The sequence below is a fragment of the Morganella sp. B601 genome (assembly GCF_051172335.1).
Classification (GTDB): Bacteria; Pseudomonadota; Gammaproteobacteria; order Enterobacterales; family Enterobacteriaceae; genus Morganella; species Morganella morganii.
Map to the genome: position 1 here is coordinate 402336 of NZ_JBPIZE010000002.1, position 114112 is coordinate 516447.

Sequence of the window (114112 nt, forward strand, 5' to 3'; positions counted from 1 at the left end):
GACTGTCGGACGGCCGTCCGGGTCATGGCGGGTACATAATTCCCCTTCCGGCTTGTAATAAGCCAGTACACGACACGGGTTTTTCTGTGCATCTTTGATACCTAAAATCCGGCCGTCGAGGCGGATTTTAGCATTCGTATTAACATCGATACGGTCACCCAGTGTGGCAGTTTTGCCGTCAACGGAGATACGACCCGCTTCGATGTAACTTTCAATTTCGCGGCGTGAGCCATGCCCTGCATGCGCCAACACCTTTTGTAACTTTTCTGTCTTCTGGCTCATTGAGCACCCTCTGCTGTCGCCTTCACAGGCGTCATAAAAATCAACCGCAGCATTATACACAGGTTAATGCACGGCGCTAACGCATTTTACACATGTGACGCACATGGCGGTCACAGGAACGGCGTTACATCTCCGGTTCCTTCACGCACCACAACCGGCACGTCGTCAGTCAGATCGATAACCGTGGTCGGCTGCTGGCCGATATAACCGCCGTGGATCACCAGATCCACCTGCTTGCCCAGGGTATCGTTAATTTCTTCCGGATCAGATTCCGCAAAATCATTGCCCGGCAGGATCAGACTGGCTGACATCAGCGGTTCGCCCATAGCAGCGAGCAAATCCATGGCAATCGGGTTTGCCGGAATACGCAGACCAATGGTTTTACGTTTTTCACTCATCAGACGGCGCGGTACTTCTTTGGTTGCCCGCAGAATAAAGGTGTAATTACCCGGTGTATTATTTTTGATTAAACGGAATACCGTGTTATCCACATGTGCATAGGTGGAGATATCCGATAAATCGCGGCACATCAGGGTAAAGTTATGATTACTGTCTATCTGACGCAGACGACAGATCCGCTGTAACGCATCTTTATCTTCCAGGCGGCAGCCGATGGCATAGCCGGAATCAGTCGGGTAAACCACCACACCGCCTTTGTTAAAAATCTCCACGCTCTGATTGATCAGGCGTGCCTGCGGGTTATCCGGATGGATATAAAACATCTGGCCCATGTTGTTTCCTCTGTTAATCCTTCAGTGACCAATCCTGCCAGATTGGTATTACATCACCCGGTAACCACAATTTACGGCCCAGTTCTATCCACGAACACGGCTGATGAAAATCGGATCCCTGGGAGGCTTTTAATCCGTATGTTATTGCGTACTGTGCCAGAGTCCGGCGCTCATCCGGAGCCTGCTGACACTGTGCCACTTCCATGCCATCCCCGCCGGCCTGTTTAAAGAAATCACACAGGCGTTTAAGCCACTTGGCGGATAAGCCATAGCGGCCGGGATGTGCCAGTACGGCCTGTCCGCCGGCGGCATGAATGGCTTGCACCGCGTCAGGGATATCACACCACTGCGGCGGCACATAGCCGGTTTTGTTACGGGCGAGATAGCGTTTGAACACTTTCGGAATCGTCGGTTCCACACCACGGGCGATCAACACCCGGGCGAAGTGTCCGCGCGTGACTTCACCGCCCTGCGCCAGCGCATTCGCCTCTTCCCAGGTGCCTTCAATTCCGGCCTTTGCCAGCCGTTCACTGATAAGCATCCCGCGTGCCCGGCGCCGTTCTGACTGCTGCGCCAGTAATTCTGTCATTGCCGGATGGGTAATATCAATATTCAGCCCGACAATATGAATCTCATGATGTTCCCAAAGCGTTGATATTTCAACACCATTAATCACCGTCAGCGGTAAATTATTTGCCTGCTGATAATGATGTGCCGCCGGAAGTGCATCCGTGGTGTCGTGATCGGTAATTGCCAGCACAGTCACCTTCATCTCAACGGCTCTGTCCAGTAACTGCTCCGGTGTCAGCATGCCGTCTGACGCAGTGGTATGGCTGTGTAAATCATAGCACGACAGGTCAATACCTGTATTTTCCGGCTCCATCGCGTCTCCCTTCTGTTCTGACAATGCATTGCCAGAAGTGACTTCATAAAATTTCATCCGCATTTACGGGACGCACAGTATTCCACAAAAAGCCTTGACACACCAATCACGATCTAGTTAACTAGTACGCAGAACGAGTTATCTGTAATCACTGTTTATACTGAGGACATCCCATGAACATGCACAAACTGAACAATCGTTGGTGGCGCAATCCTTCCCGTCGGGCGGAATGGTTGTGCGTGCATGTCAGTTAACCGGCTGTACCAGAGCACAGAACCCGCCCCCGTGGCGGGTTTTTTTATGGCAAAAAATTCACATAGCAAGGTAATTATCATGGACAGCACGATTTTCACACAACACATCCGGACAGATTATCCGGCTTATCAGCCCGACCCGGCGGCGGTATTCACCGCGCTTTGCGCACAGCGTCCTGCAACGCTGTTATTAGAATCCGCCGAAATCGCGTCCAGAGCAAATTTAAAAAGCATGCTGGTACTGCACAGCGCACTGCGCATCCGCTGCACCGGACACACCGTCACCGCAGAAGCACTGACCGCCAACGGTGCGGCATTACTGCCGGTATTACAGGATCGTCTGTCCGCCGGGACTATCAGCGGTAACACACTGACACTGCAATTCACTGCACCGGCCGCCCATGCGGATGAAGATACCCGCCTGCGCGCCGCATCGGTCTTTGATGTGCTCCGCACTCTGATGAACCTGCCGTCACAGGCAGATGACCGTCACGCGCTGTTCTGCGGCGGGCTGTTCAGCTACGACCTGGTCGCAGCCTTTGAGGCACTGCCGCCGGTTGAGCGCACTAACAGCTGCCCGGATTACTGTTTTTATCTGGCGGAAACCCTGCTCACCATCGACCACCAGCAGCAGACCAGTGAACTGGTTACCCTGACATTTACAGCGGATGCCGCAGAACAAACCCGCCTGACAGCACAGCATCAGCAGGTATTAACGGCGCTGGCACAGCCGGTAACCGGTTCTGCGGATGTTACGCCCGCAGATATCAGCGTGACAACGTCACATTCAGATACTGATTTCTGCACTATTGTTAATCAGTTAAAACAATCCATTGTTCAGGGTGATATTTTCCAGGTCGTGCCGTCACGCCGTTTTCAGTTACCGTGCCCGTCCCCGATGGCCGCTTACCGCGAACTGAAAACCCGTAACCCAAGCCCTTACCTGTTCTTTATGCAGGATGCGGATTTCACTCTGTTCGGCGCATCACCGGAAAGTGCCCTGAAATATGACCCGGCAACCCGTCAGATTGAAATCTACCCGATTGCGGGCACCCGTCCGCGCGGCCTGTCAGCAGACGGTTCGGTGGATGCGGATAAAGACAGCCGTCTGGAGCTTGACCTGCGTACGGATCAGAAAGAGCTGGCCGAACACTTCATGCTGGTCGATCTGGCCCGTAATGACCTCGCCCGTATCTGCCGTCCCGGCAGCCGCAGTGTGGCGGAACTGACCAAAGTGGATCGTTATGCGTTTGTGATGCACCTGGTGTCCCGCGTCACCGGTGAATTACGCGGTGACCTCGATATTTTCCATGCTTATCAGGCTTGTATGAATATGGGCACCCTGACCGGCGCACCGAAAGTCCGTGCAATGGAACTGATTGCACAGGCCGAAAAAGTCCGTCGCGGCAGCTACGGCGGTGCGGTCGGCTATTTCCGCGGTGATACCACCTTCGATACCTGCATTGTGATCCGCTCTGCCTATGTCGAAAACGGCATAGCCACTGTGCAGGCCGGCGGCGGCGTGGTACTGGATTCCGACCCGCAGGCGGAAGCCGACGAAAACCGCAACAAAGCCCGCGCGGTGATCCGCGCTATCACCCGCGCCCATCATGCAGAGGAGACATTCTGATGGCTGATATTTTACTGCTCGATAATGTCGATTCCTTTACTTATAACCTGGCCGACCAGTTCCGTGCTCAGGGCCATCAGGTGGTGATTTACCGCAACCGGGTTCCGGCGGAGGTCATTCTGTCCGCGCTGGAAACCATGAAAAACCCGGTGCTGGTGCTATCTCCGGGTCCCGGGAAACCAGCGGATGCCGGATGCCAGCCGGAAGTCCTGAGCCGTGTCAGAGGACGTTACCCGGTGATTGGTATTTGCCTCGGCCATCAGGCGATTGTCGAAGCCTACGGCGGCAAAGTCAGCCACGCCGGTGCTGTGCTCCACGGTAAAGCCAGCCAGCTGCACCACGATGAGCAATCTATGTTTTCCGGTCTGCCTAACCCGATGAAAGTGGCACGCTATCACTCACTGGCAGCGGAAATCATCCCGGAAGCGCTGACCGTGTGTGCCACCAGCGACAACATTGTGATGGCCGTCCGCCATGAACAGGACAAAGTCTGCGGCTTACAGTTTCACCCCGAATCCGTTCTGACACCGGACGGTGCAGCCCTGCTGGCGAAGACCCTTGCGTGGGCACAGGCATAACTCAACCTGAATAACAGATAAAAAAAACAGATTAAGGAACAGAGAGATGCAAACATTATTTGAAAAACTTTACCGGGGTGAAACACTGACCCTGGCGGAAAGCCGGGAGTTATTTTCCGCGATTATCCGGGGAGAACTGAGTGAAACCCAGCTGGCGGCAGCGCTGATCAGCATGAAAATGCGCGGTGAACAGCCGGATGAAATTGCCGGTGCCGCCCAGGCCTGTCTGAATAACGCGCGCGCCTTCCCGCGTCCGGACTATCGTTTCAGTGATATTGTCGGTACCGGCGGCGATGCTTCCGACAGCATCAATATCTCCACGGCCAGCGCCTTTGTGGCAGCGGCCTGCGGGATAAAAGTCGCCAAACACGGCAGCCGCAGTGTTTCGAGCAAAACCGGCTCTTCTGATTTACTGAACGCCTTCGGGATTGCGCTGGACACCCCGGCAGATGTATCCCGCAGCGCACTGGATGATGTCGGCGTCTGTTTCCTGTTCGCCCCGCACTATCACGACGGCTTCCGTTTTGCCGCACCGGTGCGTCAGCAACTGAAAACCCGTACCTTATTTAATGTCCTCGGGCCGCTGATCAACCCGGCCCGTCCGCCGGTTGCCCTGATCGGCGTATACAGCCCGGCGCTGATCCGCCCTGTTGCTGAGACGCTGAAAGTGCTCGGCTATCAGCGTGCCGCTGTGGTGCACAGCGGCGGAATGGATGAGGTTTCCCTCCATGCGCCGACACAGGTTGCCGAACTGCATAACGGGGAGATCCGCGAATACCGCCTGACCACAGACGATTTCGGCCTGCCCGGTTATGACATGCAGGAACTGCGCGGCGGTACCCCGGAAGAAAACCGTCAGTTGCTGACCCGGTTATTACAGGGAGAAGGCACCGCAGCACAAAGCCACGCCGTGGCAGCCAATGTAGCCCTGCTGATGAAACTCAATGATAACGAAGACTTACAGGATAATGCGCAGCACGCGCTGGCAATGATCCGCAGTGGTAACGCCTTTGAGCGCGTCACCGCCCTGGCCGCAAGAGGATAAACCATGAAAGGCACCGTATTAGAACAGATTGTGAATGATAAACGTATCTCCCTGGTTGCGCGGAAGAAGCAGGAGCCGCTGCTGAGTTTTGCGGATAATCTGCCGCTGAGTGACCGCGATTTTTATCAGGCACTGCGCAGCGCGGAAACCGCATTTATTCTGGAGTGCAAAAAAGCCTCTCCGTCGAAAGGGCTTATCCGTCAGGATTTTAATCTCAGTGAAATCGCCGCAGCCTATGCGCCGTATGCCACAGCAGTTTCCGTACTGACCGACGAGAAATATTTTCAGGGACAACATGACTATCTGCGTCAGGTGCGCGCGCTGATCACGCAGCCGGTGTTGTGCAAAGATTTCATTATTGATGCCTATCAGGTGTATCTCGCCCGCCACTATGGCGCGGATGCGATTCTGCTGATGCTCTCCGTCCTGAATGATGCGGATTATCACTCACTGGCGACCCTGGCTCATTCCCTCAATATGGGTGTACTGACGGAAGTCAGTACGGAAGAGGAACTGAGCCGCGCTATTGCCCTTGATGCACAGGTTATCGGCATCAATAACCGCGACCTGCGCGACCTCTCTATTGACCGCCGCCGGACAGCGGATTTTGCACCGCATATTCCGGCTGACCGCATTATTATCAGTGAATCCGGCATTACCACCCATCAGCACATCCGCGAATTGCGTCCCCATGCTGACGGATTCCTGATCGGCAGTGCCATTATGGCGCAGCCTGATCTGGACACAGCTATCCGCCGCCTGATTTACGGCGAACACAAAGTCTGCGGACTGACCCGTGCGGACGATGCCCGCGCCGCTTATGACGCCGGTGCCACCTTCGGCGGCCTGATTTTTGTCAGCAAATCGCCGCGTTATGTGGATGAAGTACAGGCAGCTGAGGTGATGCGCGGTGCACCGCTGGCGTACGTCGGTGTGTTCCGTAACCACGATCCCGCAGATATCGCTGCCATTGCCCGCCGCCTGAAACTGCATGCGATTCAGTTACATGGTGATGAAAACGAGCACGATATCGCGCTGCTGCGTCTGCACCTTCCGGCAAAATGTGAGATCTGGAAAGCGCTGGATATGTCGCACGGTGCGGATATCACCGTGCCTGACGGCGTGGTGCGGCTGGTCCTGGATAACGGCAAAGGCGGCACCGGCCAGACTTTCGACTGGCAGACACTGCCCCCTTCATTGCCGGTGCCCTTTACCCTCGCGGGCGGGCTGAATGCGGAAAACTGTGTCTCCGCCGCCGCTTCCGGTGCTGCCGGGCTGGATTTTAACTCCGGCGCCGAGTCCGCCCCCGGTATTAAAGATGCAGAAAAGCTTCGTCAGATATTTAATCAATTACATCAGCAAGTTGCCTGACTACAACTGAAAAGATAAAGGATCAGAAAACAATGAGTAAATTAAATCCCTATTTTGGTGAATTCGGCGGGCAGTTTGTGCCGCAGATTTTAATCCCGGCACTCGACCAGCTCGAAGATGCCTTTATTGCCGCTCAGGAAGACCCGGAATTTCAGCGTGAATTTACCGATCTGCTGCAAAACTATGCCGGACGCCCGACAGCCCTGACACTGTGCAAAAACCTGACTGCGGGCAGCAAAACCAAACTGTATCTGAAACGCGAAGATTTACTGCACGGCGGTGCACATAAAACCAACCAGGTGCTCGGCCAGGCACTGCTGGCAAAACGGATGGGAAAAACGGAAATTATTGCCGAAACCGGAGCCGGTCAGCACGGCGTGGCGGCAGCACTGGCCAGTGCGCTGCTCGGCCTGAAATGCCGGGTATATATGGGGGCAAAAGACGTGGAACGTCAGTCTCCGAATGTGTTCCGCATGCGGCTGATGGGCGCGGAAGTCATTCCGGTGCACAGCGGCTCCGCCACGCTGAAAGATGCCTGTAATGAGGCGCTGCGCGACTGGAGCGGCAATTATGACCGCGCCCACTATTTATTAGGTACCGCGGCAGGTCCGCATCCGTACCCGACGATTGTCCGCGAGTTCCAGCGCATGATCGGTGATGAGGCCCGCGCCCAGATCCTCGCCCGTGAAGGACGTCTTCCTGATGCGGTGATCGCCTGTATCGGTGGCGGTTCCAACGCTATCGGCGCATTTGCCGGGTTTATTCCCGATGAATCCGTCGCTCTGATCGGCGTCGAGCCGGCCGGGCACGGTATTGAAACCGGCGAGCACGGTGCACCACTCAAACATGGCCGCATCGGTATCTATTTCGGTATGAAATCACCGATGATGCAGACAGAAGACGGTCAGATCGAGGAATCTTACTCCATCTCTGCCGGTCTGGATTTCCCGTCTGTCGGGCCGCAGCACGCGTATCTGAATGCTATCGGCCGGGCGGATTATGTTTCCGCCACCGATGACGAGGCACTTGACGCCTTTAAAACCCTGAGCCGTCAGGAAGGGATTATCCCGGCACTGGAATCCTCCCATGCCCTGGCACACGCACTGAAAATGATCCGTGAAAATCCGGAGAAAGAACAAATTCTTATCGTCAATATTTCCGGTCGCGGAGACAAAGACATTTTCACTGTTTATGACATTTTTAAAGCAAGAGGTGATTTCTGATGAGCCGGTATGAACAACTTTTTCAGCGTTTGCAGTCCCGCAACCAGGGTGCGTTTATCCCGTTTGTCACCCTCGGTGATCCGTCCGCTGAGGTTTCCCTGCAAATTATTGATGCTCTGGTGGCCGGTGGTGCTGATGCCCTGGAAATCGGTATTCCGTTTTCTGACCCGCTGGCAGACGGCCCGGTAATTCAGGACGCTAACCTCCGTGCCTTTGCGGCCGGTATGACCCCGGCACGCTGCTTTGAGCTGATTGCACAAATCCGTGCAAAATACCCGGAACTGCCGGTAGGACTGCTGATGTATGCCAATCTGGTTTTCCATAACGGTATCAGTCAGTTTTATGAAACAGCGGCAAAAGCCGGGGTGGATTCGGTGCTGATCGCCGATGTGCCGCTTCATGAGTCTCAGCCGTTCCGGGATGCTGCGCTGGCCAGTAATATCGCACCGGTCTTTATCTGTCCGCCGGATGCGGATGATAAATTACTGGAAACACTGGCCGCCGCCGGAAAAGGCTATACCTACCTGCTCTCCCGTGCCGGGGTGACAGGAACAGAAAAGCGGGCTGAAAAGTCCCTGGCTGATCTGACGGCAAAACTGACCGCGCTGAATGCCGCACCGCCGGTTCAGGGATTCGGGATTTCCGAACCGGAACAGGTACAGGAATCACTGCGAAATGGTGCAGCAGGGGCAATCTCCGGCTCGGCTGTGGTAAAAATCATCGCCGCAAATCTGGATAATGTACCGGTGATGTGTCAGAAACTGCGGGAATTTACGCAGAAAATGAAAAACGCAACGCAATTATAATTTTTCATTCCGCCCGCTGTTAACAGCGGGTTATTTTTTGTTGAGAAACATCCGGTTTTCATCAATACTGAAAAGGTCAGGCACACATTATTCTGCGATCCGTGCCGGTAATAAGGAGAACATAATGAAGTATATGAAACTGGTCACCTCATTTTTTGTTGTCATGTTTATGGCTTTCACCCTGTCCGCCTGTGCCCCGACTGCCACCAGTGAAGGTACCGGGGGTTATTTTGATGATTCCGTCATTACCACTAAAGTGAAAACAGCGTTACTGGGTGAGAAAGGCATTAAATCCACTCAAATCAGCGTGGAAACATTTAAAGGTAAAGTTCAGCTGAGCGGATTTGTCTCTTCAGAAAAAGAAGCGAACCTGGCGGTAAATACCGCGCGTAAAGTTCCGGGTGTGAAGGTTGTTATTAACTCAATGAAGTTGCGGTGACTCTGAATATCAGATTACCGGATAAAAAAACGGCGCAATAATAATTGCGCCGTTTTTTATGGTACTGATAACGAGGATTATCAGAATTTGTAACCGACACCAAACATGAATACCCATGGATCCAGGTTAGTTTTGTAAGACTGGCTGGCACCACCGGCTTTGAAATCAACATCAGTTTTGATGTTCATCCACCAAAGGGAGGCGTTCAGCATCCAGTTCTGGTCTAATTCATAATCCAGACCTGCCTGTGCTGCCACACCCCATGAGCTGCTCATGCTCAGATCGCTTAAGCCTGCGCCTTTACCGGTATCGTTAAATCCTTCATCAAAGAAGAAGGTATAGTTAACACCCACACCTAAATACGGACGCAGTTTATCTTCCGGAGTACGGAAATAGTACTGTGCCATTAAGGTTGGCGGTAAATGTTTGGCAGAGGCAATTTCACCCGCAGCCGGAACAGAGATTTTATGCTCAAACGGTGTCGCTGCCAGTAATTCCACACCGATATTATCAGTGATCATATAACTGAAAGTTAAACCTAACTGAGTATTATTGTTCGCTTCAAAAGAACCGAAGCCCAGAACGTTATCAGAGCTGACGTTCGGACGCACAGTCGCAGTACCACCACGAACGATAAAATCACCGGCCTGGTGTGCCATTGAAACTGACGGTAAAACCGTTGCCAGTGCTAAACACACTGCAGAAAGCTTTTTCATTATCTATCCCATCCTAAAAAAAAGAAAAAAAACACAATAAGTACAGTTTGAAATATACAACCTTAAATGCAATTATGATCTAAGACAGATCACAACATTTAAATAAAAACCGCATTTTTCACAAAGATCTAAATTATTATTCCACGGTAGTATTTTCATTTATTGATTTATATCAAAAACAACCTCCACCATTTTTAGCGCTATCGTTATTTGTGTGCTTTATATCAATTTGTAAAATAAGATGCTTACTATTCAGCCGAATATTTTGTTTTATCATTGTTAATAATTTGTATATTTTTAGCTCTCTATTTCCGGATATTCCGTCTGATCACTGTATTTCTGCCGGATGAACAGGTTACAATCCCCGCCATACTGTTTTACAATTGCATCACCGTTTTTATTTCATGCCTTACAGGAGTTGTTCCATGTCCATGCCGGTGCCGGTTCTTGCCCGCGACAGTCTTAATTTTTTCCGTAATCAGCTGTTGTCTGTCCTGATCATTTCGCTGCTCACCGCCGCTGTGACCGTCGGGCTCAATGTCCTCCTGACTTACAATTCCAACGGGCTGGCACTTATCCGTGCTCTGGAGACCACTTACGCCACTGAAGGCTCCGGCGGCTTTCAGCGGGCGGTCGCCGCACTGACATCCGATGACCAGTGGCAGATGCTGAAAACCGGTCTCGGAACTATCTTCAGCTCCCTGCTGGGCAATGCCGTCTTTGTGACGTCCATGATTTTCCTGATTTTCAGTGTCTCACAGGGACAGCCGGTATCTGCGTTGCAGGCCATCACCGGCTCTGCCGGACGCATTCCGCGCATGCTGGTACTGCTGTTAATCTGCTCGCTGGTGATTGCCCTCGGACTCGTTGCCATGTATCTGCCGGGATTAATTCTGGCTATGTTACTGGCGCTGGCACCGATCATTATGTTCACCGAAAAGAACAGCGTATTTACCGCTATTAAAATCAGCGGAAATATTGCCCTGAAAAATATCAGAACACTTCTGCCTGCTATTTTAATATGGTTTGCCCTGAAACAGGCATCCGTAGTGTTTCTTAGTAAACTACCGATAGAAAATGAGCATATTCTGATGACTGTTATTCTGTTTATTAATAATGTCATCAGCGGACTGGTAATTATTTATCTGTTCCGGTTCTATCAGTTATTTACACAATCGCAATCTGTCAGCGACTATCAGTAAGGCCGGATAATGCGCACAAAGGAAAGATATTTTGCGCCTGCTGTCACAGAAAATAAGAAATGTGCAGATAAAAAATCAGGCCAATAAAATGGCCTGATTATCCGGTGTGTCTGCGGTGGTGATTACTGTACTTTGCGTACCGCTTTTACATCCAGTTCGGTTTTATTCCACTCTTTGTCGATTTCCCCTTCGACCTCAATTTCATCCTGCGGCGTGACTTTCAGTCCGTCCCAGCGTTTCGGGGAAATTTCAGCACGGATAGTCCCGGTGCTGTCTTTAAATTCATAATGTTTGTTATCCAGCTGGCGGACAATCGTACCGCGCAGCACAACCGGTGCATCATCGGATAATTTCAGTGCATCCGCAACGGTCATTTTACGGGCATCAGGGCCGCTGAAACCGCCGTTTTGTGCCGCTGTGGTGGTTGTCACGGCTGTCGCTCCGGGACCTTCAAAACCGCCGTTGGCTGCAAAAACGGAACCGGCTGATCCTGCCAGTAAAGTGGCAAGCAATGCGAGTGCAGGTAATTTTTTCATCATTTATCTCCTTTATGAGGAAGCGTCTTTGCTTCATGCACACTATTAAACCATTCAGTTCTTAACAGGATCTTAAGGGGATAGCATTTTTGATTATATTTTTAATTTCAGAAAAAACAGGTGGTTATCCTGAGATATCTGAGTTAAAACTAGTATAGCGCTATTTATACGGATAAGAATTATGCGGATATTATTAATTGAAGATGACCGGCTGATTGGCGACGGGCTGAAAATCGGCCTGAGCAGGCTCGGCTTTACGCCTGACTGGTTTACCGATGGGCACACCGGCCGGGAGGCGCTTTATGCTGCTCCTTATGATGCCGTAATCCTCGATCTCTCCCTGCCCGGCATGGACGGGCTGGATATCCTGAAACAATGGCGGTCTGAGGGGCGCGACGAGCCGGTACTGATCCTGACCGCCCGTGATGCTCTTGAGCAGCGTGTCAGCGGCTTACAACAGGGCGCGGATGATTATCTGTGCAAACCGTTTGCCCTGGCTGAAGTGGCGGCACGGTTACAGGCACTGATCCGCCGCCGCTACGGTCAGCTCTCTGAAAAACTGGTGCTCGGCGACGTGGAGATGGATCCGGTGGCGATGACCGTCACCCGCAACGGCGTACCGGTATCACTGAAAGGTAAAGAACTGGCACTGCTGGCACTGTTTCTGCGCAATCCGCAGAAAGTACTGTCCCGCGCGATGATTGAAGAAAAATTGTATAACTGGGATGAAGATGTCTCCAGTAATGCCGTTGAAGTGCATATTCACCATCTGCGCCGCAAACTGGGACGCGGATTTATCAAAACCATTCATGGTGTCGGTTATGTCGCGGGAAAAAATGATGAAGACGTATAGTCTGCGCCTGCGGCTGGGCGGGTTATTGCTGCTGCTCACCCTGCTGACCTGGGGTATCGCCAGTGTATTCGCCTGGATGCAGACCACAAAATCCATCAATGAATTATTCGATACACAACAAATGGCCTTTGCCAAACGTCTGTCAGTTTTGCCGTCCGGGCTCGAGTTCCCGCCGTCGGCGATACAGAAAACCAAAAAAATGCTCTCCGGCAACCGGGGAAAGCAGGATGACGATGCATTCGCTTTTGCTATTTTCAGTCCGTCGGGCGAACGGGTGCTGGATGACGGCGAGAACGGCCGGAAAATTCCGTTCTCAGACAAGAAAAACGGGTTCCGTGACGGTTCACTGACGGATGATAACGACCGCTGGCGCTTTGTACAGCTGCCTTCCGCCGATGGCAGCTACATCATCGTGGTCGGCCAGGAGTGGGAATACCGCGAGGATATGGGGCTGACCATTATCACCGCTCAGGCGATCCCGTGGCTGGTGGCTCTGCCGCTGATGCTGCTTCTGTTCCTGTGGCTGCTGACCCGCGCACTGACCCCGCTGCGCCTGCTGGCCCGGCAGTTACAGCGCCGTAACCCGGCTGAGCTGACCCCGCTGGCCCCGCCGGTGCTGCCGAAAGAAGTCAGCCCGATGCTGGACGCTCTGAACGGATTATTTCTGCGTATCCGCGATCTGCGCGAACGGGAAAGCCGCTTTACCTCTGATGCCGCCCATGAACTGCGCAGCCCGCTGGCCGCGCTGAAAGTACAGACTGAAGTAATGCAGATTGCCGGGGATGACCCCGCCACCCGTGAACACGTGACCGCGAATCTGATCACCGGGATTGACCGCGCCACCCGTCTGGTGGATCAGTTACTGACCCTCTCACGGCTGGAATCACAGTCACACCCGCAGGAATGTACAGAGCTGCGCTGGTCAGCCATTATTAATGATGCCATTGCACAAACAGCTCCGGATGCGGCTGTACATCAGGTCAGTGTGATACCTGACCTCGCCGCGCCTGAACTGACGGTCCGCGGCGAACAACTGCTGCTGACCGTCATGCTGCGCAATCTGCTGCATAATGCTATCCGCTACGGCAAAACCGGCGGCACCGTTCATCTGACGCTGACACCGCAGCAGTTAGTGATTGAGGATGATGGTCCGGGCGTCAGTGATACGATACTGGCCCGGCTGGGAGAACGTTTTTACCGGCCGCCGGGACAGGAAAAAACCGGCAGCGGTCTGGGATTGTCTATCGTGAAACGAATTGCGGAACTGCATCATATGACCATACAGTTCCGTCGCAGCCCGCAGGGCGGGTTTATTGCTGAAATCAGGTGGTGAGCGGTTTTTCCGCTCCCTCAGCTGCCTGCTCCATCGCCTCTTCTATCGCTTTGACACGGCTTTGCTGTTTACTCTGAATCAGCCTGATGGCGAAATAGAGATCCGGCACAATAATCAAATCATCATCATTGCGTTTGATTTTATTTTCCGACACCCAGCGTGTCAGTTCGGTGCGCCGTCCCGCCAGGATCAGAGTGACACCCTTGATTTTCAGCTCAGTCACCAGCTCATTCAGTGTGCTGAACACACTCATGTCATTATTGATAAAGCTGACAGTCGCATCCACCGCCACCCATCCGGGCCGTTTCGGTGCGGTATTCACCACCTGTAACACCCGCTTTTTAAAATACGCGACGTTGAAATAGGTCAGCGGCGAATTAAAGCGGTACATCAATAATCCGTCAACCTGATTAATATCCACGTTACTGTTGTTGATGGAATGGATCATCCCCTGCTCATCCACACCCAGTAACTGGTCTGTCGGACGGAAAACCGTGCGCAGGAACTGTACCAGTCCCAGCAGAACCGCAAACCCGATACCGTTGATCAGCCCCACCACCAGCACAGCCACCAGGGTAAACAGCGCCAGGGTGAATGCCGATTTATTCCGTTTACGGAAAGAGAAAATCTGACGAATGCTGAACATCGACCAGGAGGAGTAAATCAGCACCACCCCGAGTGTCGCCAGCGGAATGTGTCCGAGGAAACCGGTCAGGAAAAACAGCACCAGTGCGATCAGCCCGGCGGCAATCAGAGACACCATCTGTGTTTTACCACCAGTGGCATCGTTGACGGCGGTACGGCTGGTCGCGGCACTGACCGCGAACCCCTGGGATAACCCGGAAGCAATGTTGATATACCCCTGTGCCCGCAACTCCTGATCCACATCGATGGCATAGCCGTTTTTCTCGGCAAAACTGCGCACCGTCATCATAAAGCTGACAATACTGATCACCGCAAGGTTCAGTGACGGGATCACCAGTTCACGCAGCAAACCGGGGTCAAATGCCGGCATTTTGATATGCGGCAGCCCGTTACCGAGATTACCGACCACAGCAATCCCCATTGAGGAGAAATCCAGCTGCGCACTGACCAGTGTGGCAATCGTCATCACAATCAGCGGCCCCGGCCAGGTGCGGCGGACAGCCCGTAATAAAAACAGCGCCGCCAGGCTGGCAGCGGAGAGGATCAGTGTCGGCATATGCATAAGATGCAGATGCTCCGGCAGCGCCACCAGGCACTCAATCAGCTGGGACGGCAGTTCATCCAGCCCGAGCACATTACCTATCTGGCCGACAATAATCGTCACCGCCACGCCGTTGAGCAGCCCCTGTAAAATCGGCTGTGATAAAAAATCCGCGAATGCGGCGAGTTTGAAATGTCCGGCGATCAGACACCAGACACCCGTCATCAGCGTCATGATAATCGCCAGCTGCCACAGCGTATCCGGGTCACCTTTAGCCAGCGGAATAATCGCCGCCGCAATCACCGCACAGGTTGCCGCATCCGGCCCGACAATCAGCTGACGGGAGGAGCCGAACAGCGCATAAGTCACCATCGGCAGGATACAGGCATAGAGACCGACAATCGCATTAATGCCCATCAGTCCTGTGTAAGCGATAGCCACCGGCAATGCCACGGCAGCAACAGAAAGCCCTGCGCGGATATCAAAGCGCAGGTTTTTGCGTTCATAGTGCAGAAAAACAGAAAGTCCCGGCATCCAGCGCAATAGTCGGTTCGACTGCATTATCGCCCCTTATAAAAATATCGTATTAAGATGTACAATTTAATTTTACTGCTAATAGTTAAACTGATTTATAACCGAACGCGGATAAAGAAGATAGTCAGACCGCGTCTTATGGTAAAATATTGCAAAATCAATTGTAATATATTTTTTTTCTTTAAAAATAAGTGACTGGATGCCACATGCTTAAAATAAATTTAAATTTCGGACAGACTCAATTATGAAGCAACTACTCGACTTTATCCCCCTGGTTATCTTTTTTGCCATATATAAAACCGTGGATATCTATTACGCCTCCGGTGCCTTAATTGCCGCGTCTGCGGTGGCGCTGGCTGTCCGCTGGTTCATGTATAAACATCTGGAGAAATCTGCCGTTATCACCTTTGTGATTGTGGCCATCTTCGGCACCCTGACCATCGTTTTCCATGATCCGCAGTTTATCAAATGGAAAGTGACCATTATTTATGCGCTGTTTGCTCTCGTGTTACTGGGCGGCCAGTTTATCTTCGGTAAGCCGCTGATTCAGAAAATGCTGGGCAAAGAGCTGACCCTGCCGCCACAGGTCTGGCAGCGTCTGAATCTCGCCTGGGCTCTTTTCTTTATCGTCTGCGCGGCCGTGAACGTGTATGTCGCGTTCTGGTTATCCATGGATACCTGGATGAACTTCAAAGTGTTTGGTCTGACCGCTGTAACACTGGTATTTACCGTTGCCAGTGTGGTATATATTTACCGTCATCTGCCACGGGAAGAAGAAAAATAATAAAATCAACCGGATATCGGTTTGTTTCCGCCGGTATCCTTTTTCGTTAAACGGATGTAAGTGTTTCTCATGACTCAACAACAATGTTTACCTAACGGGGAACTGGTGCTGCGCACCTTAACCATGCCGACAGACACCAATGCCAACGGGGATATCTTCGGCGGCTGGCTGATGTCGCAGATGGATATCGGCGGCGCTATTCTGGCAAAGGAGATTGCACTCGGCCGCGTGGTGACAGTCCGCGTGGACGGCATCACCTTTCTGCGCTCTGTCGCGGTCGGTGATGTGGTCTGCTGTTATGCACGCTGCCTGAAAACCGGGAATTCATCCATGACCGTCAAAGTCGAAGTCTGGGTGAAAAAAGTGGCTACCGACCCTATCGGTGACCGTTACCGGGCAACAGAAGCTGTCTTCAGCTATGTTGCGGTGGATGCGGATAACCGTCCCCGCCCGCTGCCTGACGGAAAACGTCATTTTCAGTTAGACAGCAGTAACAGTGATTTAAAATAATGCGTTTCATACCGGCCACTCTTCTGAGTGGCCGTTTTGTCTGCCGGAATAAACCACAGGTTCCCCGCGACACCGGCGTCCGGTAATAGTATCATTGCCGCAAATCTCTCTTTTTATTTAATCCGGAATTTTCATCGTGACCTCATTTGCTGAACTTAATGCACTTCCCGCAGAACAAATTACCAACCTGAATGAACTGGGTTATCTGACCATGACCCCGGTTCAGGCCGCCGCATTACCGGCCATTCTCGCGGGTAAAGATGTCCGTGCGCAGGCCAAAACCGGCAGCGGGAAAACCGCCGCATTCGGCCTGGGGCTGTTACAGCATATCGATGCCGGACACTTTATGACCCAGGCACTGGTTCTGTGCCCGACCCGGGAACTGGCGGATCAGGTTGCCGGTGAACTGCGCCGTCTGGCGCGTTATCTGCCGAATATCAAAATTCTGACCTTATGCGGCGGTGTGCCGTTCGGTGCCCAGCGCGATTCCCTGATCCACCCGCCGCACATTATTGTGGCCACCCCGGGCCGCCTGATTGACCATCTGAACAAAGACACGCTGCACCTTGATGCTATCCGCACTCTGGTGCTGGATGAAGCTGACCGTATGCTGGATATGGGTTTTGCTGACGATATTACTGAAATCCTCTCCCGTACCCCGGAAGAACGTCAGACCCTGCTGTTTTCCGCCACCTGGCCGGATGAGATTGCGGCCGTCAGCCGCCGTTTTCAGCGCGATCCGCAAACCATTGAAATCAACAGCACCGACGAACTTCCGGCGGTTGAGCAGCAGTTTTATGAAGTTTCACGGCGCGGCAAAACTGAACTGTTACAGAAATTACTGAGCCGCGAACAACCGGCATCCTGTGTGGTGTTCTGCAACACCAAGAAAGATTGCCAGGATGTGTATGAAGCCCTGGAGAGCAGCGGACAGAGTGTTTTAGTGCTGCACGGCGATATGGAACAGCGCGAGCGTGACCAGACCCTGATCCGCTTTGCCAACGGCAGCAGCCGTGTGCTGGTTGCCACCGATGTGGCGTCACGCGGGCTCGATATCAAAGCCCTTGAGCTGGTGATCAACTATGAACTGGCGTGGGATCCGGAAGTGCATGTTCACCGCATCGGCCGTACCGCCCGTGCCGGTGAAAGCGGACTGGCGATCAGCCTGTGTGCACCGGAAGAAGCGGTCCGGGCAAACGCACTGGAAGAGATGCTGCATATGAAACTGAACTGGCAGCCAATCCCTGCCGGGCTGCGCATCACCCCGCTGGATGCGGCAATGGCGACACTGTGTATTGACGGCGGCAAAAAAGCCAAAATCCGTCCGGGGGACATTCTCGGCGCCATGACCGGTGATATGGGGCTGAACGGCGAAGATATCGGCAAAATCGTGATCCATCCGATGCATGCTTATGTCGCGGTGCGCCAGGGTATCGCGCAGCAGGCGCGTAAACTGCTTCAGCAGGGTAAAATCAAAGGAAAACCTGTCAGAGTACGATTGCTGAAATAGTCACAAAGGACAGCATTTCCCGTCAGCGGATGATATCTCTGTTTTGTATCCGGTCGGCCTTTTCAGGCCGGCTTTGTTCCACCTGCATCTCAGCATTCTGCTGAGGCGTTTTCTGTTAAAGGGTCTTTGTATGGCAGCGCTGTTTAATGCTTTAGTCTCTGATTCAGTTATTTTATTTGTCGTTATCTTTATTTTATCTGTCGGCTCGGCCTATGCCGGAAAATACCTGTTCAAAAAACGTCACGGTAAAACCGAATTAGCGGATGATGAAACCAAAATTGTTCTCGGTGCCGTATTATCCCTGCTCGGTTTATTAATCGGCTTTTTACTGACCATTTCTATCGGCGGCTATAATAACCGCGAACAGATGGAAGAAAACGAAGCTATTGCTATCGGTAATGCATTCCAGCGGGCACAATTACTGTCTCCGGAAAATAACCTGCGGGCAAATACTCTGCTTAACACGTATATTGACGCACGTATTGATTTTTTTAACGGCGGCTCACAGGCAAAAAATGAAAAATGGCGGGATATCTCCCTTGAGGCTCAGTCTTCTCTCTGGCAGATCGCTGCATCTGAAGCCCGTACGGCCCCGAATCCGGTGATTGCCTCCGTCCTGACCGCATTCAGTGATCTCTATGTGTCCGAAGAAAAAACCATGGCCAGCTGGCGCTATCAGATCCCGGGAGCCGCCTGGGTATTACTGATTTTATTTGCCGTCAGTGCCAATGTGCTGATCGGGTATAATATCCGCGGACTGCGCGGCAGCAATATCATGATTTTAATTCTGCCGCTGCTGACAACCATGGCTCTGTTTATGATTGCGGAAATTGATATTCCGGGTGAAGGGGTTATTCATGTGGTACCGGATAATCTGGTGAATTTACGCGCTGATCTTTTCCCGGCAAAATAAGACAGAAACAAAAAACCCGGCATTTTTATGTGCCGGGCTTTCTTTTTTTATCGGATTACTGAATAGAGGTTTTACCGTCGATCCGGAAAATAATGGTTGTGGTCATACCTTTCTTCGGCTTTTTCTCGTAACGCCATTTACGCATCGCATTACGGACTTCACGTTCAAACATATTTTTCGGTGATGCTTCGATAATATCGATATTCTGAATACGGCCATCGGTATCGACATCAAATCTGACCCGCACCTTCCCTTCTTTGCCGAGGCTGCGTGCCCGTGCCGGATAGACCGGATCAGCACGGTTCAGGGCTTTCGGGTCACCGCCGCCGACATCACTTTGTCCGGCAGAGGCCACATTTCCGACCGGGCCTGCAGGGGCTTTCTGCACGTTCTGCTGACCTTCCGGCGTACCAGTGAACAGCGGTTTATCGGAGACCGGTGCTTTGGTTTCAACCGGTTTTACGGCCGGTTTCTCAACTCTTTTCTCTTTTTTCGGTTTTGGTTTTTTCTCAACCGGTTTCTTTTCCACCGGTTTTTCAATAACCGGCTTCACGACCGGTTCAGGTTCAGGTTCGGGTTCCGGCTCTGTTTCGGGTTCCGGTTCAGGCTGAGGTTCAGCCACAGCAGCTGCCGGTGCCGGCGCAAACGCCGCCATCTCCACCATCAGCACTTTAGGTTCGTCCTCAACCTCCTTATTCATGTTGTAGTAAATCGCTGCGGCCACAGAGGCATGCAGACAAAGAGAAATGAGAATTGGCCAGCTGATCCAGCGAAAAATAGGCATAATCTATACAATCTTATAAGCAGCTAATAATGACAATGGTCACTAGTGTAAATGCAAATAGCAATCAATTTCAATACGAAAGACGCAACCATTGTCACTTATCGTGCTGATGGTCACTTCTTAGTGGCTTAATTCAGCCTGAGCAAACAGCAGCGAACGGCGTTGTCTCGCGATATCCAGCTTGCGCAGAGCAAAAATCCGGATGTTCCGCCGGGACTGACTTTCCAGCCAGCGACGACGACGACGGGTTGCCTGCCGTAACATACGCCAACGTGCAACTTCCGGTCTGCTGTGTCTCATAACTAAACCCTTTTTTAGACTGTGTGAAAAAATAAGCTAATAATAAGGGCAATTATTATAAACTGCCTGACACAATAACCAACCGCTTTCCCGCAATATCTGCAAACACCGGCAGAAAAAAGTGGTTAAACTGACTTAAATCACAAATACAGCAGCATTACCGAAAGCTTTCTGATACATTTTCCGGTGGAGTATCAATCAGATCCTGAGCCTGTTTTGTCTGCAAACCTTATTCTTAGAGAAAGATAATACCTATGTCGACATTTTATACGCTGTTATATTGGCTGAGTATTCTTTTCTACTGGCTGCTGGTGGCCGGTATCTCTGTCCGCGTAATGTACAAACGCCGCCCGGTGACATCTACCATGACCTGGTTACTGATCATCTATATTCTGCCTTTTATCGGAATTATTGCGTATCTCGCCTTCGGTGAACTCCATCTCGGCCGCCGCCGGGTTGAGCAGGCAAAAGGAATGTGGCTGTCTGTTTCCGGCTGGGTTGAAAATCTGCGTCAGTCAAAACACATTTTCGCCACGGAAAACAGTACCCAGGCTGCTCCGCTGTTTCAGCTGATTGAGCACCGCCAGGGAATTCCCGGGGTAAAAGGTAACCAGATTCAGTTATTTACCACCTGCGAAGATTCATTACGTCAGATTGTCAAAGATATCGATAATGCAAAACACAGCATTGATATGGTGTTTTATATCTGGAAACCGGGCGGTGATGTGGACAATGTCACCAATGCCCTGCTCGCCGCCGCCAAACGGGGCGTAAAGTGCCGGATTATGGTGGACTCCGCCGGCAGCTGGCACTTCTTCCGCCATGATTATCCGGAGATGATGCGGAATGCCGGGATCGAGTTTGTCGAAGCCCTGCCGGTCAATATTCTGCGTTTCGCCCTGCGCCGGATGGATTTGCGCCAGCACCGGAAAATCATCACTATCGATAACTATATTTCCTACACCGGCAGTATGAATATGGTGGATCCGCGCTACTTTAAACAGGACGCCGGTGTCGGTGAATGGGTCGATATTCTTGTTCGTATGGAAGGCCCTGTCACCACCCTGTTCGGTATCATCTATGCACTGGACTGGGAAATGGAGCGCGGAGAGCGCCTGTTACCTCCGCCGCCGGACGATATTGAAATGCCGTTTGAAAAAGACAGCGGCCATACCGTCAATATTGTGGCTTCCGGTCCGGGTTACCCTGAAGAGCTGATCCAGCAATCCCTGATGACGGCTATTTTTGCCGCACAGGAGCGTCTGACCTTCACCACGCCGTATTTTGTCCCGAGCGATGACCTGATGCATGCCATCTGTACCGCTGCCATGCGTGGCGTGCGTGTTGCGATTGTGATGCCGCGCCTCAATGACTCATTCCTCGTCCGCTGGGCAAGCCGTGCGTTTTATACCGAATTGCTGGAAGCCGGTGTGGAAATCTATCTGTTCGAGGATGGTCTGCTGCACACGAAAAGTGTCCTCGTGGATGACCAGCTCAGTATGGTCGGTTCCGTAAACCTGGATATGCGCAGCCTGTGGCTCAACTTTGAAATCACTGCCGTTATCGATGATGAAAGTTTTGCCGGTGACCTGAATATTGTCCAGAATGATTATATTTCACGCGCAACCCGTCTCGATTACACCGAGTGGGAGAAACGTCCGCTGACCAATCGTGTTCTTGAGCGGTTATGTTATTTCTTCAGTCCTCTGCTGTGATAAACTGACTTTCTTTATTATCCCCGCCGGTATAAAACGGCGGGGGATCACCGGAATGTAACCTGACCTATGAGTACCTCTCTTCCCCGTCGCCTCAGCGAGCAGGAAACGATTGAAATGGCCTATGACCTGTTTCTGGAACAGGCAATGGATAACCTTGACCCGGCAGACGTCCTGCTGTTTAACCTTCAGTTTGAAGAGATCGGCGGTGCTGAAATTGTACCAACCGGCAGTGACTGGTCAGAATTTGCACCTTTTCTGGCACAAAACCCGGCATGTGCCGAAGTGGTTATCGGCCTGGCTCCGGATGAAAATGCAGATATCGATCAGATTTTTGCCCGTGTACTGATTTCCCGGCATTTTACCGGCTCACCGGAATACGCCGTCCGCTGGCGGGAATAAGTTTCCCGCCGGTCACGCGGTCAGCAGCGGCATTTTTCACGCCGGGCGATTAATGACCTTGTGATAATGTCAATTTCAGCGGGATCCTCTGCAACCCCTGCCCGTAATGCAAGATTCCATTTGCTGATAATTTTTGCGTTTTCTGCCAGCTCAGAATGTGCAGCCAGCCGTCCCTGTGCCATCAGCCAGGACGCGACCGCAGCCCAGTCCCACAGCGGGGATTGCCCGCGTAACCGCTGCACCGGCCCCGGAAAGGTGCCCGGGCCGCGCGCACCGTCTTTGAGCAACGCGATTGCCTGACGTGACATACCCGTCAGTTCCGCAATATCACTCAGGCCGACAAGAGCGGAATCCACCGATTCCACCCGGGCATTCACACCAGCTGATTCCACGTCTTCCACCGCCGTGCGGATTGCACAATCCAGAGACGGTGCTTCCCGGTCAAATTCCAGATAGACTGATTTACCGTAAAAACAGAGTAATGCATCATCACAACCGCCTGCAAATAAGACATCCTCCAGGTTCTCTGTATCTGCTGTCACACCGGACAGCGTCAGCGTAAAATTATACAGTGCCATCTTTTCCCCCTTTCCTGCTGCCCGTTTTCACTGACAGGCATCCACTTTTCGCCTGATCTGCTTTGCATGGTTTTCCGGATTCCGTGGTGTTGACCAGACACTCATCTGATGCTGCCGGTGCTCATCATACGGTGACCCGCACCGTAACCGGCAGAATGCATGCGAGGAATTCCCCGGCGCAATCCATACCCATCCCTGTAACAGTGCATATTCAATCGCGGACTGAATATGTTTATCCGGATGTTTCTTCATTTCCTGTACCTACTGTAGTTTATATGTTGACGTTCGTCAACACTCCGTTATTAACACACCTGAAAAACCGGCTGTGCTTTTTAATAACGGAATCAGTAAGCTGCCTGCAAGGCCGCGAAGTACGCTCTGTCAGATTTTGCAGCTGGTGCGGAAAAGCAGGATGCGGAGATGAAAAAAAAGCGCCCGTACCGGGCGCTCTGTCGCAAAAATAAGATTAACGGCTTTACCGTATTTACAGCGGATCAACCTTCAGGCAGGAAACTGCATGGCGGAAACTGCCTTCCAGCAGCGGCCGGGTTCTTGCGCATTCACTGTCCGCCAGCGGGCAGCGGGTGCGGAAAACACAACCGGACGGCGGATTAATCGGTGACGGCAGTTCCCCTTCCAGCAGCTGAATTGTTTTATTCTGCTCTTTGTCCGGATCCGGCACCGGCACCGCAGACATCAGCGCTTTGGTGTACGGATGCAACGGGTTATGATACACCTCGTCATACGTACCGAGTTCCACTGCGTGGCCGAGATACATCACCAGCACACGGTCAGAAATGTGTTTCACCACCGCCAGGTCATGAGCGATAAAAATAAGGGACAATCCCATCTCCCGCTGTAATTCCTTCAGCAGGTTCACCACCTGAGCCTGAATAGACACATCCAGCGCTGAAACCGGCTCATCACAGATAACCAGTTTCGGCTCGAGGATAAGCGCGCGGGCGATACCGATACGCTGACACTGTCCGCCGGAAAACTCATGCGGATAGCGGTTCACCAGGTTTGGCAGCAGCCCGACTTTCATCATCATGGCTTTGACTTTGTCTGTCACTTCCGTCTTACTCATTGACGGATAATAGGTGCGCAGCGGCTCCGCAATAATATCGCCGATAGTCATACGCGGGTTAAGTGATGCCAGCGGATCCTGGAAAATCATCTGGATGTCATTGCGGACATTGTGCCAGTCTTTTTCACTCATACCGCACAGGTCTTTGCCCAGCCAGGTTACCCGCCCGGCGGTGGATTTCACCAGGCCGATAATCGCGCGGGCAAACGTGGATTTCCCGCAGCCGGATTCTCCGACCACACCGAGTGTTTCCCCTTCATACAGACGGACAGTCACACCATCCACCGCTTTCAGGCTTTTCGCCGGCTGCCAGAACCATTGTTTGTTATCTCTGATGGAAAAATGGACTTTTAAATCTTCAATTTCCAGCAGAACCGGACGTTCTGAATGTGTCATTATGCCAACTCCTCTGCAGTTCTGAAGCAGGCACGCAAACGGCCCTGAGAAAATGCCTGTAACGGCGGCTCATGCCGTGCGCACTCGTCTGTCGCATACTGGCAGCGCGGGCGGAACGGACAGCCTGCCGGGAGACGCAGCAGGTTCGGCGGGTTGCCGGGAATCGTGGCGAGCTCACTGTCTTCCTGCCCGTCAAGGCGCGGAACCGCTTTAAGCAGCCCGATAGAGTACGGATGCGACGGATGGTAGAACACATCACGGGCCGTGCCGTATTCCATGGTACGTCCGGCATACATCACCAACACCTTATCGCAGATACCGGCGACCACACCCAGGTCATGGGTGATCATAATAATCGCCGTGTTGAATTCATTCTTCAGCTCATTGAGCAGCGTCATGATTTGTGCCTGCACCGTCACATCCAGCGCCGTGGTCGGTTCATCCGCAATCAGCAGCTTCGGCTTGCACAGCAGCGCCATCGCAATCATAACGCGCTGGCGCATCCCGCCGGAGAACTCATGAGGATACATATTCATCCGTTTGCGGGCTTCCGGCATTTTCACCGCGTCCAGCATCCGGACCGATTCCTCAAAAGCATCGTGAGAACTCAGACCTTTATGCAGCATCAGCACTTCCGTCAGCTGTTTGCTGACTTTCATGTACGGATTGAGCGAGGTCATCGGATCCTGGAAGATCATCGAAATCTCTTCCGCCCGCATTTTGTTCAGCGCTTTCTCTTTCAGATTGAGAATTTCACGCCCGTTGAACACCGCAGAGCCGCTGACCACACCATTGCGGGCCAGCAGTCCCATCAGCGCAAACGCCGTCTGTGATTTCCCGGAGCCGGATTCACCGACAATCCCGAGTGTCTCACCCGCCGCCAGCGAAAAATTAAGTTTGTTCACGGCGGTGACATCGCCGTCCGGCGTTTTGAATGTCACGTTCAGGTCGTTAACCTGTAATAACTGAGTCATTGGCGGCCTCCTCAACGATCTTTCGGGTCAAGGGCATCGCGCAGCCCGTCACCGATAAAGTTAAAACAAAACAGAGTCACCACCAGGAATGCTGCCGGGAACATCAGTAACCAGGGCGAAACTTCCATTGAGTTAGCACCGTCATTGAGCAGCGCGCCCCAGCTGCTTAACGGCTCCTGTGTGCCCAGCCCGAGGAAGCTGAGGAAGGATTCAAACAGGATCATACTCGGCACCAGCAGTGAGGCGTAAACCACCACCACACCCAGCACGTTCGGGACAATATGACGCAGAATGATATTGCGGGTCGGCACACCACAGACCTTCGCCGCCTCAATAAATTCTTTGCTCTTCAGGCTTAGTGTCTGGCCGCGCACAATACGCGCCATATCCAGCCAGGAAACCATACCGATAGCCACGAAGATCAGAAAAATATTCTGACCAAAGAAGGTCACCAGCAGGATAACAAAGAACATAAACGGGAAGGAGTTGAGGATTTCCAGCACGCGCATCATAACTGAGTCGGTTTTGCCGCCGACATAGCCGGACATCGCGCCGTACAGTGTTCCCACCAGCACCGCGACCAGTGCTGCCGCCAGTCCCACCATCAGCGAGATACGCCCGCCGATAGCCACACGCACCAGCAGATCACGGCCGGAGGAGTCGGTACCAAAATAGTGGCCGCTCTCCGTATCCGGCGCTGCGGACATCATGCCCCAGTCGGTATCGTCATAGGCGAACTCCGACAGCATCGGCATAAAAATCACAAACAGGGTAATTAAAAACAACAGACACAAACTGGTGATCGCGGCTTTGTTATGCATAAAGCGGCGGCGGGCATCCGCCCACAGGCTGCGTCCTTCGACATCAAGCTGCTCCGTAAAATTTTCCAGAGCTTCGCGGTTTTTTTCATTCGGTAACATAGCGTGCTCCTGGACTAATAACGGATTTTCGGATCGATAACGGCATACAGCACGTCAACGATACAGTTAAAGGCGATGGTCAGTGTGCCGACCAGGATGGTCAGACTCAGCACCAGAGAGTAATCGCGGTTCAGTGCGCCGTTGACAAATAACTGCCCCACGCCCGGTAAACCGAAAATCGTCTCAATCACCATTGAACCCGTGATAATCCCCACAAATGCCGGCCCCATATAAGAGACCACCGGTAACAGTGCCGGGCGCAGCGCATGCCGCCAGACAATCTTACGCATCGGCAGGCCTTTCGCCCGTGCGGTACGGATAAAGTTGGAGTGCATCACCTCAATCATAGAGCTGCGCATAATACGGGAGATACTGGCGATATAGGCCAGTGACAGCGCAATCATCGGCAGAATGATATTGCTGAGCTGCCCGCCGTTCCAGCCGCCGCCCGGCAGCCAGTGCAGATGGATGGCAAAGATAAGTACCAGCAGCGGCGCCACCACAAAGCTGGGGATAACCACCCCGGTCATGGCAAAGCCCATGACGGTATAGTCCCATTTGGTATTCTGATTCAGTGCCGCTATCACACCGGCACTCACCCCGACAATCAGTGCCAGCACAAACGCCGCCAGCCCGAGTTTTGCGGAGACCGGAAACGCGGAGGCGACCAGGTCATTCACCGAGTAATCTTTATATTTAAAGGAAGGCCCGAAGTCCCCCTTTGATAACTGAACTAAATAATCAAAATACTGAACATGAATCGGATCATTAAGATGGTACTTGGCTTCAATATTCGCCATCACTTCCGGCGGTAATTTACGCTCACCGGTAAATGGACTGCCCGGAGCCAGACGCATCATAAAGAAAGAGATAGTAATTAACACAAAAAGCGTCGGGATCGCCTCGAGTATACGGCGAAGAATAAACTTAAACATTGCCCGTTCCTATACAGTACCCGCTTCCGGGGGTACACACTACACAGGCCGCCCTTCGCAGGGCGGCCAACCGTCGGTATTATTTTTTAATCATATATAAGTTTTTGGTGTGGAAGTGATCCAGCGGATCTTTTCCGGTATAGCCACCCACATACGGTTTCACTAAACGGGTACTGACATAGTAATAGACCGGTACAATGGCAGAGTCTTTATCCAGCTGGGCTTCCGCCTGCTGATAGATCTGCGCACGTTCCGCATCGGTTTTCACCTGAAGGGATTGTTTCATCAGCTTATCAAACTCCGCACTCTTATAATGCGGGGTGTTGGTGCTGCTGTAAGAGAGAACCATGTTCAGGAATGAAGACGGTTCGTTATAATCCGCACACCATGCGGCGCGGGCAACATCATAAGTCCCCTGATGGCGGGTATCGAGGAAGGTTTTCCATTCCTGGTTAACCAGCTGAACTTCCGCACCGAGGTTTTTCTTCCAGATAGACGATGCGGCGATCGCCATTTTCTTGTGCAGATCAGATGTGTTATACAGCAGGTTAAATTTCAGTGGATTATCTTTGGTAAAGCCCGCTTCTTCCAGCAGTTTGCGTGCTTTTTCGTTACGCTGCTCCTGCGTCATATTGGCGAACCACTCAGGCTCTTTGGCTGACATACCATCCGCAAACGGTGGTGTGAAACCAAATGCCGGAGTATCACCCTGTGCTTTGACTTTATTGACCATAATGTCGCGGTCAAGGCTCAGTTTCAGGGCTTCACGGACTTTCGGGTTATCAAACGGCGCTTTTTCGTTATTGATTTCGTAGTAATAAGTACACATATACGGCGAAATGCGCAGTTCGTCAGGAATTTCTTTTTTCAGTTTCTGGAACAGTTCAATCGGCAGGTTGTTATAGGTCATGTCGATTTCGCCGCTGCGGTAGCGGTTAACATCAGTAACTTCGGAAGAAATCGGCAGGAAACGGACGTTATTGATAACAGTTTTTTCGTTATCCCAGTATTTCGGGTTGCGGGTCAGTTCGATTTTTTCGTTAACCACCCAGTCTTTCAGGGTGTATGCGCCGTTGCTGACATAATTGCCCGGCTGAGTCCACTTATCACCGAACTTCTCGACAGTGGCCGGATGCACCGGAGACATGGAGTTATGCGCCAGCAGTTTCGGAATATACGGCACTTCTTCAGAGAGTGTCAGTTCAAGGGTTTTATCATCCAGCGCTTTGATGCCCAGCTCTTCCGGCTTTTTCTTCCCGGCGATAACATCATCAATATTCACCACGTGAGCATACTGGAGATAACTGGCATACGGTGATGCGGTATTCGGATCAGCCAGGCGGCGCCAGCTGTAAACGAAGTCCTGTGCGGTGACCGGGTCGCCGTTGGACCATTTTGCATCTTCGCGGATTTTAAACGTCCAGACTTTAAAATCTTTATTTTCCCAGGAGATGGCCGAACCCGGCAGAATTTCACCACTTGGCCCTTCCAGGGTAATACCTTCCATCAGGTCGCGGATAATATTCGCTTCCGGTACCCCTTCCACTTTATGCGGATCCAGTGACTGCGGCTCAGAGCCGTTATTGCGGATTAAATCCTGCTTATCTGCCAGCTGAACACCGGCCGGTACATCCGCAGCAAACGCCTGTGTACCAATACCCATCCCCATTGCTGCTACCACACTGAGTGCCAGCAGTGTTTTTTTCGTTGAATTAACCATCTTACATAAACTCCCCATTGACGAATGTGTTTTGCGTTTGTTGCGTTTTTATCAGGTGCTTTTCGTTTTAACTTCAGCACCTTCATTTTTTTCGCACTTTGTGAGTGCAAATTTTTTATTATTAATGTGTTTCTACCATATATAAGCGCTTAATATCCATATAATCAAGCGGGTCATTACCGGTAATTCCGCCGACTGATGGTTTTATCAGCCGGACACTCACGCGATAATAAACAGGAATTAATGCAGAGTCCTGATCTAACTGAGTTTCTGCTTCCTGGTAAGCGGATTGACGTGTTTTTTCATCTGTTGCCAGCAAAGCGCGCTGCATTGCACTGTCAAACGCGGTATTTCGGTAGAAACTGGTGTTATTACTGCTGTCCGACAGAAAAATGTTCAGAAACGAGGATGGCTCATTGTAATCCGCGCACCAGGTCGCCCGGGCCACCTGATAATTCCCTTCATGGCGGTTCTGATTGGAGGTTTTCCATTCCTGGTTTTTCAGCACCACTTTCGCACCGATATTTTTCTGCCACATGGAGGCGGCGGCAATCGCCTGCTGTTTATTCTGATCGGACGTGTTATAGAGCAATTCAAAGGTCAGCGGATTTTTTTCGCTGTAACCGGCTTCTTCCAGCAGTTTGCGCCCTTTTTCATTGCGCTGTTCCTGCGTCAGGGATGCCCATTCCGGTGTGGTGAAATGCCCGCCGTTAATATAATGCGGGGTAAAACCGTAAGCGGGAATTTGTCCCTGTCCCATGATTTTATGGGTGATAATATCGCGATCCAGCCCCAGTTTAACGGCTTCGCGAACTTTCGGGTCGGTAAACGGTGCTGCGGTATTATTTATTTCATAATAGAACGTGCATAAATACGGGGAAATCTGAACCTGTGCCGGAATATCTTTTTTCATTTTGGCAAACAGAACCGGCGGAACCGAACTGTTGGTGACATCTATTTCACCGGCGCGGTAGCGGTTAATATCACTGGTTTCTGACTGGAGCGGCAGGAAAGTCACCTGTTCAATCACAGTTTCTTTATCATTCCAGTATTTCGGATTGCGTTTAAGCACCAGCCGCTCATTCACATTCCAGGCAGACAGGGTATATGCGCCGTTACCAACAAATTTTCCGGCAGATGTCCATTTATCACCAAATTGTTCAATCGCCCCTTTCGGTACCGGCTTCAGTGCGGTATGGCTCAGCATCTCCGGGAAATACGGTACCGGCTGAGTCAGCTGAACCTGAAAGGTTTTGTCATCAACCGCTTTGACGCCGAGACTTTCCGGTGGTTTTTTACCGCTGATAATATCATCCACATTTTCGACATAAGCATAATGCAGATAGCTGCCGTAAGGTGATGCGGTTTTCGGGTCAGCCAGCCGCCGCCAGCTGTAGACAAAATCCTGTGCGGTCACCGGCGAGCCGTCACTCCATTTTGCATCCGGCCGCAGTGTGAATGTCCAGATGCGGTTATCCGGGGAAGACCAGCTCTCTGCCACTCCGGGCACGATATGACCATCACCGTCAGTGGAGACCAGACCTTCCAGCAGATTAAGAATAATATTGGATTCCGGCACCCCTTCCACTTTATGCGGATCGAGTGATACCGGTTCAGTGCCGTTATTGATAACAATAACCTGTTTTTCCGCCAGTTTGGTTCCCGGCGGAACCTGTGCCGCCCATGCGGAATAAGAGAGTGCACTCAGCAGCAGCGCCTGCGTGAGGGAAACAGCAATAGTGTGTTTTTTCATCTTCCGTCCCTTCTGAATAACACCTGTTAAATGAACAACGTGATTAAAAAATCGCAAATGCTTTATTTATAAGTGCCGTCAGCAACGGGATCAGCCTGTTTTTCGGTGCTGTTTTCCGGCCTGATGTGCATTTTCCGGGGCAGTGATTGTTTTTATCTGCAAACAGTGCCGCTCTGCCGCTGAAATAAAACATTAACCCAAGACTGCTTATGATCCGGCTGTTTTGCTCAGCCCGGATAAAAAAGTAAACATTTAATTAACAAAAAGCAATTTTTCCAGATAAAAACCCTGCTTCCATCACAGTTTCAACTGATTAAATATTAACAACCACTTAAAAAACAACTGTAAATAAAAAGAGTAAAGCAAAAAATTTCACTGAAATATCAATCTGGTGAGCACCGGAAATAACGGATTGACGGCAAATATAGTTTCTGTTGTTTATTTAACCACCTTTATCTGTTATACCCGTTTATTGCTGAACGGTACGGGTTAGCGTATCCGTCAATACAGCACCATTTTTAGTGTTATTTTTTATGGGCTGATAACCGGTTGTTATATTACAGCTGTTTTTCCGCTTTTTTTGCCGGTGAAATCCCCCGGTCAGCAATTTCAGACTATGATTAATTTTGGCTATAACCAAAAGTTATAAACAAGCACGTAACAGACTTTGCAAAACAGCGCCGTTTTTTTTAACGTGTCAGTATTACAAAAATCAATAACACCGCGTTTCAGGGGAAATATATGAAAAAAACATATCCGGCAGCGTCACTGGCTCTGCTCTTTTCCGTCTCCGCATTTGCCGCCACACCACCGAATACCTTAATTGTTGTCCAGAGTCTGGATGATATTGTCAGTCTGGATCCGGCTGAAAGTAATGAACTGTCCAGTATCCAGACCGTTCCCAGCTTATATCAGCGCCTGGTACAGCCGAACCGTGATAATCCGGAGCAGCTTGACGCTATCCTGCTGGAAGACTGGCAGGCCGATGCCGCCAATAAAACCCTGACCGTCCGGATTAAAGAGAATGCAAAATTTGCCTCCGGCAACCCGGTACGCCCGGAAGATATTATCTTCTCCTACCAGCGCGCTGTAGTCATGAATAAATCGCCTGCGTTTATTCTCAATATTCTTGGCTGGAATAAAGAGAATATCGCGCAGCAGTTTGAAAAAACCGGCGACCGCACCCTGAAAATAAAATGGAGTGCGGATATCAGCCCGGATGTGGCACTGAATCTGTTGTCCACCCCGATAGCCTCAGTGGTGGACGAAAAACTGGTGACACCGAATATTAAAAATAATGACTTCGGTAATGCCTGGCTGAAAATGCATTCTGCCGGCAGCGGTGCTTATTCCCTGAAGGTCTATCAGCCAAACCAGGCGATTGTGATGGCCGCTAACCCGCATGTCTCCACCGGCGAGGCGAAAATCCCGTCCATTATTATTAAAAACGTGCCGGATCCGGCTTCCCGCCGTCTGCTGATTCAGCAGGGTGATGCGGATATTGCCCGTGAACTGGGTGCTGACCAGACTGCGGCACTGAAAAACAGCGCCGGGGTACGGGTGGAAAATATTCCGTCCGCCGAGCAGGATTATATGGCGTTCAACACCGGCAACAGCGCCAATCCGCTGCTGAAAAACCCGGCATTGTGGGAAGCGGCCCGTTATCTGGTGGATTATGAAGGCATTACCCGCGATCTACTGAAAGGCCAGTATTTTATTCATCAGAGCTTCCTGCCGGTCGGTTTACCGGGCGCGCTGGAAAATAACCCGTATAAATTTGATCCGGCCAAAGCCAAAGAGATTCTGGCAAACGCCGGGATTAAAGATGCCCATTTCACCCTCGATGTGGAAAACAAGCCGCCGTATATCACTATAGCTCAATCACTTCAGGCCAGTTTTGCGCAAGGCGGTATCAAAGTGGAATTATTACCGGCGGCGGGCAGCCAGGTCTATTCCCGCGTACGGGCACGCCAGCATCAGGCGGCCATCCGTTTCTGGATCCCGGACTATTTTGATGCCCATTCCAACGCCAGCGCCTTCGCCTTTAATGACGGCAAGAGCAGCACCGTTGCGTGGCTGAACGGCTGGGATATTCCTCAGTTATCACAAACCACACTCAAAGCCGTGGCAGAGCCGGATAAAGCCAAACGTGCGCAGATGTATACCGCCATGCAGGAAGAATTACAGCGCAGTTCTCCGTATGTGTTTATGGCACAGGGACAAAACCAGGTGGTACTGCGTGACAATGTGAAAGGCTATCAGCAGGGACTGAACGCTGACATGGTGTATTACGACAGAGTCACCAAATAATCTGCTGATTTTCCGGTTATCACCCCGTCAGTATCGCTGACGGGGTTTGTGTGTTTTGTTTTTATTCAGGAACTGCTGTATGTCCGATATTTCCCCTGCCGGAACACTGTTTCGCCATACGCTGCGTGTGACGCTTCAGGGTATTTTTACCCTTGCGCTGACACTGCTCGGGTTACTGGTGATCACCTTTGCATTGTCGGCACTCTCACCGGTTGACCGGGTATTACAGATTGTCGGCGATCACGCCAGCCATGAGACCTATGAGCAGGTACGGCTGGAGCTGGGGCTCGATCAGCCCGTCTATATTCAGTTCTGGCATTATGCAGAGCGTCTGCTGCACGGCGATCTCGGCATGGCCTCCTCTATGGGACAACCGGTGCTCGACGGCGTGCTGACCACCCTGCCCGCGACCATTGAACTGGCGACGCTCTCACTGTTGATCGGCGCTTCGCTCGGCATTCTCTGCGGCGTGTTATGCGCCCGTTATGCCGGAACACCATTTGATTTTATCATCCGCACCCTGACACTCCTCGGCAACTCAGTACCGGTTTTCTGGCTGGGACTGCTGATGCTGCTGCTGTTCTACGCCACGCTTCAGTGGAGCCCCGGCCCGGGGCGGCTGGATGATATCTATCAGTATACCGTCGAGGCAAAGACCGGTTTTGTGCTGATCGATACCTGGTTGTCCGATGATCCCGGTGCATTTACCAATGCGGTCGCACACCTGATCCTGCCGGTGTCGCTGCTGGCCTATTTTTGCCTGGCGGGGATCACCCGGCTGACGCGCGCCGCCTGTCTGAGCGAAATGAATAAAGAGTATGTCACGCTGGCACGCGCCAAAGGCAATACCGACATGCAGGTGCTGTTCCGCCATGTGCTGCCGAATATCCGGGGGACGCTGATCACCGTGATTGCCCTTGCCTACACCGGAATGCTGGAAGGTGCGGTACTGACCGAAACGGTCTTTTCCTGGCCCGGCATCGGCCGTTACCTGACCGCCGCCCTGTTTGCCGGAGATACCACCGCCGTGATGGGCGGGACCCTGGTGATCGGTATCTGCTTTATCTTTATTAATAACGTGACCGATATGATTGTGCGTTTAACGGATCCGCGGGTGAAATCATGACATTACTGCCGAAAATCCGCCGTTCCCCGTCCGCGCTGACGGGCACCCTGATTATTCTGTTTCTGCTGCTGGTGGCGTTGTTTGCGCCGTGGCTCGCCCCTTATGACCCGGTACTGCAAAACCCGGCACAGCGCCTGCTGGCACCGGATGCTCAACACTGGCTCGGAACGGACAGCTACGGGCGTGATGTGCTCTCCCGCCTGATCTACGGCACCCGCCCGATGTTTGGTCTGGTTGCACTGGTCGCAGCAATCACCCTGCCCGCCGGGTTATTGATCGGCATTCTGGCCGGATTTTACGGTCGCTGGGTGGAAACGATTCTGATGCGCTTTACCGATATTGTCATGTCGATGCCGCGCCTGATCCTCGCATTTGCCTTTGTTGCCATTCTCGGGCCGGGGCTGATTAACGGCGCACTGGCACTCGCCCTGACCTCGTGGCCGGCCTATGCCCGCCAGGCACGCAGTGAAATCCGCCATCTGCGCAACAGTGATTATCTGGCCAGTGCGGAAATGCTGGGGATCCGTGGTCTGCGTCTGCTGTGGGGACACATTCTGCCGCTCTGTCTGCCGTCAGCTATTGTCCGGCTGGCGCTGGATCTCGCCACCATTATCCTGGCAGCCGCCGGTCTGGGTTTCCTCGGGCTGGGCGCACAACCGCCGATGGCGGAATGGGGAGCCATGATTGCCGATGGTATGCAGGTTATTTTCGACCAGTGGTGGATAGCCGCCGTTCCCGGCGCGGCCATTCTGATTGCCGGTATGGCATTCAATCTTCTGGGTGATGGTTTACGGGATATTATGGAGCCGCAACATGACTGAGCCGCTTATTTTTGTCCGTAATTTGTGTGTGGATTACCCCCGCGCACAGGTGGTGAAAAATGTCTCCTTTACCCTGGGACAGGAACGACTGGCGCTGGTCGGGGAGTCCGGTTCCGGCAAATCCATGACCGCCAGGGCGCTGATGGGGCTGGTGCGCAAACCCGGGATTGTCAGTGCGGATACACTGACATTCGGTCAGACCTCCCTGCTGTCTCTGCGGGAAAAACAGTGGGCGGCACTGCGCGGCAATGACATTGCCATGATCATGCAGGATCCGCGCTATGCGCTGAATCCGGTCAGAAATCTGTATCAGCAGATTGAGGAATCCCTGCTGCGCCACCAGACACTGAGCAAATCTGATCGCCGCGACCGTGTTTTTGAAATGGCCCGTGCTGCCGGGTTATCAGAACAGGCGCTCTCCCGCTATCCGGGGCAGCTTTCCGGCGGTATGGGACAGCGAGCCATGATTGCGATTGCTCTGATCAACAACCCGTCAGTCTTAATTGCCGACGAACCAACTTCCGCCCTGGATGCCCGGCTGCGACACCAGATTCTGGAGCTGATTGTCAGCCAGTGTGAGGAGCGCCGCATGGGGTTGCTGCTGATAAGTCATGATTTGCCGCTGGTGGCAGCTCATTGTCAGCGCGTGATGGTGATGTATCAGGGTCAGCAGGTGGATGAACTGCCCGCCGTACAACTGCCGCAGGCAACGCATCCTTACACCCGCACATTGTGGACCTGCCGCCCGGATGCACAGACGTACGGCACCGATTTGCCGGTATTGGATCGCACCGCCCTGCTGGCGTTACTGACTCAGGAGATACATCATGCCGGAAAATAATTCAGCACCGATTATTGAAGTTAATAATCTTTCCGTCAGCTTCGGGCAGCGGCAGGTTGTTTGTCAGGCCGGTTTTCATCTTAATGCCGGAGAGACGTTCAGTCTTATCGGTGAGTCCGGCTGCGGAAAATCCACTATTTTGCGGGTGATTGCCGGGTTGCAGCGGGAATGGCTGGGCGGCGTACAGCTGCTGTCACAACATATCCACCCCGGTCAGCGTTATCAGGGGGCTTTGCGCCGCAATGTGCAGATGGTCTTTCAGGATCCTTATGCGTCTCTGCATCCTTTCCATACTATTCACCGAGCACTTTCAGAACCGTTACGCATTCACCGCGAAAATGACATCGGCAACCGGGTGGCAGAGGCCATTGTATCTGTCGGGCTGCCGCCGGATGTGGCACAGCGTTATCCGCATCAGCTCTCCGGCGGGCAGCGCCAGCGCATTGCTATTGCCCGTGCCCTGATGCTGCACCCGCAGATCCTGTTACTCGATGAACCAACATCCGCGCTTGATATGTCTGTGCAGGCGGAAATTCTCAATCTGCTTAATCATCTGAAAACCGCCCACGGCATGACCTATCTGCTGGTCAGTCACGATGCGGATGTGGTGGCGCATATGTCAGACCGGGCGGCATTTATGGCGAACGGGAAAATTGAACGGGAATTTGATCGCGCCGCCCTGCTGCGCGGCGACCACCGGATGGATAACTGAGAGATATATAAACGAGGTGTAAAAACGGGGCCGATGGCCCCGTTCTGATAATAATGAACTGCGTGATTATGACAATAATCCCGGGAAACTCATTTTCATGCCGGTAATGATCAGCTCAATACCTAATGACATCAGCATCAGACCCATAATACGGGTCACAACGTTGATACCGGTTTGTCCGAGGTATTTCACCCACAGTCCTGCAGAGCGGAACAACAGCCAGCAACAGAACGCGAACACGATGCTGGTCAGCGCCAGTCCGAAAAAGTTCTGCCAGCCCTGCCAGCGGGCACTCCAGACCACACAGGAACTGATAGCCCCCGGCCCCGCCATCAGCGGCAGTGCCAGCGGCACCACACCGATATTGTCGCGGATAGCCGTTTCCGACTGTTCCTGTTTGTTCTGCTTATCTTCCCCCAGCTTACCGCTGATCATGGACATGGCGATGAGGACAATCAGTGTCCCCCCTGCTATCCGGAAAGATTCGATGGAAATACCGAACATAATGAGGATCTTATCGCCGACCAGAAGTGATGTGCACAAAATCACGGCCACCGAAAAGTTCGCAATCATGTTGGTCTTATTGCGCACTGCGGCAGTCTGATAATTTGTCATGCTCATAAAGACCGGCAGAATACCGACCGGGTTGACTAAGGCAAATAAGCCGACAAAAAATTTTAAATAACCGGAAAAATCCAGCAAAGTGTTGCCCACAAAGGATCCTCAACCTGATGATAATACAGTGATAGTCTGCTGATAATAACAGCAGGCTATCGCCTGGGGGTTGTAATAATTATAAATGTGATTATTAACACAGACATCATACCGTTGAATGTGCAGGAAAAGGAATTGCTTTACGCAGAATATTTTCTGCTTCCGGCTGATTCGATACAGTTATATCACCTTACTTCTGCCTGAATTTCAGACAATCATCAGTTCTTCTGTGAAATTGAAACCCGATATCATTCCCGTCACTCCGTATTGTTCCCGTTTTGACCCATGCTGAATGGTGTCAGCTTGATATATTTGTGATTTGGATCACTTTAATATTTCCCCTGAATGTTAAGCTGCTTTCATTATAGTTGAATCGATTCAACTATAATGTGAACAGAAAGACCTGACGGGCTTTTTAAGCAAATCAGCGGGCATATCTGCATTATGTTACCGGCAAAATCGATTTAGTTACCGGAAGATATCACCGCTATAATCAAATTGTATCAATCCGCTGATTTGCTTAAAAAGTTTAACAATTTATCAGGAGTGATCTGTATGGCCGTAACGAACGTTACCGAACTCAATGAATTAGTTGCCCGCGTGAAGAAAGCTCAGCGCGAGTTTGCCGGTTTCTCCCAGGAACAGGTGGATGCTATCTTCCGGGCGGCGGCACTCGCCGCAGCAGATGCCCGTATCCCGCTGGCAAAACTGGCAGTTGAAGAGTCCGGCATGGGTATTATTGAAGATAAAGTGATCAAAAACCATTTTGCTTCTGAATATATCTATAACGCCTACCGCGATGAGAAAACCTGCGGCATCTTATCGGAAGACCCGACCTTCGGCACCATCACCATCGCAGAGCCTATCGGTATTATCTGCGGTATCGTCCCGACCACTAACCCGACCTCCACCGCAATTTTTAAAGCGCTGATCAGCCTGAAAACCCGTAACGGGATCATTTTCTCCCCGCATCCGCGTGCAAAAAAAGCCACTAACAGAGCGGCTGAAATTGTCCTCAACGCGGCTGTTGCCGCCGGTGCCCCGAAAGATATTATCGGCTGGATCGACGAGCCGTCTGTGGAATTATCCAATGCCCTGATGCATCACGCGGATACTAACCTGATCCTCGCCACCGGCGGGCCGGGCATGGTGAAAGCAGCCTACAGTTCCGGTAAACCGGCCATTGGTGTGGGCGCGGGTAACACCCCTGTCGTGATTGATGAAACCGCTGATATCAAACGCGCGGTGGCCTCTATTCTGATGTCAAAAACCTTCGATAACGGCGTGATTTGTGCCTCTGAGCAATCGGTTATCGTGGTGGATGATGTGTATGAACAGGTTAAAGAACGTTTTGAAACCCACGGTGGTTATATTCTGAAAGGCAAAGAACTGAAAGCCGTTCAGGACATTATTCTGCTCAACGGCGGACTGAATGCGAAAATTGTCGGTCAGTCTGCGGTGAAAATTGCTGAAATGGCCGGCATCGAAGTACCTGCATGGACCAAAATTCTTATCGGTGCGGTCTCCGTGGTGGATGAATCCGAGCCGTTTGCACACGAAAAACTCTCCCCGCTGTTAGCCATGTACCGCGGCAAAGATTTTGAAGATGCGGTGATCAAAGCGGAAAAACTGGTGGAAATGGGCGGGATCGGCCACACCTCCTGCTTATATACCGATCAGGATAACCAGCCGGAGCGCGTAAAATTCTTCGGTGAGAAGATGAAAACCGCACGTATCCTGATTAACACCCCTGCATCACAGGGCGGGATCGGCGACCTGTATAACTTCAAACTGTCTCCGTCACTGACACTGGGTTGCGGCTCCTGGGGGGGTAACTCCATCTCCGAAAACGTCGGGCCGAAACACCTGATCAACACCAAAACCGTGGCAAAACGAGCTGAAAATATGTTGTGGCATAAACTTCCGAAATCTATCTATTTCCGCCGTGGTTCTCTGCCGGTTGCCCTGGAAGAGATCGCCGGTGACGGTGCAAAACGCGCCTTTATCGTGACTGACGGCTATCTGTTCAATAACGGCTATGTGGATGAAGTCACCCGTGTGCTGAAATCCTACGGTATGGAAGTGGAGATTTTCTTTGAAGTGGAAGCTGACCCGACACTTTCTGTGGTCCGCAAAGGTGCGGAGCAGATGAACAGCTTCAAACCTGACGTGATTATTGCCCTCGGCGGCGGCTCCCCGATGGATGCAGCCAAAATTATGTGGGTGATGTATGAACATCCGGAAACACATTTTGAGGAACTGGCACTGCGCTTTATGGATATCCGCAAACGTATCTATAAGTTCCCGAAAATGGGCGTGAAAGCGAAAATGGTTGCTATCACCACCACATCCGGTACCGGTTCTGAAGTGACTCCGTTCGCGGTTGTGACAGATGATACCACCGGCCAGAAATACCCGCTGGCGGACTATGCCCTGACCCCGGATATGGCAATTGTTGATGCCAACCTGGTGATGAACATGCCGAAATCCCTCACCGCTTTCGGCGGGCTGGATGCCGTCACTCACGCACTGGAAGCGTATGTATCCGTGCTGGCAAACGAATTCTCTGACGGCCAGGCATTACAGGCACTGAAACTGCTGAAAGAGTTTTTACCGGCCAGCTATCACGAAGGTGCGAAGAACCCGGTTGCCCGTGAACGTGTACACAATGCCGCGACTATCGCCGGTATCGCGTTTGCCAACGCCTTCCTCGGGGTATGTCACTCCATGGCGCACAAACTGGGCTCTGAGTTCCATATTCCGCATGGTCTGGCTAATGCCCTGCTTATCTGTAACGTCATCCGTTATAACGCTACCGATAACCCGACCAAACAGACTGCGTTCAGCCAGTATGACCGTCCTCAGGCACGCCGCCGTTACGCGGAGATTGCTGACCATCTGCAACTGAGTGCTGCCGGTGACCGTACCGCGCAGAAAATTGAAAAACTGCTGATCTGGCTGGACGAAATCAAAGCCTCTCTGGGGATCCCGAAATCCATCCGTGAAGCCGGTGTGCCGGAAGCGGAATTCCTGGCAAAACTGGATAAACTGTCCGAAGATGCCTTTGATGACCAGTGTACCGGTGCAAACCCGCGCTATCCGCTGATTGCAGAATTAAAACAAATTATGCTGGATACCTATTACGGACGCACCTATGACGAATCTGTTCCTGTAGCGGCACCAAAACCGGTTGCCAAACGGAATGCTAAGAAATAATCATCAATCCGGCAAATAATAACCATAAAGCCCTCCCCGGAGGGCTTTTTTATATCCGTCTCATAATAATTATTAAATAATTGTCTTTGTATTAACAGCTGTTCACTTTTGATCATGTTTTCCGGAACAGACGGTTTTTAATATTTCACTTAATACCCGTTACAAAACTGTGGTAACTCCTGGGGGTATTCACCGGTATTTTATCCCTGCTGACTCAAATACCGCCTCATCACTTTCCCTGCAGAAACCGTTCCGGTGTTTTTTGATATCCGGCGCAATCCGCAGCGGATATAAAAAAACCGGACAATGACGTCCGGCACTTTTTGTATAACAGAGAGACTTCCCTGATTTATGACCGATATTCTGCTGCTTTTACTTCGCGTATCGCTTCATTGTAATGTTTGCGGCAGACGGATACATATTTTTCATTACCGCCGATGTCAATTTGTGCACCATCTGACATAACCCGCCCCTGTCCGTCGTAACGTAAAACACGGCTGGCTTTTCGTCCGCAATAACAAATAGTTTTTAATTCAACTAATTTATCCGCCCAGGCTAATAAATAATGGCTGCCGCTGAATAACTCACCTTTAAAGTCTGTGCGTAACCCGTAACACAGAACCGGGATATCAATATCGTCGACGATACAGCAGAGCTGTTCCACCTGCGCTTTGGTCAGGAACTGGCATTCATCGATTAATACGCAGTGTACGGGTGTCTGCTGATGTTCACGGATAATAACCGAGCTTACGTCCGTCTCAGGGCCAAAGACCCGCGCATCGGCGCTCAGGCCGATACGTGAGGTAACTTTGCTCTGCTCATAGCGGTTGTCTATCTCTGCGGTAAATATCAGCGTGCGCATGCCGCGTTCATTGTAGTTATAGGATGACTGCAGTAACGCTGTCGATTTTCCCGCATTCATTGCGGAGTAATAAAAATAAAGCTGAGCCACCGGCTCTCTCCCCTTACACATTCAAGATCCGGGACAATACTAACACATTAGTGTTAAAAACAGCGCAATCTGTATTTCATTCATGCCGTGATCGCATGCACAATATCCTGAGTTCATCGCACACGTAAATTCACACAGGTCATGGTTACATACCGGATATTCACTGTTGTTATCGGCTATCCTTCGCGTTGTCCTGTTTTTCATTATACCGGGAGCGAAGAATAACGTTTCTTTACATAAGATAAGGTTAAATATAATTTGTATTCCCTACCACATTTATGAACAATTTTTATGAAGATGCTGAACATCAACACATTTTCACCCCGTCCCCTTATCAAATTTAAACGAAAAGCCAAAAAGACCCTTATTATTCCTCAGAAATAATTGCTTTTAAAAAAAATGTGTTTTAACCTTACTCCGAAATTTGCTATTGCAGATTTTTAAATAGCAATCTATTATTATCTACACACCAGCCAACATTTAATTTGAGACCAGGATTATGAGTGAATCTTTGAAGCCATTTAATAATATCCGTACTCTTCGCGCTCAGGCGAGAGAATCCAGCTTAGAAGTTTTAGAAGAAATTCTGGAAAAGCTGACTTCTGTTGTTGAAGAACGCCGTCTGGAAGAATCCCAGGCTCAGGCTAAAGAAGAAGAGCGCACCCGTAAATTAGAAGAATTCCGTCAGCTGCTTGAAAAGCAGAATATCAACCCGGAAGAATTAATTCAGTCTATGGGTACAGGCAAAACAGCCCGCAAATCCAAGCGTGCTCAGCGCCCTGCCAAATACGAATATATCGATGAAAACGGTGAAAGCAAAACCTGGACCGGCCAGGGTCGTACACCAGCTGTGATCAAACAAGCTATCGATAACGAAGGTAAATCTCTGAACGATTTCTTAATCAAGTAAGTGATAATATCTGCCGGAAAAGCCCTTCTCTGAAGGGCTTTTTTATATCTTCCGGTCAGACGGACAGCAAAAAGGAGGCTTTCGCCTCCTTTTTTATACTTATAACCGTTGCTGTTATTTATTTTTTCCGTGATAAAACGACATATACCAGTCAACAAACTGCTGCACGCCGTAATTAACCGGCGTATCCGGTGAGAAACCAATCGTTTTATACAATTCGGAGGAGTCTGCACAGGTGGATAACACGTCACCATCCTGCATATCCATATAGTGTTTATTGGCTTTAATATCCAGCGCCGTTTCAATCGCCTGAATAAAATCACCCAGCCGGGTCGGCTGACCGTTACCGACATTATAAATTTTGTACGGCGCAGAGCTGGCTGACTTCAGCCCCTTTTCCACCGTCCAGTCATTATTCACCGCCGGAATCACATCCACCAGACGCACCACCGCTTCCGCAATATCACCGACATAGGTGAAATCACGCACCATATTGCCGTGGTTATATACATCGATCGGTTTTCCGTCCAGCATGGCTTTCACAAACTTAAATAACGCCATATCCGGACGACCCCACGGGCCGTAGACGGTGAAGAACCGCAGACCGGTTGTCGGCAACTGATAAAGATGTGAATAACTGTGTGACATTAATTCATTGGCTTTTTTCGTTGCCGCATACAACGACACCGGATGGTCCACATCATCCTCAACAGAGAACGGCTGTTTGCGGTTCAGACCGTATACTGAACTTGAGGAGGAGTAGATCAGATGCCCGACGTTATGATGACGGCACCCTTCCAGAATATTCATATGCCCCAGAATATTCGCGTCAATATACGCCATCGGGTTCTGGATGGAGTAACGCACGCCCGGCTGTGCCGCCAGGTGGATCACCCGCTCAAATTTCTGTGCGGCGAACAGCTCACTGACAGCCGCTTTCTCCGACAAATCCATTTTAAAAAACTGAAATTGCGGATGCGGTAATAACAGATCAAGACGGGCCTGTTTGAGATTCACATCATAATAGTCATTCAGGTTGTCAGCACCGACAACCTCGTGCCCCTGCTCAAGCAGGCGCTGCGAGACATGATAACCAATAAAACCAGCCGCGCCGGTTACAAGTATTTTCATATTCAGACTCAGATTACCGGATTAATGGAAGCACCACGGCCTATACCATAATAGATAAAGCCGCGATTTTCTAAACGTTCCGGGTCATAAAGGTTACGTCCGTCAAAAATAACCGGGGTTTTCAGTCCTGCTTTGATAGCATCGAAGTCCGGCGCACGGAAACTCTGCCACTCAGTGCAGATAACCAGTGCATCCGCATTATGCAGTGCCGCTTCTTTGGTGCCCATCAGCGCCAGGTCATCACGCAGCCCGAAAATACGCTGCGCTTCCTGCATCGCTTCCGGGTCATACGCCTGAACTTTGGCACCGGCGGCCCATAATTCCTGTAACAGGATACGGCTGGAGGCTTCACGCATATCATCGGTATTCGGTTTAAAAGACAGGCCCCAGACCGCGAAGGTTTTACCTTCCAGGTTTTCACCGAAATGACGTTTGATAAAGGACGGCAGTTTGTATTTCTGCTGTTCGTTCACTTCTTCCACCGCACGCAGAATGCGCGGGGTAAAGCCGATATGTTCCGCGGTGCGGATCAGCGCCTGCACGTCTTTCGGGAAGCAGGAACCACCGTAGCCGCAGCCCGGATAAATAAAGTGATAACCGATACGGGAGTCAGAACCGATACCCTGGCGCACATTCTCAATATCCGCGCCCAGCATTTCCGCCAGGTTGGAGATCTCATTCATAAAGCTGATTTTTGTCGCCAGCATGCAGTTTGCCGCGTATTTGGTCAGCTCCGCACTGCGGATATCCATCACAATCATGCGGTCGTGATTACGGTTAAACGGCTCATACAGTTCGCGGATAATATCGATAACACGATCATTATCACAGCCGATAACAATGCGCTCAGGACGCATGCAGTCAGCAACCGCCGCCCCTTCCTTCAGGAATTCAGGGTTGGACACCACGTCATAGGCAATATCCGCGCCGCGTTCAGCCAGTGTGGCTTTAATCGTGGCGTTAACTTTATCCGCGGTACCGACCGGAACGGTGGATTTATCGATAACCACTTTGTAGTCCTGCATATGCTGTGCAATAGTACGGGCAACCGCGGTGACATATTGCAGATCCGCAGAACCGTCTTCATCCGGCGGTGTACCGACCGCGATGAATTGCAGTGTGCCGTGTGCCACACCCAGTGCCGCATCCGTAGTGAAGCTTAAACGACCTTCTTCATAGTTTTTCTTCACCAGCGGGGTCAGGCCCGGTTCAAAAATAGGGATCACACCGTTTTTCAGGTTTTCCACTTTTTTTGCATCAACATCGACACACATAACATCATGGCCGACTTCCGCCAGTACAGTCGCCTGCACAAGACCGACATATCCGATTCCAAATACGGTTACTTTCATAGTTCACCTATTGCAACAATTATTAATTCTGTAATGTTTTCAGCCAATCTGAGAATTCACGGCCCAGGTGCTTATGACGCATGCTGTATTCGACAAAGGCTTTCATATAGCCCATTTTGTCGCCGCAGTCATGGCTGCGGCCTACCAGACGGTACGCCTCCACCGGATTTTTTTCAATCAGCATAGCGATAGCGTCAGTCAGCTGGATCTCATCACCGGCTCCCGGGGCAGTTTTCCCCAGCAGCGGCCAGATATCCTGGGAAAGCACATAACGGCCGACAATAGACATATTCGACGGTGCTTTGGCCGGTTCCGGTTTTTCCACCACGGCAAACATCGGTTTGCTTTCACCGGCGGCCAGATTTTCACCGTGGCAATCCACCACACCGTAATTTGCCACCATTTCCTGCGGAACCGGATCAACCATTACCTGGCTTGCACCGTGTTCTTCATAACGCGCAATCATTTCTCTGAGGTTGAATTTCGCCAGGTCAGTACTGTATTCGTCAATAATCACATCCGGCAATACCACGGCGAAAGGCTCATCACCAATCATTGGTCTGGCGCATAATACGGCGTGACCAAGCCCTTTGGCGATCCCCTGACGGGTCTGCATGATAGTAACGTGACGCGGGCAGATTGACTGGACTTCATCCAGCAACTGACGTTTTACACGTTTTTCCAGGATGGCTTCCAGTTCAAAGCTGGTATCGAAATGGTTTTCAATGGAGTTTTTTGATGAGTGGGTCACTAAAATAATTTCAGTGATCCCCGCCGCGATACATTCATTCACCACATACTGAATAAGCGGTTTATCCACCAGCGGCAGCATTTCTTTCGGAATCGCTTTTGTGGCCGGCAACATACGTGTTCCTAATCCTGCAACCGGGATCACAGCCTTGTGTACTTTATTTTTCTGCACTGACATACATCATCCTCAATGCGCATAAACAGAATAAATACGCGATTTATAAAAAATAATGAGACTGAGTATACCAGCTAATTTTCCGGGATAAATACTCTGTGCCGCGTAAATGCGGTTTAGTGTTAAGAGATGTTTAATATCTGTACGGGTTGGTAAAGTCCGGTAATTATCCCTGATGCGGTCCGGGGGTCAGGCTTAATTTAATCTGACTGCTGCTGTTCCAGATCCGGCATTGCAGATGGCGGCTGAATTCACTTATCTGACTGGAATAAACGGAAGAGAGTGTCCCCAGCGGAATACCCCGGTTAACACGGATCACATGGTTATCAGAGCGTAATTCCGCACTGATACCGGCGCTGGACAATAACACCGACTTACGCCGGGTGTGATAATACCCCAGCAGCAGCGGCAGCTGTCCCGGAATACCTGCGTCCTGTAATAACCGGTTCAGCTTATTTAAGATGGCGGTCATACTCGGTAATTTCCGGTGGTGATTATGAATATAGCGTTTAAGCAGATCGTTAAAGATGACGCGGATTAACATCGCCATCAGCGGGCCGTTGCCGGTATTCTGACTGATATCGAGACAATAAAACGCCACTTCATTATCAGAAAATTCTGCCACATCAAATACCAGCCCGGCCCGGCAGGTATCGGATAATTGCGCATAGCGAATCTGATAATTGGCCAGCACCTGGCTCGGCGGCGGGTTCAGCTGTTTTAATAAACGTAAAACATCATCCACATTATGCTGTAACTGGGCCCAGATCCCGGAGAGATCATTATTTTCCAGCACCCCCGGTGAGAAAAATGACGGGTACAGGTGGGACAGACATAATTTTTTTATTTCTTCCAGCCTGTTCAGGGGCTTTAACAACACATCTTTTGCCCCGAGACGCAGCACTTCATCGATATCCGACATTTTTTGTGTCGCAGAGATAACAATCACCGGAATGGCCGGTAAATCCGACTGTGACCGGGCAATAAATTCCGCGCCGGTCATCACCGGCATATTGAGGTCACAGAAAATCAGTTCCGGCTGAAAGCCCTGTTCTATGCATTCCCATGCGCGTGCACCGTCACCGGCAGATAACACCGTGGCACCGAGAAGGCGCAGATAGGATGACAGCGCCATATTGAATGCCGGGTCGTCATCGATGACTAACAATCGTTTTCCGTCCAGTGCCTGCTTCATCGCATCCCCTTTCTGCCCGGCCTCACAACCCAGCGTGCCCGGAACACCGGGAATGCCGCTGCTCCCGCACTGCTGCTGAGATTAAGGATAGCGTGTGATCGCTATTTCCGGTAGCATCTGAGCTCTGTTCCTTACGATTATTTACCCTGAACACATTATTTGATAATTATGTCTCATTTTACAGATACCGATCCCTGCCCGTGCGGCAGCGGGGATACTTTTGCACAGTGTTGCCAGCCTTATCTTTCCGGTGCGCAGTCCGCCCCCGATGCGCGGGCACTGATGCGTTCGCGTTACAGTGCGTTTGTCACCCATAATGCTGATCATCTGATCCGGACATGGTATCCGCCGGCACGCGCGGAAGCACTGCGGACAGAACTGACCGCCGGATTCGGTGAAACGGAATGGCTGGGACTGAATGTCATTGATTTTCAGCCCGGCACCGCGCCGGACGAGGCTTTCGTTGAATTTTGTGCTTGCTTTATTGATAAAAAGTCCGAAGATAAACAATTCATTCACGAACGTTCCCGTTTTCGCCTGACTGACGGTGCCTGGATGTACCTCGACGGCGTAAAACCACAGATCGGCCGTAATGACCCCTGCCCCTGCGGCTCCGGAAAAAAATATAAAAAATGCTGTGCCTGACACCGGACAGGCACTTTCTGTAAACAAACATCACCGACATCAGTTATTAAGGATCCACACCTTCCATGCAACACCAGACGAGCCAGAAAAAAATTCTGCGAACCATTTGCCCTGACGCAAAAGGTCTTATCGCCAAGATCACCAATATTTGTTACAAGCATCAGCTGAATATTGTCCAGAACAATGAATTCGTTGATCACCGTACCGGCCGCTTTTTTATGCGCACCGAGCTGGAAGGGATTTTTAACGATGAAACCCTGCTGGCCGACCTGGATGATGCCCTGCCGAAAGGCTCCACGCGCGAATTAACCACCGCCGGACGCCGCCGTATTGTCATTATGGTGACCAAAGAAGCACACTGCCTCGGCGATATTCTGATGAAAAGCGCCTACGGCGGTCTGGATGTCGAAATCGCAGCGGTTATCGGCAACCACGACCTGTTGTCTCATCTGGTCACACAGTTTGGTATTCCGTTCCATCATATCAGCCACGACGGACTGACCCGTGAGCAGCATGATATGCAGATCATTCAGCAGATTGACCAGTATCAGCCGGATTACGTCGTGCTGGCGAAATACATGCGTGTGCTGACCCCGGCATTTGTGCAGCACTATCCGAACCAGATTATCAACATCCACCACTCCTTCCTGCCGGCCTTTATCGGCGCACGGCCTTATCATCAGGCATATGAGCGCGGCGTGAAGATTATCGGTGCCACCGCGCACTATGTGAATGATAACCTCGATGAAGGTCCGATCATTCACCAGAGCGTGATTAACGTCGACCACACTTACAGCGCCGATGATATGGTCATGGCCGGTCGTGACGTGGAAAAAAATGTGCTCAGCCATGCCCTGGGGCGTGTTCTGACACAACGGGTATTCGTTTACGGTAACCGCACTGTCATTTTATAACGGCTTAATTGCCTGAAGTTGCACGGTTAACGTGCACTTCGGGCAAAAAAACAACGACCACACATTTTTTCTCTTTTTTTACTTTACAGCGTCCGCATATTTGCTATTATGCAGCCCGTCCCAAGGCAACAGCTGAACGGACAGACAATTTGATTTTTGGTGGGATACCCAAGCGGCCAAAGGGAGCAGACTGTAAATCTGCCGTCACAGACTTCGAAGGTTCGAATCCTTCTCCCACCACCATCTATCTTCTCTCCTGTTATTTCATATTCTCAATACAATCCATTATTTTGTTCAGCACACTCGCGTGTGATTTTGACTTGTACAGATAACAATGATTTTCCGCCTCACTCTGCGATAACGGCAGAAAAATCAGTTCATCGCTGTACGGCAGCGTTTTCGGGTGCTCATCAATAAAGCAGAGATAATCCCCGTCAATCAGCAGATGCAGATAACTGTTCACATTGTCGATCAGATGCACATGTTCATGTTTGCTCTGCTCACCGAGCTGCAGCAATAATGTTTTGAGTAACGGGCTTTCATATAATAACGGCTCACATAACCAGACACAGGAGGATAATAATGTCTGTAAATTGTTATCACAGTCCTGAAACAGTGAACGACGGCAGCAGATTCCGATTTGCCCCTGCGGTAAATGGCGCAGCAGCGTAAAACGTTCGCTGATAACCTGCTCTGACGACAGTATCAGCGTATTGCCCTCAAAATCATTTATTTCATCAATACAATCATAGTGGAAACGAAATATATTAATTTGTATACCCGCTTTGAATGCCGTCCGGTACAGTGCCGCAATATATTTACTTTTCCCCCAGTCATAAAATATATTCACCTTATTACATATCGTTCCGCTGATATGTTTTTTTGTAATTTCTTTTTCCTGCATATAGAGATCTTTAAGATCATTGTATAACTCCATCCCTTCCCGTGTCAGGCTCATACCAAATTTTTCACGTTTAAATAAACGCTTACCCAGCGAGATCTCAAAATCCTTGATAGACTTGGCCACCGGCGGAGTTGTCCTGTTCATCACTTTTGCTGCTTTACTGAGCGAGCCGTATTCAACAACAGCCATAAAGGCTTCTAACTTCCTTGAAAAAAACATAATGTCGATTCCTGTGCTGTAGTAAATAATCAGTTAAATAATTACTTATTGATATGTAACGACTTTATTTCTGGTGTTTTTTTCTTACACAAAGAGTTTAAATACGATTTTTATTAAAATTTATACAATAACAATAATGCAATGTTATATTTTTATTATTCTGTTTTATTAAATTTCATTTTAAAGATTAATACATAAACATAAAAATCTTCCTTCCGATTTTTATCACACCCATTTCATTTCACTGTACAGAAGAAAGAATAATCATTATTAATGCTGATTATTTTGTCAATTAAAATTAAGACATATTAACCCCTGCCGGGTGTACCGGTTTTTATTATTCTGCCGGCGGGTTACTTTTTTTCTTCGATCTGTTACTCTTTTGTTGTTAACTCATCAACCGGTTGGAATTCTATGAAGTTTGTCTCTTTTAACATTAACGGGTTAAGAGCCCGGCCTCACCAGCTGGAAGCGATTATCGCACAGCATCAGCCTGATGTTATCGGCCTCCAGGAAACCAAAGTCCATGACGAGATGTTCCCGCTCGATGACCTGAAACACCTCGGCTACCACATTTTTTATCACGGCCAGAAATCCCATTACGGTGTCGCCCTGCTGACCAAAGCAGAGCCGGTTGCCGTGCGCAAAGGCTTCGCAGGGGATGATGAAGATGCCCAGCGCCGTCTGATTATGGCGGATATTGATACCCCGGCCGGGGTACTGACAGTGATTAACGGTTATTTCCCCCAGGGAGAAAGCCGCGACCATCCGCTGAAATTCCCGGCGAAAACCAAATTCTATCAGGATTTACAGGACTATCTGTCCGGGCGCTCCAACCAGGATCCGATTGTTATTATGGGTGATATGAATATCAGCCCGCAGGATATTGATATCGGAATTGGTGACGCCAACCGCAAGCGCTGGCTGAAGACCGGCAAGTGCTCTTTCCTGCCGGAAGAGCGCGAGTGGATGGATCGCCTGCTCAGCTGGGGACTGACTGACACTTACCGCGCTATGTATCCGGATGCAGACGACCGTTTTTCGTGGTTCGATTACCGTTCACGCGGCTTTGATGACAACCGTGGACTGCGGATTGACCTGATTCTGGCAAGCAACGCGCTGGCACCACGCTGTACCGCCACCGGCATTGATTATGAAATCCGTGGTATGGAAAAACCCTCTGACCACGCGCCAATCTGGGCTGAGTTTGATTTAACCCGCTGATAAAAAATGTCCCGCAATGCGGGACATTTTTTTATTCTTCTTCCTGTGGCGGTGCTTTTTTTCCGCCGGTCTTCCCTTTGCCCTTCGCGGCGGTTTTACCTTTGCCTTTCGCGCCGGCCTTCTTCGCCTGCGGCGGCGGTGGTAAATCACGGAAAGCGCGGACATTCCGGTTCTGCCGGGCCTGGTTTATCAGTCCGGTCAGGGTTTCAGACAACGGCACCATGAAATCCTGATAACGATACTGTTTTTCACTGATTTGTGTCAGGGTTGATTCCCAGTGCGCCGTCATATCCGGCAAGGTGGCCATTTCGGGCAGAACATGAATCAGTGCTCGTCCTGCCGGGGATGAATGAATATTGCGCCCTTTTTTATACAGGAACTCACGACGGAACAGCAGTTCGATAATCCCGGCGCGGGTTGCTTCAGTGCCTAATCCGTCAGTTTCGCGCAGTACTTTTTTCAGCGCCTTATCTTTCACAAACCGGGCAATCCCGGTCATGGCTGACAGCAGCGTAGCATCGGTAAACGGTCTCGGCGGCTGAGTCTGACGCTCCACGACCTCACCGCGCTCACACAGGAGTTCATCCCCTTTGGTCAGCACCGGCAGCGGTGTACCTTCGTTTTCCTCGTCACGCTCTTTGGCACCCAGCATGGTCCGCCAGCCTGCCTGAGAGAGAAAACGCGCCTTTGCCACAAATTTACCGTTGGCGATATCCAGTTCAATCACGCATTTGCGGTATTGTGCATCCGGCATAAACTGCATCAGATACTGACGCGCAATCAGCTCGTAGATATTAGCTTCATTCTCACTGAGCGACACAGAGACCGATTTGGCGGTCGGAATGATGGCATGGTGCGCATCAACCTTTTTATCGTCCCAGCAGCGGTTACGCAGCGAATCATCGAGGTTATCCTGCGGCAGCAGATGCGGGGTATGAACAGAAATCGCATTGAGCACACTGTGACGCCCGGCAAAATGCTCTTCCGGCAGATGACGGCTGTCCGAACGGGGATAGGTGATCAGTTTGTGGGTTTCATACAGACGCTGACAGATATCCAGCACTGCCTGGGCGCTCAGCCCGTAGCGTTTGGCAGCCTCAATCTGTAACGCAGACAGTGAAAACGGCAGCGGCGCGATTTCATTTTCCGTTTTATCCTGAAAATCAGTCACGAAGGCCGGTTTACCGGTGATGCGGCTGACCACATGCTCCGCCAGCGGCCGGTGAGTCAGGCGTCCTTCGTCATCCTGATAATCCTGGCACGCCTCGCTCGGCACCCACATTGCCGTAAAACGTTCGTCCGCCGGGGTAACAATATGTGCCCGTACCTCAAAGAAATCGCGCGGCACAAAGTTTTCAATTTCCTCATCACGCCGCACCACCAGCCCGAGCACCGGGGTCTGCACACGGCCGACCGAAAGCACTCCGTTATACCCGGCATTACGGCCGAGAATAGTGTAGGCGCGTGTCATATTGATGCCGTAGAGCCAGTCTGCCCGTGCCCGTGCCAGTGCCGAAACACACAGCGGGATAAAATCACGGTTAAGACGCATTTTATCCACTGCCCGGGTTACCGCCTGCGGGTTAAGGTCATTGACCAGGCAGCGCTGCACCTGCTGACGCTTTTCCGGCGCGAGCTCCAGGAAATCCAGTACCTCATCCACCAGCAACTGCCCTTCGCGATCAGGGTCTCCGGCGTGGATAACTTCAGTTGCGGAACTGAGCAGCGTACCGATGGTGCGCAGCTGTTTCGCCACCGCGTCGCGGGGTCTGAGGATCCATTTTTGCGGGATAATCGGCAGATCAGCCAGGTTCCAGCGGGCATAACGCGGATCATACGCATCCGGCTCTGCCTGCTCCAGCAGGTGGCCGACACACCAGGTCACACAGTCATTCTGACCGCAGCGGATAAAGCCGTCCCCCCGCTGGTGCGGTTTGGGTAATACATCCGCAATCGCACGGGCGAGGCTGGGCTTTTCGGCAATAAACAAACGCATGTTTATGCGGTGACTTCAATCAGTGCACGGGATGCGTCCGGCTCAGTCAGTTCACCGACCGGGCTTAATGTCAGGCCGTATTTGCGGGCAACCGCCTCCACTTCCTCACGCGCCGCAGGATCAACCGCCAGCAGCAGCCCGCCGGATGTCTGCGGGTCACACAGCAGTTTGCGCTGAACTTCGGTCATTTCACCGATAAGGTGGCCGTAGCTGTCAAAGTTACGCTGAGTGCCGCCCGGGCAGCAGCCCTGTGCAATATAGTCATACACACCAGGCAGTACCGGAACAGAATCAGTGTGGATTACGGCTTGTAACCCGGAACCCTGACAGATTTCACTCAGATGGCCGAGCAGACCAAAACCGGTCACGTCTGTCATGGCTTTTACACCGTCGATTTCAGAGAAATCTGCACCGGGCTTGTTGAGCTGACACATGGTGTCACGTGCCAGATTTTTATGTTCCGGACGCAGTTTGCTCTGTTTTTCAGCCGTAGTCAGAATGCCGATACCCAGCGGTTTGGTCAGCAGCAGCTGGCAACCGGCTTTCGCACGGTTATTTTGTTTGATTTTATCTGTCGGGACGATACCGGTGACCGCCAGGCCGAAAATCGGCTCAGGCGCATCAATGGAGTGACCGCCAGCCAGAGAAATACCGGCATCACGGCAGACAGCCCGTCCGCCCTCAATCACCTGCTGTGCAATTTCCGGGGCCAGTTTGTCTACCGGCCAGCCGAGGATCGCAATCGCCATAATCGGCTTGCCGCCCATGGCATAAATATCACTGATGGCGTTGGTGGCCGCGATACGGCCGAAATCATACGGGTCATCCACAATCGGCATAAAGAAATCGGTGGTGCTGATGATGCCGGTACCGTTGCCGATATCATACACTGCCGCATCATCACGGGATTCATTACCGACCAGCAGATTAGGGTCGATAAATTTTGCCTGCTCACTGTGCAGGATGGTATCGAGCACTTTCGGGGAAATTTTACAGCCGCAACCCGCGCCGTGACTGTATTGCGTTAAACGCACCGCTTCTGACATGATAGTCTCCTTGTTAACGTCAATCCGCTCAGAAATACGTGACAAACGGTGTCAGATCCGGTGCCGCCACTTTGGCAGGCGCTTTCAGTGCCGGAGTGCCGAGATACAGAAAGCCGACAATTTTATCGTGCTCCTCACATCCCAGACCTTCCCGTACCACCGGATCCTTTGTCCACGAGCCGGTGCGCCAGATCCCGCCGAAGCCCTGAGCCACAGCAGCCATCTGCATCGCATGAACCGAACAACCTGCCGCTGCAACCTGCTCCCATTCAGGAACTTTATGTTCCGGCTTCACTTTCGCGATAACCGTGATAATCAGCGGTGCGCGTAATGGCGCATTGCGGGCTTTCTCTTCCACTTCCGGCCCGAGTCCGGCTGTTTTTGCCGCTTTTTCGAGCAACTGACTGAATTTGGTGATGCCGTCATCCTGCATCACGATAAAATGCCAGGGCTGTAACGCGCCATGATCCGGCGCACGCATCCCGGCATTAAGAATATTTTTTAATGCTTCGCCTTCGGGCGCAGGTGTGGTCAGACGAGAAGCAGAACGGCGATTGAGTAGTAATGTCAGTGCATCCATCGGTTTTCCCCTTTTTTAGTCGCTAATAAGCTACCACTTTTTTCACTATTTTTAAGGATAGATTGCTTAACTGCCTATATTTTCCGCAATGTGTCGTTTTCAGGCTGACAAATCCGCACATCCTCTTTACGATAGCAGGACATCTTTGTCTTTGGAGCCGTCATGCATACTTTATGGACTATCATTGCCGGAATATTTAAATGGAGCTGGCGTATACTGAATTTTGTACGTCAGCTTGTCGCCAATGTCCTTTTTATCATCATACTGCTGTTAGCCGCCGGGGCCTATGCACTGCTGAGTGAGCAGGATACTCAGACCAGCCGTGAACCCGGAGCATTATATGTAAATCTTTCCGGTGTTGTCGTCGATCAGCTGACCCGTAACAGTCCGCTGGAAAGCCTCTCGCTCCAGCTGCTTGGCGCGTCTTCCGGTCAGTTACAGGAAAACTCCCTGTTTGATGTGGTGGAAACTATCCGTACTGCCGCCACCGACCCGGATATTACCGGAATGATCCTGAAGCTGGATGATTTCGTTGGTGCCGACCAGCCGTCACTTCAGTATATCGGTAAAACCATCACAGAATTCCGCAAACAGGGCAAACGGGTCTATGCTGTCAGCGGAAACTATAACCAGGCTCAGTATTACCTGGCATCCTATGCAGACAAGATATATATGCCGCCGCAGGGCAGCGTCGGTATCTACGGCTTCGCCACCAATACGCTGTATTATAACGAATTGCTGGAAATGCTGAAGGTGAAAACCCATATCTTCCGCGTCGGTACCTATAAATCGGCGGTTGAGCCGATGCTGCGCAACGATATGTCACCGGAAGCCCGCGAATCCACACAGCGTTTTATCAGTGTGCTGTGGGATAACTATCTCACCAGTCTCGCGGAAAACCGTAAAACCGGTAAGAACACCATTTTCCCGGGCGCACAGCAGATGCTGGCTCTGATGAAAACGGCAAAAGGTGATAATGCCGCTTATGCCGTCACGCAAAAACTGGTTGATGAAATCATGCCGGCTAACGTGTTTGAATCAGAAATGGCCAAAACTTTCGGCTGGGATAAGAAAAACAACACAATCAATGCGATTCCGTTTGCCGAATATGCCAAAAACCTGAATATCGGCGTGCCGCAGGGCAAGACCACCGGTAACATCGCCGTGGTTGTGGTTCAGGGTGCTATCGTTGACGGCCCGGATGCCCCCGGCATGGCCGGCAGTGACACCATCGCCGCACAGCTCCGCGAAGCCCGTCTGGATCCGGAAGTGAAAGCGCTGGTACTGCGGGTGAACAGCCCGGGCGGCAGTGTGACGGCATCGGAGCAGATCCGTGCGGAAGTCGCAGCACTGAAACAGAGCGGCAAAGCCGTGGTGGTTTCCATGGGCGGAGTAGCAGCTTCCGGCGGTTACTGGGTCTCAACACCGGCAAACTACATTGTTGCCTCACCGAGCACCATTACCGGCTCCATCGGTATTTTCGGCGTGGTCACCACGTTTGAGGACTCTCTGAGCGAAATCGGTGTGCACACTGACGGTGTGTCCACCTCGCCGCTGGCCGATGCCACTGTGACCAAAGCACTGACACCGGAATTCTCAGAGCTGATGCAGCTCTATATTGAAAGCGGCTACAGCAATTTTATTAATCTCGTTGCCAAATCCCGTCACAAGACGCCGGAGGAAGTGGATAAAATTGCGCAGGGTCGTGTCTGGGTCGGTTCAGATGCCAAAGCTAACGGCCTGGTCGATAAACTCGGTGATTTTGATGATGCGGTTGCCAAAGCCGCAGAGCTGGCCTCTGTTGAGCATCCGGTACTGAACTGGATGCAGCCGGAAATGACATTCATTGACAGATTGCTCGCGGAAACGGCCGGTAATGTGAAGGTGACACTGCCGTCATCATTGCAGGGACTGATCCCGGCGCCGGTCGGCGCACAACTGACACAACAGGCATCCTTTATGAAAATGCTGACGGATCCGCAGTACCGCTATGCGTTCTGTCTGAATTGTACCAATATTCAGTAAGTTTTATTCTCAGCTGACAAAAGCCTGTTCGTGACGAACAGGCTGAAATTGCTGACAAAGCAGGATAAAACGTGGTTTTTCCTGCTTTGTGTTATCAGCCGAAAATCAATAAATTGATTTTCCTTATTTATTTTCACAACCTCTGACGGTCGTTGCCACCCCCTGCGGGTTTGTCAACGGCCTGAGCCTGTTCGTGACGAACAGGCTTTTTTTTATTTCTGAAGCCCCTATAATTTCCTTCCCTGTACTCATTGTTAAGAGCAGTAACATGCAAAAGAAATCCATTTATGTGGTCTATACCGGCGGGACTATCGGTATGCAGCACTCGGCGCAGGGCTATATCCCTGTTTCCGGCCACCTTCAGCGCCAGGTTGCCAAAATGCCTGAGTTCTTCCGTCCGGAGATGCCGGATTTCACCATCACCGAGCACCAGCCGCTGATTGATTCTTCCGATATGACACCGGATGACTGGCAGTGTATCGCGGATGATATCAAAGCCCAGTATGACCACTATGATGGTTTCGTTATCCTGCATGGTACGGATACCATGGCGTTCACCGCATCAGCGCTCTCCTTTATGTTTGAGAACCTGACCAAGCCGGTAATTGTGACAGGGTCACAAATTCCGCTTGAGGCACTGCGCTCAGATGGCCAGATCAATCTGCTTAATGCCCTTTATCTGGCGGCGAATTATCCGGTCAATGAAGTGGGATTATTCTTCAATAACCGTTTATACCGGGGCAACCGCACCGTCAAAGCGCATGCTGACGGCTTTGCGGCCTTTACCTCCCCGAACTACCCGCCGCTGATGGAAGCCGGGATTAATATCCGTAATCTCAATACGCACCCGCTGCCGCAAAGCACCGCACCTTTCACGCTGCATAACATCACCCCGCAGCCCATCGGCGTGGTAACCGTGTATCCGGGCTTATCAGTGGATGTGGTAAACAATATTCTGCAGCAACCGGTCAAGGCACTGATTATCCGCTCTTACGGTGTCGGTAATGCACCGCAGCAGCCGAAACTGCTCACCGCATTACGGGAGGCCACAGAGCGCGGCATCATTGTGATCAATCTGACACAGTGTATTTCAGGACGCGTCAATATGGGCGGCTATGCCACCGGTCATGCACTGGCAGAAGCCGGCGTGATCAGCGGCTTTGATATGACCTTCGAGGCGGCGCTGACCAAACTGCATTATCTGCTCAGCCAGGATTACACCAGCGATGAAATCCGCATTCTGATGCAGCAGGATCTGCGCGGCGAACTGAGCTATAACGACAACTGAGGAGTCTGCAATGAAACCGGCACTGCTTCTGGTGGATATTCAGAATGATTTTTGTCAGGGCGGCAGCCTGGCTGTCCGCGACAGTGATGCGGTGATCCGCACAGCGAACCGGATGATAGCCCGTTGTCAGCAACAGAATATCCCGGTGATCGCCAGTCAGGACTGGCATCCGGCTGAGCATCTGAGCTTTGCGGTCAACTCCGGGACAGTGATTGGTGAATGCGGCGAACTGAACGGGCTGCCGCAGGTCTGGTGGCCGGTGCATTGTGTGCAGAACACACCGGGGGCGGATTTTCATCCTGAGCTCAATAAACAGGCTATCACTCATATTATTTATAAGGGTGAAAACCCCGCGGTGGACAGTTACAGCGCGTTTTATGATAACGACCACCGCGAGCCGACCGCTCTGCTGCAACTGCTGGCAGAACTGCAGATCACACACCTTGTGGTACTGGGAATTGCCACCGATTACTGTGTTAAATTTACGGTGCTGGATGCCCTGGCGGAAGGATTTGCCGTCACGGTGATCACGGACGGCTGCCGGGGTGTTAATTTACGGCCGGATGACAGCCTCACCGCATTTGCAGAGATGGAGAACGCCGGAGCGCGTTTGCAGACAGCTGCTCAGTTCTGCGGCGAAAAAGAGTAGCAAACGTCATGACGGGACAGTCAACACTGTCCCGTTTTACACTCAGTCCTGCGGTTTCAGTGTGGCCAGATGCGTATCGGTGAACAGCGCTTTCAGTTCCTGCTTACTTTTCAGGCTGATTTCCCCGTCAGTACCCACCGTCATATGCGCCGGATCCGCATTATGGCGGGACTGCCATAACATCACCAGCTGCAGGCTGCTGCTTTTCTGAGATTCCGTCAGTGGTACACCATCGGCCCATTTACCCAGTTCGACGGCTGTCACCAGACGCCCGTAGACTTCCGGCGTCATGGCGGACAATAAATCATCAATTTCCATACAGTTCCTTCCCCGAAAGCGTCTGATTTCACGTTTTGATCACATCAGAAGCTGAATCGTTTTTTCTATCGTTATACAAATGTTAAATTTCAATATAACCAAACTAACCGTTTGTTATTACTTTTGTTTTTTCATCTTCAAAACTCAGTGATGCTGAGTTAATACAATAACGCTGCCCTGTCGGCGCAGGCCCGTCAGGAAAAACATGCCCCAGATGCGCATCACAATGACCACAACGGGTCTCAATACGATGCATGCCATGAGAGGTATCGTCAATATACCGGACTGCACTTTTGCTGACCGGCTCATAAAAACTCGGCCAGCCGCAGCCGGCATCAAACTTGGTATCCGAATAAAAAAGCGGATAACCACAACAAATACAACGGTATACCCCCTGTTTCTCATTATAGAGCAGGCGGCCGGTAAACGGGTGCTCAGTTCCCGCTTCCTGTGTGACATAGCGCTGAATCTCTGTCAGCTCAGCGGGTGTATCCCGCTTTTTATCAGTCCCGGACATAGCTGAATCCTTATCATTATTGTGCAGGGTCAGTCAGAATACAGAATAACAAAAAATTAACATCAAATGACCGGATGTTATTCTAAACTTGTCATGTCAGCATTGACACCACTTATTTGTGACATGTTTCACATTTATGCCCCATACACGCTGTCTTTATTCCGCTAAGTCCCGATAATAGCGGCGACAAATTTACTGAAAGTGGCGATTTGTTGAGCAGATTAAATGTTAAATGACATTAATTGACACGATTCCGCTTGACGGCTGGCAAGGTTTTGGTAACTTTAGTAGCAACTTTAATTCACTAACAAATAGCTGGTGGTAATACTATGACTATCAAAGTAGGTATTAATGGTTTTGGTCGTATCGGCCGTATCGTATTCCGTGCTGCACAAGAGCGTTCAGATATCGAAATCGTTGCAATCAACGACCTGCTCGATGCAGATTACATGGCATACATGCTGAAGTACGACTCAACTCACGGCCGTTTTAACGGTACCGTTGAAGTGAAAGATGGCCATCTGGTTGTTAATGGTAAAACTATCCGCGTTACCTCCGAACGTGACCCTGCGAACCTGAAGTGGAACGAAGCCGGTGTTGATGTTGTTGCTGAAGCAACCGGTCTGTTCCTGACTGACGAAACTGCACGCAAACACATCCAGGCAGGCGCGAAGAAAGTCGTTCTGACCGGTCCTTCCAAAGATGCAACCCCGATGTTTGTTATGGGTGTTAACCACAAAGATTACGCGGGCCAGGAAATCGTCTCTAACGCATCCTGTACCACTAACTGCCTGGCACCACTGGCAAAAGTCATCAACGACAAATTCGGTATCGTTGAAGGCCTGATGACCACTGTTCACGCCACCACTGCCACCCAGAAAACTGTTGACGGTCCTTCACACAAAGACTGGCGCGGCGGCCGCGGTGCATCCCAGAACATCATCCCGTCTTCTACCGGCGCAGCAAAAGCAGTGGGTAAAGTTATCCCTGCACTGAACGGTAAACTGACCGGTATGTCTTTCCGTGTTCCTACTCCTAACGTCTCTGTTGTTGACCTGACTGTCCGTCTGGAAAAAGCCGCAACTTACGCTGAAATCTGTGAAGCAATCAAAGCGGCAGCAGCAGGCGAACTGAAAGGCGTGATGGGTTACACCGAAGATGACGTGGTTTCCACTGACTTCAACGGCGAAGTACTGACTTCTGTGTTCGATGCCAAAGCCGGTATCGCCCTGAACGACAACTTTGTGAAACTGGTTTCCTGGTATGACAACGAAACCGGTTATTCTCATAAAGTACTGGATCTGATTGCACACATCTCCAAATAAGTCTGCACTCTGTTATCCTCACAAAGAGCCGCTTTTGCGGCTCTTTTGTTTTGGGGCAAACAGTCGTAAAGTAGAAAGTAAATGTCCTGTTTTTATTACAAAAGGGTAAATTATGATTGAGCGCCTTCTTGCGTTACCGGTTACCAGTCCGATCACCCCTTCACTGTCCCAGCGTCAGATGGGGGATTTGCCGGTTATTGTGATCGACCATCCGAAAGTCCGTGCTGCGGTCAGTTTTCAGGGAGCACAGGTGCTGGCATGGCAACCGGGCGGTTCAGAACAGCCGGGATTATGGCTCAGTGAAAACAGTGCATTTACCCCGGGTGTGGCCATCCGCGGCGGGATCCCGATCTGCTGGCCGTGGTTCGGCCCGGTGCAGGCGCCTTCCCACGGTTTTGCCCGTATTATGCAGTGGGAGTTCACGGCTCATAATGAAAATGAAGAGGGTGTATTTCTGACCTTTACCCTGCGTGACAGTGCTGAAACCCGCAAATTGTGGCCGCACGAGTTCACACTGATCGCCCGCATCCGCCTGGGAGACACTTGTGAGGTCGAGCTGGAAGCTTACGGGCAGTATCAGGCAACCGCGGCACTGCATACCTATTTTACTGTCGGGGATATTGCACAGGTCAGTATCAGCGGGCTGGGGCAGCATCTGCTGGATAATCTGTCACAGCGTGAAGAATATACGGAAGAGACAAAGCTGGTTTTCAACGGCCGTACCGACCGCATCTATACCGAGCCGGAACAATCCACCTATATCCACGATAAGAAATTAAAACGTCATATTGAAGTGGTGCACTTCCATCACAGCGACGTGGTGTGCTGGAACCCGGGTGCAGCATTGTCTGCTTCAATGGCAGATATGCCGGATGACGGTTATAAAACGATGGTGTGTGCCGAAAGTGCGCGGATTAACCGCCCTATGGCTCCGCAGGGCGATAAACCGTCCCATCTCTCTGTCCGTATCCGCCTGAACCCGAAAATCGGCTGACGGGCTGCACAGGAACACATAAGGCCGGTGAATGATTACCGGCTTTCATATACCGTTGTCAGCAGCGGCGAATCAAACATAGCCACCGGCGAAATCACCGTTTCATCCAGCGGAACTGCCTTTCCGTACCGTTCTTTCATCTTTGCCTGTACTTCCGGCGAGGATAAATCAAATTCCCGTAATGTCTGTAACTGACCGACCTCTGTATTCAGGGCATTTTTATAGATTTTCCAGACCAGTTCCGAACAATAAATCCGCTCATCATCCCATGAAAATGTCAGGTCATAAGGCCGGGACTGATACCGGATCGCTTCACGGTACAATGCCTGCTGCTGTGATGCACTCAGTTGATTTTTCAGGCGTTTCACCACGTAATGGTTACCGGTGCCGCGCGCAATCCACTGTTTCAGCGGTGTAAAGCGGACTGTTTTTGCCGCCTCATACACATACGGCTTACCGTCACGCAGCAGAATAATCCCCATATGGCTGTAGACCGACCCTGTCGCTTTTTGTATAGCGAGGCTCTGAGAGGAGCGCGAGGTATGGAAAATAATATCGCCCTGCTGCGGCTGCCACGCGTACACGGCGGAGGCAAAAAAACAGAGCAACAGCAGACAATGACGCAACACACTGATCACAAGAGCCCTCCGGCATGGTTAACAGCCATAAAAAAACTGCACCGGACACAGGTCGGGTGCAGTTCTGTTATACCACTGAATTATCAGAAAGTATAAGTCACACCAGTCCACAGGATAGAGGTGTGTTTTTTATCCACCATCGGGCTGTCTTTGGCCTCACTTGGTAACAGGTCGATACGGCCCATCGCGAATGCAGACCAGTTTTCATCAAACTGATAATGACCGGACACCTCAACATACGGTGTCCAGCTGCTGCCCGGACGGTATTCATCCAGACCGCTGCGGCGGGATTCAGCAGCAGTGATCCCGTATTCATAACGGTTCTGTTTTTCGCTGGACCAGATCACACCCACGCCCGGCTGGACAGACCATTTGTCGCCCTCAAACCCGTAAAGGTAAGCGGCATCAAAACGCATACCGTCACTTTTACCCAGGATATCCCCGGAGAAGTTGGTACGCAGTGTTCCCCACTCTTCATGATGGCGGTAGCTCAGCCCGGCCATGGCAGTATCGCGGCGGTTATCGAGCTTGCGCATACGGGAATCTTTATTATCTTTGGCACGGTATGCCTGCGGATAGTAGAACAGGTCAACGGACAGCTGATCTTTTTTGTCATTCCACAGATAATAACCGGTCGCTAAGGTATGAAAATAAAAGTTTTTACCTTCATAGTTAACCATCGGAACCGGCATAAATTTATCAGATGTTTTTGTGCCGCGGTATGCCTGCTCCTGATAGAGTACGGAAGCACCGACAGACCATTTTCCGTCGTCTGCAAAGGCAGAGGCTGACATGACAGTTAACATACTGAGACTGAGCAGGCCGGTTAATTTCTTATGCATTATCATTTCCTGAGTTAAATTCATGTACAAATTACCGCAACAAATGTTTGCGGGGCGCATATATTACGGTGAATGATAATTCAGCGATGATAAAAATTACAAATATTTACTGTGCTAAATCGTGCCACCGGTTTCAGTGAAGTAATGTCATTGCAGCGATAAGTGCCTCACCTGCCGCTATTCCGCCATCACCGCATGGCAACTGACGGGGTTCCCGCACCTGTCTGTGGCTTAATCTGTCCTTAATCAAGCGACGCAATAACCGGTTATTAAACACCCCGCCGGAGAGCACGATGGTATCCGTATTTCGCCGGGTCGCTGTCTCATCTGCCAGCCCGGCAACTGTATTTGCCAGCAGCACATGAAAACGGAATGCTCTTTCCGGTATTGTCAGAGTATCATCCGCCAGCATCTGCCAGAGCGGACGTAAATCAATGATATTACCCGTCATCAGCGGCAGTGTTTCACCGGTGATAAGCTCTTCCTGATTGTGACACTGTAACGCGCAATTTTCCAGCGCACAGGCGGCTTCCCCTTCCCAGCTTATCTGATCTGCGGTTAATCCGAGCGCACAGGCCACTGCATCAAACAAACGCCCGCAGGATGATGCTTTCGGGGCATTGATACCCTGCTCAATGGCTTTAATCAGCAATGATACATTCTTCCCGGCAAGCCGTGATGCCAATGGTGAAGACAGCCATAAACCGGCGTGATGCAGATGAGCCAGCAGGTTACGCCACGGCTGTACCGCCGCTTTGTCCCCGCCGGGCAGACTCACGGCCGGTAACCCGCCGGTACGGGTCATATGACGGTAATCACCCGCCAGGATTTCACCGCCCCACAATGTGTTATCTGCCCCGTATCCGAGGCCGTCGAGTGCAATTCCGACGACTTCGCCATCTTCCTGACGCCAGCCGTGTTCTGCCAGACAGGCTGCAATATGCGCGTGATGATGGTAAACCGGTATAAACGGCACCTGATGCGCCTGTGCCAGTGCCATCCCCATCTGATGACTGATATAGCCGGGATGCGCATCCCCGGCGATAACCTGTGGTTTCATCTGATAAATCTGCTCAAACAGTTTCAGCGAAGCCTCCAATTGCCCCTGTACGGAGAGATCAGCCAAATCCCCGAGATGCGGCCCGGTAATCAATTGCTGATGATGCAGCAGGCAGAAGGTGTTTTTCAGATCACCGCCCAGCGCCAGAACTGCCGGCGGATTTTTGCCGGTCACTGCGCTGACATCGATAGCATCCGGCACATAACCACGGGCACGCCGCAACACCTGAATATCTCCGGCCTGATAACGGACAAGAGAATCATCCGCCCGCTGAATAATTTCACGGTTATGCAGCAGAAAACCATCGGCAATGGAACTGAGCTGCTCAAATGCTGCTGCGTGATCCAGCGCCGGAGTATGGCCCGATGCATTCCCGGAGGTCATAATCAGCGGACGCTGAATATCATGCAGCAACAGGTGCTGTAGCGGATTAGACGGCAGCATAATACCGGTTTCACACAATCCCGGCGCGACCAGCGGTGATAATGCGGCGATCACTTCCGGTTCATCTGTCAGCACAATCGGTGCGGCAGGGCTTTTCAGCAGGGTAATCAGGCCGGGATCCGGCTCCCGCCCCGTGCATTCCGCCAGCCAGTCAACGGATGGTATCATCACCGCAAATGGCTTGGCAGGCCGGTGTTTGCGGGCTCTCAGTGCAGCCACAGCTTCATTGTTTTGTGCATCCGCCACCAGGTGAAAGCCACCCAGTCCCTGCATCGCCAGAATTTTGCCATCTTTCAGCAAACGGACTGCGGCTGACAGAGCATCATCAAAGCGGGCGGTAATCTGCTGCTGCGGATCCGTCAGCCAGATATGCGGCCCGCAATCCGGACAGGCATTCGGCTGCGCATGGAAGCGGCGATCTGCCGGGTCACGGTATTCATGCTGACACACCGGACAAAACGGAAAAACCGACATCGCTGTGTTCGGGCGATCATACGGCATTCCCCTGATAATGGTAAAACGAGGCCCGCAGTGTGTGCAGTTAATAAAAGGATAACGGTAACGGCGGTTGCCGGGGTCAAACAATTCACTCAGACAAACATCACAGGTTGCTGCGTCCGGGATAATTTCGGTATCCATTTCCCCCTGTCCGCTGGCGGTGATGGTAAATGCCGCCGGACACTGTTCAAAGATATAATGCTGCTGCCCGATATGGTCGATTCGCGCCAGCGGCGGGCATTGTGCCTGTAACTGACTGATAAAACCGGCTATATCCGCATCTGCCGGAAGGTGGATAAGTACCCCTTCACTGTCATTGCTGACATCCCCGCACAATCCCATCTGATGTGCTATCTGCCAGACAGCCGGACGAAACCCGACTCCCTGAACTTTTCCCTTCACCCGGATTTCCACACCCGCCTGCATAACGCACTCCTGCCTGATTTCAACCGGAACAGTTTACTGCGCACAGAGTGGCCGGGTATTTATCAGGATCATAAAAACAGCCGGAAAGACGTATAATTACCCGGCAGTGATCACCGGTACCCGCCGTGCCAGTGCTGTCAGCAGTTCGTAGCCGATAGTCCCGGCATATTGTGCGACATCATCCGCCGGAAGATTCGCGCCCCACAATTCAACCGGTGTACCGATATCCGCCTCCGGGCAGCGGGTGATATCAACTGTCAGCATATCCATGGAGATCCGTCCCGCCAGCGGGCAGCGCTGACCGGCAATCCAGACCGGTGTGCCGTCCGGTGCATGGCGCGGATAACCATCGGCATAACCACAGGCAATGGTGGCAATCCGCATCGGCGCCGCGGCGGTAAAACGGCTGCCGTAACCCACGGTTTCACCGGCTTCAATATCATGAACAGCAATAATTTCACTGCGGAGAGTCATCGCCGGTTTCAGGCTGAACTCTGCAATATCCGCACTGTTGCCGCTGGGTGAAACACCATAGAGGATGATACCGCAGCGTACTTCATCCGCGCGGGTGTCCGGTTCCCACAAGGCCGCTGCGGAATTTGCCAGACACTGCGGTAAATTCAGAGAACTGAACAGCGCAATGCGCGACATCTGTTTATGAATACCGGCGGTTAAATCCGCATCCGCAAAATGGCTCATCAGTGTGATAGTGCCGACCTGCGGTAATACTGTCAGACGCTGGAGTGCATTCAGGTACGCCGCCGGAGAAAAACCCAATCGGTTCATACCACTGTTCAGTTTCAGATACACATTCAGTGGATGAATAAATGAAGCTTCCTCTATCGCTTTAATCTGCCACTCGCTGTGTACAGATGTTGACAGCTGATAACGGTCAATCAGTGACAGATCTTCTGGCTGAAAAAATCCCTCCAGCAACAGAACCGGCTTTTGCCAGCCCAGTTCGCGAACCTTCACTGCCTCACTGAAATCCAGCAGCGCAATGCCCTCCGCTTGCGCCAGTGCCGGAAAAATCCGTTCAATGCCATGTCCGTATGCATCCGCTTTTACCACTGCCCATACCCGGGACGGGCTGACCCGCTCTTTTACCCTGGCCAGATTATAGCGGACAGCTTCACTGTCAATCACAGCCTGTATCGGACGAGGCATAAAATCACCACTCCTTATTTTGTTGGTTATGCGGTATGTAACTGCTGCGGGATCACCAGCCGGGTTCTGAACCCGTTCAGATAACGGGATACCGCGAGATCATCCGCCCGGATAGCCGGTTTATCGCCGGACATAATATCGGCAAGCAACTGCCCGCTGCCGCAGGCCATTGTCCACCCGAGGGTGCCGTGGCCGGTATTGAGGAACAGGTTACTGTATGCCGTCGGCCCGACAATCGGTGTGCCGTCCGGTGTCATCGGGCGCAGACCGGTCCAGAACGTGGCTTTGCTGATATCCCCGCCGCCACCGTAAAGATCCTGCACCACCATTTTCAGTGTTTCACAGCGCCGTTTGACAATATCAAGGTTAAAACCGACCACTTCTGCCATGCCGCCGACACGGATACGCTGATCAAAACGGGTCACCGCAATTTTGTAGGTTTCATCCAGTACCGTGGATGCAGGAGCACGACTTTCATCAATAATAGGCATGGTCAGAGAATAACCTTTCAACGGATACACCGGAATGGCGATATGGCCGTGCAGCAATTTTGTCGAGTATGACCCCAGCGCCACCACATACTGATCACCGGTGATCACTTCTTCATCACAAATCACCCCGCTGACGCGATCACCGCTGAATTGCAGACGGTGAATATTGACACCGAAACGGAATTTCACCCCGGCCTGCTCCGCCATTTCCGCCAGCCGTTTAGTAAAGAGATTGCAGTCCCCGGTTTCATCATTCGGCAGTTGCAGGCCACCCGCCAGTTTATGTTCCGCATGGGCCAGCGCCGGTTCTGCCTCATGCAGTTCACCGGCACTCAGCAGGCGGTACGCCACACCTTCCTGTTTCAGAACTGCAATATCATTGGCTGCGTTATCCAGCTGTTTTTGTGTGCGGAACAGTTGCAGTGTGCCGCCCTGACGCCCCTCATACTGTATTCCGGTTTCGGCGCGTAATGCTTTCATGCAGTCACGACTGTATTCCGCAATCCGTACCATACGGCTTTTATTCATGACGTAATAATCAGCACCGCAATTGCGCAGCATCTGCCACATCCAGCGTAACTGGAACAGCGAACCATCCGGTCTGATGGCCAGCGGGGCATGTTTTTCAAACATCCATTTCACGGCTTTCAGCGGAATACCCGGAGCACCCCACGGCGTGGCATAACCGGGAGAGATTTGCCCGGCATTACCGAAGCTGGTTTCTTCCGCCGCCGCCGGCTGCCTGTCGATAACAGTCACATCGTGCCCTTTCTGCGCGAGATACCAGGCTGTTGTGACACCGATAACACCACTTCCCAGGATGACAATGTTCATGTTGCCGCCTTGTTATTTATTTCACATTAGCATCAGCATAATATTTCAGAAACATTTTGCCAACATAGCGAAATCCCCTCACGTCATATTAAGTCTGTTTCTTTGCTGCCGGTCACAAAACAGTATTTTTTTTAATCACTGATATAATTAATTAAATTATCCTTTTATCCGAAAATGATTTTATTATCTTGTAATATAAGCATTTGTTAAATAGTATGCAGCCTATCTGTCGCAGGCACCGCTGCGAACTCATCGCGAAACGCAACCGGACACCCGTCTTTGTTGCCGATGACACCAGACTGAATAAATAATCCGTATATTTACGTTACGCTGGTTATTTATCAGAAAACCCCTCTTCTTTTTTATGCCTTACGGCATATTTTCCGGTAATAACGATGAATATTAAAAACCAACGTAAAAACATTACCCTCTTACCCGATGGCCGCCGCTTCAGCTGGTATGATTCCGGCCCGGAAACCGGTACACCGGTTGTGTTCTGTACTGGTGCAGGCATGAGTGGCTCCGCCGGGTTCGGTATTCCTTACCTGGCAGACAATAATATCCGGCTGATAACCCCGGATCGTCCCGGGCTCGGGGATTCTTCTCCCGATGCCGGAAAATCCCTGAAATCCTTTGCCGCAGATGCCACTTTTCTGATGCAGTCGCTGGGTTACACCCGGTTCAGGGCGGCCGGATTCTCTCAGGGTGCGGTTTATGCCATGGCACTGGCGTATTATGCGCAAGTTTCCGCTCTGGCACTGATTTCGGGACAGGATCAGTTAGATTACCCGCCAACCCGGGCGCTGTTATCTGCGGATGTTATTGATATGCAGAATAACGCGCGGACTCAGCCTGACGGGTTTATCGCATGGGTACGGGAAAATATCACCGCAGACTGGCTGATGAATTTCATTCTGAATTACAGCGGGGAAACAGACCTGGCGGTTTATCAGGCGGCTGATTTTTTACCGGTTTACCGGCAGTGTATGGCAGAGGCATTTTCTCAGGGAAATGAAGGCTATACACAGGATTTGCTGATTGCCATGCAGGAATGGGGATTTACCCCGGAACAAATTACCTGTCCGGTATCATTGTGGTACGGGGAGAAGGACACCAGTACCGTGCATTCCCCTGATAGCGGCAAGATTCTGGCCGGACGCTTTCCCCGCGCGGAACATCATCTGTTTGCGGAAGAAGGCGGTTCCCTGCTCTGGACACAGTCACAGGCGATATTACAGGCACTGGCCTGTGCATAACAAAAAACCGGCTCAGCGCCGGTTTTTCATCATATACAGTCGGTGTTACTGCGGATTCAGATCCTGTGCAATACCGCTCTGCATGGTCTGCCAGATAGTTCCGCTCTCTTTGCCGTAGCTGCGGACACAATCCAGCACTTTATCATAGGCTTTTTCACGGCACAGGCCGGTCAGTTGCTGATAAAAATTCCGTGCCAGTTTACGGGCTTCCGGGCTTGCGAAATAGAACCGGCCTACACGGGTGTACAACCCTTTCAGCCCGTTGAGGATCAGGCCGTAAATCGGGTTACCGGAGGCAAACGCCAGGCCGCGGAACACGTCATAATCATACTGGCTGAACGCATCGGAATTATCATCCGGTTCATTTTCCTGACTGAGAATTTCCAGTGATTTTTCCGGATTATTGCGAAACGCAGTACGGATAAAAATAGAAGCAATGTTAGTCCTGGCTGCCAGCAGGTTCTCAATCAGTTTCGGCGCGCTTTCGTGATCGAGACGGGCAATGGTTTCCAGGATGTTCAGTCCGGATGTTTCCCAGAAATTATTAATTTTTGTCGGTTTACCGTGCTGAATCGTCAGCCAGCCATCTCTGGCAAGACGCTGTAACACTTCACGCAGGGTTGTCCGGGTCACTCCGATCAGTTCAGATAACTCACGCTCTGCGGGTAAGATAGATCCCGGCGGAAAGCGGTTATTCCAGATACTTTCAATAATATATTCTTCTGCAAACCCCGCAGGGCTCTGCGCCTTGATTACCATAGGTGACTTCGTCCAAAGCAATTAATTAACCTTCCAATTATCCGGATGATAACAGAATGTGATGCCGCGATATAGCAATCAGCTTGCGAAAGAGTGAGTCCGGTCATAAATCATGATGGTACTGCCTGTGACCATCAGTTGATTTAAATTCTTAATAAATTCAGAATACCGGCGTAGTATAAAGCACTGTAGTTATACGCGGATCATCTTTTCACCCCCTGCGGAGGACACACAGCAACAATGGAAATATCAATGCGGCAGGCCTTCCTGAAGAACTTCATGGGCCACTCTCCTGACTGGTATAAGCTTGCTATTATTCTTTTTTTAATTATAAATCCGGTTGTTTACTTCTTTATTGACCCTTTTACAGCCGGCTGGTTGCTGGTCATTGAGTTTATTTTCACCCTTGCGATGGCACTGAAGTGCTATCCGCTGCAACCCGGCGGCCTGCTGGCGATTGAGGCAGTACTGATCGGTATGACATCGCCGGCGCAAATCAGCCATGAGATTGTGAATAACCTTGAGGTTATCCTGCTGCTGATCTTTATGGTTGCAGGTATTTACTTTATGAAGCAGCTGCTGCTGTTTCTGTTTACCAAACTACTCCTGTCTATCCGTTCCAAACGCGCGCTTTCTCTTGCTTTCTGTCTGGCGAGTGCATTTTTATCCGCATTTCTGGATGCACTGACGGTGATTGCCGTGGTGATCAGTGTGTCTGTCGGGTTTTATGCGATTTATCATCAGTATGCCTCTTCCGGAAAAGAAACGGTGACGCTCAGTGACGATGAATTTATCGACAGCACCGAAAAGCGTCAGACACTGGATCAGTTCCGGGCCTTCCTGCGCAGCCTTATGATGCATGCCGGTATCGGTACCGCACTGGGCGGCGTGATGACCATGGTCGGTGAACCGCAGAACCTGATTATTGCCAAACATGCCGGATGGGATTTCGTGAATTTCTTCCTGCGCATGGCGCCGGTAACAATTCCGGTATTTGTCTGTGGTCTGCTGGTCTGCTACCTGGTGGAACGGTTTAAACTGTTCGGTTACGGTGCGGAACTGCCGGAGCGGGTCAGAGCCGTACTGGAGGATAATGCACAAAAATCTGCAGCACGCCGGACAAAACAGGAAAAAATGCAGTTAATTGTTCAGGGCCTTATCGGTATCTGGCTTATCACTGCACTGGCCTTCCATCTGGCCGAAGTCGGGCTGATCGGTTTATCTGTCATTATTCTGGCGACAGCATTCTGCGGGATCACGGAAGAACATGCTCTCGGTGAGGCTTTCGAAGAAGCACTGCCGTTTACCGCTCTGCTGACTGTGTTTTTCTCCGTTGTTGCGGTAATTGTTGACCAGAAATTATTCACACCGTTTATCCAGTTTGTCCTCAGCTCAGATCCGTCGTCGCAGTTGTCGCTGTTCTATCTGTTCAACGGCCTGCTTTCGGCGGTCTCTGATAACGTCTTTGTCGGCACGGTCTATATCAATGAGGCAATGACGGCGATGAAAGCCGGACTGGTATCCTATACACAGTATGAATATCTGGCCGTTGCTATCAATACCGGGACAAACCTGCCGTCGGTGGCAACACCAAACGGTCAGGCGGCATTCCTGTTCCTGCTGACGTCCGCACTGGCACCGCTGATCCGGCTTTCCTACGGAAAAATGGTGATAATGGCGCTGCCTTACACCATCGTGATGACACTGGTCGGTTTCTTCGGTGTTGAATTATGGCTGGTACCGGTTTCAGAATGGATGGCTGCTAATGGTGTGATTACACTGCCGTAACCACCTTTTTACACTGCACTAACCGGAATAACAGTGTTATTCCGGTTTTTTTGTTTCTGCCCGCCGTAAATGCGGAAAAGGGGTGCACTGCTGTATTTTTTATCGTACAGTCGCTGCGTTAGTTAATCTGTTTCTTATTAATCGGATAACCCGGATACAATTATGCTGACTTATCTTTATGAGTGTTCGCGGGGCCGCAGTGCATGGTTTTTACTGATGATCTCCGCACTGGCACTCGACGGTATCGCCCTGTTCTTTCAGCACGGAATGGGATTACAGCCGTGTGTGATGTGTATTTATGAACGTATTGCTGTTCTGGGCATTGCCTTTGCCGGATTCCTCGGCTGGATAGCACCACGCAGCGTTATCATCCGCTGGCTGGCTGTTGCCCTGTGGATTTACAGTGGGATTGCCGGATTACAGCTGTCATGGGAACACACCATGATCCAGCTCTACCCGTCTCCGTTCAATACCTGTGATTTCTTTGTGAATTTCCCGGAATGGCTGCCGCTCAATACCTGGCTGCCGTCAGTGTTTGAAGCATCCGGTGACTGTGCGGTTCAGCAATGGGTGTTCCTGAAACTGGATATGCCGCAGTGGCTTATCGGTATCTTTGCTGTGTATCTGCTGATCAGTGCGCTGGTATTATTATCCCAGTTCATTCACCGCAAACAGCCGCGTCGCCTGTTCTGATCTTACCCAATCAAATAACAGCCGCGTCATCATAACGCGGCTGTTCAGAATATCTTTCACAATACCGACCCGCAACTTCCGGAAAGCAGTGACTGCTGGCTGCAGCGTTTGCCGTTGGCAAACTGACATCCCGGTGTCTGTGCACCGTTCAGCTCGCGGATAAGTGACGGCGTTCCGCCTGCATAGCTGCAGCTGGCACGGGCATCTTCGGTTAAATCAATTAACGGCTGCTGATAGCGCGGGATCTGTTTCTGCTGCACCGTATCCGGTGAACTGCTGCAACCCGCAGCAAAAGCCGCTGCCGCAACAATAACACTGCACAATACCCGCCCCGGGCGGCGGAAAAATGGAACTGATATCATGATTATAGCCTCATAGCTGCGGATGCAGCTCAGTGAACACTGCTTTTCGAGAATAAATTTATCACTAATACACCCGCAATAATGAGAGCCATCCCGATAACTGCGGGTAAATCCAGTTTCTGGTGATAGATAAAATAAGCGGCGGCAGAGACAATCACGATCCCCATTCCGGACCAGATAGCATACGCTATCCCCAGCGGCATCATCCGCACCACCTGAGACAGCGCCCAGAACGACACACAATAGCCGATCACCACCACGACCGACGGTATCAGCCGGGTAAAACCGTCCGCCGCCCGTAACATTGAGGTCGCCACCACTTCCGCACCCACGGCCAGTGTCAGCCACAATAAACCATTCATAAATCACCCGTTCATATCTTTATCACTCAGTAAGGCGGATATTATAAAGAAATCAGAAAAAAAATCCCGCAGCGAAATGGGGCGGGATATGATTAATTTATGTCGGATTATGAGAGGTAATACGGCTTTCCGCTTTCGGCCTTTGTATAAACAAGGCCCGGTAACGACTGAAAACAAACAGTGAAATAAGCACACCCGCCACGGCAAACACCGCCCCTGCATAGCCTATCTCTTCCATTCCCATATGAATAATCACCTGATTACCCAGCAGCGCCCCGCCGCCGATACCGATATTAAAAATGCCCGAATAAACAGACATCGCCAGATCGGTGGCATCCGGTGACAAATCGATCACTTTGACCTGTAATCCCAGCGCGGTACACATCATACCGATACCCCAGACAACACCGAGGATAATCAGCGCGGTATCAGTCACGCGGCTGGTCATCAGCAGCATCAGGCATACCGTCAGTAATGTTATCGCCGCAGGCAGAAACAGCAGCGGCAGCCGGGTGTTGTAACGACTGAAAATAACACTGCCGATAATCCCCGCCGCCCCGAAAACCAGCAGAAACAGCGTGGCGAAATCCTGTGACTTCCCGGCAACGGTCTGCACAAACGGCTCAATATAGTTATAAGCGGTGAAATGTCCGGTTACCACAATCGCGGTCAGTACAAAAATTCCCAGTAACGCCGGTCGTCTGAACAGAACCGGGATACTTTTCAGGGAGCCGGAATGCTCACTCGGCAACAGCGGAAGAAAACGCGCCATCGCCGCCATGGTGATCAACGCCAGGCCGCCGATACAGAAGAACGTCATCCGCCAGCCAACCCACTGCCCGATAACACGGCCAATCGGCAGCCCCAGTACGGTTGCCAGCGCCGTGCCGGTCGCCAGCAACCCCAGTGCCTGGGATTTTTTACCGGGCGGTGCCACCCTGACGGCCAGAGACGCGGTGATCGACCAGAATACCGCATGTGCCAGTGCGACACCGATCCGGCTGACCACCAGCACATCAAAACGCTGTGCCAGCCCGGACACAATGTGACTTATAACAAATACGGTAAACAGCCAGAGCAGTAATTTGCGCCGCTCAATACGCGCCGTCAGCAGCATCAGCGGCAGCGACGTCAGCGCCACCACCCAGGCATAAATGGTGATCATCAGTCCTGTCTCTGCGGGTTGCATCGAAAAACCCGCCGAGATATCACTCAGCAGCGCAACCGGAATAAATTCAGTGGTATTAAATACAAATGCCGCCACCGCAAGTACCATTACCCGCAGCCAGGCCTGATTTCGTGACAGGGTTTCAGTCATTATGGTCCCCCGTAAAGAAAAGCTGTATCGATACAGCTTTTGAGCAGAAAAGTGTGACCATGGTAACACATATGGTTTTCACGGGAAACGCGGGAACAGAAGCAAATGCCCGGCATCATCGCCGGGCAACCGTATTATAACGCGCGTTTTGACTGTTCCGGGATGGCGTCAAAAATCGCTTTTAACTGTGCCTTTTTCAGTGTCGGTCCGACAATACGGACACGGCGGCTGTTTGCCGGATGATAGCTCAGAATATAAGAGTCCGTGGAAAACGAGACCATTAACGCTTTCAGCCCCTTCACTTCCTGTAAGGAGAAATGCCCGCCGTCAAACGGCATTGCCACCACTTTACCGACAGCGATTTTGGATGTCAGTTTATCGCCGTACACTTTAATCACCGGGAACTGCGCGATATAGACATACACCGTCAGACCCAGTGCGGCAGCCACACCCGGCATCCGTGTCTGAAATAAGTATGCCAGTGCGATATAAAGCACAATAACCACAAAGAATGTAATCACACAGGTGATAATCCGGTGTTTCTGATCAACCTGATATACCGTTTCTGCTGAACTCATAACCCATCCTGTTACTGAATTTCCGCTGCCGGAAAATAAAAAAATCTCAAGGCCGGACAGAATAACGAAAATACCGGCGATTGACAGTAACATTCCGGGAAAAAATCATTCCTGCGTACTCTGAGGAAATCCCGGAAACCGGGGGTTTACAATCCGGTATTTATTTGACACCATTGCCGCAGTTCATTTCCCCTGAGGATGTCTGCCGACATGATTTAATTGCCTGAATCCCATTGCTGTATCATCCGCGTTTTTATTAATGCGTTGTTTTGATATCGGGCAGGCAGCTATCCTCGTCATCATTTTCTTTTATATCCGGCATATCCGCCTGCCCCTGTTTATTCAGGAGCTTTTGTATGTCCGTACAATGCCATTTTTCTCACTTATCAGTGACATTTAACGATATTCCGCTGTTTGATAACATCAGCGGTACATTAACCCGTCAGGTTCAGGGGCTGACCGGTCATAACGGGCGCGGTAAATCCGTACTGATGTCGCTGCTCGCACAGCAGCGGCAACCGGCCTCCGGCACGATCAGCTGGCAGGTACCGTTTTATTATGTGCCGCAGCTGACCCGCCTTTCCGGTATCACACTGGCGGATGCACTCGGAACCGCAGAAATTCTGGCCGCACTGCGCCGCACAGAGGACGGCACCGCCACCGCGGAGGATTATGATTTTCTGGCGGATAAATGGGATATGCCGCGACAACAGCAATCCCTGCTGGAAAGTGCGCAGCTGGCGCATCTCCCGGCGGACACCCTCTGCACAAGTCTGAGCGGTGGTGAGCAAACCCGGCTGGCACTCTGCCGCGCCTTTTTGCAGCCGCGCGCCTTTCTGTTACTGGACGAACCCGGAAACCATCTGGATGCCGCCGGACGCTGCTGGCTGAGTGAGCAACTGCGGAATCATCCGGCCGGCGCACTGGTGATCAGCCACGAGCGCCGTTTGCTCGACACCATGCAGCGAATTTTTGAACTCACGCCGTCAGCACTGGAAGAGTACGGCGGCAATTACACCCATTATGCGGAGCAGAAAGCCTTTCAGCTCAGCGCATTACAGAGTGAAGAAAAACAGTTACAGTCGCAGCTGAACAGAGAAAAAACGGAGTTGCAGCGCACACTGGAAAAAAAGGCGCAGCGCCGCCGTCAGGGAGAGAAAGTCCGTTTATCCGGCTCCTCCTCTGCCCTGCTGCTGGATATGAAAAAGAATAAAGCAGAGAAACAACAATCAAAAATAACCGGCCGCCATGACCGGGTTATGACTCAGCGGGACAGTCAGCGCCGGGAGGTGAATGAGAAAATACAGCATATCACCCCGCAGATGCTGGCCTTTAATTATACCGGAGAGCAAAAACGGGTGCGGATCAATGCCCGTGATCTGATTTTACCGTCCGGCACACAGGAGCCGCTGTCGCTGACTATTTCCGGCGGTGAACACTGGCATATTGCCGGGCGCAACGGCTGCGGAAAATCCACATTACTGAAAGTACTGGCGGGCCTGCTCACTGTAAAATCCGGGGATTACTCCCTGCACGGCCGTCTGCGATATCTGGATCAGCATCTGGCGCTGCTGAATAAAGCCCTGCCGGTCACAGAAGCACTGTGTGAGTTTGATCCTGCCATTCCGGCACAGACCTGGCGCACCCATCTCGGGGCATTGCGGATCAGGGGTGATAAGGGGTTAATTCCGTTGTCACAGTTAAGCGGCGGTGAACAGCTGAAAGTTACATTGCTGGCATTAACATTATCCGAACCTTTGCCGGATATTTTATTGCTGGATGAGCCGGATAATCATCTGGATCTCGATTCCAGGTTATTACTGGAAAATGTGCTGCGCAGTTATAAAGGGGCATTATTACTGGTCAGTCATGATGAGGCATTTACTGAAAATTGTGCCATTACCCATACACTGGCATTATCCTGAAAAATAATACGGCGGTAATCCCGCCGTATTACTACAGTTTACAGATATTCACGATAACATAACGTGCCGCGTTAATATTATACTTTGCCGCATCGGCGGCAGCGGCATTGTTAAACAGCGCGATAAAACGTTCCGCTTCCGTTCTGCTGATATCGGTATTAATAGCCACATGGCTGCGGAATAGTACCGAGCCGGTTAACCCCAGACCTTCATAACACACAATATATTTATCCATATCCTTCTGAATTCCTTATAATGATATCTATTTACTATCATAGTGTGTATTACCGGCCGGGGTTATCAGTATTTCCTTAAATTGACAGCCAGTGCTGTTATTTTAACGCCCGCCCTTCTTTGGCACCCAACGGGGTATGAAGCTGTGACGGTACAAATACACCGGTGCTGTCATTACGTCCCTGCAATAATACTTTGGCATCCTTTTGACCGTGCTCTTTAACTGCCTGTTTTGATAACTGCCCGATAATGCTATCCGGTGAACGCAGGCGGTTAATAATCAGCACCACATCCGTATCAGGGAAGTCAGACATCATATTCTGGTCGCCTTCACTGTCACCGGCGACTAATAACGGCCCTTTACCGGCATATTTATCCTGAATAAACTTACGGATAGTCTCTGTTTTCCCTTTGCCCTGAGTCTGCGGATAAACCGGATCCAGATCGGATGTCAGTTTATTATCTTTGGTGCGCAGTAAATGCATGGCAAATACCTGTGACTCCGGTACAGAATACGGCGGTTGTGTGACAATCGATTTAATCACTTCCAGGTTCGATGCGGAAATCACATAGACATCAATACCGGATTTTTGCAGCACCTGATACAGATCCTGCATTTCCGGCACCAGACGGAAACCATTATGCCAGTCAATTTCAACAATACCCGCCTGTCCCGGTAACGATTCAGGGCTTTCCCATACCACGCCTTCAACCGGCTCTGATTTCTGCCATTCAATGGTTTTAGCGGTAATATCCGCAACCTGCTCCGGTGTCATATTCATAAATAAATAGGTGACCCACGGATAGGAAACGGCATGATCAAATGTGCCGCCGATTGCCGCATATAAATAGCGCATTTTGGTGATGAAATTCTGATAATGCGGCGATTTTTTAATTTCAGACAGCGGCTTATCACCCTTCAGACCATCATAGTTGTCATACAGCCACTGGTAACTTTCCAGAATATCAGCTCCGACCTTCTCAATATTGACCGGTTTACCATCTTTATTGTTGAACTCAGCGGAAAAATTGCCGGCCGGAATATCTTTGAAAATAACAGATTTCAGTTCCTGCGGTGTCATGGCAAATAACAGGTGTTCAAGCTGATAAATCATCACCGCTTCTTCAATATCCAGAAATGCCGTGGTGTTATCAAAGTCAAACACCGCATAATAGGTATGTGCCGGTGATTGTTTTGCTTTGGCGATCATGGCATCCAGGCGCTGTTTATTAAAACTGTCCCACTGCCCCTGCTGTAACACCGCTATTTCTGTCACAGCCTGCGGTGCGGCAGCGGCATTCAGGGAAACAGTCTCAGCCTGTGCAGTCATATTCAGTGACAACATACCAACAGCCAGTGCAATTGCACTGTAACGATTAATAAATTTCATTGATAATCCCCTTTGAAATAAAAAAACTGATAAAAGGGATACCACAGGCTATTTTTTTGCTGTATCAAAAATCAGCAACGGATGACATTAAGCGAAACTGATCACACTCTTTTACCGGGAGTGTCAGGAAATATGCTGATGACACCGGGTTACCATACCCGGAGAATAAGGAAGGAACGGTGCTGAATCATAGTGATAATATTCAGCACCGCAAGTACCTGTTTATTTCAGTGTATACATGGTCAGCACAGTATAAGTGACATCTTTTTCATCATTTATCTGTACCAGATTGGCATTACTGACCACGCCCACCACAACCTCGGTATCTTCTGATTCATATTTGCGCTTAAACTGACCGATTTTTCCCTTGGCGACTTTTGCCAGGAACGGCGTTTTGCGATCATATTCTTCATTTATCCCGGCCGGTTTGCCGTAGATTTTCTCCATCTCCGCATTTACTTTATCGTACTCATTCAGTAATGCGGCCTGATCATGGCTCCAGACACCAAAACGGGATATTGCATTTAATTTTTGCCCTCCCGGTGAAAAGACCATCATAAAGAATTGCTTTTCAACATCCGGTGATGCCAGTGAGCTGCATAATTGCCCGCCATCACGGGTTTTTGTGCAATCAAAATCGTCCAGATTCAGGGCTTTTAATTCTGCGGGCGTCTGCCCCCATGTAAAGCCCCAGGGTGCTTCCGGTGTTTTACTTCCGGTACCTGCGCAGCCGGATAATAATGCGGCCATAATCCCTGACAGAATAAATTTTCTCATTGCCCCGCCCGTATACATTGAGTTACTTATCACTGATCATACCAAAGACCGGCAAGTGACCAGAAGCCTTACTGTCGCTTTATTCATCAAAATCAGATTTGATGAAGATATTACTGCGTAATTATACGCGTTATTCAGCAGATATCCGGTATATATACCCGGTGTCGCACGATTTAATCAGCCAGACGGATATCAAGCACCCGCAGCAGATTCAGGGCTTCGTATGCGGAAAATGTGGCTTTGGCAGTTTTGTTTTCACGAATATCGATATAAAAAGAGTGAGAACCGCAAAGATCCGCCCCTTCCAGATTAGTGTGCATAAACAGCGTGTCGGTTAAATCGCAATCCTGCATGACAGATTTATTCAGCTCCGCCTGTCTGAAATCGGCATTATGGATCCGGCAGGATTCAAAGTGCGATTCATGTAATCTGAGGTCAAAAAAGTTATTACTGTCTAAAATACACTCTTTAAACACCAGCTGAGAATAAAAATCAAACTTCGGCCAGTATGCTTTTGTCCAGTCAATACCAATCATTTTCGTTCCGGTAAATTCAGTGCCGGAAAACCGGGTTTCCGGAACTGCCAGCAGACTCATATTGCACTGCTCAAACACACAGTCAGTGAAACGGCACTGCTGCGCAACCGCCGAGCTGAAATCACAGCGGATAAATGTGCAGTCCTCAAACACCACACCACGGATTGTCTGATCACTGAGATCGGCTTTTTCAAACCGGCTGCCGGTATACTCATGATTATTCTCAATAACTGTCATTATCCCTCTCCGCCGGTGTATTGTTTTATTCTCAGTTGCTCCCTGTAAATCTCCTGATTTTCACGGATAGTATTTACTGTACTGTTTTTATAAGGATCATCGTTATTCTTTTCATATTTTTCCGGTTGTGTACCAGGTGAAACACATCCGGACAGAACCAGTACAATAAACAGGCTCAGTATTTTTTTAGTCACTCTGTTATTCCTTTTAATAATATGGCTGCGTGAATAAACGTATATTACGCACCAATACGTAATCTGTATTGGTATAATTTGACCATTTTACACAACATTCAGATTATTCTACCTTTTAAAAAAAGGGAAATGCTGTAAACCTTCACACCAGCATAAATCATATGATTTTCGTAGATGAGGTAAGTATGTCTGTCAGCAATAAGACTGTTTATTCTGTATGCTCCAGATTAACCCTGATGGTTATGAAGCTGACCGGCCTTGAGCGGGTTATTACTGTCGGCCAGTATTTTGAGCGGGCAACAGATAAATCACTCCTTCAGCGACTGATTGAAGAAAACAGAGATCTCAGCACACCGTTCTCAGCACTGGATAAATCAAACAAGGACTGCAAAATTGAGCTGATTGAATATCTGAATACAGCAATCCGTGAGTACGCTGCATCCGAAATAAAGGAAAACTACGCTGCACTGAAAAACGGTAATCTGCTGGTTGTAAAAACATTCAATACGATTATGCAAAATCACGCTTAAATTTTATCCGTTCTCATGGCTGTCACGGGGATCTGTTGTCAGCCATGACATATATTCAGATGACCTCACTGATGCATTGAATGATTAAAAGAAGGTAATAACGAATAATATCGCAGGTTTTTATTACTTTCACCTCAAATAGTTGCGTTATTGTTATAATTGTTTCAATCCAGATATAAACAAGCGTTTAATTTTTCCTCTCTATAACGAATTATCATTTTTAATAAACAATGCTCCGGTATGAACGGAAAAGAACAAAAAGAGAATATTATTATCAACACAATGAAATAAAAGATATTTTTTAGTTAATCATGACTCATAAAAGTAAAGAAAAACAAAACATTAAGATATTAAAACTAAAGATATTGATGCTTTTGCCGTTATCTTTTCGATCCCCCGGCAGATATCTGATTTTTACAATTACACATCTTTTTGTGACGAACAGAAACACCGGGTCACACACTCCGTAAGTCTTTTAGTTTTACTTATAACCATATAATTATCTTCATAAAGGCATACTGATGTCGTAAATGTTGATATATTCCATTATTATAATTACAAAAAGAATATCATCATATTGTTTACCTCCCGGCGAAACCCGCAAAATGTGTATAACTACACCACGAAAGTGTTATTTATCCCGCCATCGGACAATGTCTTTATTTTTTCTTAAAAATCAAATAAATACACAATGGGCCAGACTAACGCTTTCCTTTCTTATACACATTGCAGTATCTGTATATTTTCAGTTTTTAATTTTACTTTTTATTTTTTTGTACACTTTTATTGCGAATTTTATTTATTGACAACCATTATAAGGCTTGCATATTATGCACAATATACTGTTTTTGCCTTACAGATATTTCCTATAATAGTATTTAAAATATACATTAAGTTTAATGACGTCCTGATGGTATCTTTATGCAGCCCGATAATTGCCACGCACTTAGTTGTCAACACCAGGTCTTTAAAAAGGAGCTTCATGCAGTTATAGGCCAGGAAATTAAAATATTACGAAAATCAAAAGGTATCACCGGCCATGAGTTAGGCTCAATAATACAGTTATCGCAGCAGCAGATATCCCGTTACGAGAATGGTGACAGTGCTATTCCGCTGGATACACTGATATTAATACTGCGTATTTTTAATATATCGCCGGAGAAATTTATACACAGAGTATTATTTATCTTAAACAGAGACCCGGATTCAAAAAAACTATTATCCCATATGTCGAATCATCTTAATTCTTATACTGACGGCAGTTATCTGGGAACATTTGAACAATATAAACATAATTAACATAATTACTATATTTAAGATTACACACAGCATTTTATTTAAGGGCATAGCATATGAATGAGAGAGAAATCAGCCTCTTTATCGGTCAGCAAATTTCACGGAAAAGAAAATCGCTGGGATTATCAGGTATGGCGCTTGCTGAATTACTGGGTTTAAGTCAGCAGCAAATATCCCGCTATGAACAGGGCATTACCAATATAAGAGCCAGCACATTACTGCAAATCGCTTTTTTGTTTAATGTTGACGTGAAAAGTTTTTTTACTGATTGTATCGAAAAAAACAGCAAACTGAGTTCACTTAACTATAAAGAGAAAAAGAGTCAGGAAACAGACTATGACACGATCACTATTGACATGAAGAACAGAGGAAGGGGTAAAATCCGCAGTAAAAAATAACCACACCAGAGAGTACCAACAGCCAGCCCCCGTCATCCCGGATCATTCCGTTCCGGGCTGCCATCCTTTTTAATCCATACGTATCCGAATCCCCCGTCCTTCTGCTATCATTGCGTCCTTATTTCAGATTTCCGTTGCCGTGCGGCCGGCCTGACACAGGCACCAGCCAAACCCGTTAAGAACAGTAAGACATGAATACACCGAAAGAACAGTACAACATCAATAAGTTGCAAAAACGCCTGCGCAGCCATACCGGCAAAGCAATCGCAGATTTTAATATGATTGAGGACGGCGACCGCATCATGGTTTGCCTGTCCGGCGGCAAAGACAGTTACACCCTGCTTTCCATTCTGCAGAGCCTGCAGCAAAGCGCCCCCATCCGTTTTTCCCTGGTGGCGGTGAATCTCGATCAGAAACAGCCGGGTTTCCCTGAGCATATTTTGCCGGAATATCTGGAAAAACTGGGCGTTGAATATAAAATCGTCGAAGAAAATACCTACGGGATTGTGAAAGAGAAGATTCCGGAAGGGAAAACCACCTGTTCCCTCTGCTCCCGTCTGCGCCGGGGTATTTTGTACCGCACCGCGACTGAGCTGGGGGCAACAAAAATCGCCCTTGGCCACCACCGCGACGATATTCTGCAGACCCTGTTCCTGAATATGTTTTACGGCGGCAAACTCAAAGGCATGCCGCCGAAGCTGATGAGCGACGACGGTAAACATGTGGTGATCCGCCCGCTGGCCTATTGCCGTGAGAAAGATATTGAGCGTTTCGCCGAAGCCAAAGGGTTCCCGATCATTCCGTGTAACCTGTGCGGCTCTCAGCCGAACCTGCAGCGTCAGGTTATCAAAGATCTGCTGCGCGACTGGGATAAACGCTATCCGGGCCGGATTGAAACTATGTTCCGTGCCACACAGAATGTCGTACCATCACATTTATGTGACACTGAATTATTCGATTTCAAATCTATCCATCACGGCAGTGAAGTTGTCGACGGCGGTGATCTCGCGTTTGACCGCGAAACTCTGCCTGTTCAGCCGGTATGGGAAGATGAGGATGATGACGGCGATAGCACGGATTTCACAGAATTACGTCTGGATGTGACGGAAGTGAAATAATCACGCTGTTATAGTGCCGTGCCACGGAGGGCGCGGCCTGAATACTGACGGGTTTGTTTCAGGCAAAAAAAAACCGATGTATAAAATACACCGGCATGATAATGGTCAATATTCTGTATAAGAACTCAATATGAGAAAAACTACAATTATGGAGCACAACGTTCATCGCTCAACGTTGTATTCACCTGCGGGAGTAATAGTGCCCTAACCGGGCGTGGTATTTCTTGATATAGCTCAAGTCCGGTACGTAAAATCATATAAAAATACACGTTTTTACAACCAGTTACTCTTACGTAACCACCAGGCAACAAATCCGATAACACCCGCCAGTCCCACACAGAACAAACTGAAGGCAAACGGGAAATCGCCCCCCGGGATCCCGCCGAGGTTGACCCCGAACAATCCGGTCAGAAAGGTTGTCGGCAGAAAAACCATCGCCAGCAGCGACATGGTATAAGTACGCCGGTTCATCGCATCCGCCATCATATTGGTGATTTCATCCGAGATAACCGATGTCCGCGCGATACAGGAGTCAATATCGTCAATAATCCGCCCCAGGCGGTCACTGACATCCGTCAGCTGATGTCTGTCCTGCTCTGAGAGCCAGGTGTAACGCTCGGAGGCCAGCCGGGAAAATACATCCCGCTGCGGTGCCATGTAGCGGCGCAGGACAATCAGCTGCTTGCGCAGCAGTGCCAGCTCCCCGCGTGCCGGAATATGCTGATCGAGTATCGCATCTTCCATATCAATCAGGGTATCGTGCAAGTCCTCAATAAAATCTGCCACTTCGTCGGTAATGCAGAACGCCGCTTCCGCCAGCCATTCTCCGGTATTTTTTGCGCCTTCACCGTTTTGTAAATCATCCTGAATGGTCTGAATGGAGTGCACTTTACGGTGGCGGGTGGAGATAATATAACTGCCGCAGATCCAGATACGGAATGCCACCAGCTGATCAGGCCGGTCGCCGTCATTATTGTTGATGGTTTGCAGGGTAATTAATGCACCCTCACCAATACGGAGTGTCCTGGGGCGGATAACATTGTTTGTCAGCCCGTCACGCGCCTGCGGCGGCAACAGCTCCGTTTCACGCAGCCAGCGCTGGTTATCCGCGGATAAATAGTCCAGGTGCAGCCACACCGGTTCTTTTATCCCGGCAACGGCGTTGACATCCACCGGCGTGCAACCGCCTTCTCCGTCAAACTGTACCCGGCAGATGGGATCTGTTCCCTGAAAAGCGGATCCGTACAAAGCGCTCATGCGTCTCTCCCCATTGTCCGTGAAAACAGCTGCTGAGTGTGTTCAGCCGGTTCCTGCCGCCGTCCGCAGCAGGAACCGGAGGCTGGCTTAGTGTTTAATAATATAGAGATTATGGCTGTATGCCACATCTTCCGGATTATTGACCGGATATCCCTTCAGCCACGGTTTAATCAGACGGCCGTTAGTGTACTGGTAGATTGGTGCTATCGGCATGTCTTCCGCCAGCAGTTTTTCGGCGTCGTTATAGTCGGTATTACGGGCGTTATCATCTGTTTCCAGCGCAGCGGTTTTCAGCAAAGCGTCATATTTTTCATTATGATACTGCGCGATATTGCCGCTGTGTGTACTGGTCAGCAGAGACAGGAAGGTTGACGGCTCGTTGTAATCCCCGACCCAGGAGGCGCGGATCACATCAAAATTGCCGGTATTGCGGCTGTCGATATAGGTTTTCCATTCCTGATTGACCAGTTTCACTTCCGCGCCCAGTTTTTTCTTCCACATCGAACCGACGGCAATGGCAATTTTCTGATGGTTTTCCGAACTGTTATACAGCAGGGATAATTTCAGCGGATTATGCGGCCCGTAACCGGCGGCGGCCAGCAGGGTTTTCGCCTGGCTGTCGAGCTCATCCTGTGTAAATTTCTGGTACAGACCCGGTTCCGGTGTAAACCCGGCGGTGACATCCGGCGTGAAATGCCAGGCCGGTTTTTCGCCTGTACCCAGCACTTTCTCTGCGATCACTGCGCGGTCAATGGTCATGGAAAGCGCCTGCCGCACACGCGGGTCGTTTGTCGGTGCACGCTGTGTGTTAAAGGCATAATAATAGGTGCCGAGCTGATCCGGGATATAAATCTGATCCGGAATCGCCTGTTTCAGTTTCTGATACTGGTTTTTCGGGAAAGACTCTGTGATATCGAGGTCATTGGACAGATAGCGTTTGGTGGCCTGGGATTCATGGTTAATCGGTACAAAGGTAACCGATGTCAGCACCGTGTGTTTGTGATCCCAGTAATACGGGTTCGGTGTCAGAACAATTTTCTCATTCACCACCCGGTCATGCAGGACAAATGCCCCGTTGCCGACCAGATGCCCTGTGCGGATCCAGCTGTCGCCGTATTTCTCAACAGCAGCACGATTGACCGGGAAAAGGCTGAAATTGGCCGCCAGGCCCGGGAAATACGGCACAGGACGGTCTAACGTAACCCGCAGTGTCCGGCTGTCAGCAGCTTCAACGCCGAGGGTTTCCGGCAGCATTTTTCCGTCAATAATCGCCTGTGCATTTTTAATCCCGGCCAGCGGTGCAAACCAGGCGAAGGTAGAGAGATTTTTCGGGTTCACCAGGCGCTGCCAGCTGTAGACAAAGTCCTGTGCGGTCACCGGTGAGCCGTCTGACCAGCGGGCATCGTCACGCAGGCGGAATGTCCATACCTGATTGTTGCGGGTCTCCCAGGAGAGAGCGACACCGGGCACCGGTTTGCCGTCCGCACCCTGGCTGGTCAGCCCTTCAAATAAATCACGCAAAATCTGGGCTTCGGTCAGACCGACCGCTTTAATCGGATCCAGAGACGCGGGTTCATCCTTCAGATGACGATAAACAGATTGTTCTTTTGCCAGCTGTGTTCCTGCGGGGATCTCCGCCGCCGTTGCACAAAACAGTGAAGAAAACGTGAAAAACGTCCCTGCAAGAAGTGCGGAACGGGAAAATTTTGCTGGCCTGAACATAACGGGCGCCTTGTATTAAAAATGGTAAACCGATAGATTATCTGATGATTACCGAAACACAACAACCGGATATTACATTTTTATTAACGATATCCGGTGAGAAAACACCTGCCAGGTATTATTTATACCAACAATTATGAGCCCGTTCAGAGGATGATAAAAATGACACAAACTGTAAAACTTCAGGGTAATGATGTTCTGGTTTACGGCGCACTGCTGCGTGCCGGTGAAAAAGCCGTACCATTTAAATTAGTCGCTAATGATTTGTCAGATGTCCAGCTCACCAAATTCGCCGGGAAGCGTAAGATTCTGAATATATTCCCGAGTGTGGACACCGGTGTCTGCGCCGCCTCCGTGCGCAAATTCAATGAAACTGCCGCAAAACTGTCCAATACCGTGGTGTTATGTATTTCCGCTGATCTGCCGTTCGCGCAGTCCCGTTTCTGCGGCGCGGAAGGTATTGAGAATGTGGTGATGCTCTCCACCCTGCGTGATCCGGAATTCCGTGAAAATTACGGTGTCGGTATCGGCAGCGGCCCGCTGGCCGGTCTGTGCGCCCGTGCGGTGATCGTGCTGGATGAGAATGATACTGTGATTTACAGCCAACTGGTCGGTGAAATCACCGAAGAGCCGGATTATGACAGCGCACTGAATGCACTGAAATAAGTTACCCGTATCTGTAAAAAAACCCCGCTGCCGGTGACGGTCGCGGGGTTATTTTTTACCGGGGAAAGAATTATTCCTCCTCTCCCTCATCGTCTTTTGCCGCGCCGCGCCGCTGACTCAGCCCGTATTCGCGCAGTTTATTGGCGATCGCGGTATGTGAGACATTCAGGCGTTTCGCCAGCTTACGGGTGCTCGGATAGTGGCGGTAAAGCCGTGTCAGCACAGAGCACTCAAACCGTTTGGTGATATCATCCAGCGAGCCGCTGAGGATATCCTCACTGAAGCCGATTTCCGCTTCCAGTTCCGGCAGAACGATGTCCTGCGGACGCAGCAGCGAGCCTTCCAGCGAAGAGAGCGCCTGATAAATCACATTACGCAGCTGGCGAACGTTGCCCGGCCAGTGATAAGCACAAAGAAACTGCCCCAGTTCCGGTGCAAGACGCGGCTCCTCACAACCCTGCTCCTCAGAGAAACGCTTCACAAAATCACGGGTCAGCGGCAGGATATCTTCCTGATGCTCACGCAGCGGCGGAATAGTCAGCGTCAGCACATTGAGACGGTAATAGAGATCCTCACGGAATTTGCCCTCTTTTACCAGTTCCAGCAGATTTTTCTGGGTCGCACAGATAACCCGCACATCCACTTTCACCTCATGCTCTTCCCCGACACGGCGGAATGTACCGTCATTCAGGAAACGCAGCAGTTTGATCTGCATCTGCGGGGACATTTCCGCGATTTCATCCAGCAGAACCGTGCCGCCGTTGGCCTGCTCAAAGAAGCCTTTTTTCGGCTCGGTACTATTGGCGTAAGCACCGGCAGCGTAACCGAACAGTTCTGTTTCCACCACATCATCCGGCATCGAGGCACAGTTCAGCCCGAGGAACGGCTGATTGCCGCGCACGCTGTAGAGATGACAGGCTTTGGCAAACACGTCTTTCCCGGTACCGGTTTCGCCGACCAGCAGCAGCGGGGAGTCCATTTTTGCCATGCGCTGCGCCTGTTCAACCACATGGCGCATTTTGGCGCTTTTCGCCACCAGGTCATCAAAACTGCCGGAATGCATCACCTGCATGCGGCGCTTCTGCCCGCTGGTGCTCTCACTGACAGTGCGCAGCAGCACAACCGCGCCGATAGTGGCGGAGGCGTCATCTTTCTCATCAAAATTAATCGGCGTCACACTCAGGGTGTAAGAGCGGCCTTTGAGAGTGATGGTTTCCTTGTACGGCGCAGGTTCTTCATCCTCAATCCAGCGGGTGAAGTTGAACTGGCTGAAATAGTAAGTGATATTGCGCTGACGAATGCGCTCTTCGGTGGTGGCAAACAGGGAGAGTGCCGCGCTGTTGGCCAGTTCAATATTCCCGCGCAGGTCGAGAGATAAAATCGGGTCTTCCAGGGATTCGAGTAACGCCCACATGGCGCGTTGTTCGCGCTCAGACGGCATAAAGTGAACAGTTCTGACATCCACCACGCCCTGAATCCGGCGGATCTCAGCCATCAGAGACTGGAACACAGAAAAATCGATCTGCATAAAATTGAGGTATATCCGGCCATTACGGGCAATTTCGATGCCTTTGAGGTCGATATTTTGTAATACCAGCAGATCCAATAACTCCCGCGTCAGTCCGATTCGGTCCTGGCAAATTACTTCCAATCGCATCGTTACGATCCTATTTACACTTAAGTTATTATTTTCCCGTTAATTGAAACTGATTTTACGGTATAAAATGAAAACTGTCACGATTTGTTGACACAATAAATGCGTTCCTGCGGTGTTTATCCACAGTTCCGTGTGAAAAGGCTATGAAAGTACAGATATGTCAGTCGGTTAACGAAGCTTTATTCAGCGCGGACGGCAAACCGCGCCGGAGAGGTGAGACAGCGACCCGCAGGGAGCATAGCGGGATCGCCGTAAAAAAAACAGTGACCGGACACCCGTTTCTGCATAAAAAAGCCGGATGATATCACAAAATGCGCATCCGGCCTGATTATCGGTTACAGGGCGGATTTTTCCGCGCTCTTCCCTTTTGGTACTGCCTGTTTAAGCTGTTGTAACAACTGCTTACGGAAATCCATAAGTTTAGGTTTATCTGTTGCAGTCCACGGCAGCGGACGGCACAGTTCCATCGCTTTGATCCCCAGACGGGCGGTCAGCAACCCGGCCCCCATACCCTGTGCGGCACGGGCGGATAACCGTGCGGTGATGTCCTGGGAGAGCCAGTCCATCCCCACTTCGCGGATAAGCTCGGATGCCCCTGCGAAGGCAATATTGAGCAGAACCAGTTTAAACAGACGCAGGCGGCTGTAATATCCCAGCTCAATACCGTAGATAGCCGCCACCTGGTTAATCAGACGGATATTGCGCCAGGCAATAAAGGCCATATCCACCAGTGCCAGCGGGCTGACGGCAATCATCAGCGCAGATTCCGCTGCGAAACGACTGATCACCCGGCGCGCCTGTTCATCCGTCACCGGCTGGACAAGCTGACTGTACAGGGTCACCACTTCGCGGTCATTATGGCTGCTCTGTAACAGGCTCTGCCATTGCTGCAATGCGGGATGGTGTGACGGGATATTGGCCTGTTTCGCCAGTTTTTCACAAAACGCGCGTCCGTCGCTGATACGGTGGCTTTGCAGTAATTCCTCTGCGACCTCGCGTTCTGTAGCCCGCTGGCGCAGGCGGTACATGCGCCGCCATTCCGTGATAACAGATCCGGCAGCGGCAATCAGCACCAGAAAGGTGGCGGCAATGCCGCCGAGGGCTGTCCAGTCATTGCCTGTCCAGGCATCATTCACCCACTGAATCAGTTGTGCGATGGCGCTGATCCCCAGCAATCCGCCGGCCACAAAGACCAGCTTACGCCACAGGCTGCGCCGGGGTTTCAGCGCCTGAATCAGCAATGCTTCCGCTTCCCCGTCTGTATCCTGCTCTGCCGTGAACTCCGTGCGTTCAAACTGTATGCTGTCATCGTCCGCAAATTGTTGCGCCGGTTTTATACTGTCCTGTACCGGCGGCGACAACGGTGCTTCCTCAAAATCAATACGGGATTTGATCGGCTCACTCATGACAGTTTATCTCCCAGTAAAAATTCCATCGCACTGTCCATCCGGATATGCGGCAGTGGCGTGTCCATCCGCATCGGCAGCGGTCTGAAGGATTCAAACTGAAATCCCTGCTGCTGCCAGAAGTCTGCATCCGGCAGCCGTTTCGGTACTTCGCCGGGATAGAAAGTCAGCGGGGTGTTATCCGCCAGCCGGGTGCCCTTCAGCGCAGGCATTTTTTCCCCGTTATGCATCACCATGCCGTATTCGGTAGCCTGTACCGACGCCAGCCCGGTGCAGTCCATTTTAATCCCCTCAAAAGCGGCCTGCTGCCAGGCTGACTGCGTCAGCTGCTGAAGCAGTGCCACAAGATTGGCGTGCTGGTCGGCAGTGACATGATCCGCTTTGCTGGCGGCAAACAACAGTTTGTCGATGCAGGGAGAAAACAGGCGGCGCAATAATGTGCGTTTACCGTAATGGAAGCTCTGCATCAGCTGGGTCAGCGCCAGACGCATATCCGTAAATGCCTGCGGCCCGCTGTTGAGCGGGGTCAGGCAATCCACCAGCACAATCTGACGGTCGAAATGCTGGAAATAGTGCTTATAGAAACCTTTGACCACATGGTCACAATAATACTGATAGCGATCGCGCAGCATGCCGAGGACACTGCTTTTTGCCGCTTTGGCCAGCCGGGACGGATCCGGCATCAGGTCGGTAATAAACGGGAAAAACTGTAATCCCGGTGCACCGGCCATATCTCCCGGCAGTACAAAACGACCCGGCTGGATAAAGTGAAAACCTGCGGCTTTGCAGCGGTGCAGGTAATCGGTATAGGCCTGTGCAATAGCGGCCAGCTGCTGTTCATCCGCCGGGGCATCCGGGTCCAGCTGACGGCACAGTGCCAGCCACGGCTCTGCCCATTCACCCCGTTCGCCTTTGAGCAGGGTTTTCATCTGCTGCGACCAGGTAAGGTAATCCTGTTCCAGCATCGGCAGATCCAGCAGCCACTCTCCCGGATAATCGACGATTTCCAGGTAGAGCGCGGAGGTTTCCTTAAAGTGGCGCAGCAGACTGTCCTGAGTGCGGTAACGCAGTTTCAGGCGGATTTCGCTGACACCGCGTGTCGGCACCGGCCAGTCCGGCGGTGTGCCGTACAGTGAAGCGAGACCTTCATCATAGGCAAAGCGTGGTACGCCCAGGTCCCGCTGCGGGATGCGTTTCACACCGAGAATGCGGCCGTCACGGGCAGCCGAAAATAGCGGCAGACGTGCACCGCTCTGTACATTCATCAGCTGATTAACAAACGAGGTAATAAACGCGGTCTTGCCGCTGCGGCTCAGTCCGGTAACGGCAAGACGAAGATGACGATCCAGCCCCCGGTTGACGAGGGCACTCAGCTCATTTTGCAGTCGTTTCATAATTCTCCGGTGTAAAACGGCCAATTACTTTTTTCATACCGGCACGGATAACAGGCTCCAGTACCAGTATTGCCGCCCCGCGCAGAGCAGGACGGGTAACCGATTTCAGAATCACTGCGGCAATACCGCCGGGTGCCGCCGCCAGTGCTGCGGTGGTTAACAGCTGCGCCCCGGTTTTCCCGGCCCGCAGCAGGGTGTGTTTATCCGGCCACTTCATACTGTTCTCCGTCTGACAAATTACAGATCACGGAAGCGGCGGTTGAGCGCATACTGTTCTGAGGTCACATAGCGCTCAATGTCGCGGATCCGTTTTTCGGTACGCGCCTGGCTGCGTTCTGTCTGTTCAAGCAGCATGGCCGCATTCACTCCGCCGTCCCGGCCGGGGTAATCACGCGGCACCACCGGCAGGATCATTCCCATCAGAATATAGAGGGTAATAGTCAGCCAGAAAAAGCCGGTAAATGTTGCCACCACCGCGATAATGCGGATCATCCAGGCCGGTACATCAAAATAGTTGGCAATACCGGCACATACGCCCCGGAACATACCTTCATCCGGATAGCGGTACAGTTTACGTGACTGAAATTCCATTATGATTGCCTCCAGCCCGGATTTTCCGCATCCAGAATCGCTTCCAGGGTTTTGATCCGCGCTTCCATCTGCTGAGCATTTTCCGCCAGCGCCGCAAGGCGGCGGGTTTCAAATTCACCGGCCCGGCTTCCCCGCTGACTGTTATAGTGCAGCCATAACCAGATCGGCAGCACGAACAACACGAAAATTGTCAGTGGTATACCTAAAAATACAAATGCCATATTTTTGTCCTTAATGGTATTAATTCAGGAAAGCCTGTTACCGACCTTATTCGCCCTTTTCTTCTTTTTCAAGACGTGCTTTGATGGCCGCGATTTGCGCGCTGATCTCATCTTCCGCTTTCAGCTCGGCAAACTGCTGTTCCAGTGATTTTTCTTTCCCCAGACCATAGCTTGCGGCTTCACCTTCCATATGGTCAATCCGCGCCTCAAACTGCTCAAAACGGGCCATTGCCTCATCCATCCGGCCGCTGTCGAGCTGACGGCGCACCGCACGGGATGATTTTGCCGCTTCGTGACGCACCACCATGGATTGCTGGCGGGCACGGGTTTCAGTCAGTTTCTGTTCCAGTTCGTTAATTTCATTTTTCAGCCGGGCGATAGTTTCGTCCAGAATAATCAGCTCATGACGCAGTGTATCGACATGGCCTTCCACGCGCTGTTTTTCCAGCAGTGCGGCACGGGCCAGATCTTCTTTTCCTTTGACAATCGCCAGTTCCGCTTTTTCCTGCCAGTCACTCACCTGACGCTCACCGCTTTCAATCTGACGTGACAGATTTTTGCGTTCCGCCAGGGTACGGGCAGAGGTGGAGCGGATTTCCACCAGCATATCTTCCATTTCCTGAATCATCAGGCGGATCATTTTCTGCGGATCTTCCGCTTTATCCAGCAGTGATGCAACGTTGGCGTTAATGATATCGGCAAAACGTGAAAAGATTCCCATGATTGATGTCCTTTTATCAGCAGTTATGTCTTATGACACGTTCACTATTACAAGATGCGTGCCAACTCCGTGATTTTTTTTACCCGTTTGTTTTTTCTCAGGTTTATTTATTTCCCTTTTGTCATGATTTTTTGTAAAGTGGTGATATTCGCCATTTTGTGGTTAAATTAATCATGACAAATAACACAGAAACCCTGATCGGTATCGATAATACTTTTCTCGATGCACTGGAAAAAGTGTCGCGGCTGGCAAAAATTGCCCGGCCGGTACTGATTTGCGGAGAACGGGGTACCGGTAAAGAATTATTTGCTCACCGTCTTCATTATCTCTCTCCCCGCTGGGATGAGCCATTTATCGCACTGAATTGTGCGGCACTTAACGATAATTTGCTCGATTCCGAGCTGTTCGGACATGAATCCGGGGCTTTTACGGGGGCTCAGCGCCGCCATCAGGGCCGTTTTGAGCGGGCGGACGGCGGCACACTGTTTCTTGATGAACTGGGTACCGCGCCGCTGACGGTGCAGGAAAAGCTCCTGCGGGTGATTGAATACGGGGAATTTGAGCGTGTCGGCGGACAACAGACCCTGAAAGCGGATGTACGGATTGTCTGCGCCACCAATGCGGATTTACCGGCGCTGGCGGCAGAGGGAAAATTCCGCGCCGATTTACTCGACCGGCTGGCCTTTGATGTCGTCAATATCCCGCCGCTGCGCGAGCGCCCGCGCGACCTGACCGAACTTGCCGGTCATTTTGCCGTGCAGATGTGTCAGGAGATGGGCACGCCGTTCTTTGCCGGTTTCTCTCCGCACGCCCTGCAGCAGATGCAGAGCTATCACTGGCCGGGCAATATCCGTGAGCTGAAAAATGTGATTGAGCGCTCCCTGTACCGTCAGGGAGATACCACCGGACTGCTGGCAGAACTGGTGATCAACCCGTTTGTCACCGCGCCGGGATCTTCTGCGGACACGGCATCACGGTCCCTGCCGCCGCTGCCGTTCTCCCTGAAGCAGTGGCAGCACACACAAGAGAAGGACGCGCTGGATGCCGCATTACAGCGCGCGCAGTTTAATCAGCGGGAAGCAGCACAACTGCTGAATCTGACCTATCATCAGTTTCGCGGATTACTGAAAAAACATGCCGGCAGCCCGCAACCGGATTAAATGCTTCCGTTTTTGGTTAGTCGCACAAATTGCGATACAATGCCCTGTTCATTTTTAACGGTAACTGATTTATGCGCCATTGGATTATCCGGGCCTGTGCGGTTCTCCTGCCTGTTTCAGGCTTTGCCGCCGCACCTGCCCCGCAGACAGACCAGCCGGTAAAACCGGTCACGGCTCAGGCCGCTCCGCTGCCGCCGGTCCGCGATACCGGTTTTGTCTATTGTGTGAACGGCAACATCAGTACATTTAACCCGCAGCTGGCCAGTAGCGGGCTGATTGTCGAGCCGCTGGCGGCACAGATTTACGATCGCCTGCTGGATGTTGACCCTTACACCTACCGCCTGATCCCGGAACTGGCTGCCCGCTGGACAGTGCTGGATAACGGCGCGACCTACCGTTTTTATCTGCGCCGTGATACCGATTTTCAGACTACTGACTGGTTTAAACCGACCCGCAAAATGAATGCGGATGATGTGGTGTTCAGCTTTTCCCGCGTGGTGGATAAACAGAACCCGTATCACTATATCAACGGCGGCCGCTATCCTTATTTTGACAGTCTGCAGTTCGCGTCCAATGTTAAATCCATCCGCAAAATCAATAATTATACCGTTGAATTTAAACTGAATACGCCGGACGCTTCCTTCCTGTGGCATCTGGCAACCCATTACGCGCCGGTTCTGTCCAAAGAGTATGCCGATAACCTGCTGAAAGCCCGCCGTCAGGAACAGCTCGACTGGAAACCGGTCGGCACCGGGCCGTATTATCTGGATGATTACCAGAGCGGCCAGTTTGTTCGTCTGCAGCGCCATGATAATTACCGCAAAGGCAAACCCCGCATGCAGGAAGTGGTGGTTGATCTCGGGGCGGGCGGCACCGGACGGATGTCAAAACTGATCACCGGTGAGTGTGATGTGCTGGCCTATCCCGCCGCCAGCCAGTTACAGGTGCTGCGCGACGACCCGCGTCTGAGCCTGATGCTGCGCCCGGGAATGAATATCGCGTATCTGGCGTTTAATACCAGTAAACCGCCGTTTAATAATCCGCAGGCGCGCCGTGCAATTGCTTTCGCGATTAATAATGAGCGCCTGATGAAATCCATCTATTACGGCACGGCGGAAACCGCCGCGTCTATTCTGCCGCGCGTCTCCTGGGCGTATGATAACCAGGCCCGGGTGACGGAATATAATCCCGAAAAAGCTAAAGCGATGCTCAATGAGCTGGGACTCAGCGGTATGACACTGAATCTCTGGGTACCGACCGCCTCGCAGTCTTACAACCCCAGCCCGCTGAAAATGGCCGAGCTGATTCAGGCAGATCTGGCCCGTGCCGGGATAAAAATGAATATCCGTCCTGTTGAGGGGCGTTTTCAGGAAAACAGCCTGATGGATCGCAGCCACGATATTACCCTTGCAGGCTGGTCAACCGACAGTAATGACCCGGACAGTTTTTTCCGTCCGCTGCTCAGCTGTGCGGCTATCGGTTCGCAAACCAACCTCAGCCACTGGTGTTCCCCGGAATTTGATGATGTGATCCACCAGGCGCTGCTTGAGCAGCAACTGAGCAGCCGGATAGAGTATTATCACAAAGCGCAGCAGATTCTGGCACAGGATCTGCCGGTACTGCCGCTGGCCTATTCACTGCGGTTACAGGCATTCCGCTATGATATTAAAGGGCTGGTACTGAGCGCATTCGGTAATACCTCTTTTGCCGGTGTCTACCGTGATACCGGGGATGACCCGGAGCCGGAGGCTGAACCATGATTATTTTTATTCTGCGCCGTCTGCTGCTGGTGCTGATCACGCTCTGTTTTCTGTCGGTGCTCAGTTTCAGCCTGAGTTACTTCCCGGCAAATGCACCGCTGAGCGGCGCTTCCCTGACGGATGCGGTACTGTTCTACTATAATAGTCTGTTTTCATGGGACTTCGGCAGTTCCGTGATTAACGGTGAGCCGGTCAGCCAGCAATTGTGGGCAGCACTGCCCGCAACTCTGGAGCTATGTGGCCTGGCGTTTCTGCTGGCGCTGGTGATCGGTATTCCTGCCGGGATTATTGCCGGGGTCTGGCGCAATAAAATGGCGGATATCGTCATCAGCACCTTTGCACTGGTCGGGTTTTCTGTGCCCGTATTCGGGCTGGCGCTGCTGCTTACCCTGTTCTTCTCTCTGCGGCTGGACTGGCTGCCGGTCTCCGGACGTATTGACCTGCTGTATGATTTAACACCGGTTACCGGGTTTGCTGTGATTGATGCCTGGCTGTCGGATTCACCATACCGGCAGGCGATGATCCTCAATGTGCTGTCTCATATGGTGTTGCCGGTGATCACACTGTCCATTGCGCCGATGACAGAAGTTATCCGCCTGATGCGCACCAGTACCGAAGAGATTATCAGCCAGAACTATATTAAAGCCGCCGCTATCCGTGGTTTATCCCGGCTGACCATTATCCGCCGTCATTTGCTGCACAATGCACTGCCGCCGGTGATCCCGAAACTCGGGTTACAGTTTTCCACCATGCTGACGCTGGCAATGGTCACGGAAGTCGTCTTTAACTGGCCGGGGATCGGCCGCTGGCTGATCACGGCTATCCGCCAGCAGGACTTTGCCGCGATTTCCGCCGGTGTCATGCTGGTCGGCACTATGGTGATGATTATCAATATGCTGTCGGATATTCTGGGTGCCGTCAGCAGCCCGCTGAAACATAAGGAATGGTATGCCTTCAGATAATTTCTACCGTGAAGACCGGATGCCGTCACCGGGGCGGGTTATCTGGCAGCATTTCACCGCAGATATTCCGGCTATGATCGGTTTTTACGGCGTGCTGTTTCTGATTGCACTGGCGATCGGCGGTACCTGGATAGCCCCTTATGCGCTCGACCAGCAATTTGCCGGTCATCAGTTACTGCCGCCTTCCTGGTCTCATTACGGGAATGTCGCCTTCTTCCTCGGTACGGACGATCTCGGCCGTGATATTTTCAGCCGTCTGATCCTCGGTACACAATCCACCTTCGGCGGTGCACTGCTTGTTACCGTCATTGCCGCCGTCGCCGGGATTATCATCGGCTGTCTGGCAGGGATGACCACCGGTCTGCGCTCAGCCATTTTTAACCATATGTTTGATACCCTGCTGGCGCTGCCCTCTCTGCTGCTGGCAATTATTGTGGTGGCTTTTTTCGGCGCCAGTCTCAGTCACGCCATGATTGCCGTGGCACTGGCACTGCTGCCGCGTATTGTGCGGATGATTTATATCGCAGTACATGATGAGCTTGATAAGGAATATGTGATTGCCGCCCGGCTCGACGGTGCGTCCAACCTCAATATTCTGATCCATACTGTGCTGCCGAATATCAGTGCTGTGACCGTCACCGAACTGACGCGCGCTCTGTCCATTGCTATCCTTGATATTGCCGCGCTCGGTTTTCTCGAGCTGGGGGCGCAGCTGCCGTCACCGGAATGGGGGGCGATGCTCGGGGATTCTCTGGAACTGATTTATGTGGCGCCCTGGACCGTACTTCTGCCGGGAACCGCCATCCTTATCAGTGTTCTGCTGGTGAATCTGCTCGGTACCGGGTTACAGCGCGCCATTAATGCGGGGGTTGAATAATGCCGTTACTGGATATCCGCAATTTAACCATTGAATTTATGACTGCCGCAGGGCCGGTCAAGGCCGTTGACCGCGTGACATTATCCCTGACCGAAGGGGAATTCCGCGGCCTTGCAGGGGAATCCGGTTCCGGTAAAAGTCTGATCGCCAAAGCGATTGCCGGTATCACCAAAGATAATCTGCGCGTAACGGCAGACCGTTTCCGGTTTAATGATATCGATCTGCTGAAACTCACACCCCGCCAGCGCCGCCGGGTGATCGGCCACAATGTGTCGATGATTTTCCAGGAGCCGCAATCCTGTCTGGATCCGTCAGAAAATATCGGTAAACAGCTGATTCAGTCCATCCCCGGCTGGACTTACAAAGGCCGCTGGTGGCAGCGCTTTAACTGGCGCAAGCGCCGGGCAATTGAACTGCTGCACCGTGTCGGTATCAAAGATCACAAAGATGTGATGAACAGTTACCCCTATGAGCTGACCGAAGGGGAATGCCAGAAGGTGATGATTGCCATTGCGCTGGCTAATCAGCCGCGCCTGCTGATCGCCGATGAGCCGACCAACGCCATGGAGCCCGATACTCAGGCGCAGATTTTCCGCCTGCTGACCCGGCTGAACCAGAACAACAATATGACCATCCTTCTGATCAGCCACGATTTGCAGTTAATGAGCCAACTGGTGGATCGCATTAATGTGCTCTACTGCGGCCAGACCGTGGAGAGTGCCGAGCCGGATGACCTGCTGCTCAAACCGCACCATCCGTATACCCAGGCGCTGATGCGGGCTATCCCTGATTTTGAAAAGGCGCTGGCACATAAATGCCGCCTGAATACCCTGCCGGGCGCGATTCCGTCACTGGAGCATCTGCCGGTCGGCTGCCGCCTGGGGCCGCGCTGTCCGTATGCCCAGAAAGTGTGTATTGACGCGCCGCGTCTGCGGACAGTCAAAAACCGCAGTTTTGCCTGTCACTTCCCGCTGAATATGGAGGATGTGTAATGCCCGGTCCGCTGCTGGAAGTCAAAAACCTGAGCAAAACCTTTCGTTACCGGGATGGTTTTTTCCGCCGTCATCAGCTTGAGGCGGTCAAACCAGTCAGTTTTACGCTGCAACCCGGCCAGACACTCGCTATTACCGGTGCAAACGGCTCCGGCAAATCCACCCTCGCGCGGATGTTATCCGGGATGATCGAACCGAGCGGCGGGGAAATCCTGATCGACAAGCACAAACTGACATTTGGTGATTACAGCTACCGCAGCCAGCGCATCCGCATGATATTTCAGGATTCGGCCACCTCGCTTAATCCGCGTCAGCGCACGGGGCAAATCCTCGAACTGCCGCTGATGCTCAATACCGATCTGGATGCCACCGGACGCCGTCTGCGTATTAACGCGACACTGCGCCAGGTGGGTTTGCTGCCGGATCACGCGGATTATTATCCGCACATGCTGGCCTCCGGGCAGAAACAGCGTGTAGCCCTCGCCCGAGCCCTGATTTTGCAGCCGGAAGTGATTGTGGCGGATGAAGCCCTGGCTTCTCTGGATATGTCATTACGCTCACAGATCATAAATCTGATCCTTGAACTCCAGGAAACGCAAAAAATTGCCTATATTTATGTCACACAGCATCTGGGCATGGCAAAACATGTCAGCGACCAGATACTGGTGATGCACAACGGTGAAGTTGTCGAGCGCGGTAATACTGCCGAGGTACTGGCATCGCCGCTGCACGATGTCACGCGCCGCCTTATCACCAGCCACTTTGGTGAAGCACTGTCCGCCGAAGCCTGGCGTCAGGATGTGGATTAACTGCCGGTATTCTGATCATTCAGGCCGGTTACATCTCAATTTCCGGTAACCTGTTAACATCAGCCGGATTTTTACTAAACGCGTCACCTGCCGGGTTGCGGCGCAGAAGGTGACAGAGAAAACACAAGGAAACTGCTATGGGTTTTATGACCGGTAAACGCATCCTGATCACAGGGGTTGCAAGCAAATTATCGATTGCTTACGGTATTGCCAAAGCAATGCGTGACCAGGGGGCGGAACTTGCATTCACCTACCAGAATGACAAGCTGAAACCCCGTGTTGAAGAGTTCGCTCAGTCTCTGGGCTCCTCCATCGTTCTGCCTTGCGATGTGGCGGAAGATGAAAGTATTGAAAACCTGTTTACAGAGTTAGCCAAAGTCTGGCCGAAATTTGACGGTTTTGTTCACTCCATCGGCTTTGCCCCTGCTGACCAGCTGGACGGCGACTATGTGGATGCGGTAAACCGTGAAGGCTTCCGTATCGCCCACGATATCAGCGCGTACAGTTTTGTGGCGATGGCAAAAGCCTGCCGCAGTATGCTGAACCCGAATTCCGCCCTGCTGACACTCTCTTACCTGGGCGCGGAGCGCGCTATCCCGAACTACAACACCATGGGTCTTGCTAAAGCCTCTCTCGAAGCGAACGTCCGTTATATGGCGAACGCGATGGGGAAAGAAACCATCCGTGTTAATGCGGTTTCTGCCGGTCCTATCCGTACACTGGCGGCATCCGGTATTAAAGATTTCCGCAAAATGCTGTCGCACTGTGAAGCAGTCACTCCGCTGCGCCGTACAGTCACCACAGAAGATGTGGGTAACGCGGCAGCGTTCCTCTGCTCTGATCTGGCCGGCGGTATTACCGGTGAAATCCTGCACGTTGACGGCGGTTTCAGTATCGCGGCAATGAATGAGCTGGAACTGAAATAAAGCAACCGGCCTCTGCATTGCAGAGGCTGTGTTTTCTGCACGTTCAGTGTCACAGCGGATAGCAGGCAAAACGAAAAGTCGCTGTGAATACACTCCCTGTACGCTCAGGCTCGCCATCCATGGCTCGCATGCTTTTCGTTCCTTTGCCTGTTATCCGCTGACGTTATGCGGCATTGATGTTATTTGTCTTTAAAATCACATCTTTTCCGCTAACAGTTTCTCCGTCAGCCGCTGTGCATAAAGCGCCTCTTCGCCGCTGACCAGCGGTTGTGTCTGATTGGCAACAGATTCGATAAAATGCCGCACCGCACCGTCAAACCCGCGCTGAACCAGTACCGGATCCCACGCTTTCGGATGCTGTTCCTGTATCCCGGCGGCAGTTTCACTGCGCCAGTGATTCATATCCGTCAACTGATAACAGCCGTCACGTCCGGTCACACTGACCTGCTCCCGCTGACTCGCCGCACAGCGGTGCATAGAGGCTGTCAGCCAGGTGCCGTTATCTGTCTGTAAATGGTGTTCCGCATACAGCAGCTGATTTTCCTCATTCACCTGCATATGGCCGCTTTTCAGTGCCGCATTACCATCCCGTCCCAGCCAGAGCAGGGTATCCGCGATATGCAGATAATCATCGGTTACAGTAAAAGCCACATCATGCGGGCCGACGCTGTTGCTGCGGTGTTTATCCATACGGATCGATGCCGCTTTTCCGGCAATCTGTTCTCTGAGCTGCAGATAAAACGGTGAAAAGCGCCGGTTGAATCCGACCATCAGTGCCCGCTGTTTTTTCTCCGCCAGGCTGACGAGTGCCTCTGATTGTTCATACGATGCTGCCAGCGGTTTATCAACATACACATGGCATCCTGCATTCAGTAATTCGCTGACCACCTGAAAATGGCTCTCTGTACTGCTGTGAACAAACACGGCATCACACTGTTCTGCCAGCGCACAGAGTGACGGAAACAGAGGGAAACGGTACGCATCACAGACCTGACGCGCCTTTTCCTGATTCGGCGAAAACCCGCCGGACAGCACCCAGTTATCCGTTCTGGTCAGAACCGGCAAATACGCTTTTTGTGCTATCCCGCCCAGCCCGGCGATCCCGATACGGATTTTATTCATGTGTGCTTTACCTTTTATTGTTTTGTAACAATGAATTACAAAGTCTTCCCATAAATTGAATCTGTGGCGATTATATGGAAAGATAGCGTTAACCGACAAATAATTCGCATTCTGAATACATCCCGCCCGCGAATACCGGTCTATACTTCATCACTACTGCCATGTCCGTTCTTTTGTTTTAACTGAGGAGCATACCATGCAATTGTTCTATACCCCGGGAAGTTGTGCACTGTCACCCCATATTATTTTGCGTGAAACCGGCCTGGATTTTTCCCTGGTCCGTGTCGACCTGAAAGCAAAAAAAACCGAAAACGGTGATGATTACCTGAAAATTAATCCGAAAGGACAAGTCCCCGCACTGAGTATCAGTGACAGTCAGCTGCTGACCGAAGGTGTGGCGATTGTGCAGTATCTTGCTGATCAGAAGCCGGATCGCAAGCTTATTGCCCCGGCGGGAACGATGGAACGTTATCATCAGATTGAATGGCTTAACTATATTGCCAGCGAAGTGCATAAAAGCTACGGTCCGCTGTTCTCTCCGGAAACTCCGGAAGATTACCGGCCAATTGCACTGCGTAATCTGATGAATAAGTTTGCCTATGTGGACGGCGTGCTGGCGAAAAGCCCGTATATCACCGGCAACAGTTTTACCGTAGCGGATGCTTATCTGTTTACTGTCTGCGGCTGGGCTCCGCATCTGAAGATTTCACTTGAGCCGTATCCGCATTTACAGGCGTATCTGGCGAAAATTGCCCATCGTCCGCATGTGCAGGATGCGATGGAAGCGGAAGGTCTGATTTAATCTTTCTGATACGCAGAAACAAAAACGCCGGACAATTCAAATCCGGCGTTTTTTTATGCTGATGCGGTGTTCAGACTGGTTCAGTCGATCTGTTCAGCACAGAATTTGTGTGTCGGAAGCACCATTTCATCCTGAGCCGCAACCAGTTGCAGTTCGTACTCATTCATGGTTTTGGTTTTCAGCATCACTTCATACACAGCAGCAGCTACGTGTTCCAGTGCTTTCGGCAGTTCTTCACCTTTCAGCAGATTCACCAGCATCAGACCACTGGTTAAATCGCCCACACCTACCGGCTGACGTTCGCCGAAGTCCACCAGCGGACGGCTGACATGCCAGGCGTGATCAGCAGTGACCAGAATCATTTCGAAGCGGTCAGCACGGTAACCGGCGCGGGACAGATGTTTGACCAGCACCAGACGCGGCCCTTTTTTGCACAGTTCACGGGCAGCGGCAACGGCTTCGCCCACATTGTGAATGGTTTGTCCGCTCAGGGTTTCCAGCTCCAGCAAGTTCGGCGCGATCATATCGCTGACTGCCAGCGCTTCCTGACACAGGAAATCCGCCACTCCCGGTGCGACGATACAGCCTTTTTCCGGATGTCCCATGACCGGGTCACAGAAATACCATGCCTGCGGATTGCGGGTTTTGACTTTTTTCACCACATCCAGGATACGCTTGCCCTGCTCTGCCGAGCCAAGGTAGCCGCTGAGTACCGCATCACAGCGGGTCAGTTGATCGATTTTATCAATGCCGTCCACAATCTCCGTGATGTGCTCTGCGCTCATCACGCAGCCGGTCCAGCCTTGTGCATACTGTGTGTGATTAGAAAACTGGACGGTATTCAGCGGCCAGACATTAACGCCCATGCGGCGCATCGGGAATTCAGCCGCACTGTTACCGGCGTGACCATACACAACATGGGACTGGATAGAGAGAATATTTTTCATTGATACAACCTGATTTTTTATTATTACTGTGCATATCATATTCTGTGAAACAGAAAAGATCCTGCTGACAGATCAAAAAGGGCAACTTTCGTTGCCCTGGTTTACCGTAAACTATTATTTCCAGCAGATCAGACAGTAATGCTTTTTGCCCCGGCGCAGCAGTGTGTAACGCCCGAACAGCTTGTCGCTGTCAGTGAAGCGGTATTCCGCATCAGACTGTTTTTCGCCGTTGAGAGACACCGCATTGGAGCCGATCATGGTACGAGCCTGGCCGCGTGACGGAACCAGTTCCGCAACCACCAGCGCCTGCTGTAAATCCGCATCGCTGTCCAGTTCGATATGCGGCATACCATCCTGCGCCAGCTGCGCGAAGTCATCTTCAGTCAGGCTTGATACATCTCCGTTGAACAGGCTGTCAGTGATACGACGGGCAGCCGTCAGTCCCGCTTCGCCGTGAACCAGTTTTGTCACCTGCTCTGCCAGAACGTACTGGGCACGCGGTGCTTTGCCGCTGGCTTTGTCTTCCGCTTCCAGTGCATCGATGTCTTCGAGGCTCATAAAGGTGAAGAATTTAAGGAAACGATAGACGTCCGCATCCGCAGTGTTGATCCAGAACTGGTAGAATTTGTACGGACTGGTTTTCTTCGGATCCAGCCATACCGCGCCGCCTTCGGTTTTACCGAATTTGGTACCGTCAGATTTGGTTATCAGCGGAACGGTCAGGCCCCAGGCCTGCTGCTGGTTCAGACGACGGGTTAAATCGATACCGGAGGTGATGTTACCCCACTGGTCAGAACCGCCGATCTGCAGCTCAACGCCGTGATCTTTATTCAGACGGGCAAAGTCATAACCCTGTAACAGGTTGTAGGAGAACTCAGTGAATGAAATACCGACATCATCACGGTTCAGACGCTGCTTAACCGCTTCCTTGTTGATCATCTGGTTCACAGAGAAGTGTTTACCGATATCACGCAGGAAAGTCAGCACATCCATCGAGCCGAACCAGTCATAGTTGTTTGCCGCGATAGCACTGTTCGCGCCGCAGTCAAAATCAAGGAACGGAGAAACCTGCTGACGGATTTTATCCACCCAGCCGTGAACCGTATCCTGTGTATTCAGTTTGCGCTCCGTTGCTTTAAAGCTCGGGTCGCCAATCAGCCCCGTGGCCCCACCGACCAGTGCCACCGGACGGTGCCCGGCTAACTGGAAACGCTTTAAGCACAGCAACGGAACCAGGTGGCCCAAATGCAAGCTGTCAGCGGTCGGATCGAAACCGCAATAGAGGGAGATCGGGCCCTGCGCCAGTCTCTCTGCTAACGCTTTTTCATCCGTAACCTGGGCAATGAGGCCCCGCTCTTGCAGTTGTTTTATCAGGTTCGTACCAGACATCAATGACTCCGTCAGTTCTGTTTTGTCTATGCAAAAATTGTGGATTGGAAATATGAAGGCTATAGCATAAAGCGGCACTCCGTGAAGTGCCAGCAATTAAAATGATTTTACTGAAGAAATTCTGACAACGGCCGGTTACGGCGCGAGGCGGTCAATATCCCAGCCGTCTGCGGTACGGGTGTACAGGAAGCGGTCATGCAGACGGTGTTCACCGCCCTGCCAGAACTCAACAGAACTGAATTTAATCCGGAAACCACCCCAGAAGCTCGGCAGCGGAACATCACCCTGCTTAAATTTTTGTTTCAGCTCAAGAAACTTGCCTTCCAGAATACCGCGTGCGGAAATCCGCGAGGATTGCTGAGATGCCCATGCGGCAATCTGGCTGTCTTTCGGACGGCTGTGGAAATATTTCACCACTTCCAGTGTGGATAAACGCTCCACCTCACCGAGGAAGCAGACTTGTCTGTCCAGGCTGTACCACGGGAAATGCACACTGATTTTCGGATTTTTAGCCAGATGCTGCGCCTTGCGGCTGCCCATATTGGTATAAAAAATCAGCCCGTCTTTATCAAAGTGCTTGAGCAGCACAATGCGCTGATACGGCTGGCCGGTTTCATCCACGGTCGCCACACACATGGCCGTCGGGTCGGTCAGTTTTGCCTCACACGCCTGTTTAAGCCAGCGTTCGAACATTTCCAGCGGGTCGTCGCTGAGATCACGGCGGCGCAAGCCCCCTCTGGTGTATTCACGTCGCAGATCCGCAACGTCAGTAAACTCATCTGACATGCCTTTTATCCTCTTATCTTTTTAATAACTGAAACTGTGTTGTCTTTTGTTACGGCTGCCGGCGGATAACAGGATAGACCGCGCCCAATACGGTTTCCCGGTCTGCGCCGGTGACAGACGGCAGATTGCCGGGTTCACCGGCCAGTGTCCGCGCCGCCAGCCAGGCAAATGCCAGCGCTTCCATATCATCGCCGCTCAGACCGTATTTATCAGTCGGGCTCACTTCAGTACCCGGCAACTGTGCGGATAACTGCGCCATAATCTGCGGATTGCGCGCACCACCGCCGCATACCAGCAGGCGCTCACAGCCGCCGCACAGCGTAACCTGCTCACTGATACTGACAGTGGTCAGCGCCAGCAGGGTTGCCTGCACATCCTCCGGTTTCAGGCCGGGGAAATTGTCCAGTTGTGTGGTCAGCCACTGCATATTGAAATATTCACGCCCGGTACTTTTCGGTGCCGGACGGCGGAAATAGGGATCACTCAGCATCTGTGCCAGTAAGTCCTGATTAACGTGCCCGCTTTTCGCCCATTCACCGTCTTTATCATACGGCTCTGCACGGTGCCGCCATGTCCAGCTGTCCATCAGCATATTGCCCGGTCCGGTGTCATACCCTCTGACCTCCGCCCCCGGGATCAGTGTGGTGATATTGGCGATCCCGCCAATATTCAGGATAATTCGTTTTTCATCCGCCACGCCGAGCACCGCCTGATGAAAGGCGGGCACCAGCGGCGCGCCCTGCCCGCCGTAAGCCATATCACGGCGGCGGAAATCCCCGACAGTCATGATATTGGTCAGCGCGGCAACCCGGTTGTTATCCCCGAGCTGAATGGTAAACGGTGTTTCGCTGTCCGGCTCATGCCAGACGGTCTGTCCGTGACAGCCGATACCGGCAATATCCTGCGGGTTCAGCCGGGTTTGTGCCAGCAGCCCGCCGACAGCGTCAGCAAACAGTGTGCCCAGTTCATAATCCAGACGGCCGATTTCTGACAGCGTCGTCTGCTGTCCCTGACATACCGCCAGTATGCGCTTTTTCAGCGCGTGCGGAAACGGATGTGAATACGCCGCCTGCTGCGCCACCACTGAATCATTAATCGCAGCCAGAACAACATCCACCCCGTCAAGGCTGGTTCCTGACATCACGCCGATATAACGTCCCGAACGCATAACCTGTTCCTTTTAATCAATAACCGTCTGATAAAAATATAGTATTCATATTCCGTGTGACTACTATAATCAGGGCGCTCCGCAGATTCACCCCTTTTCGTACCGTGACCCCACTTAATCCTCATTCTGATGCACGCTTCACATTTGTGAAACTAAGAGGATTTACCTTGCCGCCGGAACGTTTCGCTTTAAGCTGTTCCTAATGAAGATGAAAATAAAACGTTTTTAATGCTAAATTATTCTGCGATAATAGATAAGATATTACACTACAGATAATGAACACATCTGAATCTGTGAATACAATAATCAGGAGTTAAGTATGTATAAGCGTTTTCTCGTCGGTGTATTTGCCGTCGTGGCCCTTTCCGGTTGTGTGAATATGGACACACTGAGTGGTGACACTTATAGTGCAGACCAGGCGAAACGTGTTCAGACCGTTACCTATGGTACAGTGATGAGCGCCCGCCCGGTAACTATCCAGGGCGGCAGTGACGAAAATATCCTCGGTGCGGCCGGTGGTGCAATTCTGGGTGGTATTTTAGGCAGCACTGTCGGCGGCGGCACAGGTCAGACCCTGGCTACCGCAGCAGGTGCAATTGCCGGTGGTGTTGCAGGCCAGAACGTTCAGGCAGCAATGAACAACACCTCCGGTGTTGAGCTGGAACTGAAACAGGATAACGGCGAAATCATTGTTGTTGTACAGAAACAAGGTAAAACCCCGTTCTCCGTCGGTCAGCGTGTCCGTATCGCGAAATCCGGTTCAACCTATACCGTATCTCCGCGTTAATTTTCACGGTTTACCGGCAAAAGGCGAAACAACCGTTTCGCCTTTTTTATTACCTGTCGTCAGTTACGGTTGTGCAACTGCACGATATTGTTGTCCAGTTTTCTGACAATCTCCGCCAGCGTATATAATTCATCCTGCGTGATCCCGCCCAGAATTTCACACCGTGTTTTTTCAATTACCGCGTCCACCTCACGGATAAAGGGTTCGGATTCCTCCGTCAGTTTAATCCGTTTCGCTCTGCGGTCATTAATACAGATATGCCGTGTGATTAACCGCTTTTCTTCCAGCTGATCCAGCGTGCGGACCAGCGACGGCTGTTCAATACCAATCGCTTTTGCCAGCTGAATCTGAGACTGATCCGGCGGCAGCAGGCTGATATTGTAGAGTGTAATCCAGTGTGTCTGTGTGAGTTTCAGTGGTTTGAGCCGGTGGTCAATCAGTGATCGCCAAATCCGCACTAACCTTGCTAAGTCTGATCCCAATGTTAACTCCACAAATTTCTCCTTATGTGAATACGGTACGGACGCATATACACGCCATCATGTCTTTCAATCACCCGAAAAAAAGAAGCGCGGCGCTGCGGTATTTATTAACAGCGGACGCAATATTGCTGTGTGACAAAAACAGTTCATGCTTATGTCATAGTCAATTTAATAGGCACGAAATAATTAGCTTTTTATACAAATTTAATTGATTAAGCCGATGAACTTGTTTCACATTAAGAATAGCGATCATCACTGAACGGATCTATATTTTTTTACATAACCACCATTTTATTTTTAACAAAAAATAATTGGAATATGATATTTTCAATATTAAACAGTGGGTTAATTAAACATTCCCACCAAGATGAATAATGCTGAAATTTTATATTTAATATATATAATTTCATTCTTGATTATAAATACAGATGAACTTAAAAATATTATTTACCTGCAACATAAATCCTTTATGCTAAATAACACTTATATATTAATTCATGCCTAATATATAGATTTATAATTATTTGTTTAAAATAAATCCAGCTGTCCGGATGGTGCTTCCGGCGGTGTGTCCCCTTTTGCGGTTCTGTAACGACGCTGACGGCACAGCCGAATCACATTTTCTTTTTGTGCGTTACTCAGTGACTGCCACTGAAAACGCTCATCGCGGCTCCGGTAGCATCCCCGGCAGTAGCCTTTTTCATTCAGCTGACATATCCCCACACAAGGTGAAGGGATATCAAAAAAGTGAAGTTGTTCTGCCATCGGCTGATGTCCTTTTGTCTGATGCCCTGCCGGACAGGTAATGGTTATCCTGTAACCATCAGCATCCTGATAATTTGAATTGTAGTCAATTATCACGTTATAGTGTGAGCCATTACTGATAAATAACTGAAAGCACTCTGAGAGGTTACTTTATGCGTGTACTCCATACCATGCTCCGCGTGGGTGATATGCAACGTTCTGTCGATTTTTACACCAAGGTTCTCGGCATGCGTTTACTGCGCACCAGTGAAAACCCGGAATATAAATATTCTCTGGCTTTCGTGGGTTACAGTGACGAAAGTGAAGGCTCTGTTATCGAACTGACGTATAACTGGGGCACAGATTCCTATGAGATGGGAACGGCATTCGGCCATATCGCACTCGGTGTGGATGATGTCGCGGCGACCTGTGACGCTATCCGCAAAGCGGGCGGGAATGTGACCCGTGAAGCCGGTCCGGTTAAAGGCGGTACCACCATTATCGCTTTTGTGGAAGATCCGGACGGCTATAAGATTGAATTAATTGAAAATAAAAGTGCCGGGGCTGCTCTCGGTAACTGAGTGATTCCGTAAGAAGGATCAGAACGATCCTTCTTTTCCGGCTCAGCCCTTTCTCCCTCCGGCAAGCCGCGCTAGAATAGGGCGTTTTGTTTGTTTAATTAAGAGTCCCATGTCTGAAAATCAAAATCACAATGCTCTGAGCGCACGTTTCCGCGGCTATTATCCTGTCGTTATTGATGTTGAAACCGGCGGTTTTAATGCCAGAACGGACGGAATGCTGGAAATTGCCGCCATTACCGTCAAAATGGATAACAACGGCTGGCTGATGCCGGATCAGCGGCTTGAATTTAATGTGCAGCCTTTTGAGGGTGCCAACCTTGACCCCGCTGCTCTGGCATTTACCGGTATTAATCCGGCCGACCCTGAGCGTAATGCGGTAACAGAATATGAAGCGCTGCATGCCATTTTCAAAATGGTGCGCAAAGGCATGAAAGATGCGGATTGCAAGCGGGCAATTATCGTGGCGCACAATGCAAATTTTGATCACAGCTTTGTGATGGCAGCTGCAGAACGCTGCGGGCTGAAGCGCAATCCGTTTCACCCGTTTGCCACTTTTGATACAGCCGCATTAAGCGGACTGTCACTGGGCCAGACCATTCTGGCAAAAGCCTGTATCACCGCAGGGATCCCGTTTGACAGCAAACAGGCCCACGGCGCGGCTTATGATACCGACCGTACCTCCCTGCTCTTTTGTGACATTGTCAACCGCTGGAAGAAACTGGGCGGCTGGCCGCCGGCGGCAGAAAGTAATCAGTGAGAAAGCGCCACCGTTATGGTGGCGTTTTTCGCTGTATTGTCATTAATACAGGCAATATATCCGCTAATTAAAGTTTCATCAGTTCCGGCAGAATTTTCCCGCGGATTTCGGATATCACCTGACCAACGCTTTCACGGAATATCGCTTCAAATCCCGGTCTGGCAAGATACTCTTTTGCTTTGCCCAAATCAGCGATACTGCCAAGCTGAGAGAACTCCTCCTGTACCACTTCCTTTCTCAGCAGATTTCCCGATTCTTCACGGATACCTTCAGAACCCGGCTCATATATTTTCCCGTTTATAGAACTGAGCTGGGTAATAACCCCCCTCAGCGGACCACCTGAGATACTCACCAGCATGTCCGGTTGCAGAGGTTCGTTATTCTCAAGTATACCTGCCAGTATATCCAGATGCTTTGGCAGACATTCTTTAGCCGACTCAAGTAAAATCTGAGAAAAAGACGGAATCTGCACAGGCGGGTGCGGCGTTTCCGCTTGTATTTCCGGTTTTTCGCAACGAAAAGAGATATTTTTTATCCGGTCACCTAACTGATGCAGTGAGTTATTCACTTTCCCTTTTGCTGACATAAAAAAATCTGCCATGCTGTTGCAAATACCACTGAATCGCTCAGCCAGCCCGGGGACTCTTGCTGCCGTGTCTTCAGTCAGTGTACCGAGCGCAGCACCCGGTCCGCTGTATGAAATATACCCGGTTAAAATAACATTTTGCCCTGCTGATGTTGGCTGCATTTTTTTTCCTTTCTGTGTAATTAACGCCCCCACTCTAAAAAATAATCACATTAACAACTTTCATTTCACCGCCATCAGAAAAGCAAAAGCCCCGCAGCGATGACACTGCGGGGCTTTTTTAACTGTACGGACGGGATTATTCTTCGTTTTCAGTCCGGTATTTTGCTGCGGTTTCTTTAATCAGTGGCTGTAATTCACCGCGCTGGAACATTTCCATAATGATGTCACAGCCGCCGACCAGCTCACCGTCAACCCACAGTTGCGGGAACGTCGGCCAGTTAGCGTATTTTGGTAATTCAGCACGGATATCCGGATTCTGCAGAATATCCACATAAGCAAAACGCTCTTCACAGGCAGCCAGCGCCTGCACAGCCTGCGCGGAAAAACCGCAGCTCGGCAGCTTCGGAGAGCCCTTCATATACAGCAGAATCGGGTTTTCTTTAATCTGGCGTTCGATTTTTTCAATAGTCGTCGTCATGTAAAACGTCCTTCACTTCAGATCGGTTAGTACCGGTGTTAACTTACCCGCAGAATACCACTTTTCACCGCAAAGCGATATTGGTTTTAACATACTGTTAAAATCGATCAGACAGATCAATCCGGTGTATTTTCAGCTGAAAACACCGCAGCAAACATCGGTCATTACATCTGTTAGTTACGGTATTTTCCTCTGGTAAACAAGACCTCCGTCATTTTTTATCTTACGTAGTAATGCCATAATCCGCACATTGTATTCTGTTAACAATCTGATGAGCTGAAAATGACCTTTGAGTGGTGGTTTGCCTATCTGATGACATCCGTTATTGTCAGTCTGTCTCCCGGCGCAGGTGCCATTAACAGCATGACGACGTCCGTCAATCACGGCTACCGGGGCGCGATTGCGGCCATTGCCGGGTTGCAGACCGGCCTGGTGATGTTGATTATACTGGTCGGTGTCGGGCTGGGGACATTGTTGTCACAATCGGTTCTTGCTTTTGAAATACTGAAATGGGCCGGCGCGGCCTATCTTATCTGGCTGGGGATCCGCCAGTGGCGGGCTGCGGGAACCATTGAGCTGAGCACACAGACAGCAACGCTGTCACGCAAAAAGCTGTATCAGAATGGCGTACTGGTGAATATCTCGAACCCCAAAAGTATTGTTTTTCTCGCGGCGCTGTTTCCGCAGTTTATTATGCCACACCAGCCCCAGCTGATGCAGTATCTGATTCTGGGCGTCACCACCGTTGCCGCTGATATTATTGTAATGACAGGGTATGCCGTACTGGCACGGCAAATCGCGGTATTTATCAAAAGTCCGGCACAGACCCGCGCCATGAATAAAGTGTTCGGATCATTATTTATGCTGGTCGGCGCCCTGCTGGCCTTTACCCGTCCGGCATGAGCCGGAATACGCCCCGTGGTTTGCGGGGCGTTATATTGCTACTCAAAAACATCATTAATAATGTAGGTTACCACCGCGGTGCTCAGTGCAATAAGCACTAAATCATCACCGGCAATTTTCCACTCATAGCCCGGATAATGCGGCAGGCGGTCACGCATATGTACGGGCACTGACCGTTTGGCAATGCCCGGCGGAAGCGGTTTTCCTCTGGCAAGGTTTTTCGCAATTCCCGGCGGCAGCGCGTGATATCCCGGTAATCCGCTTTCTGACGCCAGCCAGCGTGCCTGTGCGTAACTCAGATCCTTTCTGTACTGACGGTAATAGCGCTCTCCCTGATCATCCTGATTATCTCTGTGCTTATAATGCCCATGATGATGCTCATGCCGGTGACTATGTCCTTTATCGTGTCCCCGATCCGCATAAGACGCTGCCGGAGCGACTAAAAGTCCGGTCATTAACAGCACTACGTTACATACCTGTGTAAATCTGCGCATAACACAACCTCTGCGTATTAATACTAATAATAAGCGTTGATCATTCCGCAGAATTACGCAATAGGATAACCGGACAACATGATTCGCCACTGTACTGAAAATTGGTTATTATTCCCTTCCGCTTTTTACCCGGATAACCCGATGTCTGACATTACCGATACCTTTATCGCCCCGCCGTGCCCGGAACAGATCGATATTCTGTATCAGGACGAACACCTGCTGCTGATTAACAAACCTGCCGGCCTTCTCAGTCTGTCGGGAAAGAATCCACAGAATCTGGATTCCGTGCATTACCGGCTGGTACAGCTGTTTCCCGGCTGCACACTGGTACACCGGCTGGATTTCGGCACCTCCGGGCTGCTGGTGGTGGCCCGTAACAAAACCATCAATGCCGCGCTTTGCCGTCAGTTCAGTGAACGGACTGTGCAGAAAGGTTACAGTGCCCTGTTGTGCGGGCATCTGAATGAGAATGAAGGAATAATTGATGCGGCGATTACCAAAGATCCGGCGCTGTTTCCGCGCATGACGATATGTGCTGTCCGGGGGAAACCGGCCCGCTCACATTATCAGGTGACTGAGCGTTTTTATTATGAAACTGAGGACGGGTTCTCTCTGCCGGTAACCCGGGTGACACTGACACCGGAAACCGGCCGCACGCATCAGCTCCGCATTCATTGTCAGTATCTGGGCCGTCCGATTCTGGGGTGTGATCTCTATGGCGGGAAATTATTGCCGGGCACAGAAAATATTCCGCGGCTGATGCTGCACGCCGGGGAGCTGGATTTTGTGCATCCGGTCAGCGGCGAACCGGTAACTGCCCGCAGCCCCTGCCCGTTCTGAACAGGGAAAGCAGGCAGATGCGGATCACCACATCAAATCATCCGGGATTTTAAAATCAGCATACGGGTCGTCTTCATCC

The 114112-nt window shown here is 51.0% G+C and carries 113 protein-coding genes, 1 tRNA gene and 1 pseudogene (2 of these 115 only partly in view); 53 read left to right on the forward strand and 62 right to left on the reverse strand.

The window, feature by feature from the left end:
- The 3 genes from rluB to rnm form a co-directional block, all read right to left on the reverse strand.
- Positions 1 to 282, reverse strand: partial view of a 23S rRNA pseudouridine(2605) synthase RluB gene (rluB, locus tag ACSBQN_RS06600; protein WP_025153122.1) — the 5' portion only. The gene continues 651 nt to the left of window position 1, outside the view; the window shows 282 of its 933 coding nt (coding positions 1-282); it begins with the start codon at positions 280 to 282; the stop codon falls past the left edge of the window.
- A gap of 110 nt (positions 283 to 392) precedes the next feature.
- A complete protein-coding gene (locus tag ACSBQN_RS06605; RefSeq protein ID WP_024473158.1) occupies positions 393 to 1013 on the reverse strand; it encodes an L-threonylcarbamoyladenylate synthase in 621 nt (206 codons plus the stop codon).
- A gap of 13 nt (positions 1014 to 1026) precedes the next feature.
- Positions 1027 to 1896, reverse strand: a complete 870-nt coding sequence (gene rnm / locus ACSBQN_RS06610; protein WP_024473159.1) for an RNase RNM — start codon at positions 1894 to 1896, stop codon at positions 1027 to 1029.
- A 333-nt stretch (positions 1897 to 2229) separates the two neighbouring features.
- On the opposite strand from rnm, the gene ACSBQN_RS06615 reads away from it, so the two are divergent.
- The 6 genes and pseudogenes from ACSBQN_RS06615 to ACSBQN_RS06640 all read left to right on the forward strand — a co-directional run bounded on the left by ACSBQN_RS06615 (position 2230) and on the right by ACSBQN_RS06640 (position 9242).
- The gene (locus tag ACSBQN_RS06615; protein WP_024473160.1) at positions 2230 to 3780 is read left to right on the forward strand and encodes an anthranilate synthase component 1; all 1551 of its coding nucleotides are present in this window, start codon (positions 2230 to 2232) and stop codon (positions 3778 to 3780) included.
- Positions 3780 to 5403: pseudogene (gene trpD, locus ACSBQN_RS06620) on the forward strand (bifunctional anthranilate synthase glutamate amidotransferase component TrpG/anthranilate phosphoribosyltransferase TrpD). The gene ACSBQN_RS06615 and the pseudogene trpD overlap by 1 nt, the downstream one beginning before the upstream one ends.
- A gap of 3 nt (positions 5404 to 5406) precedes the next feature.
- Positions 5407 to 6774, forward strand: coding sequence for a bifunctional indole-3-glycerol-phosphate synthase TrpC/phosphoribosylanthranilate isomerase TrpF (gene trpCF / locus ACSBQN_RS06625; RefSeq protein ID WP_024473162.1), 1368 nt, complete (start codon positions 5407 to 5409; stop codon positions 6772 to 6774).
- Positions 6775 to 6806: 32 nt separating this feature from the next.
- Positions 6807 to 7997, forward strand: coding sequence for a tryptophan synthase subunit beta (trpB, locus tag ACSBQN_RS06630; RefSeq protein ID WP_024473163.1), 1191 nt, complete (start codon positions 6807 to 6809; stop codon positions 7995 to 7997).
- Positions 7997 to 8803: a tryptophan synthase subunit alpha gene (trpA, locus tag ACSBQN_RS06635; RefSeq protein ID WP_024473164.1), complete on the forward strand. Its 807-nt coding sequence runs from the start codon at positions 7997 to 7999 to the stop codon at positions 8801 to 8803. Before trpB ends, trpA begins: the two co-directional genes overlap by 1 nt.
- A 124-nt stretch (positions 8804 to 8927) precedes the next feature.
- On the forward strand, positions 8928 to 9242 hold the full coding sequence (locus ACSBQN_RS06640; protein WP_004239204.1) for a BON domain-containing protein: 315 nt from the start codon (positions 8928 to 8930) through the stop codon (positions 9240 to 9242).
- Positions 9243 to 9322: 80 nt separating this feature from the next.
- On the opposite strand, the gene ompW is transcribed toward ACSBQN_RS06640, so the two are convergent.
- The gene (gene ompW / locus ACSBQN_RS06645; protein WP_004238157.1) at positions 9323 to 9958 is read right to left on the reverse strand and encodes an outer membrane protein OmpW; all 636 of its coding nucleotides are present in this window, start codon (positions 9956 to 9958) and stop codon (positions 9323 to 9325) included.
- Between the two features lie 425 nt (positions 9959 to 10383).
- On the opposite strand from ompW, the gene ACSBQN_RS06650 reads away from it, so the two are divergent.
- Entirely contained in the window at positions 10384 to 11160 is a 777-nt protein-coding gene (locus tag ACSBQN_RS06650; RefSeq protein WP_024473165.1) for a YciC family protein, read from the forward strand.
- A 122-nt stretch (positions 11161 to 11282) separates the two neighbouring features.
- Here ACSBQN_RS06650 and ACSBQN_RS06655 read toward each other — a convergent pair whose 3' ends face one another.
- Positions 11283 to 11696, reverse strand: a complete 414-nt coding sequence (locus tag ACSBQN_RS06655) for a YgiW/YdeI family stress tolerance OB fold protein (protein WP_015422734.1) — start codon at positions 11694 to 11696, stop codon at positions 11283 to 11285.
- A gap of 181 nt (positions 11697 to 11877) precedes the next feature.
- Between ACSBQN_RS06655 and qseB the strand changes: the two genes are divergently transcribed.
- Entirely contained in the window at positions 11878 to 12549 is a 672-nt protein-coding gene (gene qseB, locus ACSBQN_RS06660; protein ID WP_024473166.1) for a quorum sensing response regulator transcription factor QseB, read from the forward strand.
- Positions 12536 to 13882, forward strand: coding sequence for a quorum sensing histidine kinase QseC (gene qseC / locus ACSBQN_RS06665; protein ID WP_434991649.1), 1347 nt, complete (start codon positions 12536 to 12538; stop codon positions 13880 to 13882). The genes qseB and qseC overlap by 14 nt, the downstream gene beginning before the upstream one ends.
- On the opposite strand, the gene ACSBQN_RS06670 is transcribed toward qseC, so the two are convergent.
- The gene (locus ACSBQN_RS06670) at positions 13872 to 15629 is read right to left on the reverse strand and encodes a SulP family inorganic anion transporter (protein ID WP_024473168.1); all 1758 of its coding nucleotides are present in this window, start codon (positions 15627 to 15629) and stop codon (positions 13872 to 13874) included. The genes qseC and ACSBQN_RS06670 overlap by 11 nt on opposite strands.
- Before the next feature lie 217 nt (positions 15630 to 15846).
- On the opposite strand from ACSBQN_RS06670, the gene ACSBQN_RS06675 reads away from it, so the two are divergent.
- The 4 genes from ACSBQN_RS06675 to ACSBQN_RS06690 all read left to right on the forward strand — a co-directional run bounded on the left by ACSBQN_RS06675 (position 15847) and on the right by ACSBQN_RS06690 (position 19319).
- A complete protein-coding gene (locus ACSBQN_RS06675) occupies positions 15847 to 16386 on the forward strand; it encodes a septation protein A (RefSeq protein WP_004239196.1) in 540 nt (179 codons plus the stop codon).
- Positions 16387 to 16455: 69 nt separating this feature from the next.
- Positions 16456 to 16896 carry an acyl-CoA thioester hydrolase YciA gene (gene yciA, locus ACSBQN_RS06680; protein ID WP_004238167.1) on the forward strand — a complete coding sequence of 147 codons (441 nt, stop codon included), beginning with the start codon at positions 16456 to 16458 and terminating at the stop codon, positions 16894 to 16896.
- A gap of 136 nt (positions 16897 to 17032) precedes the next feature.
- On the forward strand, positions 17033 to 18406 hold the full coding sequence (gene dbpA / locus ACSBQN_RS06685) for an ATP-dependent RNA helicase DbpA (RefSeq protein WP_024473169.1): 1374 nt from the start codon (positions 17033 to 17035) through the stop codon (positions 18404 to 18406).
- 130 nt (positions 18407 to 18536) lie between these two features.
- Positions 18537 to 19319: a hypothetical protein gene (locus ACSBQN_RS06690; protein ID WP_004239188.1), complete on the forward strand. Its 783-nt coding sequence runs from the start codon at positions 18537 to 18539 to the stop codon at positions 19317 to 19319.
- 55 nt (positions 19320 to 19374) lie between these two features.
- Here ACSBQN_RS06690 and ACSBQN_RS06695 read toward each other — a convergent pair whose 3' ends face one another.
- Both ACSBQN_RS06695 and ACSBQN_RS06700 read right to left on the reverse strand, forming a co-directional pair.
- Positions 19375 to 20103, reverse strand: coding sequence for a TonB family protein (locus tag ACSBQN_RS06695; protein WP_024473170.1), 729 nt, complete (start codon positions 20101 to 20103; stop codon positions 19375 to 19377).
- Between the two features lie 120 nt (positions 20104 to 20223).
- Complete coding sequence (locus tag ACSBQN_RS06700) at positions 20224 to 20403, reverse strand: YciY family protein (protein WP_015422737.1); 180 nt, start codon at positions 20401 to 20403, stop codon at positions 20224 to 20226.
- A 254-nt stretch (positions 20404 to 20657) separates the two neighbouring features.
- Here ACSBQN_RS06700 and cls point away from each other — a divergent pair, with 254 nt between their 5' ends.
- Both cls and ACSBQN_RS06710 read left to right on the forward strand, forming a co-directional pair.
- Positions 20658 to 22118: a cardiolipin synthase gene (gene cls, locus ACSBQN_RS06705; RefSeq protein ID WP_024473171.1), complete on the forward strand. Its 1461-nt coding sequence runs from the start codon at positions 20658 to 20660 to the stop codon at positions 22116 to 22118.
- 69 nt (positions 22119 to 22187) lie between these two features.
- Positions 22188 to 22520 (forward strand): HI1450 family dsDNA-mimic protein, encoded by a 333-nt coding sequence (locus tag ACSBQN_RS06710; RefSeq protein ID WP_024473172.1) that lies wholly within the window; start codon positions 22188 to 22190, stop codon positions 22518 to 22520.
- 20 nt (positions 22521 to 22540) lie between these two features.
- On the opposite strand, the gene ACSBQN_RS06715 is transcribed toward ACSBQN_RS06710, so the two are convergent.
- The 8 genes from ACSBQN_RS06715 to ACSBQN_RS06750 form a co-directional block, all read right to left on the reverse strand.
- The gene (locus tag ACSBQN_RS06715; RefSeq protein ID WP_036408072.1) at positions 22541 to 23098 is read right to left on the reverse strand and encodes a helix-turn-helix transcriptional regulator; all 558 of its coding nucleotides are present in this window, start codon (positions 23096 to 23098) and stop codon (positions 22541 to 22543) included.
- A gap of 27 nt (positions 23099 to 23125) precedes the next feature.
- Complete coding sequence (locus ACSBQN_RS06720) at positions 23126 to 23350, reverse strand: hypothetical protein (protein ID WP_004239184.1); 225 nt, start codon at positions 23348 to 23350, stop codon at positions 23126 to 23128.
- 232 nt (positions 23351 to 23582) lie between these two features.
- A complete protein-coding gene (gene oppF, locus ACSBQN_RS06725) occupies positions 23583 to 24581 on the reverse strand; it encodes a murein tripeptide/oligopeptide ABC transporter ATP binding protein OppF (protein WP_004238177.1) in 999 nt (332 codons plus the stop codon).
- The gene (locus ACSBQN_RS06730) at positions 24581 to 25555 is read right to left on the reverse strand and encodes an ABC transporter ATP-binding protein (RefSeq protein ID WP_004239183.1); all 975 of its coding nucleotides are present in this window, start codon (positions 25553 to 25555) and stop codon (positions 24581 to 24583) included. Before ACSBQN_RS06730 ends, oppF begins: the two co-directional genes overlap by 1 nt.
- Before the next feature lie 11 nt (positions 25556 to 25566).
- Positions 25567 to 26475 carry an oligopeptide ABC transporter permease OppC gene (gene oppC / locus ACSBQN_RS06735; RefSeq protein ID WP_004238179.1) on the reverse strand — a complete coding sequence of 303 codons (909 nt, stop codon included), beginning with the start codon at positions 26473 to 26475 and terminating at the stop codon, positions 25567 to 25569.
- A 14-nt stretch (positions 26476 to 26489) separates the two neighbouring features.
- Positions 26490 to 27410 carry an oligopeptide ABC transporter permease OppB gene (gene oppB, locus ACSBQN_RS06740; RefSeq protein ID WP_004238180.1) on the reverse strand — a complete coding sequence of 307 codons (921 nt, stop codon included), beginning with the start codon at positions 27408 to 27410 and terminating at the stop codon, positions 26490 to 26492.
- A 79-nt stretch (positions 27411 to 27489) separates the two neighbouring features.
- Positions 27490 to 29130, reverse strand: coding sequence for an oligopeptide ABC transporter substrate-binding protein OppA (gene oppA, locus ACSBQN_RS06745; protein WP_354632746.1), 1641 nt, complete (start codon positions 29128 to 29130; stop codon positions 27490 to 27492).
- 121 nt (positions 29131 to 29251) lie between these two features.
- The gene (locus ACSBQN_RS06750; RefSeq protein WP_024473177.1) at positions 29252 to 30883 is read right to left on the reverse strand and encodes an ABC transporter substrate-binding protein; all 1632 of its coding nucleotides are present in this window, start codon (positions 30881 to 30883) and stop codon (positions 29252 to 29254) included.
- 741 nt (positions 30884 to 31624) lie between these two features.
- On the opposite strand from ACSBQN_RS06750, the gene ACSBQN_RS06755 reads away from it, so the two are divergent.
- From ACSBQN_RS06755 to ACSBQN_RS06775, 5 genes are all read left to right on the forward strand, one after another.
- Entirely contained in the window at positions 31625 to 33193 is a 1569-nt protein-coding gene (locus tag ACSBQN_RS06755) for an ABC transporter substrate-binding protein (protein ID WP_024473178.1), read from the forward strand.
- Positions 33194 to 33272: 79 nt separating this feature from the next.
- Positions 33273 to 34319 (forward strand): ABC transporter permease, encoded by a 1047-nt coding sequence (locus ACSBQN_RS06760; RefSeq protein WP_004238188.1) that lies wholly within the window; start codon positions 33273 to 33275, stop codon positions 34317 to 34319.
- Positions 34316 to 35140: an ABC transporter permease gene (locus ACSBQN_RS06765; RefSeq protein ID WP_004238189.1), complete on the forward strand. Its 825-nt coding sequence runs from the start codon at positions 34316 to 34318 to the stop codon at positions 35138 to 35140. Before ACSBQN_RS06760 ends, ACSBQN_RS06765 begins: the two co-directional genes overlap by 4 nt.
- The gene (locus ACSBQN_RS06770) at positions 35133 to 35981 is read left to right on the forward strand and encodes an ABC transporter ATP-binding protein (RefSeq protein WP_354632745.1); all 849 of its coding nucleotides are present in this window, start codon (positions 35133 to 35135) and stop codon (positions 35979 to 35981) included. Before ACSBQN_RS06765 ends, ACSBQN_RS06770 begins: the two co-directional genes overlap by 8 nt.
- Positions 35968 to 36693 carry an ABC transporter ATP-binding protein gene (locus ACSBQN_RS06775; RefSeq protein ID WP_036408083.1) on the forward strand — a complete coding sequence of 242 codons (726 nt, stop codon included), beginning with the start codon at positions 35968 to 35970 and terminating at the stop codon, positions 36691 to 36693. Before ACSBQN_RS06770 ends, ACSBQN_RS06775 begins: the two co-directional genes overlap by 14 nt.
- Positions 36694 to 36759: 66 nt before the next feature.
- Here the strand turns inward: ACSBQN_RS06775 and ACSBQN_RS06780 are convergent, their stop codons facing one another.
- A complete protein-coding gene (locus ACSBQN_RS06780; protein WP_004239175.1) occupies positions 36760 to 37407 on the reverse strand; it encodes a YchE family NAAT transporter in 648 nt (215 codons plus the stop codon).
- 555 nt (positions 37408 to 37962) lie between these two features.
- Here ACSBQN_RS06780 and adhE point away from each other — a divergent pair.
- Positions 37963 to 40623 carry a bifunctional acetaldehyde-CoA/alcohol dehydrogenase gene (adhE, locus tag ACSBQN_RS06785; RefSeq protein WP_004239173.1) on the forward strand — a complete coding sequence of 887 codons (2661 nt, stop codon included), beginning with the start codon at positions 37963 to 37965 and terminating at the stop codon, positions 40621 to 40623.
- A gap of 349 nt (positions 40624 to 40972) precedes the next feature.
- On the opposite strand, the gene ACSBQN_RS06790 is transcribed toward adhE, so the two are convergent.
- Positions 40973 to 41575 carry a thymidine kinase gene (locus ACSBQN_RS06790; RefSeq protein ID WP_004239170.1) on the reverse strand — a complete coding sequence of 201 codons (603 nt, stop codon included), beginning with the start codon at positions 41573 to 41575 and terminating at the stop codon, positions 40973 to 40975.
- A 499-nt stretch (positions 41576 to 42074) separates the two neighbouring features.
- Here ACSBQN_RS06790 and ACSBQN_RS06795 point away from each other — a divergent pair, with 499 nt between their 5' ends.
- The gene (locus ACSBQN_RS06795) at positions 42075 to 42485 is read left to right on the forward strand and encodes an H-NS family histone-like protein (RefSeq protein ID WP_004238195.1); all 411 of its coding nucleotides are present in this window, start codon (positions 42075 to 42077) and stop codon (positions 42483 to 42485) included.
- 114 nt (positions 42486 to 42599) lie between these two features.
- On the opposite strand, the gene ACSBQN_RS06800 is transcribed toward ACSBQN_RS06795, so the two are convergent.
- The 4 genes from ACSBQN_RS06800 to rssB form a co-directional block, all read right to left on the reverse strand.
- Complete coding sequence (locus ACSBQN_RS06800) at positions 42600 to 43616, reverse strand: NAD-dependent epimerase (protein WP_354632744.1); 1017 nt, start codon at positions 43614 to 43616, stop codon at positions 42600 to 42602.
- 8 nt (positions 43617 to 43624) lie between these two features.
- Positions 43625 to 44968, reverse strand: coding sequence for a UDP-glucose dehydrogenase family protein (locus ACSBQN_RS06805; protein ID WP_004238197.1), 1344 nt, complete (start codon positions 44966 to 44968; stop codon positions 43625 to 43627).
- A gap of 22 nt (positions 44969 to 44990) precedes the next feature.
- Positions 44991 to 45896, reverse strand: a complete 906-nt coding sequence (gene galU, locus ACSBQN_RS06810) for a UTP--glucose-1-phosphate uridylyltransferase GalU (RefSeq protein ID WP_024473184.1) — start codon at positions 45894 to 45896, stop codon at positions 44991 to 44993.
- A gap of 163 nt (positions 45897 to 46059) precedes the next feature.
- Positions 46060 to 47088 carry a two-component system response regulator RssB gene (rssB, locus tag ACSBQN_RS06815; RefSeq protein WP_024473185.1) on the reverse strand — a complete coding sequence of 343 codons (1029 nt, stop codon included), beginning with the start codon at positions 47086 to 47088 and terminating at the stop codon, positions 46060 to 46062.
- 168 nt (positions 47089 to 47256) lie between these two features.
- On the opposite strand from rssB, the gene ACSBQN_RS06820 reads away from it, so the two are divergent.
- The 3 genes from ACSBQN_RS06820 (at position 47257) to ACSBQN_RS06830 (ending at position 48890) form a co-directional block, all read left to right on the forward strand.
- The gene (locus ACSBQN_RS06820; protein WP_024473186.1) at positions 47257 to 47733 is read left to right on the forward strand and encodes a YchJ family metal-binding protein; all 477 of its coding nucleotides are present in this window, start codon (positions 47257 to 47259) and stop codon (positions 47731 to 47733) included.
- A 65-nt stretch (positions 47734 to 47798) separates the two neighbouring features.
- Positions 47799 to 48647, forward strand: coding sequence for a formyltetrahydrofolate deformylase (gene purU / locus ACSBQN_RS06825; protein WP_024473187.1), 849 nt, complete (start codon positions 47799 to 47801; stop codon positions 48645 to 48647).
- Between the two features lie 158 nt (positions 48648 to 48805).
- Positions 48806 to 48890: transfer RNA gene (locus ACSBQN_RS06830), tRNA-Tyr, on the forward strand.
- Between the two features lie 16 nt (positions 48891 to 48906).
- On the opposite strand, the gene ACSBQN_RS06835 is transcribed toward ACSBQN_RS06830, so the two are convergent.
- Positions 48907 to 49770: a helix-turn-helix domain-containing protein gene (locus ACSBQN_RS06835; protein WP_024473188.1), complete on the reverse strand. Its 864-nt coding sequence runs from the start codon at positions 49768 to 49770 to the stop codon at positions 48907 to 48909.
- A 414-nt stretch (positions 49771 to 50184) separates the two neighbouring features.
- Here ACSBQN_RS06835 and xthA point away from each other — a divergent pair, with 414 nt between their 5' ends.
- Entirely contained in the window at positions 50185 to 50994 is an 810-nt protein-coding gene (gene xthA / locus ACSBQN_RS06840; RefSeq protein WP_024473189.1) for an exodeoxyribonuclease III, read from the forward strand.
- Positions 50995 to 51025: 31 nt separating this feature from the next.
- Here the strand turns inward: xthA and ACSBQN_RS06845 are convergent, their stop codons facing one another.
- The 3 genes from ACSBQN_RS06845 to ACSBQN_RS06855 are packed head-to-tail and all read right to left on the reverse strand — an operon-like array spanning position 51026 to position 54616.
- Positions 51026 to 52990, reverse strand: a complete 1965-nt coding sequence (locus tag ACSBQN_RS06845; protein WP_024473190.1) for a DNA topoisomerase III — start codon at positions 52988 to 52990, stop codon at positions 51026 to 51028.
- A gap of 2 nt (positions 52991 to 52992) precedes the next feature.
- Entirely contained in the window at positions 52993 to 54036 is a 1044-nt protein-coding gene (selD, locus tag ACSBQN_RS06850; protein ID WP_024473191.1) for a selenide, water dikinase SelD, read from the reverse strand.
- Positions 54037 to 54064: 28 nt separating this feature from the next.
- Entirely contained in the window at positions 54065 to 54616 is a 552-nt protein-coding gene (locus tag ACSBQN_RS06855; protein WP_004239158.1) for an NAD(P)H nitroreductase, read from the reverse strand.
- Positions 54617 to 54778: 162 nt separating this feature from the next.
- Here ACSBQN_RS06855 and sppA point away from each other — a divergent pair, with 162 nt between their 5' ends.
- The 3 genes from sppA (at position 54779) to pncA (ending at position 58578) form a co-directional block, all read left to right on the forward strand.
- Positions 54779 to 56641, forward strand: coding sequence for a signal peptide peptidase SppA (gene sppA / locus ACSBQN_RS06860; RefSeq protein WP_024473192.1), 1863 nt, complete (start codon positions 54779 to 54781; stop codon positions 56639 to 56641).
- 268 nt (positions 56642 to 56909) lie between these two features.
- Positions 56910 to 57929, forward strand: a complete 1020-nt coding sequence (gene ansA / locus ACSBQN_RS06865; RefSeq protein WP_004235543.1) for an asparaginase — start codon at positions 56910 to 56912, stop codon at positions 57927 to 57929.
- Between the two features lie 10 nt (positions 57930 to 57939).
- Positions 57940 to 58578 (forward strand): bifunctional nicotinamidase/pyrazinamidase, encoded by a 639-nt coding sequence (gene pncA, locus ACSBQN_RS06870; protein ID WP_024473193.1) that lies wholly within the window; start codon positions 57940 to 57942, stop codon positions 58576 to 58578.
- Positions 58579 to 58620: 42 nt separating this feature from the next.
- Here the strand turns inward: pncA and ACSBQN_RS06875 are convergent, their stop codons facing one another.
- Together ACSBQN_RS06875 and msrB are read right to left on the reverse strand one after the other, a co-directional pair.
- Positions 58621 to 58896 carry a YeaC family protein gene (locus tag ACSBQN_RS06875; RefSeq protein WP_004235541.1) on the reverse strand — a complete coding sequence of 92 codons (276 nt, stop codon included), beginning with the start codon at positions 58894 to 58896 and terminating at the stop codon, positions 58621 to 58623.
- Between the two features lie 103 nt (positions 58897 to 58999).
- Positions 59000 to 59413 carry a peptide-methionine (R)-S-oxide reductase MsrB gene (gene msrB, locus ACSBQN_RS06880; protein ID WP_024473194.1) on the reverse strand — a complete coding sequence of 138 codons (414 nt, stop codon included), beginning with the start codon at positions 59411 to 59413 and terminating at the stop codon, positions 59000 to 59002.
- Positions 59414 to 59742: 329 nt separating this feature from the next.
- On the opposite strand from msrB, the gene gapA reads away from it, so the two are divergent.
- Positions 59743 to 60738 (forward strand): glyceraldehyde-3-phosphate dehydrogenase, encoded by a 996-nt coding sequence (gapA, locus tag ACSBQN_RS06885; protein ID WP_004235539.1) that lies wholly within the window; start codon positions 59743 to 59745, stop codon positions 60736 to 60738.
- A 112-nt stretch (positions 60739 to 60850) separates the two neighbouring features.
- Positions 60851 to 61732, forward strand: coding sequence for a D-hexose-6-phosphate mutarotase (locus tag ACSBQN_RS06890; RefSeq protein WP_049241959.1), 882 nt, complete (start codon positions 60851 to 60853; stop codon positions 61730 to 61732).
- Positions 61733 to 61767: 35 nt separating this feature from the next.
- On the opposite strand, the gene ACSBQN_RS06895 is transcribed toward ACSBQN_RS06890, so the two are convergent.
- The 5 genes from ACSBQN_RS06895 to ACSBQN_RS06915 form a co-directional block, all read right to left on the reverse strand.
- The gene (locus tag ACSBQN_RS06895; protein ID WP_024473195.1) at positions 61768 to 62358 is read right to left on the reverse strand and encodes a YiiX family permuted papain-like enzyme; all 591 of its coding nucleotides are present in this window, start codon (positions 62356 to 62358) and stop codon (positions 61768 to 61770) included.
- A 95-nt stretch (positions 62359 to 62453) separates the two neighbouring features.
- Positions 62454 to 63212 (reverse strand): MipA/OmpV family protein, encoded by a 759-nt coding sequence (locus tag ACSBQN_RS06900; RefSeq protein ID WP_015422743.1) that lies wholly within the window; start codon positions 63210 to 63212, stop codon positions 62454 to 62456.
- A 133-nt stretch (positions 63213 to 63345) separates the two neighbouring features.
- On the reverse strand, positions 63346 to 65640 hold the full coding sequence (gene hypF / locus ACSBQN_RS06905; protein WP_214177193.1) for a carbamoyltransferase HypF: 2295 nt from the start codon (positions 65638 to 65640) through the stop codon (positions 63346 to 63348).
- A gap of 96 nt (positions 65641 to 65736) precedes the next feature.
- Positions 65737 to 66807 (reverse strand): alanine racemase, encoded by a 1071-nt coding sequence (gene alr / locus ACSBQN_RS06910; RefSeq protein ID WP_354632743.1) that lies wholly within the window; start codon positions 66805 to 66807, stop codon positions 65737 to 65739.
- Positions 66808 to 66833: 26 nt separating this feature from the next.
- Positions 66834 to 68132, reverse strand: a complete 1299-nt coding sequence (locus ACSBQN_RS06915) for a D-amino acid dehydrogenase (RefSeq protein WP_024473198.1) — start codon at positions 68130 to 68132, stop codon at positions 66834 to 66836.
- 395 nt (positions 68133 to 68527) lie between these two features.
- Between ACSBQN_RS06915 and ACSBQN_RS06920 the strand changes: the two genes are divergently transcribed.
- Complete coding sequence (locus ACSBQN_RS06920; RefSeq protein ID WP_024473199.1) at positions 68528 to 69388, forward strand: alpha/beta fold hydrolase; 861 nt, start codon at positions 68528 to 68530, stop codon at positions 69386 to 69388.
- A 45-nt stretch (positions 69389 to 69433) separates the two neighbouring features.
- Here the strand turns inward: ACSBQN_RS06920 and fadR are convergent, their stop codons facing one another.
- Positions 69434 to 70147: a fatty acid metabolism transcriptional regulator FadR gene (gene fadR / locus ACSBQN_RS06925; RefSeq protein WP_004235531.1), complete on the reverse strand. Its 714-nt coding sequence runs from the start codon at positions 70145 to 70147 to the stop codon at positions 69434 to 69436.
- A 240-nt stretch (positions 70148 to 70387) separates the two neighbouring features.
- Here fadR and nhaB point away from each other — a divergent pair, with 240 nt between their 5' ends.
- Together nhaB and dsbB are read left to right on the forward strand one after the other, a co-directional pair.
- On the forward strand, positions 70388 to 71935 hold the full coding sequence (gene nhaB, locus ACSBQN_RS06930; RefSeq protein ID WP_024473200.1) for a sodium/proton antiporter NhaB: 1548 nt from the start codon (positions 70388 to 70390) through the stop codon (positions 71933 to 71935).
- Between the two features lie 162 nt (positions 71936 to 72097).
- Positions 72098 to 72628, forward strand: a complete 531-nt coding sequence (dsbB, locus tag ACSBQN_RS06935; RefSeq protein WP_024473201.1) for a disulfide bond formation protein DsbB — start codon at positions 72098 to 72100, stop codon at positions 72626 to 72628.
- 56 nt (positions 72629 to 72684) lie between these two features.
- Here the strand turns inward: dsbB and ACSBQN_RS06940 are convergent, their stop codons facing one another.
- The 4 genes from ACSBQN_RS06940 to ACSBQN_RS06955 all read right to left on the reverse strand — a co-directional run bounded on the left by ACSBQN_RS06940 (position 72685) and on the right by ACSBQN_RS06955 (position 75248).
- Entirely contained in the window at positions 72685 to 72990 is a 306-nt protein-coding gene (locus tag ACSBQN_RS06940) for a putative hemolysin (RefSeq protein ID WP_024473202.1), read from the reverse strand.
- Positions 72991 to 73019: 29 nt separating this feature from the next.
- Positions 73020 to 73352, reverse strand: a complete 333-nt coding sequence (locus ACSBQN_RS06945) for an SMR family transporter (protein ID WP_004235527.1) — start codon at positions 73350 to 73352, stop codon at positions 73020 to 73022.
- A 97-nt stretch (positions 73353 to 73449) separates the two neighbouring features.
- On the reverse strand, positions 73450 to 74670 hold the full coding sequence (locus ACSBQN_RS06950; protein WP_354632742.1) for a sugar transporter: 1221 nt from the start codon (positions 74668 to 74670) through the stop codon (positions 73450 to 73452).
- A 134-nt stretch (positions 74671 to 74804) separates the two neighbouring features.
- Positions 74805 to 75248 carry a hypothetical protein gene (locus ACSBQN_RS06955; RefSeq protein ID WP_236595556.1) on the reverse strand — a complete coding sequence of 148 codons (444 nt, stop codon included), beginning with the start codon at positions 75246 to 75248 and terminating at the stop codon, positions 74805 to 74807.
- Positions 75249 to 75604: 356 nt separating this feature from the next.
- Between ACSBQN_RS06955 and ACSBQN_RS06960 the strand changes: the two genes are divergently transcribed.
- Positions 75605 to 77173, forward strand: a complete 1569-nt coding sequence (locus tag ACSBQN_RS06960) for an ATP-binding cassette domain-containing protein (protein WP_036408111.1) — start codon at positions 75605 to 75607, stop codon at positions 77171 to 77173.
- 31 nt (positions 77174 to 77204) lie between these two features.
- Here ACSBQN_RS06960 and ACSBQN_RS06965 read toward each other — a convergent pair whose 3' ends face one another.
- The 4 genes from ACSBQN_RS06965 to ACSBQN_RS06980 form a co-directional block, all read right to left on the reverse strand.
- Positions 77205 to 77408, reverse strand: a complete 204-nt coding sequence (locus ACSBQN_RS06965; protein ID WP_214177196.1) for a hypothetical protein — start codon at positions 77406 to 77408, stop codon at positions 77205 to 77207.
- A gap of 97 nt (positions 77409 to 77505) precedes the next feature.
- A complete protein-coding gene (locus ACSBQN_RS06970) occupies positions 77506 to 78798 on the reverse strand; it encodes a phosphoserine phosphatase (RefSeq protein ID WP_024473207.1) in 1293 nt (430 codons plus the stop codon).
- 222 nt (positions 78799 to 79020) lie between these two features.
- On the reverse strand, positions 79021 to 79575 hold the full coding sequence (locus tag ACSBQN_RS06975) for a hypothetical protein (protein WP_024473208.1): 555 nt from the start codon (positions 79573 to 79575) through the stop codon (positions 79021 to 79023).
- 173 nt (positions 79576 to 79748) lie between these two features.
- The gene (locus ACSBQN_RS06980) at positions 79749 to 80348 is read right to left on the reverse strand and encodes a pentapeptide repeat-containing protein (protein WP_036408115.1); all 600 of its coding nucleotides are present in this window, start codon (positions 80346 to 80348) and stop codon (positions 79749 to 79751) included.
- A 430-nt stretch (positions 80349 to 80778) separates the two neighbouring features.
- On the opposite strand from ACSBQN_RS06980, the gene ACSBQN_RS06985 reads away from it, so the two are divergent.
- The 4 genes from ACSBQN_RS06985 (at position 80779) to ttcA (ending at position 83884) form a co-directional block, all read left to right on the forward strand.
- Entirely contained in the window at positions 80779 to 81072 is a 294-nt protein-coding gene (locus ACSBQN_RS06985; RefSeq protein WP_227989362.1) for a hypothetical protein, read from the forward strand.
- A 921-nt stretch (positions 81073 to 81993) separates the two neighbouring features.
- The gene (locus tag ACSBQN_RS06990) at positions 81994 to 82371 is read left to right on the forward strand and encodes a helix-turn-helix domain-containing protein (RefSeq protein ID WP_024473212.1); all 378 of its coding nucleotides are present in this window, start codon (positions 81994 to 81996) and stop codon (positions 82369 to 82371) included.
- 53 nt (positions 82372 to 82424) lie between these two features.
- Entirely contained in the window at positions 82425 to 82766 is a 342-nt protein-coding gene (locus ACSBQN_RS06995; RefSeq protein ID WP_024473213.1) for a helix-turn-helix domain-containing protein, read from the forward strand.
- A 191-nt stretch (positions 82767 to 82957) separates the two neighbouring features.
- A complete protein-coding gene (gene ttcA / locus ACSBQN_RS07000; RefSeq protein ID WP_024473214.1) occupies positions 82958 to 83884 on the forward strand; it encodes a tRNA 2-thiocytidine(32) synthetase TtcA in 927 nt (308 codons plus the stop codon).
- A gap of 273 nt (positions 83885 to 84157) precedes the next feature.
- Here ttcA and zntB read toward each other — a convergent pair whose 3' ends face one another.
- Positions 84158 to 85141 (reverse strand): zinc transporter ZntB, encoded by a 984-nt coding sequence (zntB, locus tag ACSBQN_RS07005; protein ID WP_004235512.1) that lies wholly within the window; start codon positions 85139 to 85141, stop codon positions 84158 to 84160.
- Positions 85142 to 85228: 87 nt separating this feature from the next.
- The gene (locus tag ACSBQN_RS07010) at positions 85229 to 86863 is read right to left on the reverse strand and encodes a peptide ABC transporter substrate-binding protein (protein ID WP_024473215.1); all 1635 of its coding nucleotides are present in this window, start codon (positions 86861 to 86863) and stop codon (positions 85229 to 85231) included.
- A 162-nt stretch (positions 86864 to 87025) separates the two neighbouring features.
- Here ACSBQN_RS07010 and tpx point away from each other — a divergent pair, with 162 nt between their 5' ends.
- Entirely contained in the window at positions 87026 to 87529 is a 504-nt protein-coding gene (gene tpx, locus ACSBQN_RS07015) for a thiol peroxidase (RefSeq protein WP_004239128.1), read from the forward strand.
- A gap of 70 nt (positions 87530 to 87599) precedes the next feature.
- Here tpx and tyrR read toward each other — a convergent pair whose 3' ends face one another.
- From tyrR to pspA, 7 genes are all read right to left on the reverse strand, one after another.
- Positions 87600 to 89186, reverse strand: a complete 1587-nt coding sequence (gene tyrR / locus ACSBQN_RS07020) for a transcriptional regulator TyrR (RefSeq protein ID WP_024473216.1) — start codon at positions 89184 to 89186, stop codon at positions 87600 to 87602.
- Between the two features lie 335 nt (positions 89187 to 89521).
- Positions 89522 to 90592 carry a YcjF family protein gene (locus tag ACSBQN_RS07025; protein WP_024473217.1) on the reverse strand — a complete coding sequence of 357 codons (1071 nt, stop codon included), beginning with the start codon at positions 90590 to 90592 and terminating at the stop codon, positions 89522 to 89524.
- Positions 90589 to 91986, reverse strand: a complete 1398-nt coding sequence (locus tag ACSBQN_RS07030; protein ID WP_024473218.1) for a YcjX family protein — start codon at positions 91984 to 91986, stop codon at positions 90589 to 90591. Before ACSBQN_RS07030 ends, ACSBQN_RS07025 begins: the two co-directional genes overlap by 4 nt.
- On the reverse strand, positions 91967 to 92203 hold the full coding sequence (locus tag ACSBQN_RS07035) for a hypothetical protein (protein ID WP_004235505.1): 237 nt from the start codon (positions 92201 to 92203) through the stop codon (positions 91967 to 91969). Before ACSBQN_RS07035 ends, ACSBQN_RS07030 begins: the two co-directional genes overlap by 20 nt.
- Positions 92204 to 92223: 20 nt before the next feature.
- Complete coding sequence (gene pspC, locus ACSBQN_RS07040; RefSeq protein ID WP_004235504.1) at positions 92224 to 92577, reverse strand: envelope stress response membrane protein PspC; 354 nt, start codon at positions 92575 to 92577, stop codon at positions 92224 to 92226.
- Positions 92577 to 92798, reverse strand: coding sequence for an envelope stress response membrane protein PspB (pspB, locus tag ACSBQN_RS07045; RefSeq protein ID WP_024473219.1), 222 nt, complete (start codon positions 92796 to 92798; stop codon positions 92577 to 92579). Before pspB ends, pspC begins: the two co-directional genes overlap by 1 nt.
- Positions 92799 to 92844: 46 nt before the next feature.
- Positions 92845 to 93519 carry a phage shock protein PspA gene (gene pspA / locus ACSBQN_RS07050; protein ID WP_004235502.1) on the reverse strand — a complete coding sequence of 225 codons (675 nt, stop codon included), beginning with the start codon at positions 93517 to 93519 and terminating at the stop codon, positions 92845 to 92847.
- A gap of 173 nt (positions 93520 to 93692) precedes the next feature.
- Here pspA and pspF point away from each other — a divergent pair, with 173 nt between their 5' ends.
- The 7 genes from pspF (at position 93693) to fabI (ending at position 101005) form a co-directional block, all read left to right on the forward strand.
- Positions 93693 to 94679: a phage shock protein operon transcriptional activator gene (pspF, locus tag ACSBQN_RS07055; RefSeq protein ID WP_354633304.1), complete on the forward strand. Its 987-nt coding sequence runs from the start codon at positions 93693 to 93695 to the stop codon at positions 94677 to 94679.
- A 71-nt stretch (positions 94680 to 94750) separates the two neighbouring features.
- On the forward strand, positions 94751 to 96439 hold the full coding sequence (gene sapA / locus ACSBQN_RS07060) for an ABC transporter substrate-binding protein SapA (protein ID WP_036408121.1): 1689 nt from the start codon (positions 94751 to 94753) through the stop codon (positions 96437 to 96439).
- A complete protein-coding gene (gene sapB, locus ACSBQN_RS07065; RefSeq protein ID WP_036408122.1) occupies positions 96436 to 97401 on the forward strand; it encodes a putrescine export ABC transporter permease SapB in 966 nt (321 codons plus the stop codon). Before sapA ends, sapB begins: the two co-directional genes overlap by 4 nt.
- Positions 97388 to 98278, forward strand: coding sequence for a putrescine export ABC transporter permease SapC (gene sapC, locus ACSBQN_RS07070; RefSeq protein ID WP_004235498.1), 891 nt, complete (start codon positions 97388 to 97390; stop codon positions 98276 to 98278). Before sapB ends, sapC begins: the two co-directional genes overlap by 14 nt.
- Positions 98278 to 99270: a putrescine export ABC transporter ATP-binding protein SapD gene (sapD, locus tag ACSBQN_RS07075; protein ID WP_036408123.1), complete on the forward strand. Its 993-nt coding sequence runs from the start codon at positions 98278 to 98280 to the stop codon at positions 99268 to 99270. The genes sapC and sapD overlap by 1 nt, the downstream gene beginning before the upstream one ends.
- Positions 99270 to 100079, forward strand: a complete 810-nt coding sequence (sapF, locus tag ACSBQN_RS07080; RefSeq protein WP_354633303.1) for a putrescine export ABC transporter ATP-binding protein SapF — start codon at positions 99270 to 99272, stop codon at positions 100077 to 100079. The genes sapD and sapF overlap by 1 nt, the downstream gene beginning before the upstream one ends.
- Positions 100080 to 100216: 137 nt before the next feature.
- Positions 100217 to 101005, forward strand: coding sequence for an enoyl-ACP reductase FabI (gene fabI / locus ACSBQN_RS07085; protein ID WP_004239119.1), 789 nt, complete (start codon positions 100217 to 100219; stop codon positions 101003 to 101005).
- Between the two features lie 195 nt (positions 101006 to 101200).
- Here the strand turns inward: fabI and ACSBQN_RS07090 are convergent, their stop codons facing one another.
- On the reverse strand, positions 101201 to 102127 hold the full coding sequence (locus ACSBQN_RS07090) for a Gfo/Idh/MocA family protein (RefSeq protein WP_354633302.1): 927 nt from the start codon (positions 102125 to 102127) through the stop codon (positions 101201 to 101203).
- 196 nt (positions 102128 to 102323) lie between these two features.
- On the opposite strand from ACSBQN_RS07090, the gene gstA reads away from it, so the two are divergent.
- Complete coding sequence (gene gstA / locus ACSBQN_RS07095; protein ID WP_024473226.1) at positions 102324 to 102929, forward strand: glutathione transferase GstA; 606 nt, start codon at positions 102324 to 102326, stop codon at positions 102927 to 102929.
- Between the two features lie 80 nt (positions 102930 to 103009).
- Here the strand turns inward: gstA and pdxY are convergent, their stop codons facing one another.
- The 4 genes from pdxY to anmK form a co-directional block, all read right to left on the reverse strand.
- Positions 103010 to 103876, reverse strand: a complete 867-nt coding sequence (gene pdxY, locus ACSBQN_RS07100) for a pyridoxal kinase PdxY (protein ID WP_024473227.1) — start codon at positions 103874 to 103876, stop codon at positions 103010 to 103012.
- A gap of 114 nt (positions 103877 to 103990) precedes the next feature.
- Complete coding sequence (tyrS, locus tag ACSBQN_RS07105; RefSeq protein WP_004235488.1) at positions 103991 to 105265, reverse strand: tyrosine--tRNA ligase; 1275 nt, start codon at positions 105263 to 105265, stop codon at positions 103991 to 103993.
- 135 nt (positions 105266 to 105400) lie between these two features.
- Complete coding sequence (pdxH, locus tag ACSBQN_RS07110) at positions 105401 to 106051, reverse strand: pyridoxamine 5'-phosphate oxidase (RefSeq protein ID WP_036408124.1); 651 nt, start codon at positions 106049 to 106051, stop codon at positions 105401 to 105403.
- A gap of 49 nt (positions 106052 to 106100) precedes the next feature.
- Positions 106101 to 107219: an anhydro-N-acetylmuramic acid kinase gene (gene anmK / locus ACSBQN_RS07115; RefSeq protein ID WP_024473229.1), complete on the reverse strand. Its 1119-nt coding sequence runs from the start codon at positions 107217 to 107219 to the stop codon at positions 106101 to 106103.
- Between the two features lie 319 nt (positions 107220 to 107538).
- Here anmK and ACSBQN_RS07120 point away from each other — a divergent pair, with 319 nt between their 5' ends.
- Complete coding sequence (locus tag ACSBQN_RS07120) at positions 107539 to 108006, forward strand: glycine zipper 2TM domain-containing protein (protein WP_004235484.1); 468 nt, start codon at positions 107539 to 107541, stop codon at positions 108004 to 108006.
- Between the two features lie 59 nt (positions 108007 to 108065).
- Here the strand turns inward: ACSBQN_RS07120 and slyA are convergent, their stop codons facing one another.
- Both slyA and ACSBQN_RS07130 read right to left on the reverse strand, forming a co-directional pair.
- Positions 108066 to 108500: a transcriptional regulator SlyA gene (slyA, locus tag ACSBQN_RS07125; RefSeq protein WP_024473230.1), complete on the reverse strand. Its 435-nt coding sequence runs from the start codon at positions 108498 to 108500 to the stop codon at positions 108066 to 108068.
- Between the two features lie 516 nt (positions 108501 to 109016).
- Positions 109017 to 109253, reverse strand: coding sequence for a DUF1289 domain-containing protein (locus ACSBQN_RS07130; protein WP_036408126.1), 237 nt, complete (start codon positions 109251 to 109253; stop codon positions 109017 to 109019).
- 152 nt (positions 109254 to 109405) lie between these two features.
- Between ACSBQN_RS07130 and gloA the strand changes: the two genes are divergently transcribed.
- Positions 109406 to 109813, forward strand: a complete 408-nt coding sequence (gene gloA, locus ACSBQN_RS07135; RefSeq protein ID WP_004235481.1) for a lactoylglutathione lyase — start codon at positions 109406 to 109408, stop codon at positions 109811 to 109813.
- Positions 109814 to 109922: 109 nt separating this feature from the next.
- On the forward strand, positions 109923 to 110570 hold the full coding sequence (gene rnt, locus ACSBQN_RS07140; RefSeq protein WP_024473232.1) for a ribonuclease T: 648 nt from the start codon (positions 109923 to 109925) through the stop codon (positions 110568 to 110570).
- A gap of 67 nt (positions 110571 to 110637) precedes the next feature.
- Here rnt and ACSBQN_RS07145 read toward each other — a convergent pair whose 3' ends face one another.
- Positions 110638 to 111318, reverse strand: coding sequence for a hypothetical protein (locus ACSBQN_RS07145; RefSeq protein WP_201893221.1), 681 nt, complete (start codon positions 111316 to 111318; stop codon positions 110638 to 110640).
- Between the two features lie 136 nt (positions 111319 to 111454).
- A complete protein-coding gene (locus tag ACSBQN_RS07150; RefSeq protein ID WP_004235478.1) occupies positions 111455 to 111796 on the reverse strand; it encodes a Grx4 family monothiol glutaredoxin in 342 nt (113 codons plus the stop codon).
- A gap of 282 nt (positions 111797 to 112078) precedes the next feature.
- Between ACSBQN_RS07150 and rhtB the strand changes: the two genes are divergently transcribed.
- The gene (rhtB, locus tag ACSBQN_RS07155) at positions 112079 to 112699 is read left to right on the forward strand and encodes a homoserine/homoserine lactone efflux protein (protein WP_024473234.1); all 621 of its coding nucleotides are present in this window, start codon (positions 112079 to 112081) and stop codon (positions 112697 to 112699) included.
- A gap of 38 nt (positions 112700 to 112737) precedes the next feature.
- On the opposite strand, the gene ACSBQN_RS07160 is transcribed toward rhtB, so the two are convergent.
- Positions 112738 to 113193 (reverse strand): anti-virulence regulator CigR family protein, encoded by a 456-nt coding sequence (locus ACSBQN_RS07160; protein ID WP_024473235.1) that lies wholly within the window; start codon positions 113191 to 113193, stop codon positions 112738 to 112740.
- A gap of 141 nt (positions 113194 to 113334) precedes the next feature.
- Here ACSBQN_RS07160 and ACSBQN_RS07165 point away from each other — a divergent pair, with 141 nt between their 5' ends.
- Complete coding sequence (locus tag ACSBQN_RS07165; protein ID WP_024473236.1) at positions 113335 to 114033, forward strand: RluA family pseudouridine synthase; 699 nt, start codon at positions 113335 to 113337, stop codon at positions 114031 to 114033.
- Positions 114034 to 114057: 24 nt separating this feature from the next.
- Here ACSBQN_RS07165 and ACSBQN_RS07170 read toward each other — a convergent pair whose 3' ends face one another.
- Positions 114058 to 114112: the end of a DUF2058 domain-containing protein gene (locus tag ACSBQN_RS07170; RefSeq protein WP_024473237.1), read on the reverse strand. The gene runs 485 nt beyond the window's last position; the window shows 55 of its 540 coding nt (coding positions 486-540); its start codon lies beyond the right edge, outside the window — the gene reads right to left on this strand; it ends in the stop codon at positions 114058 to 114060.

What these genes read in the sequence shown, in the direction of transcription:
- ACSBQN_RS06605 (WP_024473158.1), bottom strand. Translation starts at nt 1,013, where the DNA reads ATGGGCCAGATGTTTTATATCCATCCGGATAACCCGCAGGCACGCCTG.
- rnm (WP_024473159.1), bottom strand. Translation starts at nt 1,896, where the DNA reads ATGGAGCCGGAAAATACAGGTATTGACCTGTCGTGCTATGATTTACAC.
- ACSBQN_RS06615 (WP_024473160.1), top strand. Translation starts at nt 2,230, where the DNA reads ATGGACAGCACGATTTTCACACAACACATCCGGACAGATTATCCGGCT.
- trpCF (WP_024473162.1), top strand. Translation starts at nt 5,407, where the DNA reads ATGAAAGGCACCGTATTAGAACAGATTGTGAATGATAAACGTATCTCC.
- trpB (WP_024473163.1), top strand. Translation starts at nt 6,807, where the DNA reads ATGAGTAAATTAAATCCCTATTTTGGTGAATTCGGCGGGCAGTTTGTG.
- trpA (WP_024473164.1), top strand. Translation starts at nt 7,997, where the DNA reads ATGAGCCGGTATGAACAACTTTTTCAGCGTTTGCAGTCCCGCAACCAG.
- ACSBQN_RS06640 (WP_004239204.1), top strand. Translation starts at nt 8,928, where the DNA reads ATGAAGTATATGAAACTGGTCACCTCATTTTTTGTTGTCATGTTTATG.
- ompW (WP_004238157.1), bottom strand. Translation starts at nt 9,958, where the DNA reads ATGAAAAAGCTTTCTGCAGTGTGTTTAGCACTGGCAACGGTTTTACCG.
- ACSBQN_RS06650 (WP_024473165.1), top strand. Translation starts at nt 10,384, where the DNA reads ATGTCCATGCCGGTGCCGGTTCTTGCCCGCGACAGTCTTAATTTTTTC.
- ACSBQN_RS06655 (WP_015422734.1), bottom strand. Translation starts at nt 11,696, where the DNA reads ATGAAAAAATTACCTGCACTCGCATTGCTTGCCACTTTACTGGCAGGA.
- qseB (WP_024473166.1), top strand. Translation starts at nt 11,878, where the DNA reads ATGCGGATATTATTAATTGAAGATGACCGGCTGATTGGCGACGGGCTG.
- qseC (WP_434991649.1), top strand. Translation starts at nt 12,536, where the DNA reads ATGAAGACGTATAGTCTGCGCCTGCGGCTGGGCGGGTTATTGCTGCTG.
- ACSBQN_RS06670 (WP_024473168.1), bottom strand. Translation starts at nt 15,629, where the DNA reads ATGCAGTCGAACCGACTATTGCGCTGGATGCCGGGACTTTCTGTTTTT.
- ACSBQN_RS06675 (WP_004239196.1), top strand. Translation starts at nt 15,847, where the DNA reads ATGAAGCAACTACTCGACTTTATCCCCCTGGTTATCTTTTTTGCCATA.
- yciA (WP_004238167.1), top strand. Translation starts at nt 16,456, where the DNA reads ATGACTCAACAACAATGTTTACCTAACGGGGAACTGGTGCTGCGCACC.
- ACSBQN_RS06690 (WP_004239188.1), top strand. Translation starts at nt 18,537, where the DNA reads ATGGCAGCGCTGTTTAATGCTTTAGTCTCTGATTCAGTTATTTTATTT.
- ACSBQN_RS06695 (WP_024473170.1), bottom strand. Translation starts at nt 20,103, where the DNA reads ATGCCTATTTTTCGCTGGATCAGCTGGCCAATTCTCATTTCTCTTTGT.
- ACSBQN_RS06700 (WP_015422737.1), bottom strand. Translation starts at nt 20,403, where the DNA reads ATGAGACACAGCAGACCGGAAGTTGCACGTTGGCGTATGTTACGGCAG.
- cls (WP_024473171.1), top strand. Translation starts at nt 20,658, where the DNA reads ATGTCGACATTTTATACGCTGTTATATTGGCTGAGTATTCTTTTCTAC.
- ACSBQN_RS06710 (WP_024473172.1), top strand. Translation starts at nt 22,188, where the DNA reads ATGAGTACCTCTCTTCCCCGTCGCCTCAGCGAGCAGGAAACGATTGAA.
- ACSBQN_RS06715 (WP_036408072.1), bottom strand. Translation starts at nt 23,098, where the DNA reads ATGGCACTGTATAATTTTACGCTGACGCTGTCCGGTGTGACAGCAGAT.
- ACSBQN_RS06720 (WP_004239184.1), bottom strand. Translation starts at nt 23,350, where the DNA reads ATGAAGAAACATCCGGATAAACATATTCAGTCCGCGATTGAATATGCA.
- oppF (WP_004238177.1), bottom strand. Translation starts at nt 24,581, where the DNA reads ATGACACATTCAGAACGTCCGGTTCTGCTGGAAATTGAAGATTTAAAA.
- ACSBQN_RS06730 (WP_004239183.1), bottom strand. Translation starts at nt 25,555, where the DNA reads ATGACTCAGTTATTACAGGTTAACGACCTGAACGTGACATTCAAAACG.
- oppC (WP_004238179.1), bottom strand. Translation starts at nt 26,475, where the DNA reads ATGTTACCGAATGAAAAAAACCGCGAAGCTCTGGAAAATTTTACGGAG.
- oppB (WP_004238180.1), bottom strand. Translation starts at nt 27,410, where the DNA reads ATGTTTAAGTTTATTCTTCGCCGTATACTCGAGGCGATCCCGACGCTT.
- oppA (WP_354632746.1), bottom strand. Translation starts at nt 29,130, where the DNA reads ATGGTTAATTCAACGAAAAAAACACTGCTGGCACTCAGTGTGGTAGCA.
- ACSBQN_RS06750 (WP_024473177.1), bottom strand. Translation starts at nt 30,883, where the DNA reads ATGAAAAAACACACTATTGCTGTTTCCCTCACGCAGGCGCTGCTGCTG.
- ACSBQN_RS06755 (WP_024473178.1), top strand. Translation starts at nt 31,625, where the DNA reads ATGAAAAAAACATATCCGGCAGCGTCACTGGCTCTGCTCTTTTCCGTC.
- ACSBQN_RS06760 (WP_004238188.1), top strand. Translation starts at nt 33,273, where the DNA reads ATGTCCGATATTTCCCCTGCCGGAACACTGTTTCGCCATACGCTGCGT.
- ACSBQN_RS06765 (WP_004238189.1), top strand. Translation starts at nt 34,316, where the DNA reads ATGACATTACTGCCGAAAATCCGCCGTTCCCCGTCCGCGCTGACGGGC.
- ACSBQN_RS06770 (WP_354632745.1), top strand. Translation starts at nt 35,133, where the DNA reads ATGACTGAGCCGCTTATTTTTGTCCGTAATTTGTGTGTGGATTACCCC.
- ACSBQN_RS06775 (WP_036408083.1), top strand. Translation starts at nt 35,968, where the DNA reads ATGCCGGAAAATAATTCAGCACCGATTATTGAAGTTAATAATCTTTCC.
- adhE (WP_004239173.1), top strand. Translation starts at nt 37,963, where the DNA reads ATGGCCGTAACGAACGTTACCGAACTCAATGAATTAGTTGCCCGCGTG.
- ACSBQN_RS06795 (WP_004238195.1), top strand. Translation starts at nt 42,075, where the DNA reads ATGAGTGAATCTTTGAAGCCATTTAATAATATCCGTACTCTTCGCGCT.
- ACSBQN_RS06800 (WP_354632744.1), bottom strand. Translation starts at nt 43,616, where the DNA reads ATGAAAATACTTGTAACCGGCGCGGCTGGTTTTATTGGTTATCATGTC.
- ACSBQN_RS06805 (WP_004238197.1), bottom strand. Translation starts at nt 44,968, where the DNA reads ATGAAAGTAACCGTATTTGGAATCGGATATGTCGGTCTTGTGCAGGCG.
- galU (WP_024473184.1), bottom strand. Translation starts at nt 45,896, where the DNA reads ATGTCAGTGCAGAAAAATAAAGTACACAAGGCTGTGATCCCGGTTGCA.
- rssB (WP_024473185.1), bottom strand. Translation starts at nt 47,088, where the DNA reads ATGAAGCAGGCACTGGACGGAAAACGATTGTTAGTCATCGATGACGAC.
- ACSBQN_RS06820 (WP_024473186.1), top strand. Translation starts at nt 47,257, where the DNA reads ATGTCTCATTTTACAGATACCGATCCCTGCCCGTGCGGCAGCGGGGAT.
- purU (WP_024473187.1), top strand. Translation starts at nt 47,799, where the DNA reads ATGCAACACCAGACGAGCCAGAAAAAAATTCTGCGAACCATTTGCCCT.
- ACSBQN_RS06835 (WP_024473188.1), bottom strand. Translation starts at nt 49,770, where the DNA reads ATGTTTTTTTCAAGGAAGTTAGAAGCCTTTATGGCTGTTGTTGAATAC.
- xthA (WP_024473189.1), top strand. Translation starts at nt 50,185, where the DNA reads ATGAAGTTTGTCTCTTTTAACATTAACGGGTTAAGAGCCCGGCCTCAC.
- ACSBQN_RS06845 (WP_024473190.1), bottom strand. Translation starts at nt 52,990, where the DNA reads ATGCGTTTGTTTATTGCCGAAAAGCCCAGCCTCGCCCGTGCGATTGCG.
- selD (WP_024473191.1), bottom strand. Translation starts at nt 54,036, where the DNA reads ATGTCAGAAGCGGTGCGTTTAACGCAATACAGTCACGGCGCGGGTTGC.
- ACSBQN_RS06855 (WP_004239158.1), bottom strand. Translation starts at nt 54,616, where the DNA reads ATGGATGCACTGACATTACTACTCAATCGCCGTTCTGCTTCTCGTCTG.
- sppA (WP_024473192.1), top strand. Translation starts at nt 54,779, where the DNA reads ATGCATACTTTATGGACTATCATTGCCGGAATATTTAAATGGAGCTGG.
- ansA (WP_004235543.1), top strand. Translation starts at nt 56,910, where the DNA reads ATGCAAAAGAAATCCATTTATGTGGTCTATACCGGCGGGACTATCGGT.
- pncA (WP_024473193.1), top strand. Translation starts at nt 57,940, where the DNA reads ATGAAACCGGCACTGCTTCTGGTGGATATTCAGAATGATTTTTGTCAG.
- ACSBQN_RS06875 (WP_004235541.1), bottom strand. Translation starts at nt 58,896, where the DNA reads ATGGAAATTGATGATTTATTGTCCGCCATGACGCCGGAAGTCTACGGG.
- msrB (WP_024473194.1), bottom strand. Translation starts at nt 59,413, where the DNA reads ATGTCCGGGACTGATAAAAAGCGGGATACACCCGCTGAGCTGACAGAG.
- gapA (WP_004235539.1), top strand. Translation starts at nt 59,743, where the DNA reads ATGACTATCAAAGTAGGTATTAATGGTTTTGGTCGTATCGGCCGTATC.
- ACSBQN_RS06890 (WP_049241959.1), top strand. Translation starts at nt 60,851, where the DNA reads ATGATTGAGCGCCTTCTTGCGTTACCGGTTACCAGTCCGATCACCCCT.
- ACSBQN_RS06900 (WP_015422743.1), bottom strand. Translation starts at nt 63,212, where the DNA reads ATGCATAAGAAATTAACCGGCCTGCTCAGTCTCAGTATGTTAACTGTC.
- hypF (WP_214177193.1), bottom strand. Translation starts at nt 65,640, where the DNA reads ATGCAGGCGGGTGTGGAAATCCGGGTGAAGGGAAAAGTTCAGGGAGTC.
- alr (WP_354632743.1), bottom strand. Translation starts at nt 66,807, where the DNA reads ATGCCTCGTCCGATACAGGCTGTGATTGACAGTGAAGCTGTCCGCTAT.
- ACSBQN_RS06915 (WP_024473198.1), bottom strand. Translation starts at nt 68,132, where the DNA reads ATGAACATTGTCATCCTGGGAAGTGGTGTTATCGGTGTCACAACAGCC.
- ACSBQN_RS06920 (WP_024473199.1), top strand. Translation starts at nt 68,528, where the DNA reads ATGAATATTAAAAACCAACGTAAAAACATTACCCTCTTACCCGATGGC.
- fadR (WP_004235531.1), bottom strand. Translation starts at nt 70,147, where the DNA reads ATGGTAATCAAGGCGCAGAGCCCTGCGGGGTTTGCAGAAGAATATATT.
- nhaB (WP_024473200.1), top strand. Translation starts at nt 70,388, where the DNA reads ATGGAAATATCAATGCGGCAGGCCTTCCTGAAGAACTTCATGGGCCAC.
- dsbB (WP_024473201.1), top strand. Translation starts at nt 72,098, where the DNA reads ATGCTGACTTATCTTTATGAGTGTTCGCGGGGCCGCAGTGCATGGTTT.
- ACSBQN_RS06940 (WP_024473202.1), bottom strand. Translation starts at nt 72,990, where the DNA reads ATGATATCAGTTCCATTTTTCCGCCGCCCGGGGCGGGTATTGTGCAGT.
- ACSBQN_RS06945 (WP_004235527.1), bottom strand. Translation starts at nt 73,352, where the DNA reads ATGAATGGTTTATTGTGGCTGACACTGGCCGTGGGTGCGGAAGTGGTG.
- ACSBQN_RS06950 (WP_354632742.1), bottom strand. Translation starts at nt 74,670, where the DNA reads ATGACTGAAACCCTGTCACGAAATCAGGCCTGGCTGCGGGTAATGGTA.
- ACSBQN_RS06955 (WP_236595556.1), bottom strand. Translation starts at nt 75,248, where the DNA reads ATGAGTTCAGCAGAAACGGTATATCAGGTTGATCAGAAACACCGGATT.
- ACSBQN_RS06960 (WP_036408111.1), top strand. Translation starts at nt 75,605, where the DNA reads ATGTCCGTACAATGCCATTTTTCTCACTTATCAGTGACATTTAACGAT.
- ACSBQN_RS06965 (WP_214177196.1), bottom strand. Translation starts at nt 77,408, where the DNA reads ATGGATAAATATATTGTGTGTTATGAAGGTCTGGGGTTAACCGGCTCG.
- ACSBQN_RS06970 (WP_024473207.1), bottom strand. Translation starts at nt 78,798, where the DNA reads ATGAAATTTATTAATCGTTACAGTGCAATTGCACTGGCTGTTGGTATG.
- ACSBQN_RS06975 (WP_024473208.1), bottom strand. Translation starts at nt 79,575, where the DNA reads ATGAGAAAATTTATTCTGTCAGGGATTATGGCCGCATTATTATCCGGC.
- ACSBQN_RS06980 (WP_036408115.1), bottom strand. Translation starts at nt 80,348, where the DNA reads ATGACAGTTATTGAGAATAATCATGAGTATACCGGCAGCCGGTTTGAA.
- ACSBQN_RS06985 (WP_227989362.1), top strand. Translation starts at nt 80,779, where the DNA reads ATGGTTATGAAGCTGACCGGCCTTGAGCGGGTTATTACTGTCGGCCAG.
- ACSBQN_RS06990 (WP_024473212.1), top strand. Translation starts at nt 81,994, where the DNA reads ATGCAGCCCGATAATTGCCACGCACTTAGTTGTCAACACCAGGTCTTT.
- ACSBQN_RS06995 (WP_024473213.1), top strand. Translation starts at nt 82,425, where the DNA reads ATGAATGAGAGAGAAATCAGCCTCTTTATCGGTCAGCAAATTTCACGG.
- ttcA (WP_024473214.1), top strand. Translation starts at nt 82,958, where the DNA reads ATGAATACACCGAAAGAACAGTACAACATCAATAAGTTGCAAAAACGC.
- zntB (WP_004235512.1), bottom strand. Translation starts at nt 85,141, where the DNA reads ATGAGCGCTTTGTACGGATCCGCTTTTCAGGGAACAGATCCCATCTGC.
- ACSBQN_RS07010 (WP_024473215.1), bottom strand. Translation starts at nt 86,863, where the DNA reads ATGTTCAGGCCAGCAAAATTTTCCCGTTCCGCACTTCTTGCAGGGACG.
- tpx (WP_004239128.1), top strand. Translation starts at nt 87,026, where the DNA reads ATGACACAAACTGTAAAACTTCAGGGTAATGATGTTCTGGTTTACGGC.
- tyrR (WP_024473216.1), bottom strand. Translation starts at nt 89,186, where the DNA reads ATGCGATTGGAAGTAATTTGCCAGGACCGAATCGGACTGACGCGGGAG.
- ACSBQN_RS07025 (WP_024473217.1), bottom strand. Translation starts at nt 90,592, where the DNA reads ATGAGTGAGCCGATCAAATCCCGTATTGATTTTGAGGAAGCACCGTTG.
- ACSBQN_RS07030 (WP_024473218.1), bottom strand. Translation starts at nt 91,986, where the DNA reads ATGAAACGACTGCAAAATGAGCTGAGTGCCCTCGTCAACCGGGGGCTG.
- ACSBQN_RS07035 (WP_004235505.1), bottom strand. Translation starts at nt 92,203, where the DNA reads ATGAAGTGGCCGGATAAACACACCCTGCTGCGGGCCGGGAAAACCGGG.
- pspC (WP_004235504.1), bottom strand. Translation starts at nt 92,577, where the DNA reads ATGGAATTTCAGTCACGTAAACTGTACCGCTATCCGGATGAAGGTATG.
- pspB (WP_024473219.1), bottom strand. Translation starts at nt 92,798, where the DNA reads ATGGCATTTGTATTTTTAGGTATACCACTGACAATTTTCGTGTTGTTC.
- pspA (WP_004235502.1), bottom strand. Translation starts at nt 93,519, where the DNA reads ATGGGAATCTTTTCACGTTTTGCCGATATCATTAACGCCAACGTTGCA.
- pspF (WP_354633304.1), top strand. Translation starts at nt 93,693, where the DNA reads ATGACAAATAACACAGAAACCCTGATCGGTATCGATAATACTTTTCTC.
- sapA (WP_036408121.1), top strand. Translation starts at nt 94,751, where the DNA reads ATGCGCCATTGGATTATCCGGGCCTGTGCGGTTCTCCTGCCTGTTTCA.
- sapB (WP_036408122.1), top strand. Translation starts at nt 96,436, where the DNA reads ATGATTATTTTTATTCTGCGCCGTCTGCTGCTGGTGCTGATCACGCTC.
- sapC (WP_004235498.1), top strand. Translation starts at nt 97,388, where the DNA reads ATGCCTTCAGATAATTTCTACCGTGAAGACCGGATGCCGTCACCGGGG.
- sapD (WP_036408123.1), top strand. Translation starts at nt 98,278, where the DNA reads ATGCCGTTACTGGATATCCGCAATTTAACCATTGAATTTATGACTGCC.
- sapF (WP_354633303.1), top strand. Translation starts at nt 99,270, where the DNA reads ATGCCCGGTCCGCTGCTGGAAGTCAAAAACCTGAGCAAAACCTTTCGT.
- fabI (WP_004239119.1), top strand. Translation starts at nt 100,217, where the DNA reads ATGGGTTTTATGACCGGTAAACGCATCCTGATCACAGGGGTTGCAAGC.
- ACSBQN_RS07090 (WP_354633302.1), bottom strand. Translation starts at nt 102,127, where the DNA reads ATGAATAAAATCCGTATCGGGATCGCCGGGCTGGGCGGGATAGCACAA.
- gstA (WP_024473226.1), top strand. Translation starts at nt 102,324, where the DNA reads ATGCAATTGTTCTATACCCCGGGAAGTTGTGCACTGTCACCCCATATT.
- pdxY (WP_024473227.1), bottom strand. Translation starts at nt 103,876, where the DNA reads ATGAAAAATATTCTCTCTATCCAGTCCCATGTTGTGTATGGTCACGCC.
- tyrS (WP_004235488.1), bottom strand. Translation starts at nt 105,265, where the DNA reads ATGTCTGGTACGAACCTGATAAAACAACTGCAAGAGCGGGGCCTCATT.
- pdxH (WP_036408124.1), bottom strand. Translation starts at nt 106,051, where the DNA reads ATGTCAGATGAGTTTACTGACGTTGCGGATCTGCGACGTGAATACACC.
- anmK (WP_024473229.1), bottom strand. Translation starts at nt 107,219, where the DNA reads ATGCGTTCGGGACGTTATATCGGCGTGATGTCAGGAACCAGCCTTGAC.
- ACSBQN_RS07120 (WP_004235484.1), top strand. Translation starts at nt 107,539, where the DNA reads ATGTATAAGCGTTTTCTCGTCGGTGTATTTGCCGTCGTGGCCCTTTCC.
- ACSBQN_RS07130 (WP_036408126.1), bottom strand. Translation starts at nt 109,253, where the DNA reads ATGGCAGAACAACTTCACTTTTTTGATATCCCTTCACCTTGTGTGGGG.
- gloA (WP_004235481.1), top strand. Translation starts at nt 109,406, where the DNA reads ATGCGTGTACTCCATACCATGCTCCGCGTGGGTGATATGCAACGTTCT.
- rnt (WP_024473232.1), top strand. Translation starts at nt 109,923, where the DNA reads ATGTCTGAAAATCAAAATCACAATGCTCTGAGCGCACGTTTCCGCGGC.
- ACSBQN_RS07145 (WP_201893221.1), bottom strand. Translation starts at nt 111,318, where the DNA reads ATGCAGCCAACATCAGCAGGGCAAAATGTTATTTTAACCGGGTATATT.
- ACSBQN_RS07150 (WP_004235478.1), bottom strand. Translation starts at nt 111,796, where the DNA reads ATGACGACGACTATTGAAAAAATCGAACGCCAGATTAAAGAAAACCCG.
- rhtB (WP_024473234.1), top strand. Translation starts at nt 112,079, where the DNA reads ATGACCTTTGAGTGGTGGTTTGCCTATCTGATGACATCCGTTATTGTC.
- ACSBQN_RS07160 (WP_024473235.1), bottom strand. Translation starts at nt 113,193, where the DNA reads ATGCGCAGATTTACACAGGTATGTAACGTAGTGCTGTTAATGACCGGA.
- ACSBQN_RS07165 (WP_024473236.1), top strand. Translation starts at nt 113,335, where the DNA reads ATGTCTGACATTACCGATACCTTTATCGCCCCGCCGTGCCCGGAACAG.